General features: G+C 54.7%; 106 protein-coding genes, 6 tRNA genes, 5 pseudogenes and 1 riboswitch (2 of these 118 only partly in view). Of the genes and pseudogenes, 62 read left to right on the top strand and 55 right to left on the bottom strand.

All coding sequences use genetic code 11. The features are described 5' to 3' along the window. Together BM261_RS02900 and BM261_RS02905 are read right to left on the bottom strand one after the other, a co-directional pair. Positions 1-2,091: the 5' portion of a pilus assembly protein gene (locus tag BM261_RS02900; RefSeq protein ID WP_162817034.1), read on the bottom strand. 1,947 nt of this gene lie to the left of the window's left edge; the window shows 2,091 of its 4,038 coding nt (coding positions 1-2,091); it begins with the start codon at positions 2,089-2,091; the stop codon falls past the left edge of the window. Between the two features lie 300 nt (positions 2,092-2,391). After that, entirely contained in the window at positions 2,392-3,588 is a 1,197-nt protein-coding gene (locus tag BM261_RS02905) for a phosphoglycerate kinase (RefSeq protein WP_074894950.1), read from the bottom strand. Positions 3,589-3,715: 127 nt separating this feature from the next. Here BM261_RS02905 and BM261_RS02910 point away from each other — a divergent pair, with 127 nt between their 5' ends. Further along, positions 3,716-4,207 carry a GNAT family N-acetyltransferase gene (locus BM261_RS02910; RefSeq protein ID WP_074894952.1) on the top strand — a complete coding sequence of 164 codons (492 nt, stop codon included), beginning with the start codon at positions 3,716-3,718 and terminating at the stop codon, positions 4,205-4,207. Between the two features lie 52 nt (positions 4,208-4,259). Here BM261_RS02910 and BM261_RS02915 read toward each other — a convergent pair whose 3' ends face one another. Continuing rightward, positions 4,260-4,733: a TlpA disulfide reductase family protein gene (locus tag BM261_RS02915; protein ID WP_003769515.1), complete on the bottom strand. Its 474-nt coding sequence runs from the start codon at positions 4,731-4,733 to the stop codon at positions 4,260-4,262. 141 nt (positions 4,734-4,874) lie between these two features. On the opposite strand from BM261_RS02915, the gene arsC reads away from it, so the two are divergent. The 5 genes from arsC to secB all read left to right on the top strand — a co-directional run bounded on the left by arsC (position 4,875) and on the right by secB (position 8,314). Beyond that, a complete protein-coding gene (gene arsC / locus BM261_RS02920) occupies positions 4,875-5,237 on the top strand; it encodes an arsenate reductase (glutaredoxin) (RefSeq protein WP_172459041.1) in 363 nt (120 codons plus the stop codon). 112 nt (positions 5,238-5,349) lie between these two features. Next, positions 5,350-5,934 carry a YdcF family protein gene (locus tag BM261_RS02925; RefSeq protein WP_240317934.1) on the top strand — a complete coding sequence of 195 codons (585 nt, stop codon included), beginning with the start codon at positions 5,350-5,352 and terminating at the stop codon, positions 5,932-5,934. 291 nt (positions 5,935-6,225) lie between these two features. Then, entirely contained in the window at positions 6,226-7,395 is a 1,170-nt protein-coding gene (gene metK / locus BM261_RS02930; protein ID WP_074895220.1) for a methionine adenosyltransferase, read from the top strand. Positions 7,396-7,525: 130 nt separating this feature from the next. Continuing rightward, entirely contained in the window at positions 7,526-7,786 is a 261-nt protein-coding gene (gene grxC, locus BM261_RS02935) for a glutaredoxin 3 (protein WP_074894959.1), read from the top strand. 87 nt (positions 7,787-7,873) lie between these two features. Next, positions 7,874-8,314 carry a protein-export chaperone SecB gene (secB, locus tag BM261_RS02940; protein ID WP_049248645.1) on the top strand — a complete coding sequence of 147 codons (441 nt, stop codon included), beginning with the start codon at positions 7,874-7,876 and terminating at the stop codon, positions 8,312-8,314. A gap of 118 nt (positions 8,315-8,432) precedes the next feature. Here the strand turns inward: secB and BM261_RS02945 are convergent, their stop codons facing one another. From BM261_RS02945 to BM261_RS02955, 3 genes are all read right to left on the bottom strand, one after another. After that, the gene (locus BM261_RS02945) at positions 8,433-9,386 is read right to left on the bottom strand and encodes a D-2-hydroxyacid dehydrogenase (protein ID WP_074894961.1); all 954 of its coding nucleotides are present in this window, start codon (positions 9,384-9,386) and stop codon (positions 8,433-8,435) included. A gap of 127 nt (positions 9,387-9,513) precedes the next feature. Further along, positions 9,514-9,750, bottom strand: a complete 237-nt coding sequence (locus BM261_RS02950; protein WP_074894963.1) for an enterochelin ABC transporter — start codon at positions 9,748-9,750, stop codon at positions 9,514-9,516. A gap of 78 nt (positions 9,751-9,828) precedes the next feature. Next, complete coding sequence (locus BM261_RS02955; protein WP_074894966.1) at positions 9,829-12,666, bottom strand: valine--tRNA ligase; 2,838 nt, start codon at positions 12,664-12,666, stop codon at positions 9,829-9,831. A 153-nt stretch (positions 12,667-12,819) separates the two neighbouring features. Between BM261_RS02955 and BM261_RS02960 the strand changes: the two genes are divergently transcribed. Both BM261_RS02960 and BM261_RS02965 read left to right on the top strand, forming a co-directional pair. Then, complete coding sequence (locus tag BM261_RS02960) at positions 12,820-13,188, top strand: YgiW/YdeI family stress tolerance OB fold protein (RefSeq protein WP_049248649.1); 369 nt, start codon at positions 12,820-12,822, stop codon at positions 13,186-13,188. Between the two features lie 165 nt (positions 13,189-13,353). After that, positions 13,354-14,016 carry a hypothetical protein gene (locus BM261_RS02965; protein WP_074894969.1) on the top strand — a complete coding sequence of 221 codons (663 nt, stop codon included), beginning with the start codon at positions 13,354-13,356 and terminating at the stop codon, positions 14,014-14,016. 107 nt (positions 14,017-14,123) lie between these two features. Here the strand turns inward: BM261_RS02965 and ptsP are convergent, their stop codons facing one another. The 4 genes from ptsP to rsmG form a co-directional block, all read right to left on the bottom strand. Continuing rightward, entirely contained in the window at positions 14,124-15,875 is a 1,752-nt protein-coding gene (gene ptsP / locus BM261_RS02970) for a phosphoenolpyruvate--protein phosphotransferase (RefSeq protein ID WP_074894972.1), read from the bottom strand. A gap of 1 nt (position 15,876) precedes the next feature. Further along, a complete protein-coding gene (locus tag BM261_RS02975; RefSeq protein ID WP_003769546.1) occupies positions 15,877-16,146 on the bottom strand; it encodes an HPr family phosphocarrier protein in 270 nt (89 codons plus the stop codon). Positions 16,147-16,149: 3 nt separating this feature from the next. Continuing rightward, the gene (locus tag BM261_RS02980) at positions 16,150-16,557 is read right to left on the bottom strand and encodes a PTS sugar transporter subunit IIA (RefSeq protein WP_074895222.1); all 408 of its coding nucleotides are present in this window, start codon (positions 16,555-16,557) and stop codon (positions 16,150-16,152) included. A gap of 177 nt (positions 16,558-16,734) precedes the next feature. Continuing rightward, complete coding sequence (rsmG, locus tag BM261_RS02985; protein WP_074894975.1) at positions 16,735-17,364, bottom strand: 16S rRNA (guanine(527)-N(7))-methyltransferase RsmG; 630 nt, start codon at positions 17,362-17,364, stop codon at positions 16,735-16,737. A 150-nt stretch (positions 17,365-17,514) separates the two neighbouring features. Between rsmG and BM261_RS02990 the strand changes: the two genes are divergently transcribed. The 8 genes and pseudogenes from BM261_RS02990 (at position 17,515) to ubiT (ending at position 23,646) form a co-directional block, all read left to right on the top strand. Then, a complete protein-coding gene (locus BM261_RS02990) occupies positions 17,515-18,333 on the top strand; it encodes an SDR family NAD(P)-dependent oxidoreductase (RefSeq protein WP_074894978.1) in 819 nt (272 codons plus the stop codon). A 33-nt stretch (positions 18,334-18,366) separates the two neighbouring features. Then, a pseudogene (locus BM261_RS12280) lies at positions 18,367-18,473 on the top strand (IS5/IS1182 family transposase); the annotation flags it as partial. Positions 18,474-18,751: 278 nt separating this feature from the next. Then, positions 18,752-20,281, top strand: a complete 1,530-nt coding sequence (locus tag BM261_RS02995; RefSeq protein ID WP_074894980.1) for an ABC transporter permease — start codon at positions 18,752-18,754, stop codon at positions 20,279-20,281. Positions 20,282-20,562: 281 nt separating this feature from the next. Next, complete coding sequence (gene ubiU / locus BM261_RS03000; protein ID WP_049250068.1) at positions 20,563-21,570, top strand: ubiquinone anaerobic biosynthesis protein UbiU; 1,008 nt, start codon at positions 20,563-20,565, stop codon at positions 21,568-21,570. A 60-nt stretch (positions 21,571-21,630) separates the two neighbouring features. Next, a complete protein-coding gene (locus BM261_RS03005; protein ID WP_074894983.1) occupies positions 21,631-21,963 on the top strand; it encodes a hypothetical protein in 333 nt (110 codons plus the stop codon). 11 nt (positions 21,964-21,974) lie between these two features. Further along, positions 21,975-22,226: a hypothetical protein gene (locus BM261_RS03010; RefSeq protein WP_074894986.1), complete on the top strand. Its 252-nt coding sequence runs from the start codon at positions 21,975-21,977 to the stop codon at positions 22,224-22,226. A 41-nt stretch (positions 22,227-22,267) separates the two neighbouring features. Further along, positions 22,268-23,188, top strand: a complete 921-nt coding sequence (locus tag BM261_RS03015; protein WP_074894989.1) for a U32 family peptidase — start codon at positions 22,268-22,270, stop codon at positions 23,186-23,188. A gap of 11 nt (positions 23,189-23,199) precedes the next feature. Further along, entirely contained in the window at positions 23,200-23,646 is a 447-nt protein-coding gene (gene ubiT / locus BM261_RS03020; protein ID WP_074894992.1) for a ubiquinone anaerobic biosynthesis accessory factor UbiT, read from the top strand. Between the two features lie 187 nt (positions 23,647-23,833). Here the strand turns inward: ubiT and BM261_RS03025 are convergent, their stop codons facing one another. The 3 genes from BM261_RS03025 to BM261_RS03035 form a co-directional block, all read right to left on the bottom strand. After that, the gene (locus tag BM261_RS03025) at positions 23,834-24,127 is read right to left on the bottom strand and encodes a helix-turn-helix domain-containing protein (RefSeq protein ID WP_040665521.1); all 294 of its coding nucleotides are present in this window, start codon (positions 24,125-24,127) and stop codon (positions 23,834-23,836) included. A gap of 409 nt (positions 24,128-24,536) precedes the next feature. Then, positions 24,537-25,397, bottom strand: coding sequence for a type I methionyl aminopeptidase (gene map, locus BM261_RS03030; RefSeq protein WP_420846394.1), 861 nt, complete (start codon positions 25,395-25,397; stop codon positions 24,537-24,539). A gap of 22 nt (positions 25,398-25,419) precedes the next feature. Then, positions 25,420-26,244, bottom strand: a complete 825-nt coding sequence (locus BM261_RS03035; protein ID WP_074894998.1) for a GNAT family N-acetyltransferase — start codon at positions 26,242-26,244, stop codon at positions 25,420-25,422. On the opposite strand from BM261_RS03035, the gene BM261_RS03040 reads away from it, so the two are divergent. Then, on the top strand, positions 26,213-27,178 hold the full coding sequence (locus BM261_RS03040; protein WP_143095747.1) for a hypothetical protein: 966 nt from the start codon (positions 26,213-26,215) through the stop codon (positions 27,176-27,178). The two genes, BM261_RS03035 and BM261_RS03040, sit on opposite strands and share 32 nt — an antisense overlap. Positions 27,179-27,249: 71 nt before the next feature. Here the strand turns inward: BM261_RS03040 and thiC are convergent, their stop codons facing one another. Beyond that, positions 27,250-29,151 carry a phosphomethylpyrimidine synthase ThiC gene (gene thiC / locus BM261_RS03045; protein WP_074895003.1) on the bottom strand — a complete coding sequence of 634 codons (1,902 nt, stop codon included), beginning with the start codon at positions 29,149-29,151 and terminating at the stop codon, positions 27,250-27,252. Positions 29,152-29,244: 93 nt separating this feature from the next. Next, a riboswitch (TPP riboswitch) is annotated at positions 29,245-29,344 on the bottom strand. Between the two features lie 81 nt (positions 29,345-29,425). Between thiC and BM261_RS03050 the strand changes: the two genes are divergently transcribed. Then, positions 29,426-29,502 (top strand) — tRNA-Met (locus tag BM261_RS03050). Positions 29,503-29,689: 187 nt separating this feature from the next. Then, positions 29,690-30,574, top strand: coding sequence for a chorismate mutase (locus BM261_RS03055; protein ID WP_074895006.1), 885 nt, complete (start codon positions 29,690-29,692; stop codon positions 30,572-30,574). A gap of 168 nt (positions 30,575-30,742) precedes the next feature. Here BM261_RS03055 and BM261_RS03060 read toward each other — a convergent pair whose 3' ends face one another. The 3 genes from BM261_RS03060 to parE all read right to left on the bottom strand — a co-directional run bounded on the left by BM261_RS03060 (position 30,743) and on the right by parE (position 33,557). Further along, positions 30,743-31,372, bottom strand: a complete 630-nt coding sequence (locus tag BM261_RS03060; RefSeq protein ID WP_074895009.1) for an alpha/beta fold hydrolase — start codon at positions 31,370-31,372, stop codon at positions 30,743-30,745. Between the two features lie 77 nt (positions 31,373-31,449). Further along, on the bottom strand, positions 31,450-31,617 hold the full coding sequence (locus BM261_RS12620; protein ID WP_162817025.1) for a hypothetical protein: 168 nt from the start codon (positions 31,615-31,617) through the stop codon (positions 31,450-31,452). Continuing rightward, the gene (gene parE, locus BM261_RS03065; protein ID WP_074895011.1) at positions 31,575-33,557 is read right to left on the bottom strand and encodes a DNA topoisomerase IV subunit B; all 1,983 of its coding nucleotides are present in this window, start codon (positions 33,555-33,557) and stop codon (positions 31,575-31,577) included. The genes BM261_RS12620 and parE overlap by 43 nt, the downstream gene beginning before the upstream one ends. Positions 33,558-33,759: 202 nt before the next feature. On the opposite strand from parE, the gene BM261_RS03070 reads away from it, so the two are divergent. From BM261_RS03070 to BM261_RS03085, 4 genes and pseudogenes are all read left to right on the top strand, one after another. Beyond that, positions 33,760-35,889 carry an AsmA family protein gene (locus BM261_RS03070; RefSeq protein ID WP_074895013.1) on the top strand — a complete coding sequence of 710 codons (2,130 nt, stop codon included), beginning with the start codon at positions 33,760-33,762 and terminating at the stop codon, positions 35,887-35,889. A 335-nt stretch (positions 35,890-36,224) separates the two neighbouring features. Further along, on the top strand, positions 36,225-37,526 hold the full coding sequence (tilS, locus tag BM261_RS03075; RefSeq protein WP_083426633.1) for a tRNA lysidine(34) synthetase TilS: 1,302 nt from the start codon (positions 36,225-36,227) through the stop codon (positions 37,524-37,526). A gap of 139 nt (positions 37,527-37,665) precedes the next feature. Further along, complete coding sequence (gene cysE, locus BM261_RS03080) at positions 37,666-38,475, top strand: serine O-acetyltransferase (RefSeq protein ID WP_074895226.1); 810 nt, start codon at positions 37,666-37,668, stop codon at positions 38,473-38,475. A 192-nt stretch (positions 38,476-38,667) separates the two neighbouring features. Beyond that, a pseudogene (locus tag BM261_RS03085) lies at positions 38,668-40,788 on the top strand (TonB-dependent receptor). Positions 40,789-41,017: 229 nt separating this feature from the next. Here the strand turns inward: BM261_RS03085 and BM261_RS03090 are convergent. Beyond that, on the bottom strand, positions 41,018-42,598 hold the full coding sequence (locus BM261_RS03090; protein WP_074895016.1) for a sigma 54-interacting transcriptional regulator: 1,581 nt from the start codon (positions 42,596-42,598) through the stop codon (positions 41,018-41,020). A 231-nt stretch (positions 42,599-42,829) separates the two neighbouring features. Here BM261_RS03090 and BM261_RS03095 point away from each other — a divergent pair, with 231 nt between their 5' ends. From BM261_RS03095 to BM261_RS03120, 6 genes are all read left to right on the top strand, one after another. Continuing rightward, a complete protein-coding gene (locus tag BM261_RS03095) occupies positions 42,830-43,654 on the top strand; it encodes a factor H binding protein domain-containing protein (protein WP_074895019.1) in 825 nt (274 codons plus the stop codon). Between the two features lie 156 nt (positions 43,655-43,810). Continuing rightward, positions 43,811-45,217 (top strand): lipopolysaccharide biosynthesis protein, encoded by a 1,407-nt coding sequence (locus BM261_RS03100; protein ID WP_074895022.1) that lies wholly within the window; start codon positions 43,811-43,813, stop codon positions 45,215-45,217. Beyond that, positions 45,217-46,383 (top strand): glycosyltransferase, encoded by a 1,167-nt coding sequence (locus BM261_RS03105; RefSeq protein ID WP_074895025.1) that lies wholly within the window; start codon positions 45,217-45,219, stop codon positions 46,381-46,383. Before BM261_RS03100 ends, BM261_RS03105 begins: the two co-directional genes overlap by 1 nt. A 57-nt stretch (positions 46,384-46,440) precedes the next feature. Beyond that, positions 46,441-47,322: a lysine exporter LysO family protein gene (locus BM261_RS03110; RefSeq protein ID WP_205277210.1), complete on the top strand. Its 882-nt coding sequence runs from the start codon at positions 46,441-46,443 to the stop codon at positions 47,320-47,322. A gap of 240 nt (positions 47,323-47,562) precedes the next feature. Continuing rightward, positions 47,563-48,900: a sodium-dependent transporter gene (locus BM261_RS03115; RefSeq protein ID WP_049248678.1), complete on the top strand. Its 1,338-nt coding sequence runs from the start codon at positions 47,563-47,565 to the stop codon at positions 48,898-48,900. A gap of 277 nt (positions 48,901-49,177) precedes the next feature. Then, on the top strand, positions 49,178-52,114 hold the full coding sequence (locus BM261_RS03120; RefSeq protein WP_074895030.1) for a right-handed parallel beta-helix repeat-containing protein: 2,937 nt from the start codon (positions 49,178-49,180) through the stop codon (positions 52,112-52,114). A 90-nt stretch (positions 52,115-52,204) separates the two neighbouring features. Here BM261_RS03120 and BM261_RS03125 read toward each other — a convergent pair whose 3' ends face one another. After that, positions 52,205-52,813, bottom strand: coding sequence for a hypothetical protein (locus BM261_RS03125; RefSeq protein WP_074895033.1), 609 nt, complete (start codon positions 52,811-52,813; stop codon positions 52,205-52,207). A gap of 41 nt (positions 52,814-52,854) precedes the next feature. On the opposite strand from BM261_RS03125, the pseudogene BM261_RS03130 reads away from it, so the two are divergent. Next, positions 52,855-53,107: pseudogene (locus BM261_RS03130) on the top strand (transposase); the annotation flags it as partial. Positions 53,108-53,221: 114 nt separating this feature from the next. Here the strand turns inward: BM261_RS03130 and BM261_RS03135 are convergent. After that, positions 53,222-54,025, bottom strand: a complete 804-nt coding sequence (locus tag BM261_RS03135; RefSeq protein WP_074895036.1) for a DsbC family protein — start codon at positions 54,023-54,025, stop codon at positions 53,222-53,224. Positions 54,026-54,187: 162 nt separating this feature from the next. Here BM261_RS03135 and BM261_RS03140 point away from each other — a divergent pair, with 162 nt between their 5' ends. Together BM261_RS03140 and BM261_RS03150 are read left to right on the top strand one after the other, a co-directional pair. Next, complete coding sequence (locus BM261_RS03140; RefSeq protein ID WP_074895039.1) at positions 54,188-54,982, top strand: 3'-5' exonuclease; 795 nt, start codon at positions 54,188-54,190, stop codon at positions 54,980-54,982. A gap of 185 nt (positions 54,983-55,167) precedes the next feature. Next, complete coding sequence (locus BM261_RS03150; protein ID WP_074895041.1) at positions 55,168-55,986, top strand: hypothetical protein; 819 nt, start codon at positions 55,168-55,170, stop codon at positions 55,984-55,986. Between the two features lie 74 nt (positions 55,987-56,060). On the opposite strand, the gene BM261_RS03155 is transcribed toward BM261_RS03150, so the two are convergent. From BM261_RS03155 to hemE, 7 genes are all read right to left on the bottom strand, one after another. Continuing rightward, positions 56,061-56,891 (bottom strand): HlyC/CorC family transporter, encoded by an 831-nt coding sequence (locus tag BM261_RS03155; RefSeq protein WP_074895043.1) that lies wholly within the window; start codon positions 56,889-56,891, stop codon positions 56,061-56,063. Next, a complete protein-coding gene (gene ybeY / locus BM261_RS03160; protein WP_074895045.1) occupies positions 56,891-57,409 on the bottom strand; it encodes an rRNA maturation RNase YbeY in 519 nt (172 codons plus the stop codon). The genes BM261_RS03155 and ybeY overlap by 1 nt, the downstream gene beginning before the upstream one ends. An 87-nt stretch (positions 57,410-57,496) precedes the next feature. Further along, positions 57,497-58,156 (bottom strand): uracil-DNA glycosylase, encoded by a 660-nt coding sequence (gene ung / locus BM261_RS03165; RefSeq protein WP_074895232.1) that lies wholly within the window; start codon positions 58,154-58,156, stop codon positions 57,497-57,499. Between the two features lie 75 nt (positions 58,157-58,231). Then, the gene (locus BM261_RS03170) at positions 58,232-59,236 is read right to left on the bottom strand and encodes a Clp protease/crotonase-like domain-containing protein (protein ID WP_074895048.1); all 1,005 of its coding nucleotides are present in this window, start codon (positions 59,234-59,236) and stop codon (positions 58,232-58,234) included. Positions 59,237-59,537: 301 nt separating this feature from the next. Then, entirely contained in the window at positions 59,538-60,128 is a 591-nt protein-coding gene (locus BM261_RS03175; RefSeq protein ID WP_074895051.1) for a phosphatase PAP2 family protein, read from the bottom strand. After that, positions 60,125-60,571: a hypothetical protein gene (locus BM261_RS03180; RefSeq protein WP_074895054.1), complete on the bottom strand. Its 447-nt coding sequence runs from the start codon at positions 60,569-60,571 to the stop codon at positions 60,125-60,127. Before BM261_RS03180 ends, BM261_RS03175 begins: the two co-directional genes overlap by 4 nt. 206 nt (positions 60,572-60,777) lie before the next feature. After that, positions 60,778-61,839, bottom strand: coding sequence for a uroporphyrinogen decarboxylase (hemE, locus tag BM261_RS03185; RefSeq protein ID WP_074895057.1), 1,062 nt, complete (start codon positions 61,837-61,839; stop codon positions 60,778-60,780). A 159-nt stretch (positions 61,840-61,998) separates the two neighbouring features. Between hemE and lgt the strand changes: the two genes are divergently transcribed. From lgt to BM261_RS03240, 11 genes are all read left to right on the top strand, one after another. Next, the gene (lgt, locus tag BM261_RS03190) at positions 61,999-62,868 is read left to right on the top strand and encodes a prolipoprotein diacylglyceryl transferase (RefSeq protein WP_074895060.1); all 870 of its coding nucleotides are present in this window, start codon (positions 61,999-62,001) and stop codon (positions 62,866-62,868) included. 83 nt (positions 62,869-62,951) lie between these two features. Next, positions 62,952-63,028 (top strand) — tRNA-Val (locus BM261_RS03195). A gap of 54 nt (positions 63,029-63,082) precedes the next feature. After that, positions 63,083-64,996 carry a threonine--tRNA ligase gene (gene thrS / locus BM261_RS03200; protein WP_074895234.1) on the top strand — a complete coding sequence of 638 codons (1,914 nt, stop codon included), beginning with the start codon at positions 63,083-63,085 and terminating at the stop codon, positions 64,994-64,996. A gap of 17 nt (positions 64,997-65,013) precedes the next feature. Next, positions 65,014-65,535, top strand: coding sequence for a translation initiation factor IF-3 (gene infC / locus BM261_RS03205; protein WP_074895063.1), 522 nt, complete (start codon positions 65,014-65,016; stop codon positions 65,533-65,535). Between the two features lie 147 nt (positions 65,536-65,682). Beyond that, positions 65,683-65,880 (top strand): 50S ribosomal protein L35, encoded by a 198-nt coding sequence (rpmI, locus tag BM261_RS03210; RefSeq protein WP_002232040.1) that lies wholly within the window; start codon positions 65,683-65,685, stop codon positions 65,878-65,880. Between the two features lie 12 nt (positions 65,881-65,892). After that, positions 65,893-66,252, top strand: coding sequence for a 50S ribosomal protein L20 (gene rplT, locus BM261_RS03215; RefSeq protein ID WP_002214103.1), 360 nt, complete (start codon positions 65,893-65,895; stop codon positions 66,250-66,252). Positions 66,253-66,498: 246 nt separating this feature from the next. Beyond that, positions 66,499-67,491, top strand: a complete 993-nt coding sequence (gene pheS / locus BM261_RS03220; RefSeq protein ID WP_003744233.1) for a phenylalanine--tRNA ligase subunit alpha — start codon at positions 66,499-66,501, stop codon at positions 67,489-67,491. A 123-nt stretch (positions 67,492-67,614) separates the two neighbouring features. Further along, a complete protein-coding gene (gene pheT, locus BM261_RS03225; protein WP_074895066.1) occupies positions 67,615-69,978 on the top strand; it encodes a phenylalanine--tRNA ligase subunit beta in 2,364 nt (787 codons plus the stop codon). Between the two features lie 147 nt (positions 69,979-70,125). After that, positions 70,126-70,425, top strand: coding sequence for an integration host factor subunit alpha (locus BM261_RS03230; protein ID WP_074895069.1), 300 nt, complete (start codon positions 70,126-70,128; stop codon positions 70,423-70,425). Then, positions 70,412-70,747, top strand: coding sequence for a hypothetical protein (locus BM261_RS03235; protein ID WP_003773822.1), 336 nt, complete (start codon positions 70,412-70,414; stop codon positions 70,745-70,747). Before BM261_RS03230 ends, BM261_RS03235 begins: the two co-directional genes overlap by 14 nt. A gap of 29 nt (positions 70,748-70,776) precedes the next feature. After that, positions 70,777-70,853 (top strand) — tRNA-Pro (locus BM261_RS03240). 177 nt (positions 70,854-71,030) lie between these two features. Here BM261_RS03240 and BM261_RS03245 read toward each other — a convergent pair. Further along, complete coding sequence (locus BM261_RS03245) at positions 71,031-71,837, bottom strand: glycosyltransferase family 2 protein (RefSeq protein WP_074895247.1); 807 nt, start codon at positions 71,835-71,837, stop codon at positions 71,031-71,033. Positions 71,838-72,191: 354 nt separating this feature from the next. Here BM261_RS03245 and BM261_RS03250 point away from each other — a divergent pair, with 354 nt between their 5' ends. Continuing rightward, positions 72,192-72,659: a hypothetical protein gene (locus tag BM261_RS03250; RefSeq protein ID WP_074895073.1), complete on the top strand. Its 468-nt coding sequence runs from the start codon at positions 72,192-72,194 to the stop codon at positions 72,657-72,659. Positions 72,660-72,801: 142 nt separating this feature from the next. Here the strand turns inward: BM261_RS03250 and asd are convergent, their stop codons facing one another. Continuing rightward, positions 72,802-73,917 carry an aspartate-semialdehyde dehydrogenase gene (gene asd / locus BM261_RS03255; RefSeq protein ID WP_074895075.1) on the bottom strand — a complete coding sequence of 372 codons (1,116 nt, stop codon included), beginning with the start codon at positions 73,915-73,917 and terminating at the stop codon, positions 72,802-72,804. A 473-nt stretch (positions 73,918-74,390) separates the two neighbouring features. Further along, positions 74,391-75,797: an oxygen-independent coproporphyrinogen III oxidase gene (hemN, locus tag BM261_RS03260; RefSeq protein ID WP_074895078.1), complete on the bottom strand. Its 1,407-nt coding sequence runs from the start codon at positions 75,795-75,797 to the stop codon at positions 74,391-74,393. A 134-nt stretch (positions 75,798-75,931) separates the two neighbouring features. Here hemN and fnr point away from each other — a divergent pair, with 134 nt between their 5' ends. Continuing rightward, positions 75,932-76,666, top strand: a complete 735-nt coding sequence (fnr, locus tag BM261_RS03265; RefSeq protein ID WP_074895081.1) for a fumarate/nitrate reduction transcriptional regulator Fnr — start codon at positions 75,932-75,934, stop codon at positions 76,664-76,666. Positions 76,667-76,711: 45 nt separating this feature from the next. On the opposite strand, the gene BM261_RS03270 is transcribed toward fnr, so the two are convergent. Then, on the bottom strand, positions 76,712-77,662 hold the full coding sequence (locus tag BM261_RS03270; protein ID WP_074895083.1) for a LysR substrate-binding domain-containing protein: 951 nt from the start codon (positions 77,660-77,662) through the stop codon (positions 76,712-76,714). Between the two features lie 443 nt (positions 77,663-78,105). On the opposite strand from BM261_RS03270, the gene BM261_RS03275 reads away from it, so the two are divergent. Beyond that, a complete protein-coding gene (locus BM261_RS03275; protein WP_041961649.1) occupies positions 78,106-78,858 on the top strand; it encodes an OmpA family protein in 753 nt (250 codons plus the stop codon). Between the two features lie 308 nt (positions 78,859-79,166). Further along, the gene (gene thiL, locus BM261_RS03280) at positions 79,167-80,126 is read left to right on the top strand and encodes a thiamine-phosphate kinase (protein WP_074895086.1); all 960 of its coding nucleotides are present in this window, start codon (positions 79,167-79,169) and stop codon (positions 80,124-80,126) included. A 119-nt stretch (positions 80,127-80,245) separates the two neighbouring features. Here the strand turns inward: thiL and BM261_RS03285 are convergent, their stop codons facing one another. The 6 genes from BM261_RS03285 to folD all read right to left on the bottom strand — a co-directional run bounded on the left by BM261_RS03285 (position 80,246) and on the right by folD (position 84,856). Then, positions 80,246-80,569 (bottom strand): hypothetical protein, encoded by a 324-nt coding sequence (locus BM261_RS03285; protein WP_143095748.1) that lies wholly within the window; start codon positions 80,567-80,569, stop codon positions 80,246-80,248. 19 nt (positions 80,570-80,588) lie between these two features. Beyond that, positions 80,589-81,779, bottom strand: a complete 1,191-nt coding sequence (locus BM261_RS03290) for an MFS transporter (RefSeq protein ID WP_074895092.1) — start codon at positions 81,777-81,779, stop codon at positions 80,589-80,591. Between the two features lie 343 nt (positions 81,780-82,122). Then, entirely contained in the window at positions 82,123-82,584 is a 462-nt protein-coding gene (gene dtd, locus BM261_RS03295; protein WP_074895095.1) for a D-aminoacyl-tRNA deacylase, read from the bottom strand. Positions 82,585-82,665: 81 nt separating this feature from the next. Beyond that, complete coding sequence (locus BM261_RS03300) at positions 82,666-83,418, bottom strand: HesA/MoeB/ThiF family protein (protein ID WP_074895098.1); 753 nt, start codon at positions 83,416-83,418, stop codon at positions 82,666-82,668. Continuing rightward, on the bottom strand, positions 83,418-83,909 hold the full coding sequence (locus BM261_RS03305; RefSeq protein WP_074895101.1) for a cyclic pyranopterin monophosphate synthase MoaC: 492 nt from the start codon (positions 83,907-83,909) through the stop codon (positions 83,418-83,420). The genes BM261_RS03300 and BM261_RS03305 overlap by 1 nt, the downstream gene beginning before the upstream one ends. A gap of 95 nt (positions 83,910-84,004) precedes the next feature. Beyond that, on the bottom strand, positions 84,005-84,856 hold the full coding sequence (folD, locus tag BM261_RS03310) for a bifunctional methylenetetrahydrofolate dehydrogenase/methenyltetrahydrofolate cyclohydrolase FolD (RefSeq protein WP_041961648.1): 852 nt from the start codon (positions 84,854-84,856) through the stop codon (positions 84,005-84,007). 209 nt (positions 84,857-85,065) lie between these two features. Here folD and BM261_RS03315 point away from each other — a divergent pair. From BM261_RS03315 to BM261_RS03340, 6 genes are all read left to right on the top strand, one after another. After that, positions 85,066-85,143, top strand: a tRNA-Pro gene (locus tag BM261_RS03315). Between the two features lie 33 nt (positions 85,144-85,176). Then, positions 85,177-85,253, top strand: a tRNA-Arg gene (locus BM261_RS03320). A gap of 20 nt (positions 85,254-85,273) precedes the next feature. Next, positions 85,274-85,349, top strand: a tRNA-His gene (locus BM261_RS03325). A gap of 235 nt (positions 85,350-85,584) precedes the next feature. Continuing rightward, positions 85,585-86,085, top strand: coding sequence for an adenylyltransferase/cytidyltransferase family protein (locus BM261_RS03330; RefSeq protein WP_074895107.1), 501 nt, complete (start codon positions 85,585-85,587; stop codon positions 86,083-86,085). Beyond that, the gene (locus BM261_RS03335; RefSeq protein ID WP_074895110.1) at positions 86,086-87,804 is read left to right on the top strand and encodes a bifunctional biotin--[acetyl-CoA-carboxylase] ligase/type III pantothenate kinase; all 1,719 of its coding nucleotides are present in this window, start codon (positions 86,086-86,088) and stop codon (positions 87,802-87,804) included. Then, complete coding sequence (locus BM261_RS03340) at positions 87,801-88,703, top strand: hypothetical protein (RefSeq protein ID WP_074895113.1); 903 nt, start codon at positions 87,801-87,803, stop codon at positions 88,701-88,703. Before BM261_RS03335 ends, BM261_RS03340 begins: the two co-directional genes overlap by 4 nt. A 111-nt stretch (positions 88,704-88,814) precedes the next feature. Here the strand turns inward: BM261_RS03340 and BM261_RS12625 are convergent, their stop codons facing one another. Next, entirely contained in the window at positions 88,815-88,961 is a 147-nt protein-coding gene (locus BM261_RS12625; RefSeq protein ID WP_177207347.1) for a hypothetical protein, read from the bottom strand. Between the two features lie 231 nt (positions 88,962-89,192). On the opposite strand from BM261_RS12625, the gene porB reads away from it, so the two are divergent. The 3 genes from porB to BM261_RS03355 all read left to right on the top strand — a co-directional run bounded on the left by porB (position 89,193) and on the right by BM261_RS03355 (position 94,154). Further along, positions 89,193-90,314, top strand: a complete 1,122-nt coding sequence (porB, locus tag BM261_RS03345) for a trimeric porin PorB (protein ID WP_074895116.1) — start codon at positions 89,193-89,195, stop codon at positions 90,312-90,314. Positions 90,315-90,526: 212 nt separating this feature from the next. Continuing rightward, positions 90,527-93,343, top strand: coding sequence for an isoleucine--tRNA ligase (gene ileS / locus BM261_RS03350; RefSeq protein WP_074895118.1), 2,817 nt, complete (start codon positions 90,527-90,529; stop codon positions 93,341-93,343). Between the two features lie 226 nt (positions 93,344-93,569). After that, positions 93,570-94,154 carry a DUF924 family protein gene (locus BM261_RS03355; RefSeq protein WP_074895121.1) on the top strand — a complete coding sequence of 195 codons (585 nt, stop codon included), beginning with the start codon at positions 93,570-93,572 and terminating at the stop codon, positions 94,152-94,154. 235 nt (positions 94,155-94,389) lie between these two features. Here the strand turns inward: BM261_RS03355 and murA are convergent, their stop codons facing one another. From murA to ribF, 4 genes are all read right to left on the bottom strand, one after another. Beyond that, positions 94,390-95,640, bottom strand: a complete 1,251-nt coding sequence (gene murA, locus BM261_RS03360) for a UDP-N-acetylglucosamine 1-carboxyvinyltransferase (RefSeq protein ID WP_074895123.1) — start codon at positions 95,638-95,640, stop codon at positions 94,390-94,392. Positions 95,641-95,675: 35 nt separating this feature from the next. Continuing rightward, on the bottom strand, positions 95,676-95,921 hold the full coding sequence (locus BM261_RS03365) for a BolA family protein (RefSeq protein ID WP_003773891.1): 246 nt from the start codon (positions 95,919-95,921) through the stop codon (positions 95,676-95,678). Positions 95,922-96,080: 159 nt separating this feature from the next. Next, complete coding sequence (locus BM261_RS03370) at positions 96,081-96,383, bottom strand: hypothetical protein (RefSeq protein ID WP_074895125.1); 303 nt, start codon at positions 96,381-96,383, stop codon at positions 96,081-96,083. A 100-nt stretch (positions 96,384-96,483) separates the two neighbouring features. After that, positions 96,484-97,410 (bottom strand): bifunctional riboflavin kinase/FAD synthetase, encoded by a 927-nt coding sequence (gene ribF, locus BM261_RS03375; protein ID WP_074895127.1) that lies wholly within the window; start codon positions 97,408-97,410, stop codon positions 96,484-96,486. Between the two features lie 185 nt (positions 97,411-97,595). On the opposite strand from ribF, the gene BM261_RS03380 reads away from it, so the two are divergent. Next, positions 97,596-98,342 (top strand): amino acid ABC transporter permease, encoded by a 747-nt coding sequence (locus tag BM261_RS03380; protein ID WP_003773897.1) that lies wholly within the window; start codon positions 97,596-97,598, stop codon positions 98,340-98,342. Between the two features lie 87 nt (positions 98,343-98,429). Here BM261_RS03380 and BM261_RS03385 read toward each other — a convergent pair whose 3' ends face one another. From BM261_RS03385 to BM261_RS03395, 3 genes are all read right to left on the bottom strand, one after another. Continuing rightward, positions 98,430-98,918, bottom strand: coding sequence for a DUF302 domain-containing protein (locus BM261_RS03385; protein ID WP_074895129.1), 489 nt, complete (start codon positions 98,916-98,918; stop codon positions 98,430-98,432). A gap of 345 nt (positions 98,919-99,263) precedes the next feature. Next, positions 99,264-99,635 (bottom strand): rhodanese-like domain-containing protein, encoded by a 372-nt coding sequence (locus tag BM261_RS03390; RefSeq protein WP_074895131.1) that lies wholly within the window; start codon positions 99,633-99,635, stop codon positions 99,264-99,266. A 171-nt stretch (positions 99,636-99,806) separates the two neighbouring features. After that, positions 99,807-100,142 carry a carboxymuconolactone decarboxylase family protein gene (locus BM261_RS03395; protein ID WP_003773903.1) on the bottom strand — a complete coding sequence of 112 codons (336 nt, stop codon included), beginning with the start codon at positions 100,140-100,142 and terminating at the stop codon, positions 99,807-99,809. 171 nt (positions 100,143-100,313) lie between these two features. On the opposite strand from BM261_RS03395, the gene BM261_RS03400 reads away from it, so the two are divergent. Further along, entirely contained in the window at positions 100,314-101,243 is a 930-nt protein-coding gene (locus tag BM261_RS03400; protein ID WP_003773907.1) for a cupin domain-containing protein, read from the top strand. A gap of 122 nt (positions 101,244-101,365) precedes the next feature. Here the strand turns inward: BM261_RS03400 and BM261_RS03405 are convergent, their stop codons facing one another. After that, positions 101,366-102,049: a sulfite exporter TauE/SafE family protein gene (locus BM261_RS03405; protein WP_074895133.1), complete on the bottom strand. Its 684-nt coding sequence runs from the start codon at positions 102,047-102,049 to the stop codon at positions 101,366-101,368. A gap of 46 nt (positions 102,050-102,095) precedes the next feature. Here BM261_RS03405 and imm45 point away from each other — a divergent pair, with 46 nt between their 5' ends. Then, positions 102,096-102,422 carry an Imm45 family immunity protein gene (imm45, locus tag BM261_RS03410; RefSeq protein WP_074895135.1) on the top strand — a complete coding sequence of 109 codons (327 nt, stop codon included), beginning with the start codon at positions 102,096-102,098 and terminating at the stop codon, positions 102,420-102,422. A 171-nt stretch (positions 102,423-102,593) separates the two neighbouring features. Here imm45 and BM261_RS03415 read toward each other — a convergent pair whose 3' ends face one another. From BM261_RS03415 to dnaQ, 8 genes and pseudogenes are all read right to left on the bottom strand, one after another. Next, positions 102,594-103,271, bottom strand: coding sequence for a response regulator (locus tag BM261_RS03415; protein WP_074895138.1), 678 nt, complete (start codon positions 103,269-103,271; stop codon positions 102,594-102,596). A 71-nt stretch (positions 103,272-103,342) separates the two neighbouring features. Beyond that, positions 103,343-103,513, bottom strand: a pseudogene (locus BM261_RS12290) (IS5/IS1182 family transposase); the annotation flags it as partial. Positions 103,514-103,587: 74 nt separating this feature from the next. Further along, positions 103,588-104,868, bottom strand: a complete 1,281-nt coding sequence (locus BM261_RS03420) for an FAD-binding domain-containing protein (protein WP_083426635.1) — start codon at positions 104,866-104,868, stop codon at positions 103,588-103,590. Between the two features lie 97 nt (positions 104,869-104,965). Beyond that, on the bottom strand, positions 104,966-105,922 hold the full coding sequence (locus tag BM261_RS03425; protein ID WP_074895141.1) for a YheT family hydrolase: 957 nt from the start codon (positions 105,920-105,922) through the stop codon (positions 104,966-104,968). A gap of 4 nt (positions 105,923-105,926) precedes the next feature. Beyond that, a complete protein-coding gene (gene ispF, locus BM261_RS03430; protein WP_074895144.1) occupies positions 105,927-106,439 on the bottom strand; it encodes a 2-C-methyl-D-erythritol 2,4-cyclodiphosphate synthase in 513 nt (170 codons plus the stop codon). Positions 106,440-106,513: 74 nt separating this feature from the next. Next, positions 106,514-107,014, bottom strand: coding sequence for a hypothetical protein (locus tag BM261_RS03435; RefSeq protein WP_074895147.1), 501 nt, complete (start codon positions 107,012-107,014; stop codon positions 106,514-106,516). A 30-nt stretch (positions 107,015-107,044) separates the two neighbouring features. After that, positions 107,045-107,734: a 2-C-methyl-D-erythritol 4-phosphate cytidylyltransferase gene (gene ispD / locus BM261_RS03440; protein ID WP_074895149.1), complete on the bottom strand. Its 690-nt coding sequence runs from the start codon at positions 107,732-107,734 to the stop codon at positions 107,045-107,047. Further along, positions 107,731-108,465, bottom strand: coding sequence for a DNA polymerase III subunit epsilon (gene dnaQ / locus BM261_RS03445; protein ID WP_074895151.1), 735 nt, complete (start codon positions 108,463-108,465; stop codon positions 107,731-107,733). Before dnaQ ends, ispD begins: the two co-directional genes overlap by 4 nt. A 281-nt stretch (positions 108,466-108,746) precedes the next feature. On the opposite strand from dnaQ, the gene BM261_RS03450 reads away from it, so the two are divergent. After that, positions 108,747-109,226 (top strand): hypothetical protein, encoded by a 480-nt coding sequence (locus BM261_RS03450; RefSeq protein WP_074895153.1) that lies wholly within the window; start codon positions 108,747-108,749, stop codon positions 109,224-109,226. Positions 109,227-109,356: 130 nt separating this feature from the next. Then, entirely contained in the window at positions 109,357-110,043 is a 687-nt protein-coding gene (locus BM261_RS03455; RefSeq protein WP_074895155.1) for a pseudouridine synthase, read from the top strand. 483 nt (positions 110,044-110,526) lie between these two features. Here the strand turns inward: BM261_RS03455 and BM261_RS12295 are convergent. Further along, positions 110,527-110,634 (bottom strand): annotated as a pseudogene (locus tag BM261_RS12295) (IS5/IS1182 family transposase); the annotation flags it as partial. Between the two features lie 96 nt (positions 110,635-110,730). Here BM261_RS12295 and gluQRS point away from each other — a divergent pair. After that, positions 110,731-110,846, top strand: the beginning of a protein-coding gene (gene gluQRS, locus BM261_RS03460) for a tRNA glutamyl-Q(34) synthetase GluQRS (RefSeq protein WP_074895251.1). The gene runs 799 nt beyond the window's last position; the window shows 116 of its 915 coding nt (coding positions 1-116); it begins with the start codon at positions 110,731-110,733; its stop codon lies beyond the right edge, outside the window.

Consider the following 110,846-nt stretch of genomic DNA (forward strand, 5'->3'; position numbering starts at 1 on the left):
ATTCGGTATTCCGTCAGGGAAAAGAGTAGGGCTGCTACTTGAGCCTGGTGCATCTTTTGTCCAGCTGTCTCTAGATTGATTTGGCCATTCCACGGAGCCTGGTGCATAGTCAAACCCACCATATTTCGCGGCCCAGTAATAGGCATTACCTAATGAGCTGGAATTATTGGCTTCAAACCGTCCCTGACCATTTTCTAAAACATCAATCATAAATGTATTGATATTTTGAGTTCCTTTAATATCCTGACGAATATCATTCGTTCTTCCCCAATATGCTAATGCAACAATCCCCGCAGGAGAATAATCTTTTTTTCCTCCTCCTGCACCTGACCCACGATTTAAATTCCATGAATCCGCACCCAAACCTTTAAATTTTTCTTGATCTAGAATTTTCTTAAGAATATCAGCCGTCTGAATTTCATTATCATCTTTAACGCCACTGGTTGGAACGAAATTTGGTAAATCTTTTTCATCATGAGTAAAAGTATCCCCAATCAAGATCATGGTATTAGAGCGGCACTGAGCTTCAGTAGGCGATGACAAGCCTCGCGTGAGTGGATCATCCCATTTATAAATCATCGGGAATCCGTCAGCCGTAGTTGGATTGATGCCTGCCGTACGCTGAGTTTGTTCATAATACGATGGCATGCCTTTATTACGTAAATATCGTTGAGCGGTATAAAATAACTCAGCTGCAGTATCGTAACCTTTGTAACTGCCAAAGTCACCAAATCGGTTGATATAGTTAATGGCACCACTGTTGGCAACCCCTGTTTGATTTGCATCATAAGTATCTGGGTTTACAGCTAATACACCAGAGGTTGGATCCCATTCTTGACCATAAACCACAGAACCTTCTTGTTGCGTACGATCCAAGTATTTCATGCGGGCACGTAGTACGCCACCACTGACATTGTTACCCTCTGCCAATTGATAGCTAAATACAGCGAAGCGTGCAGGTCGACTATCCGGTCCGTTGCCACGGCCATACTGCTGCATCAAACCTTCCGGTTTATAGGAATTGTTATACCGTCGACAGTTTTTAGGAATATCAGAAATGCCAAATTTCTCATCACAAGCTTTGACCACTACCGGCATAGCTCCATAATTCATATTAGGAGTTCCCCTGATAGCATTCATTGCCTTCCGTACTTTATCTTTAATTTGTGGATTTTGAGTCTTAGTATCACTTATGCCTCCCCGATTTTGAAACCACAAAGCACCGTCGGAGCCATATATCACAGCTTGGACAGAAAATCCCTTATTGTAGAAGAAAATTTTGTTTGCCCACCGAGCTTGGGCAGTAGGGGAAACAGGCTGCCCACTATTTAAATTGTGGAAGCCCAGCGGATAACCCCATCCCGGTGCAGTAGTGGGTATCAAAAATGAATCTACCATACTGCCGGGGATAATCCGTTTTAGGAATGCAAAATCAGCTGGTTTTGCATTTCCCCCCAAGTCAATGGCCCTTAATTTCAACCGATAATGCTCTATACCATTTTGCCCTGTGGGGTGAACAAAAGCACGACGTAAGAAGGTATTGCTTGGAGTATCACCTGCTTGATAGTTAGATGGGCTGCTACCTATCCCGTATGCTCGATTTCCTCCAGTTAATGCGTGGCGGAAAATATCTACAGCGGACATGGTGGCCCAATTCAAGAAGTTGCCACTATATTCTTCATCATTGCCACTACACAGACCAACTCGGCCTTGTGCATCAGTAGTGGCTTTTGAGGAGACATAAAAATGCCCATTAAAATTATGAGGGTCAGAAAATTTATAGCACTTAGTATTATCAAAATAACCTAGATAATAGGTTTTCCATTGGTTTTCCCACCGTGCTTCACCTGTTCCCACTCTAAGTGTCGGATAATCTGCCCACATAAAATCATTACTAGAGTAGGCCGCACCTGCAGTTGGATGTTCTACTGACGGAGTAAGAGTAATGTTAGGTGAATATTGAACATCTACCCCTGTAAGCGGCAAGTTACTAATTGGTACCGTTGCAGATTGAACGGGCAAGTTGATACCCATCATGGCTAATGCCAATACAGTAGGCTTAAAGATTTGTTTTCTCTCAGGTGTTTTCATTTTGACACTTCCATTGTTAGTAAAAGACATTTCCCTTAGTTTAAATCCGGTTAATAAAAGTAAATTTATTCCAATAATAAAATCAGAAGTTTACTACTTATAGATTATAACCCAGTCATAATGACAGGGAAACAAAAATACGCTCATTGAATAACAAATAATTGAGCATTCTTTATTTATACAGCAACTATTCATCAATAGAGCTGGCTTTATCTCGTTGAGGTAATCAGTATTTACCAAATTTCGTAAGCAATATTTGGAACAGCCTCAAAAGATATTGCCATCAAATTGTGGATATATTTACTTTGCGCTGTCGATATTTTGGATGCGTTTTTCCAAAGCGGCTACGGCGGGCAACTCTTTGCCTTCCAAGAATTCGAGGAACGCGCCGCCGCCGGTGGAGATGTAGCCGATTTGGTCGGTAACGCCGAATTTGGCAATCGCCGCCAGCGTGTCGCCGCCGCCCGCAATCGAGAACGCTTTGCTTTGGGCGATGGCTTCGGCAAGGGCTTTCGTGCCGCCTGCGAACTGGTCAAACTCGAACACGCCGACCGGGCCGTTCCAAACGATGGTGCCTGCGGCTTTGAGCAGTTCGGCAAGTGCGGCGGCGGATTTCGGGCCGATGTCCAAAATCATATCGTCTTCGGCAACGTCGGCAATGTCTTTCACGACCGCTTCGGCATCGGCGGCAAAGGCTTTGGCAACGACGACATCGGTCGGCAGCGGTACGGAGCCGCCTTTGGCTGCCATTTTCGCCATGATTTTTTTGGATTCTTCCACCAAATCATGTTCCGCCAGCGATTTGCCGATGGCTTTGCCTTCCGCCAAGAGGAAGGTGTTGGCAATGCCGCCGCCGACGATGAGTTGGTCGACTTTGTCCGCCAGCGATTCGAGGATGGTCAGCTTGGTGGACACTTTGCTGCCGGCGACAATTGCCACCATCGGGCGCGCGGGCTGCTTCAGGGCTTTGCCCAAAGCGTCGAGTTCGCCCGCCATCAATACGCCGGCGCAGGCAACGGGCGCGGCTTGGGCAACGGCTTCGGTCGAGGCTTGGGCGCGGTGGGCGGTGCCGAACGCGTCGTTGACGAACATGTCGCACAAGGCGGCATAGGCTTTGCCCAGTTCCAAATCGTTTTTCTTCTCGCCTTTGTTGATGCGCACGTTTTGCAGCATGACGACATCGCCCGCGTTCAGGGCGGGTTTGTTTTCACGCCAGTCGTTCAATACTTTCACGTCTTTGCCCAACAAGCCGCCCAAGTGCACGGCAACGGGCGCGACATCGTCTTCGGGGTGGAACTCGCCTTCGGTCGGACGGCCCAAGTGGGTCATCACGATAACGGACGCGCCGTTGTCCAAGCAGTATTTGATGGACGCGAGCGAGGCGCGGATACGGGTGTCGTCGCTGATTTTGCCGTCTTTGAACGGCACGTTCATATCGGCGCGGATGAGGACGGTTTTGCCCTGCACGTTTTGTTCGGTCAGTTTCAGAAATGCCATGATGTATCCTTTGTGAAAGTTGGAAATGGTATGAAGGCGTTGATTATCCGCCGACGTTTGGAAGCCGTAAAGGCCGTCTGAAAAGCTATAATCCCGTTTTTCAGACGGCCTGAAACAGGAAAAACCCATGCAAACCCGCATCATCCCGCTGGCGGCTTGCCCTCGGCACATCGGACAACTGGCTCTTGCTTTGCACGCCGAATGGCGCGACTTTGCGCCGTGGAGCGAAATGGAGAAAATCCGCGCCTATTATGCCCGCTGCTTGGACGGCGGCGGGTTGCCGCTGGCCTGGCTGGCGGTGGACGGCGAAAACCGCCTGCTCGGTTCGGCGGCTTTGAAGCGGCACGACATTGCCGAATTGCCGCAATACGAATATTGGCTGGGCGACGTGTTCGTGCTGCCCGAAGCGCGCGGGTGCGGCATTGGGGCGCGTTTAATCGAACACGCGCTGCAACAGGCGCGGGAAATGGCCTTGCCCGAACTTTACCTCTACACGCCCGACGTGCAGGCCGTGTACGCCAAATACGGTTGGCGCGAAATCGAAACGCGTCGGCACAACGGGGAAATTGTGTCGGTGATGCGGTTGTGTTTGGGCGGTAGGGAAGGGGAGGCCGTCTGAAAGTCAGGTTTCAAAGCCTTACCCGTCCGTTGAAATGGTTTTCAGACGGCCTTTATTTGCATTCGGCGCGTACTTTTTGTACGGCCGCATCCAGTTTTTTACTGTCAACGCCGCCGAGTATGGCCTCTTTCTTGCCGCACTTCACCGCTTCTACAGTGGTAAACGGTAAGGCTCCGACACTGTTGCCCAGATTTTTCATGAAACTGCGGTTGTCTTTGCCCGCGTAGTGCCAGATCGGATAGGAAACGGGCGTGGTTTTCAGGAAGGGCGGCAGGTTTTCTTTACGATCGATGGCAATGCCGATCAAATCGATGCTGCCTTTTTTCTGTTTTTTATACCAGGCCGACATTTCTGGCATTTCCTTCACACAGGGTTTGCAGTACGAACCCCAGAAATTGATGATGCGGACGGGGGCTTTCAGATTGTTCAAGTCCTGCGGTTTGCCGTCGGGGAAGGAAACCAGGTCGGAAGCAGCGGCGGGCAGTACGGTCAGTGCAAGCAGCAGGGCGGTCAGTTTGGCATTCATGGCGGATACTCCGTGGTTTGGGTCTAAACGCCGCCATTATAAGCCTTTCCCGGCAGATGGGTTTGAGTGCGGGCAAATTTTGCCGACAACCCCGCGCGGGCTTACAATACGCCTTATTCCCAACCTTCACGGAAAATGATGATGACCGCCGTTACCCTTTATCACAATCCCCGCTGTTCCAAATCCCGCGCCGCCGCTGACTATCTGGCGCAGCAAAACGTAGAAACCCGTATTGTCCGCTACCTCGACACGCCGCCGGACATCGCCGTACTGCGCGAAATCTTCGGCAAGCTGGGTCTGGCTGACGTGCGCGGCATGATGCGGGTGAAAGACGATTTATACCGCGAATTGAAACTGGACGATCCGTCGTTGGACAATGAAGCCCTGCTCGCCGCGATTGCGGCCCATCCCGCCCTGTTGGAAAGACCAATTGCCGTCTTGGGCGACAAAGCCGCCATCGGCCGCCCGACGGAAAATATTGCGGCTTTGCTGGCGGGAGAATAGGCCGTCTGAAAAAACGGATTCAGGAAAGGAACAGGATTTGCATCGCCCGTTTTCGGCACACCGCTCGCTTTGGGCTTATTTGTGGCGCGGCATCAAAATCAGCATCGTCCTCATGATCATGCTGCCCGTATTTTGCGGCGTGCAGGTGTATCGTTCGGGGGCTGCCGCACTGCCGCAGGATTACAGTGGTGACGCGGCGGTGGTGCTGGGTGCGGCGGCGTGGGATTCGCGCCCCTCGCCCGTGTTCCGCGAACGCATCAACCACGCTATCGTGCTCTACCAAAGCGGCAAAGTGCGCAAACTGGCGTTTACCGGCGGCGCGATAAAGCCGGGCTTTATGAGCGAGGCGGAAGTGGGTATGCGTTACGCCGTGCGGCAGGGTGTGCCGGTACACGACATTCTGGTAGAAAAAACCTCGCGCACCACTTACGAAAACCTGTACAACATCCGCCCGCTGCTCAACGAACAAGGGTTGCAAAACAACGTGATTGTCAGCGACCCGCTGCATCTGGCGCGCGCCGGAGTGATGGCCGAAGACTTAGGGATGGAGGCCGAACTGTCGGCCACACCGACCACGCGCTACACCGACCGCGCCGACAAAATCAAATTCTGGCTGCGCGAAACCTTTTTACTGTCCGGCTACTACATCTGGCGTGTCGGGCACGGCCTGATGGCGTTTGCCGGACTGGGCGGTTAAAGTAAACCGCCTTGCCGCAGGCGGCCGAATTTGCTACCATCCGCCCCGCATTAAGAGTTGGGATTTCCATGCCAACCTGCTTTTACGGTTTTGACAGGTAAAGTAAGGTGGACGGCCGCGAAAAAAAGGCCGATGTGGCTTCGTTCGAACAGAACGGCGCAATCCGAATCCCGCTTGAATGCGGGTATTTTTTTGCCCGTTTCCCGGCCGTCTGAAACGGAAAAAGATTTTTCAGACGGCCTCACCAGACAAATAGGCCGCCTGAACACGGCCTGCCGAAGAAAGACAGTCATGAGCGAATACCTTTTCACATCCGAATCCGTTTCCGAAGGCCATCCCGATAAAGTGGCCGACCAAATTTCCGATGCCATCCTGGATGCCGTATTGGCGCAAGACCCCAAAGCGCGCGTCGCGGCGGAAACCCTGGTAAACACCGGTTTGTGCGTGTTGGCTGGCGAAATCACCACCACTGCCCATGTGGACTACATCAAAGTCGCACGCGAAACCATCAAACGCATCGGCTACAACTCGTCCGAGCTGGGCTTTGATGCCAACGGTTGCGCAATCGGCGTGTACTACGACCAGCAATCCCACGACATCGCCCAAGGCGTGAACGAAGGCGAAGGCATCGACCTGGACCAAGGCGCGGGCGACCAAGGTTTGATGTTCGGCTACGCCTGCGACGAAACCCCGACCCTGATGCCGTTTGCCATCTATTACAGCCACCGCCTGATGCAGCGTCAAAGCGAATTGCGCAAAGATGGCCGCCTGCCTTGGCTGCGTCCCGACGCAAAAGCGCAGCTGACCGTGGTTTACGACAGCGAAACCGGCAAAGTAAAACGCATCGACACCGTCGTCCTGTCCACCCAGCATGATCCGTCTATCGGTTACGAAGAGCTGAAAAACGCCGTGATCGAACACATCATCAAACCGGTTCTGCCGCCCGAAATGCTGACTGCCGAAACCAAATACCTGATCAACCCGACCGGCCGTTTCGTCATCGGCGGCCCGCAAGGCGACTGCGGTCTGACCGGCCGCAAAATCATCGTCGATACCTACGGCGGCGCAGCTCCGCACGGCGGCGGCGCGTTCTCCGGCAAAGACCCGTCCAAAGTGGACCGTTCCGCCGCCTACGCCTGCCGTTATGTCGCGAAAAACATCGTTGCCGCAGGTTTGGCAACCCAATGTCAGATTCAGGTTTCCTACGCCATCGGCGTTGCCGAACCGACTTCGATTTCCATCGATACTTTCGGCACAGGCAAAATCAGTGAAGACAAACTGATTGCCTTAGTTCGCGAACATTTCGACCTGCGCCCCAAAGGCATCGTCCAAATGCTCGACCTCTTGCGCCCGATTTACAGCAAATCCGCCGCATACGGCCATTTCGGCCGCGAAGAGCCCGAATTTACTTGGGAGCGCACCGACAAAGCGGCCGCATTGAAAGCGGCAGCGGGGCTGTAAACATCCTGATGCGGCAAAAGGCCGTCTGAAAACAGGCGGAGGCGTTTTCAGACGGCCTTTTGCCGCCGCGCCCCTTGCAATCCCACGGCCCGCCCCCATAATGGCGGCCTGTTTGATACGAAAGCCGCATATGCCCGAAGTTACCCTTTATTCCGGCCCTTACTGCCCGTATTGCAACATGGCCAAAGCCCTGTTGAAACAGCTGGGCGTTACCGAAATCCGCGAAATCCGCGCCGACAGCGAACCCGAAGCGTTTGAAGCCATGCGCCGCGCCACCAACACCCGTACCGTGCCGCAGATTTTCATCGGCGACACCCATGTCGGCGGCTTTACCGACTTGCGCGCCCTGCACAACGCGGGCAGGCTGACGGAGCTGCTGCAAAGGAAATGATTTACTTCTGCGGCCGGGCGCGATGCCTGCCGCAGTCCGACCCACCCGCCGTTTTCAGACGGCCTTTTAAACTAAGCGAGAGCAATTATGAGCGAACAACAAGCGCAACCCGTTTTCAGCATTGAAAAACTATATGTCAAAGACTTGTCATTGGAAGTGCCGCACGCACCGCAAATCTTCCTGGAACAGGGCGAGCCGAACGTTGAAATGCGCGTTGCGACCCAAAGCGAAAAACTGGAAGACAACTTTCACGATGTATCGGTAACCGTAACCGTAACCGCCAAGCTGAACGACGAGCGCGTGATGTTCCTGAACGAAGTTACCCAAAGCGGCATCTTCCGTTTGGAAAACATCCCCGAAGAAGACGAAAAACTGCTGCTGGCCGTCGCCTGCCCGAACATCCTGTTCCCGTATGCCCGCGAAGCCGTATCCAGCGAAATCACCCGCGCCGGCTTCCCGCCCGTATTGCTGGCCCCGATTAACTTCGAGTCTATGTATCAACAGCAGCAAGAGGAAGGCAACGCCTGATTCCCGCATACTGAAAGGCCGTCTGAAAACCTTTAAAACGGGTTTTCAGACGGCCTTTTCATTCAAAGCGATTTTTTACCAAGCAGCCCTTGCGGGGAAACGGTGAAAAACAACACGGTCAAGCCACGACATTTTGCGGCCGCCCGGCTGCAAAACGGTTGATGTTTTCCAGCAAAATGGCAAACAGCCGATGCCGTGCTTCCTCGCTGCCCCAGGCCATATGCGGCGTAACGATTAAATTGGGCAGGCGGGCTTTGAGCAGCGGGTTGCCGTTGCGCGGCGGCTCCTCGGTTAGAACGTCGAAACCCGCGCCGCCGATTCGGCCGTATTTCAGCGCGGCAACCAAAGCCTGCTCGTTCACCAGGCCGCCGCGCCCGCAGTTAATCAACACTGCGCCGGGCTTCATGCGCTGCAATTCCGTTTCGCCTATCATGTTTGCCGTTTGCGGCGTGAGCGGGCAGTGCAGCGAAACGGCGTCTGCCGTTTGGATGGCCTCGTCGAAGGAAACGTAGCCTTCGCGGACGTTTTCGGCATGTTTGTGTTCGCCGAACACCACGTTCATGCCGAAGGCGCGCGCATAGCCCGCCAGCGTTTTGCCGATATTGCCGCGCCCGAATATGGCGAGCGTCTTGCCGTACAAATCGCGCATCGGCGCGCCGAAATGGCAGAAAAACGGCGATTGCTCCCATATGCCGGCGGCGATGTCGCGCTGGTAGGCAGGCAGGTTACGCATCAGCGCAATCATCAGCATAAAGGCGTGTTCCGCCACCGATTCGTTGCCGTAGGCGCGGATGTTGCACACGGTAACGCCTGCGGCTTTGGCGGCGGCGGTGTCCACGTTGTCCACGCCCGTCGCCGCCAAGGCTATCAGCTTGAGCTGTGGGTTGGTGGCGATGTGCTCCGCCGTGATGACGACTTTGTTGGTAACGACAACGTCCGCCCCCGCGATTCGGGCGGCGGTTTCTTCCGGTCGCGTGGACGGATATTCCATCACTTCGGCGGGGAAGTTGAAGGCAAAGGGTTCGGACACCAGCGTGGCGCGGTCGAGCACGGCGATTTTCCAAGGGGTCATATGCTGTTTTCTGTTCTATGGGGCGGAAGATTATAGCACGGCGGCAAAAGGCCGTCTGAAAAGTTGCAACGGCATTGAAGCTGCATTTTCAGACGGCCTTTGCGGGTATTTTGCCGCAGGCGGATATTCAAGAGACGCAAATCACAAGGCCGGCAATCAGCACCAGCTGGACACCCAGCTTCATCAGCGCGGTACGGCTGACAAAATAGATAAACCAAGTGCCGGTCAGAATCAACAGTACAATAATCAGCCACGGCCGCCATTTGTTGAGGTGGACGGCTTCGGTGAAGCAGGTGTGAATATGGAGTACGACAATAGCGACGATGGTTGCGATGATCAATATAGGGTGGATGAAGTCCATCATTTGATTTCCGTTTGATGAGGCCGTCTGAAAACCCTGGTTTCAGGTTTTCAGACGGCCTTTTGCTTATTCAATCAACAATCAGTCTTTCAACTTCGCCAACTGATTTTGCACTTTCGCCATTTTGTCTTCCAACTCCGCCAAATCGGCTTTGTCTTTTTCCACCAGATGCGCGGGGGCTTTTTCGGTGTAGCCGGGTTTGGAGAGTTTGGCGCTGAGTTTGTCCAAGGCTTTTTGCAGCTTCTCGGCTTCTTTGCTCAAGCGGGCGGTTTCGGCGGCTTTGTCAATTTCGACTTTCAGCATCAGGCGCGCACCGTTGCAGACGGCGACGGGGGCGTCTTCGCTTTCGGGCAGGGCGGCGACTTGCTGTGCTTCGGTCAGGCGAGTCATCATCGGCAGGTATTTGAGGTAGTCCGCCAAGTCGTCCGCGCTTTCGACAAACAGCGGGGCTTTCACGTTGGGCTGAATGCCCATTTCGCCGCGCAGGTTGCGGACGGCGCCAATCAAATCCTGCAACACGGCCATTTGCTCGAAGGTCGTCTGAACGATTTGTTCGCGGTCGGCTTCGGGGAAACGGGCGAGCATGATGCTGTCGGCGGTTTTGGCGTCGCACATGGGGGCGACGGTTTGCCACAATTCTTCGGTGATGAACGGGATAATCGGGTGCAGCAGGCGCAGGGCGGCTTCGAGTACGCGCAATAAGGTATGGCGTGTGGCGCGTTGGCGGCTGGCGCAGCCAGTTTGGAGCTGCACTTTGGCGAGTTCCAGATACCAGTCGCAATAGTCGTTCCATACGAAGCTGTACAGGGTTTCCGCAGCCAAATCAAAGCGGTAGGTTTCGTAGGCTTGCGTAACCTGCTCGATGGTCTGATTCAGACGGCCTATGATCCACATATCGGGGGAGGAGTAGCCGCGCGGTTCGGTGGCGGTTGCGCCGTAGCCGCAGTCTTGGTTTTCGGTGTTCATCAAGACGAAGTTGGTGGCGTTCCAGATTTTGTTGCAGAAGTTGCGGTAGCCTTCGGCGCGTTTGAAGTCGAAGTTGACCGAACGACCCAAGCTGGCGTAGCTCGCCATGGTGAAGCGCAATGCGTCCGCGCCCATGCTGGGGATGCCTTCGGGGAAGAGTTTTTTCGTGGCTTCTTCCACTTTCGGCGCGGTTTCGGGTTTGCGCAGGCCTGTCGTGCGTTTTACCAGCAGCTTGTCCAAGTCGATGCCGTCAATCAAATCGACGGGGTCGATGACGTTGCCTTCGGATTTGGACATTTTTTTGCCTTCGTGGTCGCGCACGATGCCGTGGATGTACACATCTTTAAACGGTACTTTGCCGGTGAAGTGGGTGGTCATCATAATCATGCGCGCCACCCAGAAGAAGATGATTTCGTAGCCGGTGACCAAGACGTTGGACGGCAGGAAGGCTTTGAGTTCGTCGGTTTCAGACGGCCAGCCGAGTGTGGAGAACGGTACGAGCGCGGAGGAGAACCATGTGTCCAATACGTCTTCTTCGCGGGTCAAGCCTGTTTTGCCGGCTTGTTTTTCGGCTTCCGCCTGATTGCGGGCGACGTAAACATTGCCTGCTTCGTCGTACCACGCGGGGATTTGATGGCCCCACCACAGTTGGCGCGAGATGCACCAGTCTTGGATGTTGTTCATCCATTGGTTGTAGGTATTGACCCAGTTTTCGGGGATGAAGCGTACCGCGCCGCTGTCGACGGCTTTTTTGGCTTTTTCGGCGAGGCTTAAGCCTTTGAATTCGCTGTCAGGCTCGCCGCCGTTCGGTGTCGCGGACATGGCGACAAACCATTGGCTGGTCAGCATCGGCTCAATCACTGAGCCGGTACGGTCGCCTTTCGGCGTCATCAGCGTGTGCGCTTTGATTTCGACCAACAAGCCTTGTTCCTGCAAATCGGCAACCATTTGTTTGCGCGCGGCAAAGCGGTCTAAGCCTGCGTATTTTTCAGGCAGGGCAAAGCCTTGCTGCGCTTCGCCTTTGAAGTTGAACACTTCGGCGTTTGCCAGCACTTTGGCTTCCAAATCGAACACGTTAACCAAGCGCGTGTCATGGCGTTTGCCGACTTCGTAGTCGTTGAAGTCGTGCGCAGGCGTGATTTTCACGCAGCCTGTGCCGAAGTCTTTTTCAACGTATTCGTCGGCAATCACGGGAATGGTGCGACCGGTCAGCGGCAGGATTAATTCCTTGCCAATCAAATGGGTATAACGTTCGTCTTCAGGATTGACGGCAACGGCAACGTCGCCCAGCAGCGTTTCAGGGCGGGTGGTCGCCACGATAACGGCTTCGGCAGGATTGTCCGCCAGCGGATAGCGGATGTGCCACATAGAGCCTTGTTCTTCCACGCTTTCCACTTCCAAATCCGATACCGCCGTGCCGAGCACGGGATCCCAGTTCACCAAGCGTTTGCCGCGGTAAATCAAGCCTTGCTCATACAGGCGCACGAACACCTCGGTCACGGTTTCGGCGCGCACGTCGTCCATCGTAAAATACTCGCGCGTCCAGTCTGCGGAACAGCCCACACGGCGCATCTGCTGCGTAATCGTGCCGCCGGAAACTTCTTTCCATTCCCACACTTTTTCCAAGAATTTTTCGCGGCCCAAGTCATGACGGGACACGTTTTGCGCGGCAAGCTGACGCTCGACCACGATTTGCGTGGCGATACCAGCATGGTCGGTGCCGGGAATCCAGGCGGTGTTGCAGCCTTTCATGCGGTAGTAGCGGGTCAGGCCGTCCATAATGGTTTGGTTGAAGGCATGACCCATGTGCAGCGTACCGGTTACGTTGGGCGGCGGCAGTTGGATGGAAAAAGACGGTTTGGTCAAATCCATATCGGGCTGGAAATAACCTTGGGTTTCCCAGTTTTGATAGTGTTTGGATTCGATTTCGGCGGGATTGTATTTGTCGAGCATCGGAGGCTACCTGAAAAATTGGTTGATTAAAGATAAAAGACAGAGATTATAACGGAATTTTTAGGGGGAGGCCGCTTCCCCGTATTTGACAAATACTGCGCAAACGACCTATAGTTTTCCGCTGATTTTTCCACCTCAAACAGGAATTCATTCATGAAGAAACTGATTTTTATCATTTTATCTGCGCTTTCCCTTTCCGCCCATGCCGAGTTTGTGCCCGAAGGCAACTCTGCGCCGTCGCGCCAACAAGTCAATACCGTGCACGAAGCCAAAACCGAATTCGGCGATAATGCGCATATCGTTTTGGAAGGTTTCATCACCGGTTCGGCAGGAACTATCAATCCCGAAGAATATTTCTTCAAAGACGATACCGATACCATCAAAATCGAAATCAATCCCGATGTGTGGCGCGGTCAGAAAGTTACTCCGCAAACCAAAGTCCGCATTGCCGGAGAGGTGGACATCAACCGCTTCAACAATTCGCGTGAGATCGAAGTACGCCGTTTGGATATTGTGAAGTAAGCAGGTAAGGTTTTAAAAAGACAAAGAAAAAGCAGGCTTCCCGTTCCGAAGTTTCGGAGGTGCGGCCTGCTTTTTTGGTTTTACCATGTGCGGACTTCGGTTATCATCTTTACACATCATTTCAGGCTGCACGAATAAGGTTCAATCGAAACGAAAGCAAATACCATGAAATATCCAATCCTCCTCGCCCTACTTATGGCCGCCACCGCTGCACAGGCTGCTTCATCACAAGAATATGTGTTCAAAGACCAGCCCTTTGAAAGCGGCAGCCTTTCCACGGACGGCAAAGATTTTTCCATCAACACGGTCGGTTACAGTGGCAATCTGTGTGATCTCGGAGGCCGTTTGAAAAATAATATTTACCGCGATGATGGCTGTGAAATACATTTTGCTTTCAGCGGTAACAAAGTCCGCGTAACCACGCCGGAAACCGCACAGGAAGCCTGCTCGAAATATTGCGGCTTCAACGCCCATTTTGCCGACGACTATTACCGGCTCCCCGCTGCCTGTACGGAAACTGCGGCAAAAAACAGCGAACAGCGTTTTCAGACGGCCTACCGTGCTAAAAAATACGCACAAGCCGCACAAATCAAGCAACAGTATCTGAACGCCTGCAACAGCTTCATGTTTATCACCGAACAGATGCGCGCCCGCAACGACTTGGCGGTCGCATACAAAAACAGCGGCAACAAAACCGCCTGCCGCGCCGCGCTTCAACCCCTGCGCCGCCATTGGAGCGACAAGGCGGAAAATCACTCTTATCTTTACCGCGACGATTTCATGAAGGAACTTGCCGCCGCCAAATTCAACTGGAATGCGTGCCGTTAAAGGGTTGAGACCGTGACGAAGGAAGTCGGTTCACCAGAGGCAGATCGCAGCCTGCCTGCTGCAAAAAGGCCGTCTGAAAACATAGTTTCAGACGGCCTTTGTTATTTTCAGACGGCCTTTTCGGCTTGGTTGAGTTGTTTCAGCAGTTTGTCGGCCTTGTCGGGGTCTTCGTTGCGCAGGATGCGCAGGATTTCCTGTTCCAGACGGTCGATGTGGCTGTGGAGGACGATATCCTTCACGGCCAGCAGGTTGTTGGTGTTCATGGAAAAACTGCGCAGGCCCATGCCGAGCAGCAGGCGGGTGAAGGTTGTGTCGCCCGCCATTTCGCCGCAGAGGGAAACGGTTTTGTTCATGCGGTTGGCGGTGCGGATGATGTGTGCCAAGAGGCGCAGGACGGCGGGATGGGCGGGCTGGTAGAGGTAACTGACCGCGTCGTCGCCCCTGTCTACCGACAAGGTGTATTGGATCAGGTCGTTGGTGCCGATGGAGATGAAATCCACCAGTTTGAGCAGGCTGGAGACGGTCAGTGCGGCAGAGGGGATTTCTATCATGCAGCCCGTCGATACTTCGCTGAAGGTTTCTTCGCGCTCAATCAGTTGGCGGCAGGCGGTTTCCAGGTGGATAAGGCATTGTTTGAGTTCGGAAACGGAAGTGATCATCGGCCACATCATTTTTACCGGCCCGTGGGCGGCAGCGCGCAGGATGGCGCGCATTTGGGTGCGGAACATGACGGGTTCGGCCAGGCACAGGCGGATGCCGGTCAGCCCCAGTGCGGGGTTCAGGCTGCCGTTGGGTGTGCCGTTTTGGCCGAACCAGCGCGGGTTTTTGTCCACACCCAAGTCTACGGTGCGGATGGTCAGCGGTTTGCCTTTCATTTTTTTCACGATGTCGGCGTATACGCCGTATTGTTCTTCTTCGTCGGGCAGGGTGTCGCGGTTCAGATAGAGGTATTCGCTGCGGAAGAGTCCTACGCCGTCGGCACCGAATTTGTGCAGGGCTTTGATGTCTTCGGCGTTTTCGATGTTGGCATAGAGTTCGATTTGGGTGCCGTCTTCGGTGGTGGTGGCGGTGTCTTTCAGTTTGTTCAGTTCGCGCTGTTTGCTTTTGTAGGCGCGCAGTTTGCGGCGGTATTCGGCAAGTACGATGTCGTCGGGGTTGATGATGAGTACGCCGTTGATGCCGTCGACAATCACCCATTCGTGTTCGCTGATGAGTTGGCGGGCGTTGCGCAGGCCGATGACGGACGGGATGTCCAGGCTGCGTCCCAAGATGGCGGTGTGGCTGGTGGGGCCGCCCGCGTCGGTTACGAAGGCGGTAACGCGCTGTTCTTTCAGGTGTACGGTGTCGGCGGGCGAGAGGTCGTGGGCGATGAGTATGGTGTCGTCCAGCAGGTTGGCATCAAGATTGAGTTCGTTGCCCGAACCGGCCAGGTTGTTGTGGATGCGTTCGACCACTTGCAGCATGTCTTGTTTGCGGGTGCGCAGGTATTCGTCGTTAATCGCGTCGAACTGCTGGCTCAGGCGGTCGGTTTGGATTTTCAACGCCCATTCGGCGTTGATGTGCTGTTCTTCGATGATGTCCAGCGGTTCGCGCGACAGGGTAACGTCGGTCAGCAGCATCAGATGCAGGGAGATGAACGCACCCAGTTCGGTGGGGGCGTTTTCGGGTATCGTGCTGCGGATTTGTTCCAGTTGGCGGCGGGTGGTTTTAATTGCGGCTTCGAAGCGGGCGTTTTCGGCGGCGATTTCATTTTCGGCCAGGTCGTATTGCGGCACTTCTTCGTGTCCGCGCACCACCAGGTGGGCGCGGCCGATGGCGATGCCTTTGCCCGCCGCTACGCCGTGCAGCACGATGCCCATGTTATTCTCCTTCGCCGAAATAGTCGTTAATCAGGGCGGTCAGTGCCTGCATGGCGGCCGTTTCGTCCGGGCCGTCGGTTTCGACGGTGATGGTCGTGCCCTGTGCGGCGGCGAGCATCATCAATCCCATGATGCTTTTGCCGTTGATGCGGTTGCCGTTGCGCGTTACCCAGATGTCGCATTGGAAGGGGGAGGCCGTCTGAACGAATTTGCTCGATGCGCGGGCGTGCAGGCCGAGTTTGTTGATGATTTGGATGTCCTGTTTCTGCATGGCTTATGTCCCTTCGGGCGGTTCGGTCAGTGCGAGTATGCCTTTGACAGCGGCCTGGCGTACGTCTTCGGTAAAGTCTTCCAGATTGCCGGCGGTGCCGGAATATTGCACGGCTTTGATCAGCATGGGCGCGTTCAGGCCGGTGAGCATGGCCACTTTGTGCGGCACGATCAGTTTTCGGGCGGCGTTGCACGGGGTGGCGCCGAAGATGTCGGTCAGGACGAGTACGCCGTCGGGCGCATCCAAGCCGTCGATTTCGGCGCGGATGCGGCGGATGACGTCGTCGTGGCCTTCCATGCGCTCTACGCCCAGCAGGCGGATGTGGGCGGGGATTTCGTGGAAGAAGTGGTTGGCCAGTCGGGCGTAGGCTTTGCCTATGCTTTCGTGGGTTACGATGATGATGCCTATCATGGTGTGGTTGTTCCTGCCGTTTTCAGACGGCTTGTTGTCTGTGGGAGCGGGCATTATATAGTAAAGGCCGTCTGAAAAAATGCGTTTACGCTCTTTTCAGACGGCCTGCCGTATCGGGCGGTGATACTGCGGCCGGTTGGGTGGGACGCTTTGTGTGCCGCCCGCTGTAACGGATTTTCAGACGGCCTTCGGCTTCATAATCACCATGTGCCGTTCGGCTTCCAGCATCGGCACGGACAGTTTGTCCACTTTCATGATTTCCACGTTTTCCGGAACCTGTTCCAGCTCTTCGTAGGGATAAACCCCTTTCATCGCCGCCCAGTAGCCTTGCTCGTTCAGCAGATGGGCGGTCAGGGAGATGAAGTCTTTCAGTTCGGCGAAGGCGCGGCTGGTGACCACATCTACTTTTTTGTCGTGCATTTCTTCTACGCGGCCGGAGGCGACGGTTACGTTGTTCAGGCCCAATTCAATCACTGCCTGCCGGAGGAAGGTGGTTTTTTTGGTGTTGGCATCGAGGAGGGTGATTTGCAGGTCGGGACGGCAAATCGCGGCGGGAATGCCGGGCATGCCGCCGCCCGAACCCACGTCCATCAGTGTGGACGCTTGTTCGATATAGGGCAGCAGGGTCAGGCTGTCGAGGATGTGGTGGCTGATCATGGTCTGTTCGTCGCGCAGGGCGGTGAGGTTGTAGGTGCCGTTCCATTTTTTCAGCAGGGCGACGTATTCCAGCAGCAGCAATTGTTGGGCCGTGGTCAGTGTCAGGCCGAGCGCGGTCAGGCCTTCCTGTAATTTTTGTTTGTTGTCCATTTTCCGTCTTTTCGTCTTTGTTCGGTATCGGGGCGAATATTAAAGGAAAACCGCCGCCCGCACTGTGAAATGTTTGCACTCCCTGCTGCAATCGTATTCATATACGGGCGTTCGTGTACAATCGTTTTTTTCATTTTCAGACGGCCTCATATGCTTTCCTCGCTGTTTTATCCGCCATCACGCCCCGACACGGAACGCCTGCGCGCGGCCGTCGGCGGGAAAACCGTTCTGCTGACCGGAGCCAGTTTCGGCATCGGCGAGGCTTTGGCCGGCAAGTTGGCGGCGGCCGGCGCGAGGCTGCTGCTGGTGGCGCGCAGTGCGGACAAACTGGCGGAAGTGCAAACCCGTTTGACGGCGGCCGGCGCGCAAGCCGAATATTTTGCCGCCGACCTGCGCGATGCGGCGCAATGCGAAGCGGTCGCCCGTTGGACGGAAGAGAACGGAGGGGCGGATATTCTGGTGTTGAACGCAGGGCATTCCATCCGCCGCGGCCTGTGGCAGTCGCTCGACCGTTTTCATGATGTCGAACGCTGTATGTCGCTGAATTTTTACGCACCCGCGCGGCTGACGCTGGCCCTGTTGCCCGAACTGGCGCGGCGCGGCGGCAGTATCGTTGCCGTATCGGCGGTGAATGCCCGCTTTCCGGCCGCACCCGGCTGGGCGGCTTATCAGGCCTCGAAAACCGCCCTCACGCAATGGTTCGGCAGCATCGCACCCGAGGCGGCCGCATGCGGCGTGTCGGTGGGGGTTGCACTGTTGCCGTTGGTCCGCACCCGCATGATTGAACCCACTGCCGCCTACCGCCGCGCCCCGGCCATGACCCCGCAGGCTGCCGCCGACGTGCTCGCCGGGCTGATTGTCAGCCGCCGCAGCCGCTGGCAGCCGTGGTGGCTGGGCATCGCCGCCGCTGCCGCTGCCGTTTTCAGACGGCCTCTGCTTTGGCTGGCAGCAAAGGGCGGGGGAAAATAACGGATTCAAATCAAAACGGCTTCTCTTGCCATCTATAGTGGATTAAATTTAAATCAGGACAAGGCGGAGAGCCGCAGAAATTACAAATAGTACGGCAAGGCGAGCCAACGCTGTACTGGTTTAAATTTAATTCACTATATTATTCCTGTTTGGAAAAATCAACGGTAATGCCGCATCCGTTTGAATTTCATTGAAAACCTGTCGTCATCCGAATCCAATTCCCATTCGCGCTGCAAAGGCGGCAGGTCGGCTGTGTTCAATTCCAGCCTGATGCGGCAGGCCGTCTGAAACGCGGAAAACGAGTTTTCCGAAAGAAGGCGAGTTTCTGCGGAGCTAAAACGGCTTTTCAGACGGCCTTTTCCCTCCGGCCGCCGATACCCGCTACAATGCCGTCTTTTTCCACTTCAATCCCCAGCCTATGCGCCGCCTGTTTTCCATCCTGCCGCTTGCCCTGCTCCCCATCGGATTCCTTGCCGTGATGATTGCCGCCCCCTTGTGGGCGTTGGCCGACTACGGCGGCGGTTTGGATTGGGAAGGCGTGCTGGCGGACGCTTATCTGCGCGGCAAAATCGCATGGACGGCGGCGCAGGCGGCGGTTACCTGCGTGCTGGCGGTGTTGTTGGGCGTGCCCGTCGCCTGGGCTTTGGCACGGCTGGATTTTCGTGGGCGCGGCTGGGTGCTGCGGCTGTTGATGCTGCCGTTTGTGATGCCGACCTTGGTGGCGGGCATGGGCGTTTTGGCCTTGTTCGGCGCGCGCGGCCTGCTGCTGTCGGGCTGGCAGGACACGCCTTACCTGCTGTTGTACGGCAATGTGTTTTTCAACCTGCCCGTGCTGGTACGCGCGGCCTATCAGGGTTTGCGTTCCGTCCCCGTCGCCCGGCTTTTGGCGGCGCAGACGCTGGGCGCGGGCGCATGGCGGCGGTTTTGGCTGGTGGAAATGCCGGTGCTGCTGCCGTGGCTGGCCGGCGGGGCGTGCCTCGTGTTTTTGTACTGCTTTTCCGGCTTCGGGCTGGCCTTGCTGTTGGGCGGAACGGAATACGGCACGGTGGAAGTGGAGATTTACCAACTGGTTACGATGGAATTGGACATCGCGCGCGCGGGCGTGCTGGTGTGGCTGGTGTTGGGGATAACCGCGCTGGCGGGCGCGGCCTATGCTTGGTTGAGCCGCGGCACCGCAGGCGGCGGACGCATTGCGCCGTTGCCGCCCGCCAAAGCCGACAGCGCGGGCAAACGGTTGCTGTTGGCCTTTGCGCTCGCCGTCCTGCTGTTGTTTTGCGCCCTGCCTTTGGCGGCGGTGTTGGTGCAGGCGGCACAGGCCGGCGGGTCGTGGCAGGTGTTATGGGAGGAAGAAACGCGGTTGGCGGCGTGGAACACCCTGCGGTTCACCGCAACGGCGGTGGCGGCCGCTTTGGCATTGGGCATCAGTCATGCGGCACTGGCGCGCCGGCTGCCGTGGATACGCGGCATCACGTTCCTGCCTTTTATGGTGTCGCCCGTTTGCGTGGCCTTCGGCATCCTGCTGCTTTACCCCGAATGGACGGCTTCGCTGCCGCTTTTGACCGCGACATACGCGCTGTTGGCCTATCCGTTCGTAACCAAAGACCTGCTGGCTGCATGGGACGCGCTGCCGCCGCAATATGCCGCCGCCGCCCGCAGCATGGGCGCAAACCGTTTTCAGACGGCTTGCTACGTTACCACCCCGCTGCTGCTGCCCGCCCTGCGGCGCGGCCTGACGCTTGCCGCCGCCACCTGCATCGGCGAATTTGCCGCCACCCTGTTTTTGTCGCGCCCCGAATGGCTCACGCTCACCACCCTGATTTATCAATATCTCGGCACCGCCGGTGCGGAAAACCACGACCGCGCGATGGTGCTGACCGCCGTCCTGATGATGCTCGCCGCCGCCGTTTTTGTGCTGCTTGATGCGGCGGAACGCGAAAAGGCCGTCTGAAAAAAAGGCCGTCTGAAAACGCAAAATCCCTGTACAACCCATCGCTTGGCGGCAAGCATCCCGTAAATTTTCAGACGGCCTCAAAATGCGGTATCGGCTTTCCAATCGGCCGTTTTCATCTTTAACGGCTTTATCATAGAATTTAACAAACATATTGATTGTTTGATTTAAATCAGCATATCTAGTATTCCCACCCCTTAAAATCGGCAAAATTTTACTAAATATAGATTTTGCCGTTGGATTCAGTTTGCAAAGCGGCGAAAACGCAAAGGAACCGCCGCATGAAAAACATCCCCGAACTCGTCTGCCCCGCCGGCAACCTGCCCGCCCTGAAAACCGCCGTGGACAACGGCGCGGACACGGTTTACATGGGGCTGAAAGACGCGACCAACGCGCGCAATTTCCCCGGCCTGAATTTCGACCAAAAATCCATCATCGAAGGCATACGCTACGCCCACGACCGCGGGCGGCAGGTGCTGATGGCCATCAACACCTACGCCCAAGCCGGGCAGGTAGAACGCTGGCGGCGTGCCATCGATACCGCCGCCGATTTGGGCGCGGACGCGGTGATTGTGGCCGACCCCGCCGTGATGGCCTACGCCTGCGAAAAACATCCGAACCTGCGGCTGCACATGTCGGTGCAGGGTTCGGCCACCAATTACGAAGCCATCAATTTAATGAAAGACTTGTTCGGCATCCGCCGCGCCGTACTGCCGCGCGTGCTGACGATAGACCAAGTGCAGCATGTGATTGAAAACACGGATGTGGAGATTGAAGTGTTCGGCTTCGGCAGCCTGTGCGTGATGGTGGAAGGCCGTTGCATCCTGTCGAGCTACGCCACGGGCGAGTCGCCGAATATGCAGGGCGTGTGTTCGCCTGCCAAGGCCGTGCGCTGGGAGCAGTTGCCCGACAAAATGAACGTGCGGCTCAATCAGGTGATGATCGACCAGTTCAACAAAGACGAACCAGCAGGCTACCCCACGCTGTGCAAAGGCCGTTTCGAAGTGAACGACGAAACGTATTACGCGTTGGAAGAGCCGACCAGCCTGAACGTGTTGGAAGTGCTGCCGCAGCTCATCAAAATCGGCGTGGCGGCGGTGAAGGTGGAAGGCCGCCAGCGCAGCCCGATGTACACCGCGCAGGTTACGCGCACGCTGCGGCAGGCTTTGGACGCGGCTGCAGCCGACCCCGCGCACTACCGCGTAACCCCCGCATGGGACGCGGCCTTGGGCAAGGTGTCCGAAGGCAGCCAAAGCACGCTGGGCGCATATAACCGGCCGTGGAAGTAGTTTCAGACGGCCTTAAGGCCGTCTGAAAGGCTACCTGAAAACAGTGCGAAAAATAAGAGCATGAAAAAACACATTGAAGACCTGCGCAACGCCCTATACAAACACGACCTGACCGTGGCTGCCGAAGAAGACACTCCCGCCTTCCCCGCCGTATGGACGCTTGCGCACCCTTATTTCACGTTGCTGCTGACCATTGCCTTCCACAACGCCCACGACACCGGCCTCGTACCGCTGTATGCCGGCTTCGGCTGCTACTTAATGGAAAAGCCCGAAATATCGCTGTATTTCACCAAAACCAACTGCCATTCGTGGCAGCATGATTTGGCCGCTTTTATCGAAACGCTGATGCAATATATCTACGCCGCCGAAACCGAACACAATAAGGCCGTCTGAAAAGGAATCCTATGCACATCACCTTCCCGGAATGGTTTGATGACCTAGCTGAATTTGAAGCCGAGAGCAAAGGTTGCCTGTTGGATTTTCCATTGCATATCAACGGGCAGGATTTTGTTTTTACCTTCTACGATTTGTGCCGCCTCAATCAAACCTATGCCGATGATTCCGCCGCCGATTTTTTAGAAAACGAAGCCGTCGTTGTATTGCAGGCCGTAAACCGGAAAAACATTGTCCGCTTTGCCCAAACGATTTTCAGATAGCCTCCAGGCCGTCTGAAAAGACAAAAAACAAAGGAACACCCATGAAACTCTCCCTCGCCCCCATCCAATTCTTCTGGCAGAAAGAAACCCTGCTCGAATTCTACGTCCAAATGCTCGACAGCCCGCTCGACACCATCTATCTGGGCGAAACCGTCTGCTCCCGCCGCCAGAAAATGCGTTTCGATGACTGGTTCGGCCTTGCCCAAGACCTCGCCGACAGCGGCAAGGAAATCATCCTTTCCTCCCAAGTGCTGCTCGAAAGCGAATCCGACCTCAAACGCCTGCGCAAAATCACCAGCCAAACCCAATTTAAAATCGAAGCCAACGATATGGGTGCGGTCAAACTCGCCCGCGAACACGGTATCCCCTTCGTGGCCGGCGCCAGCCTCAACATCTACAACGAAGCCACCCTGCAACTCTTCCAAAACCTCGGTGCATACCGCTGGGTCGCCCCCGCCGAACTCGCCCGCGACAAAGTAGCCGACATCGCCCGCCTTTCAGACGGCCTCGAAACCGAAATCTTCGCCTGGGGCAAAATCCCCCTGGCCTATTCCTCCCGCTGCTTCACCGCGCGGCACTACAACCTAAACAAAGACAGCTGCGAATTCCGCTGCCTCGACCACGAACACGGCCTCACCATGAACACCCGCGAAGGCCAGCCGTTCCTCACCATCAACGGCATCCAAACCATGTCCTACGGCAGCCAATGCCTGCTGCCGCACTACGCCGACATGGCCGCCATCGGCGTAAACATCCTGCGCCTCTCGCCCCAGCTCACCGACATGCCGCGCATCATCGAACTGCACCGCGCCGTGCTCGACGGCCAAACCACCCTCGACGAAGCCCTGCCCGAACTCGCCCGCCTGTCCACCGGCACACCCGTGGACGGCTACTGGCTGGGCAAACCCGGCATCGAAGCCGTGGAAGCCCACCGCAAAGCCTACGGCACCAACGCCGCCTGAAAGGAAACAAAATGCCCCTGCCTAATATCACCCTGCCGCAATGGTGCGCCCAAATCGGCCGCCGCCTGCCTGCCCTGCCGCCGCGTTTCGCGCTGGTTAAAACCCTCAACCTCATGCTCAAACGCGGCCTCTTGCCCGCCGACATGAGCCTGTTTGACGGGCGCACTTTCGAAATCGACGTGCTCGATGCCGGCATCACCGTGCGCTTTACCGCCGATGGCGAACGCTTCCTCGACCACCGCTTCGAAGGCACGCCCGATTTGCGGCTGGCCGCCAACGGCGTGGATTTCTTGCGCATGATGCTGCGCGAAGAAGACCCCGATACCCTGTTTTTCAAACGCAAACTGCAAATCGAAGGCGATACCGAATTGGGGCTGATTACCAAAAACCTGCTCGACAGCGTGGAATGGCCGTTTGCCGAACAGTTGGTGAAATGGCAGGAGAAGGGGATACTTTGAATGTCGGAAAGATAAAGAGGCCGTCTGAAAGCACAGTTTTAACAAATTTGAAAACTGCTTTTCAGACGGCCTCTTTGTGTCTGTGGCGGATTTTTGCGGTTTGGTATTGAAATCAGGTCGGTTTGGATGCGGTATAAAAAATCCCAAGCGGTGGGTTCGCTTGGGACTGTTTTAATGAGTCTTGGAATTACGGGTTTTCCGTTTTTTCCAGCTGTTTGAGTAAGCGGTGGTAGGTCTCCGCTTCCTGTTCTTTCAATAAGCGCAGGACAGACAGGTCTTTACCATTGACTCTTTCCAAATCAACTCTCTCGATGTGGACCAAACGCAGTAACTCGCGTACGGGTTTGGGCATGTTGCGTCCTGATTCGTAACGGGATCCGCCTGATTGGGTAACACCGATTTTGCTCCAAAATTCGTTTTGGTTTAATCCGAGTTTTTTGCGAATTTCACGAATATTGGTGATTTGTGGGAATGAGGACATTTTTAAATCTCCTTCTGATGGTAACAATGCCGCTTTCTTGTTGTGCTAATCAATGCTTAGGAACAGCAAGTGCGCATTGGCTTCTGTTTCTAACTACTGGGGTTATTATAGTGGCTGCATCGCAATCTTAAAACCGTACTTTCAATAACTTAACTTAAATTAGGGAAAGTTTTTATTCTGTGGGAGAAAAAACACTTTCCCCAATACTTCTTTGCAGATGTTAAGAAATTATTAAGTAAGGCTTAAGCTGACTGAATGTAACCTCTAAGTCATTACAGTATAAAGGGTAGTAGAGGAAAATAAAAGGTAATTTTTATAAATAAACGGTATTTTGCCGAGCAAGTTGGAAAGAGATGCCTGCTAGACTTTGTTTTATTTACAGCTATTTATTTGTCTTACTTTTATGTCATTAAGGCTTTTGTGTTGCAGGGCTGACGGTCAGGATTTCATAACCGGTGTCGGTTACTAAAACTTCGTGTTCCCATTGGGCGGAGAGGGAGCGGTCTTTGGTTACCACCGTCCAGCCGTCGGGTAGGATTTTCAGATGGCGTTTGCCTTGGTTGATCATGGGCTCGATGGTGAAAATCATGCCGGGTTCGAGTTTCAGGCCTTGGCCTTTGCGGCCGTAGTGCAGAACTTGAGGTTCGCAGTGGAAGGCGCGGCCGATGCCGTGGCCGCAAAATTCCTGCACGACGGAATAGCCTGCGTTTTCGGCAACCTGCTGGCAGGCATAGCCCACATCGCCCAGTGTCGCGCCGGGTTTGACGGCTTCGATGCCCGCCATCATGGCATCGTGGGTGGTGTCTATCAGGCGTTGGGCGATGGGGGAGACTTTGCCGACGGCAAACATGCGGCTGGAGTCGCCGTGGAAGCCGTCTTTTTTGATGGTGAGGTCGATATTGACGATGTCGCCTTCTTTGAGGGGTTTGTCGTCGGGGATGCCGTGGCAGATGACGTGGTTGACGGATGTGCAGCAGGATTTGGGATAGGGCGGGTTGCCGTAGTTCAACGGGGCGGGATAGCCGCCTTGAACGTTGACGTGATAATCGTAAACGAGTTTGTCTATTTCGTTGGTGGTGATGCCGGGTTTGACGAATTGGCCGATGTAGTCGAGGGCTTCGGCGACGAGGCGGCCCAGTTCGCGCATTTTTTCGATTTCTTCGGGGGTGTGGATGATGACTGCCATGGTTTTGTATGTGTGTTGATTGGAATGGCGGTTATTATAACGCGAAACGGAAAGGCCGTCTGAAAGCGTATGGTGTGCTTTCAGACGGCCTCTTTTTTTTCAGGGTTTATCTGCGGAAGCGTTCGGTTTTGCAGACGAAGTGGTGGGCGTTGATTTCGAAACCGTGTTTGAGGTACATGCGATGGGCATCGGCGCGTTCGCTGCCGACCGAGACGTGGGTGTGGATTTGGGCGATGTTTTCCGATTCGGCAATATCCACTACGGCTTGCAGCAGGTGGGTGCAGTAGCCGCGTCCGCGTGTCTGCGGCACGGTAACGAGGTCGTCTATGACGATGTGGCGGCCGAAGGCGAGGGTGGTGGTGATGCGGAAGCCGCATACGGCAACGGCGTTGTTTTTGCCTTCTTCGAAGATGCCCAGCAGTCGGTAGCCGGCGGCGCGCTGTTCGTTGTTGACTTGTGCGGTGAAGCGGGCGACGTCGTTCAACGTCGGGCGCAGGATGCTGAGGGCGGCGAAGGCGGCGGTGGTTTCTTCGGGGGGGATTTCGCGGAGTTTGAATGGTTGCCCCTCCGGTTTTTGCGGTGCCGCTGACGGCTCCGGCTGCGGGGGCGGTGCTTCTGCCGGTTGGGATTGTTCGTTGGCCAGTTCGCGCAGCATGGCTTCGTCGAGCACGCGCAGGTCGTTGTCGGCGGCGAAGTCCATCAGGAAGCGGAACATCGGCGGGTTGATGGTTTCCAATTGTTTGCCGACGGCCACGCTGCGGATTTTGCCGATAAGCAGCGGGCGTACCCATTGGTGGTAGGAGAGGCGGTTGCCTTTGTCGAACGATGAGAGGATGCCGCAAAGGCGTTCCGCCCAGTCGCTCGGACGGAAGGTTTTGCCGTTGCTTGTGGTGCCGTAGATGACGATTTCGTCCGGATTCGGGGTAAACATTTTCAACTCTTTTTTCTTTTTGACAGACTGTGTGCGGATTATACCGCAGGATGCGGGTCGGCGTGGTATAGGCCGTCTGAAAGTGGGGGTGCGTATTTTTAGGGATGTTTTTATCCTGAGTGTTGTAAAATTGCTGGTTTGTACAACACATCATCGGGAAATTATCTATATGGATCATTATTATGAAACTGTTTTATTGTCCGAACCCGCCAGGCGGCCATGGTATCGCGGCTTTTTTTGGTTCTTTGACGCATTAGGCATTATTTTTGGCAAACCGCTGGCTTGGCTCGTGATTATGCTGCTGATGTGCATCGGGGAATTTGGTATTGTTATATTCGGCCATATGCTGCCGTTTGTATTGGGATTTTTGTTGCCGCTGGGCTTGTGGTTTTATATTGGTATACAGTGTGCTGCCGACGAGCAGGTGGACAACGGTGATTCGCCGCGTTTTGCCGTTTTTGTGGAATCATTGCTCGGCAGGCATAATGATTTTTCTCTGTTGTTATCCTGTTTTGTGTTGTTTGCCGTGTTTTTGGGTGTGGTGCTGTACGGGATGCAGCATAAGTTGCCGCCGATAGAGTATTGGTCGGTTGGTATGCGCTTGGTCGTGTTTCTGGCGCTTGGTGCAGTATTGAATATTTTTTGGATGGGGCCGCTTTTGGTGTTCCTGCAAGGCGAAGAGGTTTGGGATGCGTTGCATTTGAGCGTACAAACGTTTGCCCGCAATATTTTGCCATACATCTGCTTTTTATTATTGCAAGGTGTGTTGGTTATGGGTTTGAATTATCTGGTTGAAAAATTTGGATTGCCCGTTTCGCTTTTAAAACGATATGTATTGTTGGCAGTATTGATTGCGTTATGCCAGATTGTTTTAGCTTTGTGTGCTTATGCGGCATATAAGGATATTTGGTTTGAATTTGAGGAAGTTGAATAAGGTCTTCTCACAAAAAGGCCGTCTGAAAGCCGATTTTGCTTTTTCAGACGGCCTTTTTGCCTGCTTGGCGGTCAGCTGTAAATTTTCGAACCTTTCTTTACAAACTCGACCGCTTTTTCCTCCATGCCCTGCCGTTGGGCTTTTTGCTTATCGGCGTAGTCGCGCACTTCCTGCGTGATTTTCATCGAGCAGAATTTGGGGCCGCACATTGAGCAGAAGTGGGCGATTTTCGCGCCTTCGGCGGGCAGGGTCTCGTCGTGGAAGCTCTCGGCGCGTTCGGGGTCGAGGCTTAAGCGGAATTGGTCGCGCCAGCGGAATTCGAAACGCGCCTTGCTCAGAGCGTTGTCGCGCAACTGCGCGCCCGGCCAGCCTTTGGCGAGGTCAGCGGCGTGGGCGGCGAGTTTGTAGGTGATGATGCCGGTGCGCACGTCTTCTTTGTCGGGCAGTCCCAAATGCTCTTTTGGGGTAACGTAGCAGAGCATGGCTGTGCCATACCAGCCGATATTGGTCGCGCCTATGCCCGAGGTGATGTGGTCGTAGCCGGGGGCGATGTCGGTGACGAGCGGGCCGAGGGTGTAGAAAGGCGCTTCAAAGCAGTGTTGCAGCTCTTCGGTCATGTTTTCTTTGACGCGTTGCAGCGGTACATGGCCGGGGCCTTCAATCATCACTTGTACGTCGTGTTCCCACGCTTTGGCGGTCAATTCGCCCAAGGTGTGCAATTCGGCGAATTGGGATTCGTCGTTGGCATCGGCAATGCAGCCGGGACGCAGACCGTCGCCGAGGCTGAACGATACGTCGTAGGCTTTCATGATTTCGCAGATTTCGTCGAAATGTGTGTAGAGGAAGTTTTCCTGATGATGGGCGAGACACCATTTCGCCATGATGGAGCCGCCGCGCGATACGATGCCGGTCAGGCGGTCGGCCGTCATCGGCACATAGCGCAGCAATACGCCTGCGTGTATGGTGAAATAGTCCACACCTTGTTCCGCCTGCTCGATTAAGGTGTCGCGGAACAAATCCCAAGTCAGGTCTTCGGCGATGCCGCCGGTTTTTTCCAAAGCCTGATAGATGGGCACCGTGCCGATGGGGACGGGCGCGTTACGGATAATCCATTCGCGCGTCTCGTGGATGTGCGCGCCGGTGGACAAATCCATAATCGTGTCCGCGCCCCAACGCAGCGACCACACCATTTTTTCGACTTCTTCGGTCAGGCTGGAGGTGACGGCAGAATTGCCCAAATTGCCGTTGATTTTGACGCGGAAGTTGCGGCCGATAATCATCGGTTCGAGTTCGGGGTGGTTGATGTTGGCAGGGATAATCGCGCGTCCGGCGGCGATTTCTCGGCGCACGAATTCGGGCGTGATTTGGTCGGGGTGGGTCGGGATATTCGCGCCGAAACTTTGCCCTGCGTGCTGTTTCAAGAGCTTGGCGTATTCAGGCCGTCTGAAAAGTTCGTCCAGCTTCATGCGTTCGCGTATGGCGGCAAACTCCATTTCGGGCGTGATGATGCCGCGGCGCGCATAATGGAGCTGGGTTACGTTTCTGCCTGCTTTGGCGCGGCGTGGGCGGGTGATTTGGTTGAAACGCAGATGGGCGGTTTGCGGGTCGTGCGCGCGTTCGATGCCGTATTCGCTGGAAAGCTTGGGCAGGATTTCTGTATCGCCGCGTTCGTCCAGCCATGCGGTGCGGACGTGCGGCAAACCTTGTTTCAGGTCGATGTGTGCCGCCGGATCGCCGTATACGCCGCTGGTGTCATAGACGGGAATCGGCGGGTTGGCTTCCGTGCCTTGCGCCGTGTAGGTGTCGTCTTGACGGATTTCGCGCAAAGGCACGCGGATGTCGTCGCGGCTGCCTTGCAGATACACGCGCTCCGAGTTCGGGTATTTGAAGCGGATGCCGATGTCTTCGCTCAAGTCGGCAAGCTCGCGCGCTTCGTTGCCGGAAGTTTTGGCGGTTTTCTTTGGCGTAGTCATAAAAAATGCTCCTGTTTTCTCGTTTGAAAAGAAGAAACAGGAGCGTTTTGCTTTTTCAGACGGCCTCAATATCAAAAAAAGGCCGTCTGAAAGACAGAATCCGTGAAAACTCCCCACGCAGGTATTATCCCGATCGGGTGTAAAGGGTATTTCTCAGCCGCCTGAACATCAGGCAGCACCCCTGTTTCGTTAAGGCGAACATTATAAACCACGAACGAAATGCAAATAAAGGCTTGACATGGTTTCGCCGCGCCTGTATAGTTCGCCTTTCTGACGCGGGGTGGAGCAGCATGGTAGCTCGTCGGGCTCATAACCCGAAGGTCGTAGGTTCGAATCCTGCCCCCGCAACCAAATTCCAAATCCCTCAGCAAGTGCTGAGGGATTTTTGCGTATAGGCCGTCTGAAAGCAAACCTACCCCTTCGGTTGTGCGGCAAACCTTATTTTCAGACGGCCTCTGTCCAATCGGGCGGTTTGTCGGATTTGTGCTACCATCGCCCGCACTTCCCTTTCGATACGGCAGACAATAGGAAACGGCAGATGATTATTATCATGCAGAAACAGGCCGCCGCTTCGTCGGTGGCGGCGGTGGTGGAATTTATCCGCAGCAAGGGTTTGCGCGAGCACATATCGCCGGGGGCGGAGCGCACGATTATCGGCGCGGTGGGCGACGAGCGCGTGTTCCTGCCGCAGGAGTTGGAATCGCTGCCGCAGGTGGAGCGCGCCATCCGCGTGTTGGCCGACTGGCGCATCATCAGCCGCGAAACCAATCCCGAAGACAGCGTGATTACCGTGCGCGGCACGGCCTTCGGCGGCGGCAGGATGTTGGACATCGCCGTGTCGCCCGACGAATGCCGTGCCGACGCGCTGTACCTCGATCCGTTTTACCTGCCCGACAATCCTTATGCCGAATGCGGGATGCCGTCTGAAAAAGAACAAATCCGCCTGCTGCGGCAGACTCTGTCCGACAGCCATGCCGCCGGCCGGCCGGTTTTGGTGCGCATCCGCGACGTGCGCCAGATTCGGCAGGTGTTGGAAGCCGAGGCGGACATCCTTTACCTCGGCGGCGAGTTGATGACGAACAGGGTGTTGCAGGACGAAGTAGGCCGTCTGAATACGCCTGTGGTGTTGTGTAAAGACAAGCATCATTCGTATAACGAATGGCTGGTGGCGGCGGAACGCATCGCGCTGCGCGGCAACCATCAGATTATCCTCGGCGAAAGCGGCACGCTGAGTTTCGAATCCGACCATCCGTACCGCCTCGATACGGAAGCCGTGGTGCGCGTGCGCCGTTTGAGCCATCTGCCCGTGTTGGCCAATATTACCCGCCTTTGGCACGGCGATATGCCGCAGGACGTGTTGTACCGCCTGGCCGAAGCGGCGGGCGCGAATGCGATAGTGCGGAGCGTGCCGCCGCCCGCTTGAACGGGAAGCAAATGGGAGAGGCCGTCTGAAAATGCAGTTCGAAATGGCAAATCACTTTTTGATTCGCTGTCGGCAAAACTGTGTTTTCAGACGGCCTTTTGTTTGGTCGTGCCGCTATGTGTCTGTGCGGAAAACGATTTTCCCGCAAGACGGGTTCGGGCTGCGGAATCAGCGGTCGAATTTTCCGTGCCGCAGGAAGGCGGCGGTTTGTCCGGCCACGCGTTTGTCGGTCAGCATCCCGGTGTGGGAAACGGGCAACAGGATATGATCGGCCATGCCGGGAAAACGGGTTTCTTCCACCAATACCGTGCCGTCGTTTTCGCCTTGCAGTTTGAAAATGCGGCCGATGCCCAGCGGGGAGTTGCCCGCCAGGCTGCCGAGTTCGATGCCGGGCGGCAGGTCGGGCAGGTTGCCGTCGAGCATGTTGCGGTAGGCACCGCCGAGCAGGGGCGTGCCCGCGCCCCAGTTGCGGATGGTTTCGGCCGTCGTGCTGCCCTGATGCGGCGTGCCGAGGGTAACGATGCGGCCGCGCACCAAATCGGGGCGTGCGGCGGCAAAACGGCGCAATACCAATCCGCCGAGGCTGTGGCCGACGAAATGCAGGGGCTTTTGATGCCGTCTGAAAAAATCTTCCGCCGCCGCAGTCAGGGCGGCGCAGTGCTGTTCGGGTCTCTGCCAGATGCTGTAATAGCCGAAGGTTTGCACGGACAGGCCTTGCCGTTTCAGCAGGCGTGCAAACGGAAGCATGGTCCAGGCGTGCATGTGGATGCCGTGCAATAACAGGACGTGTTCGTTCATAGGACTTCCTCTGTGTAGCGGACGGTCGGACAGGCCGTCTGAAAAAGGCGGCGGCGGATTCTCCGCCTGTTTGCCTGTCAGGAATAATCGAATGTAAACAATACGGTGCGGCTGACGGGCTCGTACATCAGGATGATGGCGTCCGCATCGTCAAAGTGGTAGTTGTAACCGGTTTTCAGACGGCCTCTGACATGAAAACCGTTTAAATATCCAATTCCGCCGTATCGCCTTCTTTTTCCATCCATGCGCGGCGGGCGGCGGCTTCGCCTTTGCCCATCAGTTTGACGAAGATGTTGTGTGTTTCGTCATCTGCGCCTTCGGGGATTTGTACCTGCAACAGGCGGCGGGTGTCGGGGTGCATGGTGGTGTCTTTGAGCTGGTCGGGGTTCATCTCGCCCAAGCCTTTGAAACGGCTGATGGAATAGGCGGTTTCTTTGACACCTTCTTTTTGCAGCCGCTCCAAAATGCTGTCGAGTTCGTTTTGGTCGAGGGCGTAGAATTTGCGGGCGGGTTTGCTTTTGCCTTGTGCGTTGACATCGACGCGGAACAGCGGCGGCTGGGCGACGTAGATGTGTCCGTCGGCGACCAGTTTCGGGAAGTGGCGGTAGAACAGGGTCAGCAGCAAAACTTGAATATGAGAGCCGTCCACGTCGGCATCAGATAGGATGGCGATTTTGCCGTAGCGCAGGCCGCTTAAATCGGGATTGTCGTTGATGCCGTGCGGATCAACGCCGATGGCGACGGAAATGTCGTGGATTTCGGCGTTGCCGAAGAGCTGGTCGGGGTGGACTTCGAAGCTGTTGAGCACTTTGCCGCGCAGGGGCAGGATGGCCTGTGTGGCTTTGTCGCGGGCGAGTTTGGCTGAGCCGCCGGCGGAATCGCCTTCGACGAGGAAGAGTTCGTTTTCGCGGATGTCTTCGCTTTCGCAGTCGGTCAGTTTGCCGGGCAGGACGGCGACGCCGCTGCCTTTTTTCTTTTCGATTTTTTTAACCGAACGCATCCGCGCCTGCGCCTGACGGATGGCGAGTTCGGCGATTTTTTTGCCGAAGTCCACGTTTTGGTTCAGCCACAATTCCAAAGGGTCGCCCGATACGGCGGCAACGAGTTTCAGCGCGTCGCGGTTGGTCAGTTTGTCTTTGGTCTGGCCTTGGAACTGCGGGTCGAGAACGCGGGCGGAGAGGACGAAGGCGGTTTTGCTGAACACGTCGTCGCTTTGCACTTTCACGCCGCGCGGTAGGAGGTTGTGCAGATTGATGAAGTTGCTGACGGCGTTGAACACGGCTTGTTTCAAACCTGCTTCGTGCGTGCCGCCCAGCGGGGTGGGGATGAGGTTGACGTAGCTTTCGTTGGCGCACGAACCTTCTTCCAGCCAGGTCAGGGCAAACGCGGCGCCTTCGCCGATGCTGAAATCGCCGTTGTGGTCGTCTGAAATGTAGTTTTCACAGGAAAACAGCGGTACGGCTTCCTGCGCGTCGGCAATCAGGTCGGTCAGATAGCTTTTCAGGCCGTCGGGGTAGTGCCAGGTTTGGGTGTGTGCTTCGTCTTCGCCTTTGACCGGACGGGTCAGGGAAACGCGCACGCCCGGCAGCAGAACGGCTTTGGCGCGCAGCAGGCGTTCGAGTTCGGGAATGCTGTAATTCGGGCTTTCAAAATATTTGCCGTCCGGCCAGACGCGCACTTCGGTGCCGCTGTCTTTGACGGCGCATTTGCCTACTTCCGCCAACGGTTCGACCACGTCGCCGCCGGCAAACACGATGCGGTGGATTTTGCCTTCGCGTTTGACGGTTACCTCAAGGCGGGTGGAAAGGGCGTTGGTTACGGATACGCCCACGCCGTGCAGGCCGCCTGAAAAGGCATACGCGCTGCCGCCGTCTTTTTTATTGAACTTGCCGCCCGCGTGCAGACGGGTAAATACAAGTTCGACCACAGGCACGCCTTCGACAGGGTGCAGCCCGACGGGAATGCCGCGTCCGTTGTCGTGCACGGAAAGCGAACCGTCGTCGTGGATGCGCACGTCGATTTCAGTGGCGAAACCGCCCAATGCCTCGTCCGCCGCGTTGTCGATGACTTCTTGGCAGATGTGGGTCGGGCTGTCGGTGCGGGTGTACATGCCGGGACGTTCTTTGACCGGCTCCAAGCCTTTGAGGACGGTGATGCTGGATTCGCTGTATTGTGTTTTGCTCATGTGAAATACGGTTCGGATAACGGATTAAAAATTCTATGCGCATTTTAACATGAAGCGGAAAGCCGTTCCCCGACGGTGCTTCAGTGGCGGGTATGCCTGTAAAATCAGGTTAGAACGCCTTTCAGACGGCCTTTCAACCGTTCTTCCGCAATAGCAATCTGCTATACTGCGCGGCTGTTTTTCAACGGCGGTTAATTCGGATATGAGACGTTTGCAATCGGGTAAGTTTTGGCTGAAATGCCTGGTCGGCGGGGCAGTGTTGTCCGCGCTGGCCTTCGGCGCGCAATATGCCTTGCTGTCGTGGCTGTTTTCGCCGGAAAACGTGCGCCGTGCGGCAGAGGAGGCCGTGGCCGGAACGGGCCGCAAAATCCGTTACCGCCCCGAAATCAACACATCCGTCATCCCACGTCCGACCGTTACCCTGAAACAGGTGGAAATTACCCGCCCGGGCGGCGCGTCGGCGGAAATCAGCATCGAGGAAATGCGCGTCGGCCTGTCGTGGGCGAGCCTGTTCGGTACGCCGTCGGTTGAAAAATGGGTGTTCGTCCGCCCCGAGCTGATGCTGAACCGCTCGCCGGACGGCGGCTGGAACATCCGCGATTTGCTGCAAAAAGAAGGTTCGCTGCCGGTGGACCGCCTGATTGTCGAAGACGGCCGTTTGCTGCTGGACACGGGCGACAGCCGCCACACACTCGAAAACATCAACCTGAAAATCAACGATGCCGACGAAAGCAAAACGACCGTCAAAGCGGAAGGCCGTCTGAAAACGCCGCTGTGGGCGGAAGAGGCGGAATGGAAGTTCGAAGGCACGGCCGCGCGCCTGGTAGACGGCTGGTTGATGCCCGATTTGGCCTTGAGCGGGCGTAGCAGTTACAAAGGCGACGAGACGAACTTCCTCATCGGCGGCAACGGCAGTTGGCGCACGGGCGGCATGCAACTGAACAGCGCGCGCCTGAAAATCGACATCCCCGCGCGCAACCTGCACCTGAACGCCGAATCGCCGCAAATCAAAGCTGGAAAAAACCAAATTTCCGCCTCCGCCGCCAATGCCGTGCTGACGGCGCAATACGGCGGCGCGCAGTGGGACGGCACCATAGCCGCCAAACGCCTCACCCTGCATCCCACCGTGGCCGCCGTTGAAAAACTCAGCATCAACGGCAGCCGCAAAACCGCGCTGACCCAAACCGCCTTCACACTCGACACCCCGCTGAACTGGCAGCGGCAGGGCGGCTGGGAAATGCCCGCCGTCAAACTCACCACCCGTCTAGACAACATCACCGGCAACCCGCGGCCGCGCCTGATAAGCGAATTGGCCGGAACATTCCGCTATCAAAACGGCGGCGGCTGGCAGGGATGGCTTACCGGACGGCTCGACCGCCAGGCAGCCGAACTGGATGCCGCCTACACCGTGGCTGACCGCCCAAACAACCACCCGGCCAAACTCACGGCCAACCTGCAATTGGACAAACTCGCCCTGTCGCCCTATCTGGAAGGACTGGCCGACACCTCCGTGCCCGCCTATCCGGCCTGGCTGCAAAAAGACGGCGCACCCGAAATCGAAGCCACCGTCCGCATCAAAACCCTGCAATCGCCCAACCTCGAAATCAACAACCTCACCACCCGCCTGCTGGCCGACCGCGAGCGCATCGTCCTGCCCGACTTCCGTGCCGAACTTTACAACGGCAGCATGGAAGGCGGCATCAGCATGGCCAACACCTCCCCGCCCACCTACCACCTCCAGCAATACGCCAAAAACATCAACATCCGCCCGCTGATGCAGGACCTGTTCCGCTACGGCAACATCAGCGGCGAGGGCGACGTAGAAATCGACCTCACCGCACAGGGTGCCGACCGTGCCGGCCTGACCAAAACCCTCTCCGGCCGCCTCCAGCTCAACCTGACCAAAGGCAACTGGCTGGGCATCAACCTCGACCAAGCCTTGCAAAGCCTGCTAGGCAACAAACCGGTTAATACGGATGAGCGTTCCGCCACCCCGTTCCAACGCTTCAGCATGAGCAGCACCATCCGCAACGGCATCAGCAGCCACGAAAACGCCGAACTTGATTCCAACCGCCTGCACATCGTCCTCACCGGCAGCACCGACTTCAACAACATGACCCTGAACGAACGCCTGCTGCTCAGCCCCGCCGACGGCAAAGGCACGCCGATCCCCCTCAACATCAGAGGCAAGGCGGATAACCCGTCCATCACCCTCGACTACAAAGGCCTGACCGAAGGACTGGAAACGGCGGAGGAAAAACAGCAGGCACTGACCCGCGCCATCCGTGAACAATGGCAGTGGCTCAACAGGCCGTCTGAAAACGGAAAATAAGATAGGAAGGCGACATCCCGTCCCTGCAACAATGCCTTCTTTCCCTTTTCAGACGGCCTCACACCGCAAGCAGGCCGTCTGAAAAATACCGCATCCGACAGGCCGCCTTTTCCGGAGACGAAATGCACGAATTGACAGCCGCTTCAAATCAAGCAACCCCATACCGTCATGCCCGCTCAGGCGAGAATACGTAGCTTTGGTTTTCCGGAACGGATTGAGAAGGCTGCCGACCCGACGGCTCGGATTCCCGCCCGCGCGGGTATGAGAATGGCCGGTATTTCCTATATTTAATCCGCTACAAAAAACAATCAGGCAATACGCCGCCCCTTGATTCCATGCACGATTTAAATGACTTTCCCGCCCAGGCCCTGCCCGACGGCCTGCGCCATGCACGCCACATCGAAGCCGCGCTCAGCGGCGGCCTCGACTCCGTCGTCCTGCTGCACCTGCTCGCGCGGCTGGCAGGCCGTCTGAACATCAAACTCACCGCCGTCCACGTCCACCACGGTTTGCAGGACGAAGCCGACGGCTGGCTCGAATTTTGCCGCGATTATTGCGCCCGCCTCGCCGTGCCGCTGCGCTGGCAAAAAGTCGATGTCGTTTCAGACGGCCTCGGTATCGAAGCGGCGGCACGGCAGGCGCGTTACCGCGTGTTCGGCGAAACCGAAGCCGACGTACTCGCCGCCGCCCATCATGCCGACGACCAAGTGGAAACCTTTATGCTTGCCGCCCTGCGCGGCGGCGGCCTGCGCGCCCTGTCGGCCATGCCCGCCGTGCGCCCGCTGAACCGCCGCACCCTGCTGTGGCGGCCGTTGCTGCCTTACGGCCGCGCCGAGCTGGAAGCCTATGCCGAACGGCACAAGCTGGCTTTTGTGTGCGACCCCAGCAACGAAAGCGGCGACTATCTGCGCAACTGGCTGCGCAACGACGGCCTGCCGCAATGGCGCGCCCGACTGCCGCAGTTGGATCAACACATCCTGTCCGGCATCGGGCTGTTGCAGGACGAATTGGCCGTGTTGGAAGAAACGGCGGCGGCGGACGAAGCGGCCGTGCAAAGCGGCGGGCTGTTCGATGCCGCCCGTTGGCGCACCCTGCCGCCCGCCCGCCGGAGACAGGTTTTGCGCCGCCTGCTGGCCGGACACGGCGTTTCGGCGGGCAAAGCCGCCCTGCACGACTTCGAGCGGATTTTGATGAACCTCGGGCAGGGCGGCGCGGAATGGAAGTTTCCGCAGCAAACCGTCCACGCCGCCGCAGGCCGTCTGTATTTCCTGCCGCCCGACTGGCAGGCGCAATGCCGTGCTGCGCCGCAGACAGGCCGTCTGAAAGAACTCGGCGGCGGCTGGCAGTTGCGCCGCGCCGCCTACGGCCTGCCCGATGCCGCGCTGGAACAAACCGTCCGCATTCGCACGGCCGAAAGCGGCGACTTGTTGCACACGTCCGGCGGGCGGAAAAAGCCGAAACAGATATTGCAGGAAGCGGGCGTGCCGCCGTTTGCCCGCCCGCTGTGGCCGATTGTCGCCGATGCCGAAAACCGCTGCCTCGCCGTCGCCGGCATCCGTGCCGACAGCCGCATGGCGGTTGCAGACGGCCTGCTGCCCTGCTGGGAGCCGTTGATGCGGTTTGTGCCGCCCCGATGAGGCGGGTGTTTTTATTTTTATCCGCCATAAACGTAAAGGCCGTCTGAAACAGTATTTCACGTTTTCAGACAGCCTTTTGCACATGGGTGCATACTTTCGGCTACAATCGCCGCTTTTACGCAACAGAGGCCGTCTGAAAATGGAAAACACCGATTTCAACCTGTGGCAGACCATACGCAACGAAGCCGAGCAGTCGGCGGCGGAAGAACCTATGCTGGCCAGCTTTCTCCACATGACCGTGCTGCGGCACGACAGTTTGGAGCGGGTGCTGGCCTTCCACCTATCGAGCAAGCTGGCCAATCCGACCATGGATATGCGCACGCTGTACGAACTCTACCTGCACGCGCTGGAAAAAGAACCGTCCATCGGCGAAGCCGTCCGCGCCGACATCACCGCCTATTACGAACGCGACCCGGCCTGCGACCAATACTGCCTGCCGCTTTTGTATTTCAAAGGCTACCACTCCATTCAGGCGCACCGCATCAACCACTGCCTGTGGAAGGAAGGGCGCAAAACGCTGGCCTATTTCCTGCAAAACCGCGCTTCCGAAGTGTTCGGCGTCGATATCCATCCGGCCGCCCGTTTCGGGCAGGGGATTATGATTGACCACGGCACCGGCGTCGTCATCGGCGAAACCGCCGTTTTGGGCAACGACATTTCCATCCTTCACGGCGTAACCCTCGGCGGTTCGGGCAAAGAGGGCGGCGACCGCCACCCGAAAATCGGCGACGGCGTGATGATAGGCGCGAACGCTTCCGTGTTGGGCAACATCCGCGTGAACGAATGCGCGAAAATCGGCGCGGGCAGCGTGGTGGTGGCGGACGTGCCCGCCTACAGCACCGTCGTCGGCGTGCCCGCCCGCGTGGTCGGCAACAAATCGCGTGCCAAACCGGCGGAGGAAATGAATCAGAATTTTTATGAGGAAATGAATCAGGATTTCTATATTTGAACCTGTCCGTTCGGTAAGCGGTAAAACCTTGAGGCCGTCTGAAAGCATGATTTGCAGTTTCAGACGGCCTATTGCTATTTTGTTGTGTTCAAACAACCATCCTCCACGCATAAAGGCAACTAGGAATAGTTATATTTTAAGATTGGATGTATTTTGATTACAATCCGCCCGTCAAATATCAATGAGCCTTTTATGAAAAAATACATCCGCCCCGCCCTGATTCCCGCCCTTTTGGCGGCCGCCTTCCCCGCTTGTGCCGATACCGAGGCCGCTGGTGCAGCCGACGGCGAACACTACACCGCCACGCTGCCCACCGTTACCGTGGTCGGACAGTCCGACACCAGCGTACTCAAAGGCTACATCAACTACGACGAAGCCGCCGTTACCCGCAACGGCCAGCTCATTAAAGAAACGCCGCAAACCGTCGATACGCTCAATATCCAGAAAAACAAAAATTACGGTACGAACGATTTGAGTTCCATCCTCGAAGGCAATGCCGGCATCGACGCTGCCTACGATATGCGCGGCGAAAGCATTTTCCTGCGCGGCTTCCAAGCCGACGCATCCGATATTTACCGCGACGGCGTACGCGAAAGCGGTCAGGTGCGCCGCAGCACTGCCAACATCGAGCGCGTGGAAATCCTGAAAGGTCCGTCTTCCGTGCTTTACGGCCGCACCAACGGCGGCGGTGTCATCAACATGGTCAGCAAATACGCCAACTTCAAACAAAGCCGCAACATCGGTGCAGTTTACGGATCGTGGGCAAACCGCAGCCTGAATATGGACATCAACGAAGTGCTGAACAAAAACGTCGCCATCCGCCTCACCGGCGAAGTCGGGCGCGCCAATTCGTTCCGCAGCGGCATAGACAGCAAAAACGCCATGGTTTCGCCCAGCATTACCGTCAAACTCGACAACGGCTTGAAATGGACGGGGCAATACACCTACGACAATGTGGAGCGCACGCCCGACCGCAGCCCGACCAAGTCCGTGTACGACCGATTCGGACTGCCTTACCGCATGGGGTTCGCCCACCGGAACGATTTTGTCAAAGACAAGCTGCAAGTTTGGCGTTCCGACCTCGAATACGCCTTCAACGACAAATGGCGCGCCCAATGGCAACTCGCCCACCGCACGGCGGCGCAGGATTTCGACCATTTCTATGCAGACAGCGAAAACGGCAGCCGAATCAAACGCAACTACGCCTAGCAGCAGACCGACAACAAAACCCTGTCGTCCAATTTCACGCTAAACGGCGACTACACCATCGGCCGTTTTGAAAACCACCTGACCGTAGGCATGGATTACAGCCGCGAACACCGCAACCCGACATTGGGTTTCAGCCGCGCCTTTTCCGCCTCCATCAACCCCTACGACCGCGCAAGCTGGCCGGCCTCGGGCAGGCTGCAACCCGTCCTCACCCAAAACCGCCACAAAGCCGACTCCTACGGCATCTTCGTGCAAAACATCTTCTCCGCTACGCCCGATTTGAAATTCGTCCTCGGCGGCCGTTACGACAAATACACCTTTAATTCCGAAAACAAACTCACCGGCAGCAGCCGCCAATACAGCGGCCACTCGTTCAGCCCCAACATCGGCGCAGTGTGGAACGTAACGCCCGCCCACACGCTCTACGCCTCGTATAACAAAGGCTTCGCGCCTTATGGCGGACGCGGTGGCTATTTGAGTATCGACACTTCGTCTGCCGCCGTGTTCAACGCCGACCCCGAGTACACCCGCCAATACGAAACCGGCGTCAAAAGCAGCTGGCTGGACGACCGCCTCAGCACCACATTGTCCACCTACCAAATCGAACGCTTCAATATCCGCTACCGCCCCGACGCGCAAAATGATCCCTATACTTGGGCAGTCGGCGGCAAACACCGTTCGCGCGGCGTGGAGTTGTCCGCCATCGGACAAATCATCCCCAAAAAACTCTACCTGCGCGGATCGTTGGGCGTAATGCAGGCGAAAGTGGTTGAAGACAAGGAAAATCCCAACCGCGTGGGCATCCATTTGGAAAACACCAGCAACGTTACCGGCAACCTGTTTTTCCGTTACACGCCGACTGAAAACCTCTACGGCGAAATCGGCGTAACCGGTACGGGCAAACGCTACGGCTACAACTCCAGCCAAAAGGTAACCACCACGCTTCCCGGTTTCGCCCGTATCGATGCCATGCTCGGCTGGAACCGCAAAAATCTGAACCTCACTTTCGCCGTCGGCAATCTGTTCAATCAAAAATACTGGCGTTCCGACGCCATGCCCGGCGCGCCGCGCACTTATACGGCGCGGGTGAATTACAGTTTCTAATCCTTGCCGCCACCGATAGGTTGGGGCCGTCTGAAACGGCAGATGCAGCTTTCAGACGGCCTTAAAGCCTAATGGCCGATAACGGCCGCCATTCCTGATTCCAATGTGCCGTGTCCGGCTCATATGGGCCAAATCGGAATAAAGCGGCAAAAAATACGGTATGGAGGCCGTCTGAAAATGTTCAGACGGCCTCCATGCCGTATTTACCTTTTGTCGGAACCGGCGGGGTTTATTGCCCTTCTTTTTCCTTTTTCAGCTTTTCCAGCCGGTAATAAAGCTGGCGCGTGGAGAGGCCGAGCATTTGGGCGGCCTGGGTTTTGTTGCCCCGGCAGTAGGCCAGCGTTTCTTCGATTTTTTCCAGCGAATGGGAGTCGGCTTGGAGGTACGGCCGCGCTTGGTTGCCCTGAACGGCGAAGCCGGCGTTTTTGGCGCGTTGGGCGGGCTTAGGGGCGACGGCGGGAACAGGTTTGCCTGATTGTTGGTTAAGCAGCTGCCAAACCTGATGTTCGTCGGCTATGTTGCCTTCGTTTTGTTTGGCCAGCTCATGCAGGAAGCGCTCGAGTTCGAAGACGTTGCCCGGCCAAGAATAGTATTGCAGTTGTTCCACCGCTTCGGTGGTCAGATTGACGTTTTTGCCTGTTTCGCGGTTGATGCGGTGCATGAAGTAGGCGACGAGTTCGGGGATGTCGCTGCGGCGTTCGCGCAGGGTGGGCAGGTGGATGGGGACGACGTAGAGGCGGTAGTAGAGGTCGGGGTCGAAGTGGCCGCTTTCCACTTCGGCGGCAAGGTCGCGCGTGGTGGCGGTGATGATGCGGACGTTGATGTTGCGGGCTTTGCCGCCGTCCAGCCGTTGTACGGCGTTGTTTTGCAGAACGTGCAGCAGGCGGCTTTGAAGGTCTGCGTCCAGCGCGGCGATTTCGTCGAAGAATATCGTGCCGCCGTCGGCCTGTTCGAGCAGCCCGCCTTCTTCGCCTTGGCCGAAGATTTCGCGGCCGAGGGTGTCGTTGTCCGCGCCGTTGCAGGCCACTTTGATGAAGGGTTGGCCGACGCGCCGTCCGGCGGTGTGCAGGGTGCGGGCGAACATTTCCTTGCCCGTGCCGTTCTCGCCCAGCAGCAAAACGTTGGCGTTGCTGTGCGCCACGCGTTCGAGTTCGCTCACGGCGTTCAAAAGCGGGGCGGACGAGCCGACGATGCCGTAGCGGCGGCTGTGCGATTGCAGGGTTTGTTTGAGTTTTTGGTTTTGGCTTTGCAGTTTTTGCGTGTGCGCTTCGTTGTTTTCGTGGATGTAGAGCAGTTGGCCGACCAGGGTGGACAGGATTTTCAGCAGGGAGACGTCGTCGTGCAGCGGGCGGGGGCTGTAGCGGGCGCGCAGGCAGGCGAGTACGCCGAAGGTGCGGTTGTGTGCGGCTATCGGCAGGGCGATGAACATGGTTTGTTCGGGCGGCATGTCTTCGCGCAGGACGGTACGGCCGAGGAACAGGGGGTCGTTGCGCACGTCGTCGGCCACAATCATGTGGGCATGTTTCAATACGGTGCCGGTGATGCCTTCGTCGGGCGCGTATACGCCGCGCGCGACTTGTTCGGGCGACATGCCGTAGGCGTAGCGTATGGATGCGTTTTCGTCGTCGATGTGCTGCAGGACGATGCGCCCCTGGTTCAAACCGAAAAATTCGCTCATCAGTTGCAGCATGATTTTCAGGGCGGTGTGGTGCGCGCCGCCGTCTTTGCCCAGGTTTTGGATGACTTGTTGCAGCAGCAGCATTTCCTGCGCCCGCCAGTCGCGGCGGTCGGTTTGTGATCTTGAAGTCATATCGTGTTTCGTAATGTAAACATTCAAACGGTATTGTAAATAAAATGCAGGCCGTCTGAAAGGCAGTTGCAGGCGGGAGTGCGGTGTCTTGATTTTTACAAACTTATTTTTTATTTATTATCAGATTGTTGTTTGGACAAATTGTCTTATTTGATGCCGAAGCCCGTAAGCAGGACGGGATGATGTTACAATAATAACGTTGCATTGTGGTGTTTGAATAAGGATAGTGTTATGAAAAAAAAGTATTTTTTTAGCGTGATTGCCGTTTCTTTAATGCTGGCCGGCTGCGGTCGGACTGCCGACGGTTTGGCAGGTGCGATAACCGATCCGCTGAATCCGAAAGTCAAAGGGCAGTTCAACCGGCTGACCGTGGGCAGCAGCGAGACAAACAGCCTGCTGCCGTCTGAAAACGACACCATCACCATTACCGACAGCGAAAAAAGCGGCGCCGACCGGGTCAAGACTTACCGCAAGGGTGAGACAATCGACATCAGTTATAAAAAAACGGGAAAAATAACGGGTTTGGAGTACGAACTCAATCATGCCGACCAAACCAAGGAAAACGGCGAGCTGCTCATCTATAAGCAAAATTATTCCGTGGTGGCCGGCAGGCATCCGGCGGGCGGAAAATATCCCGACGGCAGCATCCGTCCCGTCGATACCAAATTCGAAGTCAATACCATCCAAGGCACACATACGACGGAAGACAAATTGCCGAGCGGTAAAATCCGTTATGAAGGCTTGGCTTTTGCCGGCGGCGACGACCGTAACGGCAAATTGGACTACACCATCGATTTCGGTAAGAAAACCGGCGAAGGCAGCATTACCGGCCTGAAAGGTGTGAACAAGGTTACGTTGGAAAACCACAGGCTGCATGCCCGTCCTGACGGCACGGTGGGCGTGGACGGCGGCAGGGCGGTGTCAAGCGGCCTGACCGGCGGCAGTTACGGCCTGACTCTGTACGGCCCCCAAGCCGACGAATTGGCCGGCAGCGCGTATTTCAGCAACGGCGGCAATTCGAAACAGATCGGCTTCGGCGGTTCGCAGAAGAAATAATCTTTGACGGTTTGAAATACAGCAAAGGCCGTCTGAAAACCGTAAAACAGGTTTTCAGACGGCCTTTCGGATAACGGGGCGGCAGTACCGCCGTATCGTTTTTGTTGCGAGCCGCTATAATGTGCGGCTTTCCGGTTTCTTCCCGCCATTTCCTTTATGAATCGAAACAAACTCCTGGCCTATGCCTTGGGGCCGGTCGGCAGTGCCGCCGCCGGGCTGCTGACGCTGCCGTTGATGTCGTGGCATTTTGCCGGCGGCGACATCGGGCGCATCGTGCTGCTGCAAACGGCGGCCTCGCTGGCTTTAATCGTGCTGGGCTTGGGGCTGGATCAGGCTTATGTGCGCGAGTTCCACCATTGCGGCGGGCGGCAGGCGGCTTTGTTTAAAAACCTAGCCTGGCCGCCGTTGCTTTTGGGGGTTGCGGCCGCAACGGCGGTTTGGCTGTTTGCGCCCGAGATGCCGTCTGAAAAGATTTTCGGTTTGGCCGACGGGACTTTGAGCCTGCTGTGCCTGCTGTTTGCCGCCGGTTTGCTGCCGGTGCGCTATCTGTCGCTGATTTTGCGGATGCAGGAGCGCGCGCTGGCCTTTTCTTTCAGCCAACTGCTGCCCAAGCTATTGGTGTTGGCGGCGGTAGCGGCCGTTTCCTGCTTCGGCACGCGGGCGGATATTTGGGTGTTGGCGGCGGTGTATGTGGCCTCCCAGTGGGCGGCGGCGGGGTTGTTGCTGTGGCAGACGCGGCATGAGTGCGCCGCCGCGTTTCGTGCGCCGTTTGACGCACGGCAGCTTTCAGACGGCCTCAAGTACGGCCTGCCGCTGGCTTTGGGCGGTTTGATTTATTGGACGTTTACTTCGATAGACCGCTGGCTGTTGCGCGATTTGGCGGGTTTGGAGGAATTGGCCGTGTATTCGATGGCGGTCAGTTTCGGCGCGGCGGCGATGGTGTTTCAAAGCGTGTTTTCCACCGTTTGGTCGCCCATGGTGTTCAAGTGGGTGGCGCAGGGCGGGGATACGGCGAAGGTGGCGGCGGTGGCGCGGCAGATGACGGACGCGGCGGCGGCGATTGTGTGCCTGGCCGGCCTGCTGTCGCCTGCGGTTACGCTGCTGTTGCCGCCGCAGTATGCGCCGGTGCAGTTCGTGCTGCTGTCGTCGCTGCTGTTTCCGCTCCTTTATACGCTGACCGAAGTCAGCGGCATCGGCATCCATGTCAGCAAGCGGAATTGGCCGGTGCCGCTGATTTCGCTGGCCGCGCTGTTGTGCAACCTGTTGCTGCTGAACCTGTGGATTCCGCTGTGGGGCGCGCGCGGGGCGGCGATGGCGACGGCGGTGTCGTTTTGGCTGTTTTTCGCCCTGAAAACCGAATTGTCCGCCCGCTTGTGGCAGCCGCTGCCGCGCGGCACGCTTTATGGCACGACAGCCGCCTGTTTGGCGGTTTGCCTGGCGTACACGGCCTGCGGCGACGGCCTGTATCCTTATTTCGCCGCCGTGTGGCTGGTTTGTTTGGCGGCATTGGCTTGGCGTTACCGCCGTTTGGCAGGCCGTCTGAAAACAAGGAATAACCGATAATGCACGTCCTTTTGCTGCCTTCGTGGTATCCCGAAACGCCGTCATCTTTGGACGGCATCTTCTTCCGCCAGCAGGCGCACGCATTGCAACGCGCCGGTTTGCGCGTCGGCGTGGTTGCGCCGCTGTTCCGTTCGCCGCGCCGCCTGCGCGAAATATTCTCGGGCCGTTACGGGACGGAATGTTTTTCAGACGGCCCGATTCCCACCTATACGCGCCACAGCGTTTATTTCTTCCCGCGCATCCCGTATCTCGACCGCGAACGCTGGGTAGCGGCCGGAATGCGCCTGTTCGAACGTTATCTGGCCGAACAGGGGCGGCCGGACATCCTGCATGCCCATGCGGTCAATCACGGCGGCATCCTTGCGCACCGCATCTCGCAGCGGCACGGCATTCCCTACGTCATCACCGAGCACAGCAGCACTTATGCGCGCGGCTTAATCAGGCCGTGGCAGCGCGAAGCCATGCGGGCGGCGGCGGACGGCGCGGCGGCACGGTTTGCCGTCAGCCCCGATTTCTGCCGCCTGCTGGCTTCCGAATACGGCGGCTCGGAATGGCGGTATCTGCCCAATATACTGGGCGCGGCGTTTTGCGAACCTTTGCCCGAAAGGGGTTTTCAGACGGCCTCAAACGGCTTTACTTTCTGCTCGGTGGCGCATTTGAACCGTAACAAAGGCTTCGACGTTTTGCTGGACGCCTTCGCCCGCGCGCTGGAAAAACGGCCGGATTTGCGGTTGAAAATCGGCGGCGGCGGCGTGGAAGAGGCGGCTTTGAAACGTCAGGCAGGCCGTCTGAAAATTGATGCGGCGGTGGATTTCCTCGGCGCGTTGGATAACGGCGCGGTTTTGCGGCTGATGCGCGGCAGTGACGCTTTCGTACTCGCCAGCCGCAACGAAACCTTCGGCGTGGTCTTCATCGAAGCCTTGTCGCAAGGCCTGCCCGTCATCGCCACCCGCTGCGGCGGGCCGGAGGGCATAGTGAACGGAAACAACGGCCTGCTCGTGCCGAAAGAACAGCCCGAAGCCTTGGCCGAAGCCCTGCTGGAAATGGCGGAAAACCGCGCGCGCTATCCGGCCGAAGCCCTGCGCGCCGCCTGTTTGGAAGAATTCGGCGAACAGGCGGTAACAGGCCGTCTGAAAGCGGTTTACGCGCAGGTTTTGGCACAGTAAATAAAGCTTTCAGACGGCCTCATCCTGCATCGGCATTTAAATAAGTGAGAACAAATCATGACTTCCCTCTTGCCTGTTTTATCGGTGTCGGGTTTGCTGCTGCTCGGTTTTGCAGTGGGGAAAATCCTGCCGCCGTCTGTTTTGCGGCAGATGCTCAAACCATTGTCGGCCGTGGTGCTGCTGTTGCTGTTTTTGATGGGGGCGGAATTCGGCGGCATTTTTACCGATAAGGCTTTGGGTGCGGATGTCGTGAAACGCGCCTTGCTGCTTTCCTCGCTGATTGCCGCCTTTACCGCCGCGCTGCTGTACCGTAAGGGCGGCAGGGCGGCACCGTCGGGCAGTTTTTGGCCGCCCTTTTTCGGCTGTCTCAAAGCCGTGGCGGCGTTTGCAGCGGGCGTGGCGGCCTACCGCCTGTTGCCGCACGGTACTTTGGAAGGCGTAATCGGCAGCACGCAGGTTCTGTACCTACTGATTTTTTTGGTGGGGACGGATTTGGTGCATGTCCGCCTGGGCGGCCTGAACCGGCGCGTATTCCTGCTGCCCCTGTTTGCAGCGGCGGCCACGGCGGCGGCAGGTTTGGCTTTTTCCCTCCTGACGCCGTATTCGTTCGGCCAAAGCCTGATGCTGTCGGCAGGCTTCGGCTGGTTTTCCCTGTCGGGGCCGATGGTGGGCGAACTGGTGTCTGCCGAAATGGGTGCGACGGCTTTGATGACCGATTTTTTTCGCGAAATGTTCAGCATCGTATTCCTCTATTTTTTCGGCAAAACCCAGCCTGCCGCCGCCATCGGCCTTTCCGGCGCGGCGGCGATGGATTCCGCGCTGCCGTTTGTGAAGGAAAACTGTGAGCCGGAATATGTGAAATACGCGATTGTCAGCGGCTTTATTTTGACGCTGGCCGCGCCGGTGTCGATTTCGGCTTTGACCGCTTTGCTGTATTGAAACGGCAGACGGCATTTTCAGACGGCCTTTTTGCTTTTCGTTTAAAATATTATTTTTAATTTTTCAAATTTACGGAATTTTATTTCACATGATGCCGTTTTCCTAAAACGGTAGGTTGAATGCGGTTTGTTCCGTGCAGCAATCCTGCTTAATTTCACCGCGCCGGTTTCAAGGCGGATTTACGCCTGCCTGTTTTGCTACAATCGCGCCCTTCGTTGGTCTTTACAGGTTATTACATTTATGAAAACCCCTGCTTCCTGGTCGTCCAAAATCGGCTTCATCCTCTCTGCCGCCGGTTCCGCCATCGGCTTGGGCGCGATTTGGAAATTTCCCTATACCGCCGGCACCAACGGCGGCGCGGTGTTTGTGTTGATGTTTTTGGTGTTCACCATCTTGGTGGCCTTGCCGGTGCAGCTGGCCGAGTTTTATATCGGCCGCAAGAGCGGCAAAAACGCGGTGGATGCGTTTAAAACGCTCGCGCCGAACAGCCTGTGGCCGTGGATCGGGCGCATGGGCGTGTTTGCCTGCTTTATTTTGCTGTCGTTCTACAGCGTGGTGGGCGGCTGGGTGCTGAATTATGTGGTGCACGCGTTTGACGGCAGCATCCACCAAAATGCGGATTTCAACGCGCTGTTTGGCAGCACGATTTCCAATCCCGTCGGCTCAATCGCTTATCAGGGACTGTTTATGCTGATGACGGTATGGGTGGTGAAAAGCGGCATCGCGGCGGGCATCGAACGGGCCAACAAATACATGATGCCCGCGCTGTTTGTGTTGCTGCTGCTCTTGGCGGTGCGCTCGCTCACGCTGGACGGCGCGATGGCGGGCATCTCCTTCCTGCTCAAGCCCGATTGGTCGCACTTCACGCCGCAAACCATGCTCACCGCGCTGGGACAGGCCTTTTTTGCACTGAGCCTGGGCGTGTCCACCATGATTACTTATGCCGCCTATTTGGATAAAAAACAGGATTTATTCCGCTCCGGCAACAGTATTATGTGGATGAACCTGCTGGTGTCTCTGTTGGCCGGTTTGGTGATTTTCCCCGCCGTGTTCGCTTTCAACTTTGAGCCGGGACAGGGACCGGGGTTGATTTTCGTGGTGCTGCCCGCCGTGTTTATGAAGCTGCCGTTGGGGCAAATTCTGTTTGCCGTGTTTATGCTGCTGGTGGTGTTCGCTACGCTCACTTCCGCTTTCTCCATGCTGGAAACCGTGATTGCCGCCGCCATCCGCGAAGACGAAAGCAAACGCAGCAAAACCACTTGGATAATCGGCACGGCAATTTTTATTGTCGGCATCCCCTCCGCGCTCTCGTTCGGCGTACTCTCCGAATGGAAGCTGTTCGGCAAAACACTGTTCGATCTGTGGGACTACATGATTACCGCGCTGATTATGCCGATCAGCTCGCTCTTGGTGGCGGTGTTTGTGGGCTGGATACGGCAGAAGAGCGATGTATTGGAGCACATGCGCGAAGGCAGCAGCGTGCCGCAGGCCGTGATTGTACTGTGGCTCAACGCCCTGCGCTTCCTCGCGCCGGTGGCGATTTTGCTGGTGTTTGCCAATACGCTGGGCTGGATTTGAAGCGCATAGTTTGAAAAGTATAGTGGATTAACTTTAAACCAGTACGGCCTTTCCTCGTCTTGTACGCCGAACAACCAATCATGCTGGCGTGAAAGTGAATCCGGATACGGTTTATGACGAGTGTTGCATAAAATAAACGGTTGAAAATAAAGCTTGGAGGTAGGATGACTTGCCTATATACTATTGCTGATAACAAAGTAACGTAAAAAATAAATCAATAAACGGCAAAATGCCTTGCAGGATAAAGCCGTACATTTAAAACATTACAGGAAAAAATATGTCTGAAATCACCTTAGCCGTCCGCAATACGGACAATGGCTCCTCTTCATCCGTACCCCGGAAGTATCCATTAAACCAACAGCAACCGCTGTATCTCCAAGCCGACAAAGATACCGTCTTTCAATTGGCCGATGAAAACGGCCGTTTGCCTGAAGATGTTTTGTTTTCTCGGGAAGGCGAGGATTTGCTGATTCATCCTGCAGTCCAGGATAAAGCGGCGGCCATTATCAAAGATTATTACGTTTATCAATCATCGCCACCTCAAGCTCTTTACCTTCCTCAAAAATCCCTACCGGCTGCTGATTATCCCCAGCCGGTCGAAACTTCTTCTTTCACTCCGACTGCTGATGCTAAAACTGCCGATGCTGTTTTCCTTTCAATGCCTTCCAAGGGCGGTGCTGCCTTGTTTGCCGGCCTCAGTGCAGCAGCCTTGGGCGCGGCTGTGCGTAAGGGCGATAGGGGAACTCCTGAAAACGAACAGCCCGCGGCTACAAACAGGCCGTCTGAAAAACCTGTCGAGCAGCCGAAACCGGCAGAGCAATCAAAGCCTGTCGAACAACCGAAACCGGTTGAGAAGCCGTCTGAAAAGCCTGTGGAACAGCCAAAACCGGTGGAACAGCCGAAACCTGCCGAGCAGCCGAAACCTGTAGAACAGCCAAAACCGGTTGAGAGGCCGTCTGAAAAGCCTATTGAACAGCCAAAGCCTGTCGAACAGCCAAAGCCTGTTGAACAGCCGAAACCTGTTGAACAGCCGAAACCTGTCGAGCAGCCGAAACCTGTAGAACAGCCGAAACCAGTCGAACAGCCGAAGCCTGTTGAGCCTCCCAAACCTAATGTAAAACCGGATACCCCGGCCACGGCTGAAGGCGGCTATAGCCTGCATGATCATCCCGTATACGGCAAATATATAGACGCATCCGAATTCGGTACCGATCCCACCGGCAAAACGGACAGCCTGCACGCCATACAGGAAGCCTTGCGTGCGGCGGAAAAAGAAAGTTTGGCATTGAAAGCGGCCAATCCCGATGCCAAGGGTGTATTTGTCCATTTGAAAGGCACGCTGTACGTTTCCGACCAAATTGTCATTGATAAAAAAGTCGGCCATATCGGCGGCTTGTTCGGTGACGGCATGGTCGGCCGCAGTCAGAACGGGCAGGGAACGGAAATTCGTTTCGACAAAGTGCAGGAAGGCGTGTTCAATTCCAACACCAACGAAATGGACATCCGCCGCGATGCGGGCGTATTGGTGGACGGCGTAGACGGCGTTACCATCGCCAATCTGTCGGTCAAATATACCGCCGATGATTTTTATCGCGAAGGTTACAGCTATTTCGGCAAAGTAAACGGCATTATGGTAAACGATGCCGACCACACCACCATCCGTTCGGTCGAAGTATCCGGTGCCAACAGGGCGGGCGTGTTCTTCAGTTCCACTAAAACCTTGGAGAAAGACCCGCATTCGGCCACGGGGCGCACCTTTAAGGGACGGCGGATTCTGGGCGAAGTGGATGAGGATTACGAACACCTGCCTTATGGCGAACACAACCGTCTCGAAGACAGCTATCTGCACCATAACCGGGTGGCAGGGGCGATGTTCGGCTATCAGAAAGACTTTACCGCCGATAACAATGTGTTAGAACGCAACGGCCATGAAGCCGACGGCGGCACCGGTTACGGCATTGCTTCCATGGCGGGCAGTTATAATCACGGTATTACCTTTACCAATAATAAAACCGATCACAACTACCGAAAAGGGTTGGACATCCACGACGGCAACCACATTACCATTGCCAACAACCAATCCAATGGCGACCGTTTGTACGGCATCGGCGTATATAACCGCCAGTTTGTAATGGATGATGTGAGGATTAAGGGTAATACCATCGTGCAGGATGCGGATTTCCGATTGGAAAAAGACGACGGCAACCGCGATAACTTTCCCTATGAGGTCATCTACCACGGCTATTCGGCCATCCAGTTGATGACCAATGCACAATTCCGCGATTTCAAAAGCGACGTGCCGGGTAAATTTACCGTTAGCGGCAATACCATCAAAGGCTTGGATGTTTATAAAGACAATATGCAGACCTTCGGCATTGAATTCCGCAACCATGAAAGTAAAACCAATTACCGCGTCGATATTGTCGATAACACATTGGAAGGCAAATCCACCAAATCGCTGATTGCCGTCATCAACAACACCAAAAATCGTGTAACGGGCGAATTGGGCGAAGGCATAGGCACGGTAAACATCAGCGGCAACAAAGCCCATATTGATGAAATTTCCGCCGGACGATCCGCCATTGTGGTGGCCGAAGACAAAGAAACGCACGTTAACAGCCTGCGCGGTTCGGTAACGATTAAAGACAATGAAATCGAAATCGGCAAAGAAAATTATGGTGAAACCGAAGCCATTTATGTACGCGGCAACGCCGAGCATTACGATATTTCCGGTAACGAGCTGACCAGCAACGGCGAAGCGCAGCATTCCTTTATCGTCGTCAACAACGACACCACGCATAAGGCAACAGCCGAAATAAACGGCAACCACTTACACAGCACCACTTGGGACGGCTATACCGGCGGTTTGTGGCCGCGCTGGCTGATCAAAGCCGGCGGTGAAGTTGCTTTGCAATCCGCCGACGGCAATACGCACAATGGCGCGAAAGCACCGCTGCTTTCGACATATCAGGCGGAAGTGGACAGCCATAAGGCAAAATTGACTCTGGCTTTGGCAAAACACGATGTCCATGAAGTCGGTTTGACCGATAGCGGCAGCAAATTGAGCCTGTCGGATTTGCTTTCACCGGACGGTTTTGCCGGTAGCAGCATTCTGTCGGATTTCAACGGCAATCAAGGCGCGCTGTCTTATGCGTCTGATGCGGCGTTGAACAATCAGGTGTTGCCGAGTATGGAAGGCTTGCAGATTTTGTAATGCCGTTTTTCGGATAATAAAGGCCGTCTGAAAACCCCGCAAGCGGTTTTCAGACGGCCTTTATGATCATTAAATGCTAACCCGAGGTTTCTACCATTCACTAAAAAATAATCTTTTATTTATAATTTCTAATTGCTCTCCGGTCAGCATTTTTTCAGCATATTTGCCGAATTCCCTTCTCCATGCCGGCAGCCATCGGTATTTGGCGTTTGTTCCGGTTCCATGTAAGTCTGGCGAATAAAACAAATTAATTAATGCTTCTTTATCTGTTAGTATCTTTTGACCATATGATTGATTCGCAATTTTTGCTAAGTATAAATGCTCTCTAATCGAAGTATGCTGCATCAATAAAATTGTATATGCCTTTTGGGATTGATCATAATCTTGGGATAACAGTACGTGTGCTGCATCGCATATATATTCATCTTGATCCTTATAAATAAAATCTAATCGGCCATCAGCCGTAAAATCGTAAGGACTATATTCAAAATCTTTCCATGTATATCCGCCAACAAGATTACGCTTTAATAAATATTCCCTTGTATTTTCCTCAGACAATTCATCAATGACTCGTAGAAATTCCGATTCTTTAGCTGGCTTGTAATTTAAACACCCACTATAAGGAATCTCCGTATAAATTAAAAAAGTCAATAATGGCAGCAATAAAAACAAGGTAATAAATAAAAATATTTTTTTCATCTTTTAATCATCTTGTATTTAGGGTTAATCTATGGCAGCCCCTTGTTCGTACGGATTATTACCGCAGTTATGATATGTTGGATGTGAGTGAATTTAGTCATTTTTATATCAATCACAGCACATATTTTGTAGAACGACAAAATCATATTAACGGAATTGAGAACTTGGGGAATCAGGCAAAACGTCATTTACGCAAGTTTAACGGTATTCCCCAAGGGTATTTCTGAGTTGTATTTGAAGGGGTGCGAGTGGCGTTTAAACGGCAGTGGAATAAAAGTTCTTGTCCTATTTTAAAATAAAATTGGTAAAGCATGATTTGTCCTCGTTATCTCGGACATCCCCTTTTGCAAAAAGGCCGTCTGAAAACCTAATTTCAGGTTTTCAGACGGCCTTTGTATGCTTTTCAGCTTATTTCTGATTGTCTTTGATGATTTTTTCCAGTTGCGGCATCGGTGTATAACCGGCTTGTGTGCGGCCGTTGGGGAAGACGATGGCTGGCGTGCCGTGGAAGCCGAGCTGTTCGCCCAGAGAAGTGGTTTCATCGACAGGGTTATCGCATACGGGAACTTGCGGCGGCATTTTGCCTTCGCGCATCCATTTCGTCCAAGCGGCTGTGCGGTCGGGCTGACACCAAATCTGTTGGGCTTTGCGCGCACCGTCCGGATGCAGGCTGGCCAAAGGCATCATAAAGTTGTAGATGGTGATGTCGGTCATCTTGGCGAATTCATGCTCCAGACGTTTGCAGTACGGGCAGTCGGGGTCGGAGAAAACGGCTACTTGGAGTTTGCCGTTACCGCGTACCTCTTTAATCGCCATGTCGAAAGGCAGGCTGTCGTATTCGACCGCGCTCAATTGTGCCGTGCGCTCGTCGGTCAGGCTTTTGCGATTTTTAATGTCGATGAAGTCGCCGACAATCATGTAGTCGCCTTTGGCATCGGTATAGATGACGGTTTTGCCGCTCAAGACGACTTCATACAGGTTGTCCAGCGGGGTAGGGTGGACGGACAGCACTTTAATTTGCTGTTCGGCGTAGGCTTTTTCTAATTTTCCACGGATGGTTTGTTCGACGGAAGCATCGGTTTTGCCGTTCGCCGAACCTGCGCCGATGGCTGTTTTGCCGGCGGCTTGCGCTGAGGTTGCGCCGACCTGGTTTTGACCGCAGGCGGCAATCAGCAGGGCGGCGGCCAGGACGGTGAGGGTGTTTCTTTTCATATTTATGTTGGCTTTCGTTTTCTCAATAAAATTCGGGCGTTGTCGCCGGGTCGGTATTATGCCGAAAAAAAGCGCGCAGGGCTAAGTATTTTGCATGACAAAAGTCGCGCCTTGCTGCACAATCCGCTCAATTATGGTCAGATTCCCAGCGAGAATACGAGTATGACACCGATTTTGGCTTTCGATATTGAGACGGTTCCCGATGTGCGCGGCATCCGCACGCTATATGACTTACCGTTGGAAGTGGCGGACGCGGAGGTGGTGGAATTCGCCCGTCAGAAACGCCGTGCGCGGACAGGCAGCGATTTTATGCAACACCATTTGCAACAGGTGGTGGCCATATCCTGCTGTATGCGTTGGGGGCAGGACAAAATCCACGTCGGCACGATAGGCGAAATCGGCGACGACGAGGAAACGGTGATTGCGCGTTTTTTTGAGCTGATTGAAACGCACACGCCGCAGCTGGTGAGCTGGAACGGCGGCGGTTTCGACCTGCCCGTGCTGCACTACCGCGCCCTGATACACGGCATCACGGCCGCCCGTTATTGGGACATGGGCGAGGGCGATTTCGGCGACAGCCGCGATTTTAAATGGAACAACTACATCAGCCGTTATCACAACCGCCATTGCGACTTGATGGACTTGCTCGCCCTTTACCAGCCCCGTGCCAATGTGCCTTTGGACGATATGGCTAAGCTGTGCGGCTTCCCCGGAAAATTGGGCATGGACGGCAGTAAAGTCTGGCAGGCGTTTCATGAAGGCCGTCTGAAAGAAATCCGCGACTACTGCGAAACCGATGCGGCCAATACTTATTTGATGTACCTGCGTTTCCGCCTGATGAGCGGCGCGTTGGACGGCGACGAGTACGAGCAGGAAATCCGCCGTCTGAAAAATTATCTGCAAACGCTGGCAGACGGGCAGGAACATTGGCGCGAATTTCTTGCCGCATGGGGCTGAATTTTGTCAAAGGCCGTCTGAAAACGATTTTTCGGTTTTCAGACGGCCTTTGCCTGAAACACGCCGCAATTTTTTGCGGACGAACGGAGTGGCAGGCTTTGCGTAAGCCTTTTCTTTGCCCGCTGCGGCGGGGCAACCGTTTGACCGTCCGTTCTACGCATCAAACACAAAATCAGGAGTTTTGAATGAAACGCATCGTTTCCACCCTTATCCCGGCCGTATTGGCCGTGCCGGCTTTGGCGGCACCTGCCGATGATGCCGCCATCCGTCATGTAATCGAACAGCATTACAACCGCCCTGTGGCGGCCGAAAAATGCCAACTGTCCGACCCGCCCAAGGACAGTCAGAATCTTAGAAATACGGCCTACTGTATGAAACGCGCGGCCGGACATACCGTTACCCGCAACGGCAAAACCACGCGCTACGAACTCTATACGGGTTTTGCCTACGACCTTGAAGAAAAACGGATAAACGATTCGCATGCATCGTCCGGCCTGGCAGAAGTGTTCGTTTTGCAGAAGGAGGGCGACCAGTGGGCAATCAAGCTGCACGGTAAAGATGAAGTCGGCGCGTGGGGTAAAACGCCCGATGCCGAAGATTGGCGGTTTATGCAGGTAGGCGGGCAAAATTGGGGCTATGCCGTCGAAACGGCCTATACCGGACAAGGTTCGACAGTGACAGGATTGTTTTTGCTGTTCAGCGACAACCACAACCGTATCGCCAACAGCTACATTCCGACTGGTTTGGACAACGGGGCTCATTACGGAAATTGCAAAGAATACAAAGGGCGGGAGCGGCGCCATTGCGAAGAAATGGAAACCTCTTTGGACGCAGATGTTTCTTTCAACCGCCGTTTGAAGCCCGAATTTGATGTGTGGGCGGTTGAAGCCTCACTCAGCGGAACGCAGGGCAAGAAGCGATACCGGCGGCAGAAATACCTGATGCCGTATAACGGGAAGGCACATGTCGTGCCCAAGGGTTACCCGCTTTACAGCCTAATGTAACGAAAATAACGATAAAGGCCGTCTGAAAACCGTTTTCCGGTTTTCAGACGGCCTTTCGTTTTGTATCCGCGGATTTATTCCTTCACACGCACGGCCATCAGGGTGTGCAGGCGGCGGTGGTCGGCGCGGGCGACGGTGAATTGCAGCGGCGGCAGGATGATTTTTTCGCCGCGTACGGGCAGGCGGCCGAGTTCTTGGATGACCAGCCCGCCTATGGTGTCGGCTTCCTCGCTGCGGTAGTCCGTGCCGAAGAAGGCGTTGATGTCTTCGATTTCGGTTACGGCGTTGATGCGCCAGCGTTCGGCGGAAACGGCGAAGATGTTGTCGGCGGAATCGTCTTCGTCGAATTCGTCTTCGATGTCGCCGATGATTTCTTCGATGACGTCTTCAAAGGTAACGAGGCCGGATGTGCCGCCGTATTCGTCGATGACGATGGCCATGTGCAGCCTTTGCTCGCGGAAGGTGGTGAGCAGGGCGTTGAGGGATTTGCCTTCGGGGACGAAAAACGCGGGGCGCAGGAGTTGTTCGAGGTTGAACTGTTCGGGGTTGAAGGCGTATTTGAGCAGGTCTTTGGCGTGCAGGATGCCGAGGATGGTGTCTTTGTCGCCGTCGATGACGGGAAAGCGCGAGTGTGCGGTTTCGATGACGTAGGGGATGATGCGTTCGAGGCTGTCGGTCGATTTGATGACGCTCATTTGCGAGCGGGTAATCATGGCGTCGCGCACTTCGAGTTCGGCAAAGTCGAGTACCTTCTCCAGCCGTTGCAGGGTGTCGGTGTCGAATACCTGTTGTTCGTGCGCTTGGCGCAGGAAGGCCAATACGCCTTCGGCGGTATCGGGTGCGTCGCCGTTGATGCGGCTGATGAGTCGTTCGAAAAAGTTGGGTTTCGACGGGCTGTCATCCATTATTGTTCGTCCTGTGAGTATGGGTCGGGGTATGCTAACTGATTTAGCAGGCGGGTTTCAAGGGCTTCCATTTTTTCTGCTTCGGTATCTTCGATGTGGTCGTAGCCCATCAGGTGCAAAACGCCGTGTATGGTGAGGTGGGCGAAGTGTTGTTCGGGTGTTTTGCCTTGTTCGGCGGCTTCTTTGAAGACGACTTGCGGGCAGATGACTAAATCGCCGTGCAGGCCGTCTGAAAGGGTGGGGGCGTACATGGTTTCGCCTTCGTCGAGGGCGAAGCTCAAGACGTTGGTGGCGTAGTCTTTGCCCCTATAATCGCGGTTGCAAGCGCGGGCGGGTTCTTCGTCGAGCAGGAGCAGGGAGATGTCGGCGCGGCGGTGGTGCTGTTTGACCGCCTGCCATGCCCAGCGGTAGAAGTCGCGCTCGGAGGGGAGGCCTGCGGCGGAGGATTGGTTGTCGAAATGCAGGGCGAAGCGTTGCCGTTGCAGTTTGAGGAAGGGGTAGCGTTTGGCTTTTTTCATGTTCGGTTGCGGTTGTGTAAAGGCGTGATGATACTGGAAATCGGAGAGGCCGTCTGAAGGTGTTTTCAGACGGCCTTTTGTTTGCAGTTACACCTGCCAGTCTATCGGTGTTTGGCCGTGCTTTTGCAGGTAGGCGTTGGTTTGCGAGAAGGGTTTGCTGCCGAAAAAGCCGCGGTAGGCCGACAGGGGGGAGGGGTGCGGCGAGGTGAGGACGAGGTGGCGGCCGCGGTCGATGAATGCGCCTTTTTTCTGCGCGTGGCTGCCCCAGAGGATGAAGACGAGGTGTTCGCGTTGTTCGGCCAGGCGGCGGATGACGGTGTCGGTAAAGGTTTCCCAGCCCAGTGCGGCGTGGGAGTGGGCTTGGCGGGCGCGGACGGTGAGGACGGTGTTGAGCAGGAGGACGCCTTGTTCCGCCCAGTGTTGCAGGCAGCCGTGGTTCGGGATGCGGAAACCGGGGATGTCGTCGGCAAGTTCTTTATAGATGTTTTGCAGGGAGGGCGGGATGTCGATGCCCGGACGGACGGAGAAGGCCAGTCCGTGCGCCTGTCCTTCGCCGTGGTAGGGGTCTTGGCCGAGGATGACGGCTTTGACTTGGCTAAATTCGGTGGCTTTGAAGGCGTTGAAGACGTCGGCGGCAGGCGGATAGACGGTTTGCCCGCTTTCTCGTTCGGCTTTGACGGTGCCGATGATGTGTCGGAAATAGGGTTGTTGCTTTTCTGTGCCGAGGGCTTCTGTCCAGGTTTGCATCATGGTTTTGCCGGTGGTGTTTTATGTTGGGGCCGTCTGAAAAGGCGGGTTGCCTGTTTTCAGACGGCCTTCCGTTTAGGATAGGTGGAGGATGGAATGCTGCACTTTGCCTTTGATGGATTCGGTAACGTGCCAGTTGGAGTTGTCGTTTAAGGTCAGCCAACGGCGTTCTTCTGTGCGGTAGAACCATTCTTTGTCGTTTTGGTAAAAGACCTGAACGTTGCGCGCTTCCAAGATGTTGAGGATTTCATTGGAGTGGGAGCGGGTGTCGTCGAAGTCGGTAACGGCGCGCTGTCCCATTTCGCTGTAACAGGCGTTTAGGGCGAGCAGCAGGTCGTTTACCGGTTTGTCGAGTTCGCGGGCGTTCAGGCCGATACGGCGGGCTTCTTTGGTCAGTATCGGATAGCTGTGGGTGGGGTAGCCGGAATTGAGGGTTTCGGCGATGCTGTGGACGCGGACGGGGTCGATGATGTGGTAGGACAGCAGTTCTTCGCACAGTTTGATCGATAGCGATTCGGCCCTATCCACCGCGCCGATAACCAGGGGATGGACGTATTCGAACAGGGATTTGTAGGGGTTGGACCCGGTGTCTTCCGTGTTGTTTTTCCACAGTTTGACGACGCGGTTGAGTTCGTCGAGGCTGACCGAAACGCGATCGTTATCGCGGTCTATCGGGGAGAGGTCGTGGGTGAGGGAAGTATCGACGGAGCTGAGATAGGCCATCGAACCCATGTGGATTTCGTTCGCGCCTATGGCCATCATGGTGGCGGCCGAAGCGCATTGCAGCGGGATGAGGCTGACCAGGTTGCGGCAGTGGCTGCGGATAAGGTTGATCATGCGCAGGGCTTCTTTGCCGGAGCCGCCGTCGCTTTTGATGAACAGGTAAACGGTGTCGTGCTGATCGACGTGCTCGAGGATGCGGTAAAGGGCCAGCACGTCGTTGCGGCAGATGCTGCCGCCATTGCTGTTCCAATAGCAAAGCAGCGGGCCGTTGAGGTTGGCTTCGAGTTCGGCAAGGATTTTTTGTGTTTTGGAAAACAGTCGCGGCGGCTGTTTGACAGATATTTCGTTTTCGTTCATGGTGTTCTCCCTTTGTAAATCGACGGCAGGGCACGGGATGCCTGCGGTTTCGGCCGGGTTTGGCTTTCGAACGGGGCGGTTCCGAAACGGACGGGATTTTGGTCGGGCACTTCTATTGCCGTATCCAAACCCCGCCATTGCCGCACTATCGACCTGTCTCAAATTCGGACGAACCGTAAAGGCCGTTTTCGGGTTAATGAATTCCGTGAAGCAGTAATTTCTGTGTTTTTTATAGATTGTTTACAACAGCCAATAATTTCCATTAACAGTATAACAGATATTTGCCGCGTGTGCCTGCCCTTCAGGCTGCCGAGAGGTACAGCCAATAGGCAAACGCGCCCAGTGCGGCACCGGCCGGCAGGTCGATGAGATAGTGCTGCTTGGTAAATATGCAGGAAACCGCGATTAAAACGGGAAAAAGGAATGCCCATCCGCCCATGACCGGCATGGCGTGCAGCGCAGTCAGCATGGCGACGGAAACGTGCATGCTGGGGAAGCAGTTGCTGGATTGGTCGAATTTCTGCACAAACCGTAAAAACCATTCCGACGGGGTTTTGCCAGGGTTGATATTGCGCCAGTGCGGCGGCGTGGAGACGGGGAGCAGCCAAAAAAACAGCATCTGCATAAACAGTAGGACCAAGAAGCTGAAGGCCATCATGATGAAGTGGCGGTGGTCGGTCGCAATCAGGTTGAGATAGAGGATGGCCGGATAGTAGAGGAAGCTGTACACCCACGACCAGCGCGGGCGGAAGGGGATTTCTTCATCGACGACGGAGTCCCATACGATGGGTTTGCGCAAGGGGTGCCGCTGGGTGAAGAAGTAAAATTGGTAGGCACCGATAATCAATACGGCACTTAATACTAAGTTTATAAAATAGTCGCTGAACGTCATGGGTTGGTTTCCTTAGGGGAAAAATTCAAACACAGTTGGTTGTTGTCGATTTCTGCCGAAACCAGTTTGTGGTTTGCGAACAGAGGTTTGATTTGGCCGAATACGGACAGATTGGCGCGGATTTGCTGCTTTTCCGCATCCCAATTCAATTTTTTGGTCCGAACCCGGCCGGCCAATATTTTGCCTGCCGTTTTGGCGATGGCGTTCAGGCCGAACGGCAGGCGGTAGCCAAACAAAAGGCCGTCATCATACACATGTTCCAAAAACAAATCCAAACCGACTTTGTCTTCGATGCGGATGGTGTTGCGGCCGGTTTGTATGATGCGGATGTGCCGTTCGGTTTGCCGGCAAACCATTTCTTCGATTTCATTCAGTGATTTTTTCCACTGCACGGGCTGTCCTTTCGGGCGGTTGCGGGTGAGGGCGGCTTGAGTGGCATTCATGCCGTTTTATGTATTGCTTCCGGATGGCGGTTTGATTTTTCAGACGGCCTTTTGCCGGATCGGTTCGATTTGGAGCGGTTGTTGCCTCAATGGGTTCGGTTGGCAAAGTCTGTTTATGTGCCGCTTTGTATGAGCTGTTTGTTGAGGAAAGGCCGTCTGAAAGTAAGGTTTCGCTTTCAGACGGCCTCTTTATTTCCTACATTTAATCAAACGTGATATTGGCGCGACAGTTCGTGTACGGTATCCACTAAGATTTTGGCGTGTTCGGGGTCGGCGTGTTGGTTGATGCCGTGTCCGAGGTTGAACACATGACCGCTGCCTTGTCCGTAGTCGGCGAGGATGCGCGCGACTTCGGTGCGGATGGATTCGGGCGTGCCGAAGAGGGCAAACGGGTCGAAGTTGCCTTGCAGGGCGACTTGGTTGCCGACGCGGCGGCGTGCTTCGCCGATGTTGCACGTCCAGTCCAAGCCCAAGGCGTCTGCGCCGATTTCCGCCATGCTTTCCAGCCACAGTCCGCCGCCTTTGGCAAACACGATGACGGGAACGCGTCTGCCTTCGCTTTCGCGTTTCAATCCGGCAACGATTTGGCGGATGTATTTGAGGCTGAATTCTTTAAACGCCGCATCGCTCAGGACGCCGCCCCAAGTATCGAAAATCTGCACTGCCTGCGCGCCCGCGTCGATTTGGGCGTTGAGATAGGCGGTAACGGCTTGGGCATTGGTGTCGAGGATTTTATGCAGTAAATCGGGGCGCGAGTACATCATGGTTTTGATGGTGCGGAACTCTTTGCTGCTGCCGCCTTCGACCATATAGCAGGCGAGTGTGAACGGGCTGCCGGAGAAGCCGATGAGCGGTACGCGGCCGTTTAGCGCTTTGCGGATGGAAGTTACCGCGTCGAAAACGTATTGCAGTTTTTCCATGTCGGGAACTTGCAGCTTAGCGATATCGGCTTCGTGTTGTAAGGCGCGTTCGAATTTCGGGCCTTCGCCTTCGGCAAAGTACAGTCCCAAGCCCATGGCGTCGGGAACGGTCAGGATGTCGGAAAACAGAATCGCCGCGTCCAAATCGAAGCGTTCTAAAGGTTGGATGGTGACTTCGGTCGCCAATTCGGTGTTTTTACACAAATCGATGAAGCTGCCCGCTTTTGCACGCGTGGCTTTGTATTCGGGCAGATAACGCCCCGCCTGACGCATCATCCAAATCGGCGTGTATTCGACGGGCTGTTTGAGCAGGGCGCGGAGGAAAGTGTCGTTTTTTAAGGTGGTCATAGCTGTTGCCGGAGGGTGGGTTGGGAAACGGAGGGCCATTATAAACCACAGGTTCGGAAATTCGCACGTTTGCGGGAGGAGAGGCCGTCTGAAAGGCGCGTTTTGCGCCGTCGGATGCTTTGCGTATAATGGCCGCCTGCCAAAATCAAGGAATACCGTATGCTTATCCACCCGCAATTCAATCCTGCCGCTTTCGAACTCGGCCCGCTGGCCGTGCGCTGGTATGCACTCAGTTATATCGTCGGCTTCGTGCTGTTCATGTGGCTGGGCCGCCGCCGTATCCGTCAGGGTAACACGCCGTTTACGGCCGAAATGTTGGACGATTTCCTGACTTGGGGTGTGTTGGGTGTGATTTTGGGCGGACGGCTTGGTTTCGTGCTGTTTTATCAGCCGGAATACTATTTCAGCCACCCTGCGGAAATGATTAAGGTGTGGCAGGGCGGCATGTCGTTTCACGGCGGTTTTTTGGGCGTGGTCGCCGCCAGTTGGCTGTTTGCCCGCAGGAAGGGCTTGAAATGGATGCAAGTATTGGACTTTATCGCTCCCCTTGTGCCGCTCGGACTGGCTTCGGGGCGTATCGGCAATTTTATCAACGGCGAATTGTGGGGGCGGGTTACTGATCCGTCGAATTTCTGGGCGATGGGTTTCCCGCAGGCGGCGCAAGTCGATGCGCACTTGGCGCAAAGTAATCCGCAGTGGGCAGAATGGCTGTTGCAATACGGCGCTCTGCCGCGTCATCCGTCGCAGTTGTACCAGTTTGCTTTAGAAGGTTTGATGCTGTTTGTGCTGGTGTGGTGGTTCTCACGCAAACCGCGGCCGGTCGGGCAAACAGCTATGTTGTTTTTGGCGGGTTACGGCGTATTCCGCTTCATCGCCGAATATGCCCGCCAGCCCGACGACTATCTCGGCCTGCTGACTTTCGGTTTGTCGATGGGGCAGTGGTTGAGTCTGCCGATGGTGTTGTTAGGTGTGGCTGGTTTTGTCTATTTCGGTCAAAAAGGGAAGGATGTGCAGAAAGAGGCCGTCTGAAAACAACAAACCGGATGCGAGAGTGTCGGATACGCTTGCCAAGTTTGCCCGCCTTCGGCTACAATTCGCGCTTCCTCAAATACAGGCACGTAGCTCAGTTGGTTAGAGCACCACCTTGACATGGTGGGGGTCGTTGGTTCGAATCCAATCGTGCCTACCAAATTTTTCAAACGGCATTTTTTGCCGTTATTTTTTAATGTTTTGGAGCTTTTTGATGTTGAACATTACCTTGCCTGACGGCTCAGTCCGCCAGTACGAATCGCCCGTTACCGTGGCACAGATTGCCGCGTCTATCGGAGCAGGTTTGGCGAAGGCGACGGTGGCGGGTAAGGTAAACGGCAAATTGGTCGATGCGTGCGATCCGATTACCGAAGATTCAACCGTCCAAATCATTACCCCGAAAGATCAAGAAGGCGTTGAAATCATCCGCCACTCTTGCGCCCACCTTGTCGGTCATGCGGTCAAGCAGCTCTATCCTAATGCAAAAATGGTTATCGGCCCCGTCATTGAAGAGGGCTTTTATTACGATATTGCTACGGAAAAACCGTTTACGCCTGAAGATGTCGCTGCCATCGAAGCGCGCATGAAAGAATTGATTGCTCAGGATTATGATGTAGTCAAAGTCATGACTCCGCGTGCCGAAACCATCAAAATTTTCCAAGATCGCGGTGAAGAATACAAACTACGCCTGATTGACGATATGCCTGAAGTTGAAGCTATGGGTATGTATCATCATCAGGAATATGTCGATATGTGCCGCGGTCCGCACGTTCCGAACACTCGCTTCCTGAAAAACTTCAAGTTAACCAAGTTGGCAGGTGCGTACTGGCGCGGCGACAGCAATAATGAAATGCTGCAACGTATTTACGGTACGGCTTGGGCGACAAAAGACGAATTAAAAGCCTATATCCAGCGTATCGAAGAAGCAGAAAAACGCGATCATCGCAAATTAGGCAAGCAACTGGATTTGTTCCACTTGCAGGACGAAGCACCGGGTATGGTGTTTTGGCATCCCAAAGGTTGGGCTTTGTGGCAGACCATTGAGCAGCATATGCGCAAAGAGCTGAATGCCGCCGGTTACAAGGAAGTCAAAACTCCTCAAATCATGGATAAAACCTTTTGGGAAAAATCCGGTCACTGGGATAACTACAAAGACAATATGTTCGTAACCAGTTCGGAAAAACGCGAATACGCGGTTAAACCGATGAACTGCCCCGGACATGTCCAGATTTTCAATAACGGCTTGCGCTCGTACCGTGATTTGCCGATGCGCTTGGCTGAATTTGGCTCTTGCCATCGTAACGAGCCGAGCGGTGCATTGCATGGATTGATGCGTGTTCGCGGTTTTGTACAAGATGATGCGCATATTTTCTGCACTGAAGATCAAATTGTTAGCGAAGCGCGGGCATTCAATGAATTGTTGGTTCGTATTTACAAGCAATTCGGTTTCCATGATGTATCCGTCAAGCTTTCACTGCGTCCTGAGAAGCGCGCCGGTTCGGACGACGTGTGGGATAAGGCAGAACAAGGTCTGCGCGAAGCATTGACTGCTTGCGGCGTGGAATGGGACGAGTTGCCAGGTGAAGGCGCGTTCTACGGACCTAAAATTGAATATCACGTCAAAGACGCATTGGGGCGTTCTTGGCAGTGCGGTACGCTGCAACTGGACTTTGTATTGCCGGAGCGCTTAGATGCAGAATATGTAACCGAAAACAATGACCGCGCCCGTCCGGTAATGTTGCACCGCGCCATTTTGGGTTCTTTGGAGCGATTTATCGGTATTCTGATTGAAAACCACGCAGGTTCTTTCCCGTTGTGGTTGGCGCCGGTTCAAATGGTGATTATGAATATCACCGAAAATCAAGCGGATTACTGCCGTGAAGTGGCTGCCAAATTGCAGGCTGCTGGCTTCCGTGTAGAGCTGGATTTGCGTAACGAAAAAATCAGTTACAAAATCCGTGATAACAGCCAATACCGCTTCCCTTATCAAATCGTTGTCGGCGATAAAGAGAAGCAAGAAAACAAAGTGGCCGTGCGCCGCAAAGCAGAAGACTTGGGTTCTTTGGATTTCGATGATTTCATTGCACAACTGCAGCAAGAAATCGCGGACGCCCTCGTCAACCATTAATTTTTATAGGAGTATTCATCATCGCTCAAGAACGCGAAGCACGAATCAATGGCGAAATTACCGCCAAAGAAGTGCGTTTAATCAGTGAGTCAGGCGAACAGCTTGGTGTTGTGTCGGTTCGTGAAGCTTTGGCTATGGCCGAAGAGCAGGATGTGGATTTGGTAGAGATTTCCCCTACTGCCAAACCACCCGTATGCAAACTGATGGATTACGGTAAATATAAATACCAACAAGCCAAGAAACGCGACGAAGCCAAGAAAAACCAGAAGCAGGTACAAATTAAGGAAATCAAATTCCGTCCGGGTACCGATGAAGGCGATTATCAAATCAAAATGCGCAACATCAACCGCTTCTTGGCTGACGGCGATAAAGTCAAAGTAACACTTCGTTTCCGCGGACGTGAAATGGCTCACCAGCAACTCGGGGCGCAACTTTTAGAGCGCGTGAAAGAGGATTTGGCGGAAGTGGCTCAAATCGAATCCTTCCCTAAAATGGAAGGCCGTCAAATGGTGATGATGATTGCACCGAAGAAAAAATAAAGTTATAATTCTCAGCTTACTCTGATTGCCGCTTCGGGGTAAGCTTTTGATTGGCGGCAAAAACCGTGGCATTTTGGGTTCAAGTGTTTGAAACCCATGGTTTTAAAACCCCCTGATGCCTTATCTAATAACGAATGGAGTTTTCCCATGCCTAAAATGAAAACCAAGTCTAGCGCGAAAAAACGCTTCAAAGTACTGGGTAACGGCGGTGTAAAACGCGCTCATGCGTTCAAACGCCACATCTTGACTAAAAAGACCACTAAAAACAAACGCCAACTGCGCGGTACCTCTATGGTAAACGATCGCGATTTGGCTTCTGTTGCTAAAATGTTACCCTACGCTTAAGGAGTTTAGAATATGCCACGCGTAAAACGCGGTGTAACCGCTCGTGCCCGTCACCAAAAAATCTTCGCGTTAGCCAAAGGCTACCGCGGTCGTCGTAAAAACGTATACCGCGTTGCCAAACAAGCGGTAATGAAAGCCGGTCAATACGCATACCGTGACCGTCGTCAACGCAAACGCCAATTCCGTCAATTGTGGATTGTCCGTATCAATGCAGGTGCTCGTGAAAACGGTCTGTCTTACAGCAAATTTATGAACGGTCTGAAACGCGCCTCTATCGAAATCGACCGCAAAGTATTGGCTGATCTGGCTGTATTCGATAAAGCCGCTTTTGCACAATTGGTTGAGAAAGCCAAAGCTGCTTTGGCTGCTTAATTCAAAAAATTTAAAAAGGAAGCTACGGCTTCCTTTTTTCTTTGTTTGAATAAAGTCTATGTGATTGATTTTCTTTCTTTAAAGTCTATTTTTTTGAATTGATTTGCGCTAAAATACGCCGATTCTATCAAACGGATTGGCCGTAAACGATAAAAGGTCGTCTGAAAAGTTTGGCAACACCAAACCATACAGGCGGCCTCATTGTTTCAGACGACCCATCATCAACCGACAGACGATAAAACCACTATGGAAAATGTAAACCGTATCGTTGCAGAAGGCATTGCCGCAGTAGAAGCCGCGCAAGACTTCAACGCTCTAGAACAAATCAAAGCCCGTTATCTTGGTAAAACCGGCGAGTTGACCGGACTTCTGAAAACCTTAGGTCAAATGTCGCCTGAAGAGCGCAAAACCATAGGTGCGCATATCAATGAATGCAAAAACCAGTTTCAGACGGCCTTTAACAATAAACGTGATGCGCTCAACGAAGCCAAACTGCAAGCCCAACTTGCCGCAGAAGCACTCGATATTACCCTGCCCGGACGCGCGCAGGAAAATGGCGGTCTGCATCCCGTAACCCTGACTTTGCAGCGCGTGGTCGAACTCTTTCACGGCATGGGTTTTGAAGTGGCGGACGGCCCGGAAATCGAAGACGATTTCCACAACTTCCAAGCCCTGAACATTCCTGCAAACCACCCGGCACGCGCCATGCAGGATACGTTCTACGTTGAAAACGGCGATGTTTTGCGTACGCACACTTCCCCGATTCAAATCCGCTACATGCTCGATAAAAAAGAGCCGCCCATCCGCATTATCGCCCCCGGCCGCGTCTATCGCGTGGACAGCGACGCTACGCACTCGCCCATGTTCCACCAAGCTGAAGGCTTGTGGGTAGAAGAGGGCGTGACTTTTGCCGATTTAAAAGCCGTGTTTACCGATTTCATCCGCCGCTTTTTCGAACGCGATGATTTGCAGGTACGTTTCCGTCCATCTTTCTTCCCGTTTACCGAACCGTCCGCTGAAATCGATATCATGGGCGAAAACGGCAAATGGCTGGAAGTCGGCGGCTGCGGCATGGTGCATCCCAACGTGTTGAAAAACGTGAATATCGACCCCGAAAAATACACCGGTTTCGCCTTCGGCATCGGCCTCGATCGTTTCGCCATGTTGCGTTACAACGTGAATGATTTGCGGCTGTTTTTCGATAACGATTTGAACTTTTTGAAGCAGTTTGCGAAATGATTGTGCAGGCTGCCTAAAAGAAACTGCCCTAACAAAGTTAAAAAGCAGCCTACACTCCCAAGCAAACAGGTCGTCTGAAAACAAAATCTGATAAAAAGTTAATTAGTTGATTGAGAACATAACATGCAATTCTCCTACTCATGGCTGAAAACCCAAGCCGATACCGAACTTTCCGCCGATAAGCTGGAACATCTGTTAACCATGTCCGGTTTGGAAGTGGAAGAGGCCGAGACTGCCGCGCCTGCGTTTACGGGCGTGGTGATTGCCGAAGTGAAATCCGTTGAAAAACATCCTGATGCCGACCGTTTGAACGTTACCCAAGTCGATGCGGGTACGGGCGAATTGGTGCAGATTGTGTGCGGTGCGCCGAATGTAAAAGCGGGCATCAAAGTGCCGTGTTCATTGCCGGGTGCGGTGTTGCCGGGCAATTTCAAAATCAAGCCGACCAAGATGCGCGGCGTGGTGTCGAACGGGATGTTGTGTTCCACCGACGAACTCGGTCTGCCCGACGACGGCGTGAACGGCTTGCACATTCTGCCGCAAGACGCTCCCGTCGGTGCAAACATCCGCGAATATCTGGATTTGGACGATACGGTGTTCACGCTGAAAATCACGCCGAACCGTGCCGACTGCCTGAGCATCAAAGGCATTGCGCGTGAAGTGTCCGCGCTGACAGGTTGCGCGTTCAAGCAGCCTGCAATCCATGCCGCGCCAATCACAGGTAGCCGCAAACAGCCCGTGCAGATTGATGCGCCTGCCGATTGTGGCCGTTTTATCAGCCGCGTGATTGAAAACGTGAACGCGCGCGCCGCTACGCCGGATTGGATGAAGCAGCGTTTGGAGCGCAGCGGCATCCGCAGTATTTCCGCGCTGGTGGACATTGGCAATTATGTAATGCTGGAAATCGGTCAGCCGATGCATGTTTTTGATGCCGACAAACTTTCAGGCAGCCTGCACATCCGCCGCGCACGCGAAGGTGAAACGCTGGAATGCCTGAACGAGAAAACCGTCTCCCTGTCTGAAAACACGCTGGTAGTCGCCGATGAAAAAGGCGCGTTGAGTTTGGCGGGACTGATGGGCGGCGCGGCGAGCGCGGTTTCAGACGACACACAAAATATCGTGCTGGAAGCGGCTTGGTTTGCGCCTGCTGTTATCGCCGGTAAGTCGCGCCAATACGGTTTTGGTTCGGATTCGTCGTTCCGCTTTGAGCGCGGCGTGGATTACCGTTTGCAGGCTGATGCCATCGAACGCGCTACCGAATTGGTTTTGCAAATCTGCGGCGGTGCGGCAGGCGAAATGGTGGAAGCGTTGGGCGAATTGCCTGAAGCGAAGCAGGTCGAATTGCGTTTAGGCCGTCTGAAAACGGTGGTGGGCGTGGACATTCCCGCCGAACAGGTGGAAACCATTTTGCAGCACTTGGGCTTGCAGCCTGAAAAAACGGCGGAAGGCTTCCGAGTTACTGCGCCGAGCTTCCGTTTCGACATCGAAATCGAGGCCGATTTGATTGAAGAAATCGGCCGCGTTTACGGCTATGAAAATATCCCTGACGATTACACGTCAGGCCGTCTGAAAATGCTGGCGCTGCCCGAAACCCGCCGTCCGCGTTTTGCCGTTTACAACGAAATGGCGGCGCGCGGTTACCGCGAAGTGGTCAGCTACGCCTTCGTTGACGAGCAGTGGGAACTCGATTTTGCCGCCAACGCCAATCCCATCCGCCTGCAAAATCCGCTGGCGGCGCAGTATGCTGTGATGCGTTCTACGCTCATCGGCGGCTTGGTGGAAATTCTGCAAAACAATCTGAACCGCAAGCAAAACCGCGTGCGCGTGTTTGAAATCGCCCGCGTGTTCAGCAAGGATTCAGACGGCCTGTTTGTACAAAACGAACGCATCGGCGGCCTGTGGTACGGCGCGGCGATGCCCGAGCAATGGGGCGAGAAAACGCGCAACGCGGATTTTTACGACATTAAGGCCGATGTAGAAAATCTGTTGAAAAACAAAGCAGTTGAGTTTGTCAAAACCGAACATTCCGCCCTGCATCCCGGCCGCGCCGCCAATATCGTTTCAGACGGCCAAGTCATCGGTTTTGTCGGAGAATTGCATCCGAAATGGCTGCAAAAATACGACTTGCCGCAAGCTCCGCTGGTATTTGAAATCGACATGGCTGCCGTGTTGGAACGCGAAAAAACGCGCTATCAGGCAGTATCGAAATTCCAGCCGGTGCGCAGGGATTTGGCGTTTGTGGTGCCCGAAGCCACCACCTTCGAGCAGTTGCAGGCTGCTTTGACCACCGTGTGCGAGCCTATGTTGCGCGAAATTACGTTGTTTGACGTGTATCGCGGCGCAGGGTTGCCGGAAAACCACAAAAGCATGGCGTTGAAAGTCATCCTGCAAAGCACGGAAGACACGCTGACCGACGAAGTGGTCGAACCGATTGTGGCCGAACTGGTGGCGGCGGCGGAAGGCGTGGGCGCGAAATTGCGGGCGTAGCCAAGCGGTTTTGACGAGTTGAAGGCAGATGATTTCCGGAGGCGGCCGACACTCTGCCTTTTTATGAATGCAAGTCCATATTTTCTTGAATATGAAAAATATTTTTGCGATAATCCGCCCCTTGTCGCAAACAAAAGGTAAAAGATAATGACACTGACAAAAGCAGAATTGGCCGATATTTTGGTTGAAAAGGTAAGCAGCGTAACAAAGAACGATGCTAAAGAAATTGTTGAGCTGTTTTTTGAGGAAATCCGCACTACATTGGAACGCGGTGAAGAAATCAAGATTTCCGGTTTCGGTAATTTTCAGTTGCGCGACAAACCGCAACGTCCCGGCCGCAATCCCAAAACAGGCGAAGAAGTGCCGATTTCCGCCCGCCGCGTAGTAACTTTCCATGCCAGCCAAAAATTGAAAGGCATGGTGGAACATTATTATGACAAACAGTAGCAACGATAATTTGCCACCGATCCCGGCCAAACGTTATTTCAGTTTGGAAGAATTGTGCGAACTGGCTCGAATCAATCCGGCCCAGTTTGCCGATTGGCAGCATGAGCACGGTTTGGTCATCGGATATGGCGGTAATGTTTATACCCGTTCCGATGTCGTGAAAATCAGGCAGTTATGTGCGACTTTTTCACCGTTTGTCGATACGTTTAACCGCAACGGGTTGGATGCGGCCGGTAATCCGGCGGCAACCGCCGAAGAAATGACCGTCGGCTTGGCGGCATTATTGGATAGGATTGAGAAAGCACTTGCCAGCAAAGTGTAATTTCCCTATAATCCGCATCCTTATTTCGTCGGAGTGTGGCGCAGTCTGGTAGCGCACTTGCATGGGGTGCAAGGGGTCGAAGGTTCGAATCCTTTCACTCCGACCAAAAATATAAAAGGCTTGGTAATCTTTACCAAGCCTTTTCCCTTTTTGGGCTTGGGAAGGTGTTTCAGACGGCCTCTATTTTCGTTGGATTGAATTTTCTGATTCGTTTGCATTTTTCTATATGATTGTTTTATAAAGCATTGTTACGTTAGTTGCGCTGTATCGTATTGGAAAGGTTTTAGTCCGCATAAGAAGTGAGTAGTGGCATGATGCCGTTTTGTTCCAATGCAATCTGCAGTTTGAGTTCTTCCAATTTTCGGCAAATACGTTCGGTAACGGCTTCTGCCTGTTGGAAATGTTTTGTTGTGATTTTTTGATCGGAGATGCCGAATAATGCGAGCTCCAGCAGGCGTTCGGCATGAATGTTCGGGCGGTAGGTGTGGCGCACGGCGGCATCTTGTTCTCCGAACAACGTGCCGACCACGCTGCTGCGGGTTAAGGCAATGCCCAAAGCGGCATCTTCTCCGCCGAAAGTTCGGAATATTTCGTCTTGTGGGAAACCGCCGCAGGCAAGCAGGGTATTCCGGCGGAAAACCGTGTTGCCGCCTACGGTCATTTCCAGCTGCTGCCATGCCCGATTGAAGTCGGGATGGGTGAGATAACGGTTTGGGAAGCCGACCGGGCGCAGTTTCAGCCGAACCAGGCTCAGGTAGGTAAATCGGCTTAACGCCGTATAGGCGGGGAGAAGGGCTGAAACCTCGTATGCATCGTCGGCATCGAGAAAGGCGGTAAAGTCGGCCTGGCTTTGTAGTGCGCCCCAGTTGCGTGCGCGTGCTGCGCCGCCGTTGGACGGCAGATATTCGCAACGGATTTGCGGATATTGTGCCGCTAATTCCCGCATGATGTCGGGTGTGCCGTCGTCGGAAGCGTCGTCCACCAGCCAAACGGTTTGGACGACGCTTTGGGCAAGCGCGCTTTCGGCGGCCGCGCGTAATGTGTTTGCTGCGTTGTAGCAGGGGATGATAACGTCTAAGGTCGGCTGCATGATGAAGTCCGTCAGGGAGGCCGTCTGAAAAGCCGTTTTGGTTTTCAGACGGCCTTGAAGGTTAATCGGGCGGTATGGGGCAAGCTTGGACAAGACGGGGTAAACGGGCGAAACCAAGGCAGGGGGCTGTACCGGTTTGGGGGACTTACTATAATTTTTCAGACGGCTCCTTATTGTAACAAGCTTTATATCAAAGCCTGCCGTGTTTTTGTCTTCAAGCGGCATCTTCTGTTTTGAACCTGCCGTGCCGGTTGGAGGGATGAAAATCTGCTTGGAAAATTAAACGTAGGCAGCCTCCCGGGGAGGCCGTCTGAAAAGTTTGCCGCGGTTCAATCCGTCAAGAAAGGATATGCAATGAAACTTTATGCTTTGGCTTGCTGTATATTGGCCTTATCCGCCCAGGCTGTTCGGGCTGATGCCTTTTTGCCCGGCCCGGATAAGTATGAAAACTCGTTTATTCATACCGCCGCTTTTACTCCGGTGGGCGAACATACCACGGAATGGTCGGAAAAATCCCGCCCTGATGTGCGCCGATATAAGACGGCGGCCGAATATGCCATTGCCTCAAGCCGTGCCAGATATGCCGATTTGGACAGTCTGAAAAAAGCGGTTACGCAAGACTGTGTTGTTTTATATGACAAACAGCATGATGCAGCCTGCAAATGTGCAGTCGCCAGGGCTGACTGGAAAGGCTATGCCGCCGTAGAACTGGCTATGTTGCAGGAGCAAGACACCGGCCTGGAACTCAACAGGTTGTGGAATGAAACCCGCCGTATGGAAACGCAATGCAAATTGCCCGCTATGCCGCGTTATGCCTTTTAACGGACGACAGTTTTTTCAGACGGCCTCACATACGGCGAATCAATCAAAATCAGGACGACTGACTGCCATAGCTTTTCTTGTTGTTGATTAAACGTAAAAAAGCAACGGATAAACCGTTGCTTTTTTTGTTTGACCTAGAATCTTACAAACTGCCCAACACGATGCGCAACACGCGGCGCAGAGGTTCGGCTGCGCCCCACAACAGCTGGTCGCCGACGGTGAACGCGCTGATGTATTCGCCGCCCATGCCCAGTTTGCGGATGCGTCCGACGGGGACGGACAGCGTGCCGGTAACTTTGGCGGGCGTCAGCTCGTGGATACTGGCTTCTTTTTCGTTGGGGATGACTTTCACCCAGTCGTTCGCGCCTGCCAAAATCGCTTCGATTTCGGAAACGGGCAGGTCTTTTTTCAGCTTCAGGGTGATGGCTTGGCTGTGGCAGCGCATAGAGCCGATGCGGACGCACAAACCGTCGATTACGGTCGGATTGTCGCTGCGGCCGAGGATTTTGTTGGCTTCCACGCCGCCTTTCCATTCTTCTTTAGATTGACCGTTGCCCAAATCCACGTCAATCCACGGAATCAGGCTGCCGGCGAGCGGTACGCCGAAGTTGGCTTTCGGATAGTCTTCGCTGCGCAGGAAATCGGACACTTTGCGGTCGATGTCGAGAATCGCGCTGGAAGGATCGGCAAGCTCGTCAGCTACTTGGGCGTGAATCGCGCCCATGCCGCTGATGAGTTCGCGCATATTTTTCGCGCCCGCGCCGGATGCGGCTTGGTAGGTCATGCTGGTCGCCCATTCGACCAAATCGTTTTGGAACAGGCCGCCCAGCGCCATCAGCATCAGGGAAACGGTGCAGTTGCCGCCGATGTAGTTTTTCACGCCGTTTTTGAGGCCGTTGTCGATGACGTTGCGGTTGACAGGGTCGAGGACGATAATCGCGTCGTCTTTCATGCGCAAGGATGACGCCGCGTCAATCCAGTAGCCGTTCCAGCCGCTGTCGCGCAGGGGTTGGAATACGGATTTGGTGTAATCGCCGCCTTGGCAGGTTACGATAATGTCCATTTTGGCGAGTTCGGCAACGTCGTTTGCATCCAATAATGTTTTAGCCGCCTGACCGAAATCAGGTGCCGCGCCGCCGACGTTGGAAGTGGTGAAGAAGAACGCTTCGGGAATGTGGGCGAAGTCGTTTTCTTCTTTCATACGCTGCATCAAAACCGAACCGACCATGCCGCGCCAGCCGACGAAACCTACTTTCATGATTAATCTCCGTGTTTGAGTTTGTGCCGTACCGCAGATAAGGCAGCCTCTATCCGGGCTGTTTTGCGGTTGCGGGGGGAAATGCGCTTTTTAAACCTGCCTTGTGGAAAAGTAAAGTTTTTTCGTAAATTGTTTACAAAGTGTGCGGCAGGGCGTGGCATTTTGACTTCGGCAGGGTTTGTTTTCAGACGGCCTATTCATGTCTTTGGGCAGAGTGCGTGATGGGTGCGTAGCACTAAGGGGGTTGTTGGGGCCGTCTGAAAAAAGCCGTTGGAGAAGATTGTATAGTGGATTAAATTTAAATCAGGACAAGGTGACGAAGCCGCAGACAGTACAAATAGTACGGCAAGGCGAGGCAACGCCGTACTGGTTTAAATTTAATCCACTATAAGGTTTTGAATCCGTAGGAGATGATGTTTTCAGACGGCCTGTTGGGTATAGGCCGTCTGAAAGTTTGGCGTCGCCGGGCGGGTTTATACGGTTTGCGAGTATTGGGCGGTGGTTTCGCGGTGGCGCAGGTGGTAGTCGAATACCATGGCGATGTTGCGGATGAGGAAGCGGCCTTTGGGTGTTACCTGCAGGCTGTGCCTGTGCAGTTTGACCAGCCCCAGTTGCGCCATTTGTTTCAGGTCTTCCAATTCGGTGGCGAAATATTGTTCGAAAGGTATGCCGAAGATGTCTTGGTAAACGTGGAAGTCGAGGGCGAAACGGCACATCAAGTCCTGAATGATGTTGCGGCGCAGGATGTCGTCTTTATTCAATTGGTAGCCGCGCATAATCGGTAGGCGGCCTTGGTCGATGGCGGCGTAGTAGTCGGTGATGTTGCGTTCGTTTTGTTCGTAGGTGCTGCCGATTTTGCCGATGGCGGATACGCCGATAGCGATGAGGTCGCAGTCGGCGTAGGTGGAATAGCCTTGGAAGTTGCGCTGCAAAAAGCCTTCGCGCAGGGCAACCGAAAGTTCGTCGTCGGGTTTGGCGAAATGGTCCATACCGATGAAGATGTAGCCGGCTTCGGTCAGGCGTTGCACGGCGTATTGCAGGATGTCGAGTTTTTCTTCGCTGTTGGGAACGGCGGCGGTGTCGATGCGGCGTTGGGGTTTGAATATGTGCGGTAGGTGGGCGTAGTGGTAGAGTGCGAGGCGGTCGGGGTCCAGGCCCAATACGGTGTCTATGGTGGGTTTGATGCTTTCTAGCGATTGGTGCGGCAGGCCGTAAATCAAATCGACGCTGACGGATTTGAAACCGGCTTCGCGGGCGGCTTCGATGACGGTGCGTGTTTCTTCGACGGTTTGGATGCGGTTTACGGCCTGCTGCACTTTGGGGTCGAAATCCTGTATGCCGACGCTCATGCGGTTGAAGCCCAGCCTGCCAAGATGCAGGACGGTTTCACGGCTGACTTTGCGCGGGTCGATTTCGATGGAGTATTCGCCGTCGGGAAGCAGGTTGAAATGGCGGTGTATCATGGCGAATACGCGGTCGAGTTGGCCGTCTGAAAGAAAGGTGGGCGTGCCGCCGCCGAAGTGGAGTTGCGCCAAAGGCTGTTTGCCGTTCAGGTGGGGGGCGAGCAAGTCCATTTCGCGTTCGAGGTAGTTCAGATATTCGTCGGCGCGGGTTTTGTCTTTTGTGATGATTTTGTTGCAGCCGCAGTAGTAGCAGATGGTGTCGCAAAAGGGGATGTGGATGTAGAGCGACAGGGGTTTGTTCAACGCGCCTGCCTGCCGCAGTTCCAATGTTCGGATGTATTCTTGCCCGTTAAAATCTTTATGGAAGCGGTCTGCCGTCGGGTAGGAAGTGTAACGCGGACCGCTGGCGGGCAGCGAGGCGATGAGTTTCCGGTCGAATTCGGGTTGTTCGTCGTTAGAAATTCGGATAATTTTCATGAGGGTAAGGTTTGATATTGGTCAAGTTTGTAGTTGTTTGTTAGAATCGCATAAAGCTGGCGGATACGCCTTGATGTGAGTCAAGACCGAATTGTATACAGTTTGTCTGGCATACAACAATAAGGATATATTACATGGGTGCACACACTTTGTTACAACCGATGAAAACACTCTGTTCGACGTGTTCGCTGCGTGAGTTGTGCCTGCCTGTCGGTTTGCGGCCGGATGAGTTTGAGCAGTTGGATACGGTCATCAAACAGAGCCACAGGTTGAAAAAAGGGGAGTTTTTATTCCGTTCGGGTGAATCCTTCCATTCGCTATATGCGATACGTACCGGCTTTTTTAAAACAACGGTTGCCTCCCAAGACGGTCGGGATCAGGTTACCGGTTTTTTTATGTCGGGCGAATTGATTGGGATGGACGGCATTTGTACGCATTCCCATAGCTGCGATGCGGTGGCTCTGGAAGACAGTGAGGTGTGCGAGTTGCCTTTCGGGTATATGGAGGCGTTGAGTAAGGAAATCCCGAGCATTCAAACGCATTTTTTCCGCTTGATGAGCAGGGAGATTGTTCGTGATCAGGGCGTGATGCTGTTGCTGGGCAATATGCGGGCAGAAGAGCGGATTGCGGCGTTTTTGCTGAATTTGTCGCAGCGTCTGCATCATCGGGGATTTGCCGCCAATGATTTTATTTTAAGGATGTCCCGCGAGGAAATCGGCAGCTATTTGGGTTTGAAGCTGGAAACGGTCAGTAGGACGTTATCGAGATTTCATCAGGAAGGGTTGATTATGGTTGAGCATAAACACATCAGGCTGCTGAAGCCGGAAATGTTAAATCAGATGGTATCGGGCGGTTCTCACGCCGTCTGAAAAAAACACAGAACTTTTAGGTTCTGTGTTTTTTTATTTGTCGTTTTAAATGGAAAAATCTTCGATAACCGGCGCGTACAACAGTTGGTCCAATCTTTCTTTTGTCAGGCTTGGATTGAATAAGCCGATAAAGTCATAGATATATCCGCGCAAATAGCTGTCCGGTCGGAATAACAGGCCGGAATAGCAGGGTTCAATCAGCTGCGAGATGTCGATTAAGGTCAAATCCGAATCGGTTTTCGGTTCGTAGGCCGCTTTGGCCATGATCCCAATGCCGAGTCCGAGTTTGACATAAGTTTTAAGCACGTCATTGTCTGCAACCGAAAGTGCGGCATTCGGCGGCGGTATGTCGGCCTTATGGAATGCACGGACAATATTGGTTCCTTGGTTGAAGGCGAATTCATAGGTGATTAAAGGATATTGGGTAATCAGGGGGAGGGTGAGTGCGCCTTTGTGGTCAAGAAGGGGGTGGTCGTTCGGAACAATAAGCCCGTAATGCCAGCGAAAACACGGAATGTTGCGTAATTCTTCAATTGTTTCGGGCAATTCCGGCGTGATGGCGAAATCGACTTTCCCTTCAGAAACCATTTGCTGTATATCGGAAGGCGTCCCTTGCTTGATATTCAGGCTGACTTTGGGATACATGCCGATAAATTCCGCAATGATGGGCGGCAATATGTAGCGTGCCAAAGTATGCGTGGTGGCTATGGTTAAAACGCCGTTATCCTGTTTGGTAAACTCATAACCGATGTTTTTGATGTTTTGGATGTCGTGGAGGATGCGCTCTGCCGTTTGCAGCACAGCCTTGCCTGGTTGTGACACGGATATAATCCGTTTGCCGCTACGGATAAAAATCTGAATGCCCAGTTCTTCTTCCAGTAGCCGTATTTGTTTTGATACGCCGGGCTGAGAAGTAAACAGGGCCTCGGCAGCTTCGGAAACGTTCAGATTATGCCGGTAAACTTCAAGTGCGTAACGTAATTGTTGTAATTTCATAATGTTGAAGAATGATTCGGATGAAAGGGTAGGGCAGGGCTGTTTTGAGAGCGTGAATGTAACATAAAAACAAACTTAAATTAAGAAATGACCGCTTGCGGCGATTATTTTGGTAAATCGCCAGCGAATCGGGAGAAGGGCATAAAACAGATTGGGATTATCCAAAGATGTAATTTCTTGTTGCTTTTGTGCAACTGGGAGTGGCAAGAGTAGTACTTTCACCAGTAAATGAATGACACGGAATTGATTTTTCGGCATGATGCACAGCTAGGAAGCAGGCGGCCTTCGGGCAATTTTTAATGGGATATTGACAGTTTGTGTCGGGTTTTTTTATAGTACGACCTTAGATATTCTGGTTGCCGTTAAGTTCAGCGGCCTGTTATGTTGTGCTTTGTAATGGTCTTTGGGTCATTGCATTAACAATCTTTGATGAGGGAATAATAATGACCAAACAGCTTAAATTAGGTGCATTAATCGTTGCCGCTATTGCTTCGGCCAATACTCTTGCCGCCAGCGAGCCGCATACCAAACACGGATATGTCGTTAGCCGTGAATCTCAAGAAATTGTTCGTAACAATTACGAAGAATGCTGGAAAACCACTTATTTTGATAAGGAAACACAAGGCCGTGTTGAGTGCGGTGATGCGGTTGCTCAAGCTCCTGCTGCCCCTGAGTATGTAGACGAGACTGTTTCTTTGTCAGCTAAAACTCTGTTTAACTTCGATAAAGACAATCTGCGTCCTCAGGCTATTGAAACCCTGAATAGCTTGGCTGCCCGTTTGTCTGATGCTAACGTTCAGGCTGTTCGTGTTGAAGGTCATACTGACTTTATGGGTTCAGAGCAATACAACCAAGCTTTGTCTGAGCGTCGTGCCAATGCTGTAGCGAACTACTTGGTTAACCAAGGCGTACCCGCAGGCAAGATTTCTGCTGTAGGTTTAGGTGAGTCTCAAGCTCAAATGACCGCTACTTGTGAAGCTGAAGTTTCTAAACTGGGCAAAAAAGTATCTAAAGCCAAAAAACGCGCTGCTCTGATTGCATGTATCGAGCCTGATCGCCGTGTAGACGTTAAGATCCGCAGCTTGGTACAAAAACAAGTTTCTGCCGGTTCCGAAGCCGTTGGTGAGCGTCCTTCTAGTGACAGCCACTGGTTGCCTGGCGAAAGATCAGACATCCACGGTTACACTCGCTGGTAAGATGATTTTTGAAAACCCCGCAAATTTGCGGGGTTTTTTATTGTTACGCCAGGTGCGGCATAGGTATTTCACTTTTATTACTCCTGTTAAAGTAGGAATAATGAATCTAATATGTGGATGTTGGAATTGGTGATTTGGCAGATCAACTTATTTTCCGTTACGTTTCAAGTTTGTCTGGCTGTACTGCTTTTACTGTTCAACGCTTGTTGCTATGTATCAATTATTAGTCAATCGATCGCGTATCTTTTATTTAGTGATTCCGCAATAGTGGTTGATGTGTGCGAGTTTTAAATAACAAGAGGAATAGAATGAACGAGTTTAATTTTATAGAGCAATACCTTATTAAAAATCAGGGCGACTCATCGGTATTGTTGGGTATTGGAGATGATGCTGCGATTGTCCGTCCGAGACCTGATTGGGATCTGTGTATCAGCAGTGATATGTTGTTGGCCGGGCGGCATTTTTTCGTTGATACAAAACCCGAAGACTTGGCGCATAAGGTCTTGTCGGTTAATTTATCCGATATGGCGGCGATGGGGGCGGTGCCGAAGTGGGTGCTTTTAAGTGTGGCGTTGCCCGTTTTGGATAAGGATTGGTTGAAGTCTTTTTGCAATCGTTTTTATGCACTTTGTGATGAATATGGCATTTCTTTGATCGGCGGAGATACGACTAAAGGGGATTGGATATTTAATATAACGATTTTCGGCGAAGTGCCGAAAGGGCGTGGTTTGTTGCGTTGTGCAGCCCGAGAAGGCGATGATGTTTGGGTTTCGGGCCGACTCGGTTCTGCGGCAGCGGCATTGCAACATTTGCTGGGTAATTTTGTTTTGCCTCAGGCTGTATTCCGGCAATGCGAGCAGGCTTTACTGCGTCCGATTCCAAGGGTAGGTTTGGGACAGTCTTTGCTGGCGGAGGCTCATGCGGCGCAGGATATTTCAGACGGCCTGATACAGGATTTGGGGCATATCCTAGATGCTTCTGGAGCGGGTGCTGAGATTTTTTGGCAGGATATTCCCGTGTTGCCTGAATTAAGGGATTGCCTGTCATCAAAACAGTTGCACCAGTGTGTTTTGGCGGGCGGAGATGATTATGAACTGCTGTTTACCGCGGATGCCGGGCGGCGTGGACAGATTGAAGCGTTAGCCCGGCAGTGCGGCGTACCCGTCAGTAGGATAGGAAGGGTGGTGGCGGGCAAAGGTATCCGTATTTTGGATGAAGAAGGAGGGCAGATTGTATTGGAAAAATATGGTTTTGATCATTTTGCCTGAACTTTTTGCCATTTTTTAAAGCAATAAAGAATTTTCTAGTCAGTTTGTTGCGCTTGTATAAAAGGCGCAAGCCATGTCGTGCACAAAGCATTTATTTCATTATGAGGCCGTCTGAAAATTTACGGCGCAACACGCGGGAGTATGGGTTTGTTCGACGGGTCTGCAAAATCTGCCGGTTGCCGTGGTTGCCATAATTGCTGTTTGTCTGTTAGGTTATTGGCGGGAAGGGGTGGTTGGGCCCATTCCCAGCCGGGTGCATTTTGCCCGCCAATCGGATGCCTGCCTTGAATGCCGACATATGAATCCAAATCGCGCACGGCAGTTTGCGTGGTGCTTTGGCCGTTCCAACGGAAGCGTCCGCTTTCAATGCCGCTGCCGAGGCTGCCGTAAAAGCGCACTTCGGCTGAAGCGCGGGCTGAAAGTAACAGAATACATAACATCAAGTTTCACATCATGATTCCTTTAACGGATGATGTCGGGACGGGCGGCAAACCATGCCAACACGCATTCGGCAAGCATCAGCACACTTAAAACGGATAATGATGCCGACCACGAACCGGAAACATCGTAAAGCAGGCCCATGCCAAGCGGACCGACGGCGGCAATGGAATAACCGACGGTTTGCGCCATGCCGGAGAGGGCTGCGGCGGTACGGCTGTCGGACGAACGGAGCGCGAAAAGCATTAAGGCGGACGCGAAGCAGCCCGAAGTGCCCGCACCGGCCAAGAGAATCCACAGCGGGGCGGTGCCGGCCGGCATCAGCCACAAGCCCGAGATACCCGCCAGCATCATCATGCTTAAGCCGAGATTGAACCACTGCCTGTGCCTGATGCGGGCGAACAGAAACGATGCCGACAGGCTGCCGGCCAGGGAGCCGATTTGAAACAAGGCGACATAATTGCCTGCGGCGGCGGTTCCTATGCCTTTTTCCATCAGCACCGAAGGCAGGAAATTGACCAGCGAATAAAACAGAAGGGACTGCAAACCCATAAACGCGCTGAGGCACCAAGCCGAACGCAGCCGGCATATATTGCCTGTGAGGCCGTCTGAAAGCATATTTTCAGACGGCCTTTCCGCACCCGCGCGGCGCGCTATGGCCAGCCATACGCATAATGCGGCCGTTGCGGGCAGCAGCCATACCGCCAGCGACCATTGCCAGCCCGCATATTCCGCCAGCGGAACGGAAGCCGATGCGGCCAGGGCCGAAGACAAGGCCATGACCACCGACAGCGTGCCAACCGCCAAGCCGACCCGGCTGGGAAGATTGCGTTTCGCCAGCGCGGGCAGCAGCACGTTGCCCATGGCGATGGCGGCGGCCAACAGCAGCGCTCCTCCCGCCAGCAGACTTTCAGACGGCCCCAACGAGCGGCAAACCAGTCCGACAATCATCAAGGCAAGGGATGCGGCCAATACGCGCTCCATGCCGAAACGCCGCGCCGCTTTCGGTGCGAAAGGCGAAAACAGCGCGAAAGCCAGCATGGGCAGGGCGGCCGCAATGCCCATAAACGTGCCTGAAGTCCGCAAATCGGCCTGTATCATCCCGACCAAAGGGCCGAGTGCGGCCAAGGGCGCGCGCAGGTTGGCGGCCAGCAGGGCGACGGCAATCAGCAGCAGGCCGAGGGGCAGGGCGTTGGGGCGGTTTTTCTGTTTCATACGGTCATAAACGTATTGGGGAATGGTTTGGTTTTAATCAGGGGGCAACTGATTCGGCATTTTGGCGTATGAGGAAGGCGTGTTTTAAATCGCAAGCGAAATCAATCGGTTTGCCTATTGCAGTGTAATGAAAAAGGCGTGTGTTTGCCGGATTGGTTTTCAGACGGCCTGATTTGTCGGTTTGAGGCCGTGCCCATCAAGTCTTTTAAATGAGTGGTTTGCAGAATACCGTTTGTCGCAGATACGTCTTTCAGACGGCCTGACGACGGCGGAAAGGGTTGCTTTTTGATTTCTTTGGCCGCTTTCTGCCTGTCGGTTTGCGCCGGTTGTTCCGTCAGCTTCGTTAAAACAGTTTGTTGGAGTCGAGCAGCAGGGTAACCGGACCGTCGTTGCACAGCGTAATCTGCATATGGGTTTGAAAGCGGCCGGTTTCCACCGTCAGGCCGTGTCCGCGCAGCAAATCCGCCACGGCCTGATAAAGGCGTTCGGCCTGTTCGGGGCGTGCGGCGGCGGAAAAAGAAGGGCGGCGGCCGTTGCGGGCATCGGCGTAGAGTGTGAATTGAGAAACCAGCAGCACCGCGCTGCCAGTGTCTTGCAGCGAGCGGTTCAATTTGCCGTCGCCGTCTTCAAAAATCCGCAATGTGGCAATTTTGTCGGCGATGTAGCGGGCATCGGCTTCGGTGTCCTCCGTGCCGACGCCCAGCAGTACCGTGAGGCCGTCTGAAATCCGTCCGGCGGTTTCACGGGTGTTTCCGTTTAAAACATCTACTTCGGCATGGGTAACTTTTTGAATCACAGCGCGCATATTCGGGCTTTCGGTTCGGGCCGTCTGAAAAGGTATTTCGGCGGACGGACGGTTTCGGATTGAGGGTTGGGGCGGGTGTTTTCAGACGGCCTTCGGGCCGCAAACTCGGCATTGCCGGTTTTTTGTCAAAGCAAAAGACTGCCAACGGCCGCTCAGGGCATTGTAAACGTGCAACCGGCCGTATTCCTGAGGCTCGGTGCCGAGCAGGATTTTCAAGGCTTCGGCGGCCTGCATGCTGCCGATGACGCCGACCAGCGGCGAGAATACGCCGAACAGGGCGCATGCCCCGTCGTCGGCCTGCCCGTCGTCAAATAAACAGGCGTAGCAGGGAGAGCCGGAGAGGTCGGGACGGTAGACGGCCAGCTGGCCGTCGAAGCGGGCTGCCGCGCCGGAAACCAAGGGTTTGGCCGCTGCCACGCAGGCGCGGTTGAGGGCTTGGCGGGTGGCGAAATTGTCGCTGCAATCGAGCACGACATCTGCGTGGCGGACTTGCTCCGCCAGTTCGTCGCCGTCCAGATAATGCGGCAGGGCAACGGTTTCGCAGCGGCTGTTGATGCTTTTCAGACGGCCTGACAAGGTTTCGGCTTTGTTGCGGCCGATGTCGCTTTCATTGAATGCGGTTTGCCGTTGCAGATTGGTTTCATCGACTTCGCCGTGGTCGGCCAAAATCAGACGGCCCACGCCCGCCGCAGCCAAAAACGGCAGGGCGGCCGTGCCCAGGCCGCCGCAGCCGATGACCAATGCGGCGGACGATAAAAGTTTTTCCTGCCCTTCGATACCGATTTCGTCGAGCAGGATGTGGCGGCTGTAGCGTAAGAGGTCGCGGTCGTCCATTACAGGCTCAGGTTCTCGTATTCGTTGGCGAAAATAAACGGGCTGCTTTTTCCGTCATGCTGTTCGAGCAGGTGGACTTGGGTCAGAATCATGGTTTTGTCGTGATGCCGCAATGCGCTGTAAATCGACAGCAGGGCGGTATTCACGCCTGATAAGGCCTCCATTTCGAGGCTGTCGGCATCGTTTGCGGAAACGCTGACCGTTACGCCGATGCGGCAGAGTGCGGCATCGAAGTCGAACTGTACTTTGACATCGGTCAGCCGCGCGGGCAGATGCATCGGCAGCAGCAGGCCGGCTTGTTTGCAGCCGTGTATGGCGGACATGCGGGCGGTGGCTAGAATTTCGCTTTTCCGCAACGGTTCGTCGTCTAGCGCGGCAAACGTTTGCGGGTTGAGGTTGATGTCGCCGCAGGCAATGGCGGTCGGGGTGTCTGGAAGTGTGTTGTCGGCGGCTTCGCCGGCATCTTCGTAGGAGTAGAATGGGTCGAACATAAAAATTCCCGGAATGTAAATTTATTGGAATGGCCGTTTCTTTAATCAGGCCGTCTGAAAAATGCTTTTCAGACGGCCTGTACCCTATGATTCAATCAGTCGTGCAGTTCGGCGGCATGGAGGGTATTTTCCAGCAGTGTGGCAATCGTCATCGGACCCACTCCGCCGGGAACGGGCGTAATCATGGCGGCGCGTTCTTTTGCCGTTTCAAATTCAACGTCGCCGCACAGACTGCCGTCGTCCAAGCGGTTGATGCCGACATCGATAACCACCGCGCCGGGCTTGATCCATTCGCCTTTGACGAAATTCGGGATGCCGACGCCCGCCACCACAATATCGGCCGACGCCACTTCCTCGGCCAGATTGCGTGTTTTGCTGTGGCAGATGGTAACCGTAGCGCGGGACAGCAGCAGTTCCAGCATTTGCGGCCGGCCGACGATATTCGACGCGCCGACGACGACGGCTTTTTTCCCTTCCACTTCCACGCCGTAGCTTTCCAGCAACGTCATCACGCCTTTGGGCGTGCAGGGGCGCATCAACGGCATTTTTACCACCAGGCGGCCGACATTATAAGGATGGAAGCCGTCCACATCTTTATGCGGCAGGATGCGCTCCAAAACCGCCTGGCTGTTTATCTGTTTCGGCAGCGGCAGTTGAACCAAAATGCCGTCCACATCCGGATTGCCGTTCAATTCGTCCACCAATGCCAGCAGCTCGTCCTGCGTGGTTTCAGACGGCATTTCATAAGAGCGCGATTCGAATCCCGCTTTTTCGCAGGCGATTTTTTTGTTGCGGACGTAAACCGCGCTGGCGGGATCGTCGCCAACCAATATTACGGCCAGGCAGGGCGTGTGCAGCCCTTTGTTTTTTCGTTCGGCCACGCGGTCGGCCAGCATGGACAGCCTTTGCCGTGCAACTTCTTTACCGTCGATGATTTGTGCGGACATGGAAAACCTTTCAAACAGAAAACGGGAAGGCGGCATTATGGCATTTTTTGCCGTACTTTTCATAATTGCATCCGTGCGTGGTGGTGTCGAAATGTGCGGTGGAAGATAAATACGTTTTAAAAATAGAACGGTATGGTCGGTTTGGTAAAAAACATGGCGCGGACGCTTGACGCAAAATAAAGCTTTCTGTATAGTTCGCTTCTTCTCGTCGGGGCGTAGCGCAGCCCGGTTAGCGCATCTGCTTTGGGAGCAGAGGGTCGTGAGTTCGAATCCCACCGCCCCGACCAGAAACCCGATAAAATTAGCACGCAAAGGTTGATGCGCCCGTAGCTCAACCGGATAGAGCACCCGCCTTCTAAGCGGGCGGTTACAGGTTCGATTCCTGTCGGGCGTGCCAAAACGGCAAGTTTTCTTGTGGTGGCTGTAGCTCAGTTGGTAGAGCCCCGGATTGTGATTCCGGTTGTCGTGGGTTCGAGCCCCATCAGCCACCCCAAAATCAAAACAAAACCCGTCTCTTTAATGAGGCGGGTTTTGTTATTTTTGCTTCCGGTGTGGCTGGCATGGCTATGGTGCAGCTCGCTGTTTCAGACGGTCTCAGGTTTCAGGCAGGCCGTCTGAAACAGGAAACGGCAGTTAAAGCCGGAAAGCGATGCCGATAATCGGCGGATTGCCGTCTTACCATGCTTTCGGTATGATTTGCCCCTTTATTTCAGTTGAGTACAAAGAGAATGCAAACTTGGCCGCTGCCTGATTTTGAAGGGAAAATTTGCCCTCCTGATATGCTGTCCGCGAAAATCGCCGCCTTGCCCCGGCCGCTGGTTTTTACCAACGGCTGCTTCGATATCCTGCATCGGGGGCATGTTACTTACTTGGCGCAGGCCAGGGCGGCAGGTGCGGCCATGGTGTTGGCGTTGAATACCGACGAGTCGGTCAGGAGGCTGGGTAAGGGTGATGACAGGCCGATTAACACGCTGGCCGATCGGGCGGCAGTGGCGGCGGCATTGTCCAGCGTCGATTTGGTTACTTGGTTTGATCAAGATACGCCTTTCAAGCTTATCGAACTGGTCAGGCCGGATATTCTGATTAAAGGCGGCGACTGGCCGGTGGAGAAAATCGTCGGCTCTGCCGAAACGTTGGCGAGGGGTGGGAAAGTCTATTCGATTCCTTTCCTGCATCAAACTTCCACTACTCAGACGTTGGCAAAAATCCGCGCTTCGGAGCGTGCGTAAATGCAGGCTGTTCATTGGCGGTTGCTGGCCGAGCTTTCAGACGGCCTGCCCAAACATATCGCGGCACTGGCCGGGAAGGCGGGTGTGAAACCGCAGCAGTTGAACGGTTTATGGCTGAAAATGCCCGCGCATATCCGGGGGTTGTTGCGCCAGCAGGACGGTTATTGGCGTTTGGTGCGGCCTTTGGCTGTTTTTTCGGACGAGTGCCTGTCTGCCGTTGCGGGCGGTTTCCGTGCCGAACTGCTCCATACCCATCCTTCAAGTAATGATGCGGTATTGATGGCAGCAAAGCGCGATATTGATGCCGCCCACCGTTATCTGTGTATTGTGCACGAGCAAACCAAAGGGCGGGGCCGGCAGGGGCGCAGTTGGTACAGCCGCATCGGCGAATGCCTGACATTCAGTTTCGGTTGGGTATTCGAACGGCAGCAGGGCGAATTGGGTGCTTTGTCGCTGGCAGTCGGTTTGGCTTGTTGCAATGCATTGCGGCGGCTGGGTGTGCCGGTGCAACTCAAATGGCCGAACGATTTGGTTGTCGGCAGCGACAAATTGGGCGGCATTTTGATTGAAACCATGCGCAGCGGGGGTAAAACGGCCGCCGTTATCGGCATAGGTTTGAATTTTGTCTTGCCGAAAGAGATCGAGAATGCCACATCCGTGCAAGCCGCCTGTCAAAGTGTGCCGCCGAGTGCCGCCAAATTGCTCGGAATCCTGCTGGGCGAATTAGACGGCATATTGTCCGAATTTGCAGTGCACGGTTTCGCCCCTTTCCTTGCGGCTTATGAGGCGGCCAACCGTGATCAGGGTGCTTCCGTCCGTCTGCTGCATAACGGGCAAGTACTGGAAGAAGGCACTGTACTCGGTGTGACCGAACAGGGCGTATTGCGGCTGGAGACGGCCGGAGGCGAAAAACGGATAGCCAGCGGCGAAATCAGTCTGCGTCAAAGCATTGCGCCTGCCGGTAGGGCGGCGACGCGCTATTTATTGTTGGACGGCGGTAACAGCCGTCTGAAATGGGCGTGGGCGGAAAACGGCAAAATAGGCAATGTTTCGGGCGCACCGTATCGTGATTTGCAGCAATTGGGCGAAGACTGGCGGCATTTCGGCGGTAACGGCGTTGCGATAGTCGGCAGTGCGGTGTGCGGTGATGAAAAGAAGGCACTGGTGCAGGAGAAGTTGGCGGCAGAAATCGAATGGCTGCCGTCAATGCCCCATGCCTTGGGTATCCGTAATCACTACCGCAATCCTGCGGAACATGGTTCCGACCGTTGGTTTAACGCATTGGGCAGCCGCCGATTCAGTCGGAATGCCTGCGTGGTCGTCAGTTGCGGAACGGCCGTAACGATAGACGCGCTAACCGATGACGGCAGTTATCTCGGCGGCAGCATCATGCCCGGTTTTCATTTGATGAAAGAGGCCATGGCCATGAAAACCGCCAATCTAAACCGGCGAATCGGGCGCGTTTATCCCTTCCCGACCACCACGTCCAACGCATTGGCGAGCGGTATGATGGATGCGGTCTGCGGAGCCGTTATTTTGATGCACGGCCGTCTGAAAGAAAAAATCGGCGGCGAAAAAACAGTAGATGTCATCCTCACCGGAGGTGGTGCGGCCAAAGTGGCCGAGGCTCTGCCGCAAGCGTTTGTTTTAGACAATGACATTAAAATCGTAGATAATTTGGTCATTTATGGCCTGTTAAGCTGGGTGGGACAAGAATGAAATGGTTGTTTTTTGCGTTGTTGGCGCTGAATATCGCAATATTCGGCGGCATGACGCTGCCTAAAGTCATGGAAAAACAAGAGGCAGAAATGATGGCCAAAAGGAAAGAGGCCAGTGCCCGGATGACGCGTGATTCCGCCGACTTGCCGCAGCCCATGGTCAAACCTTCCGATGCAGGTGCGTCCGAAACGCCGGCCTCTGCTGTTGCGTCCGCCCCGTCGGGCAACTGGTTGACGGACAACGGCGGTGCAGCCGATGTCTATATCGAACCCACCGATACCGAAGAAGATACGGCCAAACAGATAGCCAGATTGCAGGATGAAAGAAACCGCCGCCAAATTCAGGCCAAAGAAGAAGCCATGCGGCGCAGCAAGTATGCACAGGGCAATAATAATCAGGGCAACTTTGAGCGTCAGCCCGTCATGACAGAGGCAGGACAGGGAAACCGCTGTGTAACAACGGCTAATGTTTCCCTGCCGGAAGACGACTATCACAGAATAAAAGGGCTGTTAAACCGTTGGCCGCATGCGGCCAGCCGCACGGTAGAGCGCAAAGAAGCGGTAAGGAGCAAAACAAGTTATGCGGTTTGGACGCCGATTCAAATCGATGCCGGCAGCCAAATGCAGGCCCTTCAAAGCAAAGGCTTCAATACCGTATTGATGGAAGGCGGCATCAGCATTGGCATCCGGTCCGACAAGGCGCAAGCCCAAGCATTGTTAAACCGTTTGCAGGGTGCGGGTTTCACAGGCCAGTTGCGCGAGGTGAATTCAGGTTCGTCCGGAGGTCAGAGTGTTGCCAAAATGCAGATTACATTCATGACTGTGAACGATGCCGATATCAAAGCCATTCAAAATATAGTCGGAAGCTACGGCAGGCTGTCTAGAAACAAATGCCGTTAAAAACAACGGAAGGCCGTCTGAAAGGTGTTTTATTGTAAAACGTCTTTCAGACGGCCTTTTGGTTTCTTGATGCCGAATTGGTGATATCAAGTTAATCCGTTATGCCTGCAGTCAGGTTTCAGACGGCCTCTCCTGCCGCAAAGTCAGTCTTGCAGTGCCTTTCCCGTTCGGCAGTAGTACGGATGCCTGATGCGGGCGTAATTGGGTGTGGGTGATTGCGCAATAAATAGCTATTAAGGGATAAAGTTGTAACAACATGAAATTTCAGGCAACGCCATGAAACGAAAGCAAATAAACAATATTTGTGGGAAAAATAACACACTTTTTGCTGCATTCGTGCAGGGGAAACGCCGATAAAGTTTGTTTTTTTGTGGCGGAACATTTATATTAACAGCCATGTAATCGCTGGCAACGGCGATAAACGCAACAGCTTAATCGGAGTCATCCGGTTTCGCCTGATTTTCTTAAACATAGAAAAGGAATACAGCAATGAAAAAAACTCTGATTGCTCTGTCTTTGGCTGCTTTGTCTACTGCTGCAATGGCAGACGTGACTCTGTACGGTACCATCAAAGCTGGTGTTGAAACCGGTCAGACTAAAGTAAAAACAACTACTACTACTGAGAAAAGCCATACTGTGACTCAGATTGCCGACTTCGGTTCACGCATCGGTTTCAAAGGTCATGAAAACTTGGGCAATGGCTTGAATGCTATTTGGAAAGTAGAACAAAAAACTTCAGTTGCCGGTACTGATAAAGGTTGGGGTAACCGCCAAGCTTACATCGGTTTGGAGACTACCGCCGGTACTTTCCGCGCTGGTAAAATGAGCACCCAGTTGGACGAAATGGATAAAACTGATGCTTGGGAATACAACAACAACGCTTTGGGCTTAGGTATCTTTACCCGTACCGGTCAGAAAATTGTTTCTGTACGCTACGATTCTCCGGTATTCGCAGGCTTCAGCGCAAACGTTCAGTTTACTCCACGTGACAATGCTGTAAATACAGTGCGCGGCGTCGGTAACCCTACTTCTGGTCGTGATGACGCTGCTAAAGACAATGCAGGTTACTATGCCGGTTTGAACTATGAAAACTCTGGCTTCTTTGCTCAGTATGGTTTCGGTTACAAAAAATCTGCTTATGTAGCAACTAACCCAGTTACTGGCGCACAAAGCAGCAAGTCAGGTCAAGCTCACCGTATTGAAGCCGGTTATGATGCGAACAACCTGTTTGTAAGCGGTGGTTACCAGTACACTAACGGTTGGGATAGCCAAGAAAGCTACCATGCAGCTTTGACTGGCGATGCTTATAATGCTTCTGCTGACCGTTCTGCTGGCCTGAAAACTCACGAGTTGGCTGTTACTGGTGCATACAAATTTGGTAATGTAACGCCTAAAGTTTCTTACGCTCACGGCTTCAAAACTGCTGGCAAACACTTGTCTGATGCTGAGAAAAAACAAACTCAGTACGACCAAGTAATCGTTGGTGCTGACTATGACTTCTCTAAACGTACCACTGCATTTGCTCAAGCCGGTTGGTTGAAATCTGGTCATAAAGAAACTTACCGCGTAGAAACTACCGCTGGTTTGGTTGGCCTGCGCCACAAATTCTAATTTAAATTTAGAATTGTTTGCTAAAGAGCCTGCTTTGCAGGCTCTTTTTTAGTTATTGAGGCCGTCTGAAAATATTGTTTCAGACGGCCTTTCCGCAATCCTTGCACATGCCCTTATAATCAAGGGCTGTTTCCGCTACAATGCGCTATGCCTTGAATTTCAGACGGCCTAAAAAGGCCGGTTTTTATATTCCACTATTTCCGAGACACAAAATGACCGATTACCGTAAAACCGTTAATTTATTGGATACGCCGTTTCCCATGCGTGGCGATTTGGCCAAACGCGAGCCGGAATGGCTGAAAAGCTGGTATGAGCAAAAGCGTTATCAGAAACTGCGCGAAAAAATGCAGGGAAGGCCGAAATTTATCCTGCACGACGGTCCTCCTTATGCCAATGGCGATATCCATATCGGTCATGCCGTCAATAAAATTCTGAAAGACATCATCCTGAGAAGTAAGACCTTGGCTGGCTTTGATGCGCCTTATGTACCGGGCTGGGACTGTCATGGTTTGCCGATTGAGGTAATGGTGGAAAAGTTGCACGGGCGTGAAATGCCTATGGCGAAATTCCGCGAGTTGTGCCGTTCTTACGCTGCCGAGCAGATTGCGCGGCAGAAAAAAGACTTTATCCGTTTAGGCGTGTTGGGTGATTGGGAACGCCCTTATCTGACCATGGATTATCAAACCGAAGCCGACACGGTGCGTACTCTGGGGGAAATTTACCGGGCAGGCTATCTGTATCGGGGGGCAAAGCCCGTTCAATTCTGCCTGGATTGCGGATCATCGTTGGCGGAAGCGGAAGTAGAATATAAGGATAAAACTTCTTTGGCCATCGATGTTGCCTATCCGTTTAAAAGCAATGGTGCCGTGGCTGCTGCCTTTGGTTTGAAAAAATTAACCGGGGACAGTTTTGCCGTCATTTGGACGACCACGCCTTGGACGCTGCCTGCCAGTCAGGCTGTCTCTGCGGGAGCGGATATCGTTTATCAACTGATTGCCACGCCGAAAGGGAATTTGGTTTTGGCTAAAGATTTGGCGCGTGATGCGTTGAAGCGCTACGGCTTGTTGGTTGACGGAGCCGATGATGAATCTCTTTCAGACGGCCTCCGGGTTTTGGCGGAAACAACGGGGGCAAGGTTGGAAAGCCTGCAATTGAGCCATCCGTTTTTAGATCGCGATATTCTGTTGTTGAACGGCGAACATGTGAGTACCGAGGCCGGTACGGGCTTGGTTCATACTGCGCCGGCGCACGGTTTGGAAGATTATTTCGTCTGCATCAAATACGGCATCGAACTGTTTAACCCTGTAAACGCACAAGGGCGTTATATTGCCGGAACACCGCGCGTTGAGGGCATGACGGTTTGGGAAGCCAATCCTGTAATTGTCGGATGGCTTGAGGAAGTAGGGCGGGTATTGGCGAACAACAAAATCGAACACAGTTATGCCCATTGTTGGCGGCACAAAACCCCTTTGATTTACCGTGCTACCGGCCAATGGTTTATCGGCATGGATAAAGAGGGTGCGGACGGCAAAACCCTGCGCAACAAAGCATTGAAGGCAGTGGACGATACCGAATTTTTCCCGGCGTGGGGTCGTGCGCGTTTGCAGGCGATGATTGAAGGCCGTCCTGATTGGGTGGTTTCGCGCCAACGGTTCTGGGGTACGCCGATGACCTTTTTCGTGCATAAAGATACGGGCGAATTGCATCCCGATTCGGCACGGTTGCTGGAGGAAGTGGCCAAGCGCATTGAGGAAAAAGGTATTGAGGCATGGTTTGCCTTGGATAAAAGCGAGTTACTGAGTGCGGAAGATTGCGAAAATTACGACAAACTGTCCGATACAATGGATGTATGGTTTGATTCGGGTTCGACGCATTATTCCGTGCTGAAGCAGCGCGAAGAATTGGCTTGGCCGGCCGATTTGTATTTGGAAGGAAGCGACCAGCACCGCGGTTGGTTCCAATCTTCCATGCTGACCGGTTGCGCCACTTTGGGGCGTGCGCCGTACAAACAGTTGCTGACGCACGGTTTCGTTGTCGATCAAAACGGCAGAAAAATGTCGAAATCGCTAGGCAACGTGGTTGCGCCGCAGGAAGTGTATAACGAATTCGGCGCGGATATTCTGCGCCTGTGGACGGCTGCTACCGATTACAGCGGCGAATTGGCCATTTCAAAAGAAATTCTGAAACGGGTAACCGAAAGCTACCGCCGTTTGCGGAATACATTGCGTTTCCTGTTGGCCAATTTGAGCGACTTCAATCCGATTGAAGATGCCGTGCCGCAGGCAGATATGGTGGAAATCGACCGTTATGCCTTGGTAATGGCGCGCCAACTGCAGGAAAAACTGGCCGGCGATTATTATCCGCGTTATGCCTTCCATTTTGCAGTACAGGATATTGTGTCGTTCTGCTCGGAGGATTTGGGTGCGTTCTATCTCGATATTTTAAAAGACCGCCTCTATACCACCAAGGCCGGCAGCCATGCCCGCCGCAGTGCGCAAACCGCGCTTTACCACATTACCCGCAGCTTGGTTTTGCTGATGTCGCCGATTTTGTGTTTTACTGCAGAAGAAGCCTGGGACATCATTGGCGGCGGCGAAGAAGACAGCGTGTTGTTCCATACATGGCATGATTTCCCGCAAATGCCGGCTGCCAGCGAAGCGGAGCTGGTGAAGAAATGGCAGGCCATACGCGAGGCGCGTAATGCCGTTACCGCCGCAATCGAACCGTTGCGTGCGGACAAGTCGCTGGGTTCTTCGTTGCAGGCAGAGGTGGAGATTACTGCCGATGCCGATTTGGCCGCTGCATTGTCCGCATTAGGCGAAGAGTTGCGTTTTGCCTTATTGGTTTCGAAAGCCGTAGTTAAGGAAGGAGATGCCTTGTCGGTTGATGTGCATGTTAGCGGCGGGCAAAAATGCGAACGTTGCTGGCATTACACCGAAGATGTTGGAACAGTGGCAGAACATGCAACTGTTTGCGCCCGTTGTGCCGATAATATTGACGGGCAGGGCGAAACAAGGAATTACGTTTAAGTCTTAGTTTAAAAGGCCGTCTGAAAATTGGTTTTCAGACGGCCTTTTAGATTGTCTACAATGATAAGGTAAATCAGTATGTTGCATATAAATTACGCGTTAATCTGAAAATATGACCGTTTGTTTTTAAAAATAACCGATAAACCTAAATGAAATAAGCAAGAGACCGTTTGTAATACAATCATCTTCCTTTCTATTCAACCGCTTTGTTTCAAAAGGAAGCATGATGCAGCTGATGTATGTAACCCCGCAAGAAATTCTGGATTTTTGGTTCAGTAAAGAAGTTAAACGGCATTGGTTTGAACATAGCGAATTTCTGGATACGAAAGTCCGCGTGATGTATGAGCGGATTTTCCGTGATGCTGTTAATTGCGAATTATCGGACTGGCGGGATACCATACAAGGGCGGTTGGCAGAAATTATCATTCTTGACCAGTTTTCAAGGTTGATTTTCCGCGGCAGGCCGCACGCTTATACGCAAGACCGTATGGCATTGTTGCTGGCGCAGGAAGCTGTTCGGCATCAGTCTTTCCCTTTTTTGGAGGCCAAGCAACGTCAGTTTATCCTCATGCCTTTCCTGCACAGTGAAAACCGTAATATCCATACTGTGGCGCGCGGTTTGTTCCAGCGGTTCGGTACACCGAAGAGTGTGCGGTTGGAGGAGCGTCATAAGGCGGTCATCGACCGTTTCGGGCGTTATCCCCACCGCAATGCCATTTTAAACCGTCAAAGCACTCCTGAAGAATTAGCCTTTTTGAAGGCAAACCCCAGCGGTTTTGAGTTGGATGACGAGGATGATGACGACGAGTGATAAGACGGTCTTGTAAAGATTGTTTGTCTGGAGAATGAAGCAAGCAAACAGATGCTTTAAGGTTTTTCAGACGGCCTATATGTAAGCCGGGTTCCGTATATTGCGGAACTCGGCTTTTTCTATTTCCGACTGTGCCGGCTAACGGAGGCTGAGGGGAAGAGTTTATTTGAATCGCCCCTATCAATTCAGACGGCCTTCCGCAGAGGGGAGGCCATCTGAAAACAGGGAAACGAAATCACGAAATCCGTTCGATTTTCGCACCGACGCGGCCGAGTTTGGTTTCGATGTGTTCGTAACCTCTGTCGAGATGGTAGATGCGTTCGACAACGGTTTCACCGCCTGCCGCCAATCCTGCAATGACGAGGCTGGCGGAGGCGCGCAGATCGGTTGCCATCACGGTTGCGCCGGAGAGTTTTTCCACACCGTTGACGAAAGCGGTATTGCCTTCGGTGGAAATATCCGCACCCATGCGGTTGAGCTCGGGAACGTGCATAAAGCGGTTTTCAAAAATGGTTTCAATCACTTTGGAAGAACCTTCCGCCACAGCGTTCATGGCCATAAATTGAGCCTGCATGTCGGTGGGGAAGCCGGGATGTTCGGTGGTGCGGATGTTTACCGCTTTCGGCCGCCGCTTCATATCGATGGAAATCCAGTCGTCGCCCGCTTCGATAAGTGCGCCGGCTTCCACCAGTTTGTCTAAGACGGCTTCCATGGTTTTGGGAGCGGCGTTGCGCAGTACGACTTTGCCGCCGGTCATGGCGACGGCGCATAAAAACGTACCCGCTTCGATTCGGTCGGGAACGACGCTGTGTTCGCAGCCGTGCAGTTCTTTTACTCCTTCGATTGTCATGGTCGGCGTGCCGATGCCGCTGATTTTCGCCCCCATTTTGACTAGGCATTTTGCCAAATCGACAACTTCGGGTTCGATGGCGCAGTTTTCCAAAACGGTGGTACCTTCGGCCAATGTGGCGGCCATCAACAGGTTTTCCGTGCCGCCCACGGTAATCATGTCCATAACCACGCGCGCGCCTTTCAGACGCCCTGAAGCTTTAACGTAGCCGTGTTCGATGACGATTTCCGCACCCATGGCTTCCAGCCCTTTCAGGTGCTGATCGACGGGGCGCGAGCCGATGGCGCAACCGCCGGGCAGGCTGACTTCCGCCTTGCCGAAGCGGGCGAGGGTCGGACCGAGGACGAGGATAGAAGCGCGCATGGTTTTTACCAACTCGTAAGGAGCGCAGGTGTTGTTGACTGTGCCGCCGTTGATTTCAAATTCGGAAACATTGTCGGTTAAAACGCGTGCGCCCATGCCTTGCAGCAGTTTCTGCGTGGTTTTGACATCGCGCAGCATGGGGACGTTTTTCAGCCGCAGCGTACCTGCGGTCAGCAGTCCGGCACACATCAGCGGCAGGGCGGCGTTTTTTGCGCCTGAGATGGTGATTTCGCCGTTTAAGGGGCCGTTGGCGGAAATTTTAAGTTTGTCCATGGATTACTTTCGGTGGGAACGGGAAGGGTGGGCGGTTAGCCGCGTGCAGCCCATTCCGCAGGCGTGGCGGCAACGGAAACCGATAGGGCGTGCAGTTCGTTGGAAGCGAGTTTTTCGGCCAAACCGTCTTTAATCAGGCGGTGGCGCGCCAATCGGGCTTTGCCTTCGAAGGCGGATGAGACGATGACGGCAAAAAAGTGGTGGCCGTCGCCTTCCACTTCGATGTGTTCGCAAGGGACGATGGCGGCAATCAGTTCTTTGACCTGTTCGGGCAGCAGCATGGCGGTTCCTTTTGTTGTATCGGTTTGTTTGGTTGCAAAAGGCGGGATTATACCGTTTCGCTCTCAGGCCGTCTGAAAAATATCGGACGGCAAACAAAGAGGCCGTCTGAAAACCCGGAAACAGGTTTTCAGACGGCCTCTTTGTTGGAATGTTTCAGTTTATTGGTATTGGCCGGCAGCCGCGCCTGCGCCGATGGCGAATACGACCAGCAGGATATAAAGCGCGACCACGATGGCTATGAAAATCAGCCAGGCCTTGCAGTAGTTGGCTTTGTTGGGGTTGGTATTACTGCCGAAGCCCCACACGAAAGCCATAATCAGGTTAACCAAAGGAATGGCCAAAACGATGGAAGTCACAATCCAGTCGCCAATGGTCATGACGGGAGCCTGCTGTTGGCCGAATTGTTGCGGTTGGTGATATTGCGGCTGCTGGTTCAGCAGCGGGTTGGACGGTTGGTTCATTCAAACTCCTGAAACAAGGTTGTGCTGTTTGCAAAAAATTACGCGGATTATACATTTTTCACTGACAGTTGTCATTCCTATTTATAACTTTTCGCATTTGTCAGACGGCCTGCCAGCTTTTGGCTGCCCTGATGTCTGCGGCGATCTGCCGCCGGAGTTGTTCCATATCGCCGAATTTTTCTTCATCGCGCAATTTGTGCAGGAAACGGACAAACAGCCGTTGGCCGTAGAGGTTGCCCGAAAAGTCGAACAGGTGGACTTCCAGCTTTTGTCTGCCCGAATCGCTGACGGTGGGATTGAGGCCGAAACTGGCCACGCCGCGCCGTTTGCCAAACGTGCCGGATGCTTCGACGACGAAAACGCCGTTTAAGGCATAGCGGTGCGGCGGCAGGTGGATGTTGGCGGTAGGGCTGCCGATTGTCCGTCCCAGCTTGCGCCCGTGGGCAACCCGCCCGCTCAGGACGCAGCCGTGTCCCAAAATCTGTTCCGCCTCTTTCAGACGGCCTTCGCGCAAGGCTTGCCGCACGGCGGTACTGCTGGCGCGGATGCCGGCCACGAGGATGCTCGGCGTGCGCTCGGTAACGAAGCCACTGTGGTTTTGCAGCAGGTCGAAACTGCCCGCGCGGTCGCGGCCGAAACGGAAATCGTCGCCGACCAGCAGATAACGGGTGTTTAATTCCCGTTGCAGGATGTGTTCGATAAAGTCTTCGGCGGGCATTTGTGAAAATGCGCGGTTGAAACGCAATACGCGGACGTTGTCCACGCAGCCGCTTTCGTGCAGCAGGCGCAGCTTGTCGCGCAGCGGTGTCAGGCGGGGCGGCGGTTCGCTGCCACGCAGGCGGGCAAAGAATTCGGCCGGTTGCGGCTCGAAAACGACGGCCGTGCTTTGCAGGCCGCGTGCGGCGGCCTCGCTTTTGAGACGTTGCAGGATGTGGCGGTGGCCGAGGTGCACGCCGTCGAAGTTGCCGATGGTAACGGCTGCGGGCGGGGCGTTTTGCACAGGCGTGCCGCCAAGGAGGATTTTCATAGGGTTGCCGCTAGGAAAAAAGCGGCTATTGTAAACGGATTTGGCGGGTGCTTACAGTATGGCGGGGAGTGCGGCGGCAATTAAATGTTTCAGGCGGTGTTTTTTCTTGTAAAATGCGCGGTTTCCCATGCAAAAGGCGCAACGCCGTTTTTGCTTTCCGTTACAACTGTCGGGCAGTTTGTTATATGAGTTTCCGTTTCGATATTATTTATGAATACCGCGAGATGTTCCTGATAGGGGCATTGACTACTTTGGGACTGACCTTCGTCGCCACACTGGGCGGTACGCTGCTGGGGTTGCTTGGTGCGCTGGCGAGGATTGTGCGTTTCGAGAAGGGCGGGCCGCTATTGAAGGCCTTGGCCTGGCTACTGCGGAACGTTTCGCTGCTGTATGTAACGCTGTTTCGCGGTACGCCTTTGTTTGTGCAGATTTTTATTTGGTATTACGTTTGGAGCGTGGCCCTGATTCATCCCGAACACGGCTGGTTGGTGAATGGGGAGCAGGCAATCGCCATGCGGCGCGACTACGGCGCGATTACGGCGGGTGTTTTGGCATTGACTGCCAATGCGACAGCGTATATCACCGAGATTTTCCGTGCGGGCATCCTGTCTATCGACAAAGGCCAAATGGAGGCGGCGCGTTCGCTCGGCCTGACTTATCCGCAGGCGATGCGTTTCGTGATTCTGCCGCAGGCTTTCCGCCGTATGCTGCCGCCGTTGGCAAACGAGTTCATTACGCTGTTGAAAGACAGTTCGCTGCTTTCTTCCATTGCCGTGGCTGAATTGACTTATGTACAACGCACGATTTCCGGACGTTTTTCAATTTACGAAGAACCGCTGTATGCCATCGCGCTGATTTATCTGCTGATGACCATCTGCCTGAGCTGGTTCTTCTCCTCGTTGGAGAAACGTTACAATCCTCAGCGTCGTTGATTGTTCTAACGAATCAAATGACAAAAGAAGGCCGTCTGAAAAACCGTTTCCTGGTTTTCAGACGGCCTTTTGATATTTTGCTGCGGCTTATTCCGTTACGGTTTTTGCAATCAGTTTTTCCGCATTGGCCAAGCTGTTTTCCACGTCGGAGAAGTTGATTTTGCTGCCCTGAATCAGGGCACGGGTGTCGTTGAAGACGACTTTGACTTGTCCGTCCTGTTCTGTAACCAGCACTTTCAGCGGCAATTGCAGGGCAAATTCGGGGTCTTTGACCATCAGCGGCGTTCCGGCTTGGGGCGTGCCGAAGACGATGACGGTAGCCGGCTGCATGGATAATCCTGATTCTTGAGCGGCGGCCTGGTGGTTGATGATGCCAAAAATGCTCATGCCTTTGGCGAGGAAACTTGCCTGCAGGCGGGCAACGGTATCATCGAAGCTGTAGCGGCTGGTGATGCTGTGGACGGAAGGCATGGCTTGCTCCTTTTTGGCGGAAAGTTGGGACGGCGCGGCGCAGGCAGCCGTGCCGAGAAGGATGGCTAAGGCAATGGCGCGCAGTGAGGTGGCTTTGAGGTTCATTTTGAATGCTCCGTGTCGGGGTAGGATGGATTTGAGGCCGTCTGAAACACGGTTTTATTCCGTTGAAGCTGTGTTTTAGCTTCGCAGAAACTCGTCTTCTTTCGGAAAACTCGTTTTAGCTCGGCAGAAACTTGCCTTTCTTCGGAAAACTCGTTTTAGCTTCGCAGAAACGCAACTTCCTGGCGGAAGTTGCGTTTTCAGACGGCCTCGGATGATGTGGCGGATGAAATTCGAATCAGGGCCAGCGGAGAGGCCGCAGATGGGCGGGCGCATATGGCGCAGGAGGACAGGGGAGCGCCGCCCTGCCGGTTCGCACCTCATCCGTGATATAGGGAGGAAGGGCGGTTATTTCATGCCTTTGGCCAGCAAATCCTGATAGCCGCCGTGGTTGCTGACGTTGGTGTAGCCCATTTTTTCCAACTGTTGTTTGGCCAGTCCGGCACGGCGGCCGGATTTGCAGTAGAGGTGGATGGGGGCGTTTTTGTCGGCAGCCGTTGCGGAAATTTTATTGGCGATTTGGTCGTGCGGGATATTGATTGCGTCGGCAAGGTGGCCTTCTTGGTATTCTTCCGGCGTGCGCACGTCTATCCAGATGCCTTTTGCTTTGGCAGGTTGGACGGACGGAGCCGGGTGTGCGGCGGCGTGCGCGTCGGCGGCGTAAACGGCGGGGGAGAGCATGGCTGCGGCAAGCAGCGCGGTCAGGATTTGTTTTTTCATGACATTTCTTTCTGTTTGACGGTTAGGCGTTCGGGTTTCGTGAAGCTTTGCTTTGGTTTTGCAGAAACTCTGCTTCCTTTGGAAACTTTGTTTTAGCTTCGCAGAAACTCCGTTTTAGCTGCGCAGAAACTCAACTTCCGTTGGGAAGTTGAGTTTTCAGACGGCCTTTCTTTAGCGTTGGCTTTCCGCGGCTTCGAAGGCGCGCAGGGCGTAAGTATAAGCCGCTCCTGCGTTGAGCGATATGGCTGTGGCCAATGCGCCGGCGATTTCGCCTTCTGTGGCTCCTGCTTTAACGGCAGCGGCGGTGTGGACGCTGATGCAGCTTTCGCAACGGGTGGTCACGGCTACGGCGATGGCGATGAGTTCGCGGGTTTTGGCATCCAGTGCCTCTGCTGCTGCGGCTTGCTCGAGTGCGCCGTAGGCTTGCAGCATTTTCGGGTGTTTTTTACCCATTTCGCCGAAGGATTTTTTGACCAATGCGGTGTGTTCGTTCCAGTCTTTAAACATGATTTGCTCCTGATGGCGGATTGGCTGCGAATCGGGACGGCGTTTCTCCGCCTTATCCCGATTTGAACCGTATCCGTATGGTTAAGTGTGTCCGGGTTCGGATTTCGGCGGCCATTGTTGCGCGTTTTGTATTAAAATAATCTGCAAATCGTATCATTTGGTGGCGTAAAAATGGATATTCTCGACAAGCTGGTGTCGCTGGCGCAAATCAGCGGCAGTGTGGACGTGCAATGCCTGTTTCAGGGCGGATGGTATGTGCGGCATGAGGCGCGGCGTGGTCAGGCCTTGGTGCACATCGTAACGGACGGCGAGGGTTGGCTTCAGGTGGACGGTATGGACAAACCGCGCCTGCTGGGCAGCGGCGATGTGGTGTTTTTTCCGCACAAAATCGGCCATGTTTTGAGTAGTGATGCGGCTTGCGCCAATACGGGCGCGGGGGTGGAGATAGCGTCCAACGGTGTGTTTACGCAAAAACGCAGCGGGTCGGGCAAGGCGGATTTGAGCTTGTTTTGCGCCCGTTTCGATTACGACCGTCAGGCCGATTTGATGGACAGCCTTCCGGAAACGGTGTTTCTGAATATGCGCCATACCGCGTTGCAAAGCGTGGTGGCGATTTTGCAGCAGGAGGCCGAACGGCCGCAGCACGGCTCCAAGTCGGTGGTGGACGCGCTGTCGACGGTACTGCTGGTGTTATTGGTACGGACGTTTTTATCGGAAAACCGCATACCCACGCTGCCGGACGGCATATTGAAGGGCTGGCACGACCGCCGTTTGCGCGGTGTGATTCAGGCGGTGTTGGCGCAGCCGGAGCGGGCGTGGAATATCGAAGAAATGGCGGCGGCGGCCACGGTGTCGCGCGCGCAGCTGATGCGGCTGTTTAAAGCGCAAACGGGCATGAGCCCGTATGCCTTTGTGAACCGAATCCGTCTGCAGCAGGCGGCGGCAATGTTGAAGCAGGGGTCGGATTCGGTGCTGGCCATAGCGTTGGCGGTGGGCTTCGGTTCGGAAACCCATTTCGGCAAGGCGTTTAAAAAGGCTTACGGCATTTCGCCCGGGCAATACCGGAAACAGGCTGAGGATGATATGGAATTTGTCATTTGAGGCCGTCTGAAAGCAAAAGTTTCTGCGAAGCTGAAACGTGGTTTCAATCAAGTGAACACAAGGCCGCCGAAGAAGGGAGGGGCTGCGGAACCAATGCACGGTTTCGGCAAAGCCCATCCGCCCTAAGACAGGGCAAACAGCCGTGCGGCCTTCACCAGCTGCCACACCGCCCAAGCACAGACGGTCAGGCCGGCAAACAGGCGGACGCGGCGGTTTTGCAGCAGGGATTTCAGTTGTCCGGCAAACCAACCCATGGCCAGCAGGTTCGGCAGGGTGCCGAAGGCGAAGGCCAGCATCATCAGCCCGCCCTGCCATGCGCTACCGCTGCCCAGCGCGTAGAGCGATGCGCTGTAAACCAGGCCGCAGGGCAGCCAGCCCCACAGCAGGCCGACGCCGAAGCAGGCCGGTACGCTTTTAATCGGCAGCAGGCGGTTGAGCAGCGGGTTGAGCCGCCGCCAGACGGGTTTGCCCGCGCTTTCGATGCGGCGTGCCAAGTCAGATAAGCCCGCCAGATAAAGGCCGAGCAGCAGCAGTAAGACGTGGGCGGCGGTGAAGAGGACGGTTTGCAGCGTGCGGGTTTGGTCGAGCGAAATGCCGAATTGGCCGAGCGCGCCCGCCAAAAGGCCGATGACGGTGTAGCTGGATATCCGGCCGAGGTTGAGCAGCACAATCAGGCGGAAACGGCCGATGTACGGCGGCAGTTGCAGGGCGAAGGCCGACGACAGGCCGCCGCACATGCCGACGCAGTGGCCGCCGCCGAAAAAACCGAGCAGGAAGAGGGTGAGGAAGGAAACGGAATCGGTCATGGGGCAAACAGGATTTTGGCAGTAATCATGAGATAGGGATGCAAGGATGCAGAAATTGGTTCATTATCGCGGCAATTTGGCGCATGGTGCCGTTTTGCGCTTTTCCGGTTCATATCCGCATGAAAAATATGTTGATTTGATGTTGGTTGAATTTCCGGACAGCGACAGGAAATTTGGTTTCGTCGTTTCCACCGGCCATAAGGCGGGGCTGATTTTAGTCAAGCTTCCCAAAGAGGCCGAAGCGGTTGGTTCGGCAGGTATCGACAGGCAGTGGCTGATAGACAACTGGAACGCATGGATATACGGGGCCGCTAACGTCGGCGATGTTTATGTAGCCCGACATTATCCGGTCCCCGTCCGCGCTGAATTGTAAGTGATACGGGCCGTTATCGCCATTAGGGCAGCGGCTTGTGCGGGATTTGCCGCCGTTTCAATATGCAAAAGACTGAAAGGCCGTCTGAAAACGGCGGGACGGGCAACCGGCCGGATGGCGGCACGTTTGGTTTTTGCCGCCGCGCCCTTTTCATTTTGCCAAAGCAGTGTTTCAGACGGCCTCATCGCCTTTCGGTACCAGCCAGCCGGCACCGCGCACGTTTTGAATGTGCTCTTTGCCCAGCTTTTTACGCAGCGCATGGATGAGGAAATCGACCGCGTTGCTTTCCACCTCTTCGCCCCAGCCGTAAATTTTGTCTTCCAAATCGGTGCGCGACAAAATCATGCCGGGACGCATCAGCAGTGCCTGCAAAACGGCAAATTCCTTGTTGCTCAACATGATGTTGCCTTCCTGTCCGGCCACCCGTACCCTGCGGGTTGCCGGGTCGAGTGTGAGCAGGCCGTTGCCCGGCAGGGCTTGGCTTTGTCCGTTGTGCCGCCGCAGGACGGCCCGCATCCTGGCCTGCAGTTCGGCCATGTCGAACGGTTTGACGATATAGTCGTCGGCACCGCCGTCCAGCCCGCCGAGCCTGCTGTGCAGGTCGTCGCGCGCGGTAACGATCAGTATCGGCACGGAGCAGCTCGTCGCCCGTAATTCGGCCAAAACCTGCAAGCCGTCGCAGCCCGGCAGGCCGAGGTCGAGCAGAATGAGGTCGTAAGGTTGCGCCTGTACCGCCGCGGCCACCTGTCCGCCGTTTTTAATCCAATCGACGGCATAACCGCCGTCTTTCAGCCCGCAGGTGGCGGCTTCGGCAATCATGGCATCGTCTTCAACCAGTAAAACCCGCATATCAAAGCTCCGTCGGTTGGAATGGAAACGGCGGCAGTATAGTGAAATTGCCGCGATAGATGAAGCGATTATAGTGGATTAAATTTAAACCAGTACGGCGTTGCCTCGCCTTGCCGTACTATCTGTACTGTCTGCGGCTTCGTCGCCTTGTCCTGATTTAAATTTAATCCACTATATTTTTTAAACAGTTCACTGGCAGCCCCGCTTTCCGAATAACGGGTTGGCGCATTCCGTACCGCCCGCGCCCGACGCCAAACATGTTTGAGGCCGTCTGAAAAACTGTTTTTCGGTTTTCAGACGGCCTTTCGATGCGCGCTCAAACCTGCACGCAGGGCGGCGGATAGCCGTTGGTTTCGACATCACTGCCGGCCAGGTGCGGGGCGTGGAGGGCGGATGCGGGCAGGTGCGCCAGCTCGGGCAGGTGGCGGCGGATGAAGCGGCCGTCGGGGTCGAGGTTCAGCGATTCGGCAAACGGGTTGTTCAGACGGTCGACCTGCTGCCAATTGTGGTGATTGACGGCATATTCGTAATCGGTCAGCCATGCGGCAAAACAGGCTTCCCCGTGCGCCGCCGAGATGTTCAGACGGCCTGTGAGGAAATCGGCACACAGGCGGCGCAGGGCGGGATGCAGGCTGCCGCCGCCGTTGAGGGCGCGCATGGCGGCATCGATTATCGGCACGCCCGTCCGCCCCTCCTGCCAGCGTATCAAGGCTTCGCCGCCGCTCCCGTCCGTCTCCCGAATCATTTTCGGCGGTTGCAGCCAATGCAGTGCCGCCCTGCCTTCTTTCATGGTCAATTCCAACAGGCCGTCTGAAAACGGCAAGGCGCGGCGGCAGTAGGCGCGGCGGGCCAATCCGTCCAGCCATGCCGCCCCGTCTTGTCCGCCTGCGCGGATGTCGCGGCACACCTCTCTAACGGACAAGGTGCCGAAGCAGAAGTGGGCGGACAGTTGCGATACGCCTTTTTTAGCCGGGAAGCCGCCGTGCAGCGGATAGTCGGACAGGCGCGGCAGGAAACCCGCCCACAGCCGCCGTGCCGCCGCTTCCCCGCCTTGTGCGGCCAACGGTACGGCTTGCGCATCGGGCAGGGGCGGCACGTTCCGGCATTCGGCGGGCAGCCGCGTTTGCCGTGCCTGCCAGGTGGCGGCATCGGGCGGCGGCAGGATTCCGGCCTGACGCGCCTGTTGCAGCCAGGCCGTGCGGTAGGCGGCGAAATCGGGCGGCAGGCCGTCGGGCTGCACGGACAAAACGGGTAGGCCTTCGTCCACGCGGTATACGGCGGGCAGCCGTTCGCCCGCTGTGCGGCGGACGGGCAGCGGGCTGACGAAGGCGGCAAACGGGTAACGCGCCAGCAGGCCGTTCAGCGCATCGGCGGCATCGCCCGTAAAAACGTGCAGCGGAATACCGAGCGCGGCCAGCTCGCCGCGCAATTCGGCCAATGTCTGCCGCAGGAAAACGCGCTGGCGGGGATTGCAGTCGGGCGGGAAAACAAACGCGCCCACCGTCGGGCAATCGAGGCCTGCCGCAATGTGTAGGGCGGCGTTGTCGTGCAGGCGCAGATTGCGGTGGAAATGCAGCAGGGTGAGTTCGGAAGACATAGGGAGGCCGTCTGAAAAGGGAAAAGGGCTGTCCAAATATGCAGACAGGTGGCTGTAAAGGCGGGATGGCCGGAAACGAATCTGCCGGCGTTCCGTTTCAAAGCCCGTCCGACGCCAGCTCGAAAAAGCGCAGTACGGTTTGCGGCATCCAGCGCAGGTGGCCGCGGCCGCCGCCTGAAACGAAGGCTGCATGGCCGCCCTGTTCGGGTTGGAGCAGGCAGACTTGCGGGGAAACGTCGTTTGCCGTCGGCAGGAAGCGGGAGGGCAGGAAGGGGTCGTTACGCGCGTTCAGCAGCAGGGTCGGTACGGCGATGTCGCGCAGGTAGGGTTTGGCGGCGGAGCGGCGGTAGTAGTCGTCTTTGTCGGCAAAACCGTGCAGGGGCGCGGTGTAGGCGTTGTCGAAATCGCCCAGCGTGCGGATGCGGACATCCGGCAGCGGCGGCACTTTCGGCAGCAGGCTGTTTAAAAAATAGCGGGTGTAGAGCAGGCGCGGCAGGCCGTGTTCGAGTGCGGCGGCCGAGGCGGGAAGGTCGACGGGTGCGGAGACGGCGGCTGCGGCCTGCGGGACGGCCGCTTGTCCGGCGCGTCCTTGTTCGCCGAGGTATTTGGCCAGCGCGTTGCCGCCGAGCGAGATGCCGACGGCGTAGATGCGGCGGTAGCGGGCGGCCAGCAGGCCGAGCATGTGGGCGATTTCGCGCGTGTCGCCGCTGTGGTATTTCTTTTCGGCCGGCACGCCGCCGCAGCTGCGGAAATGCGCCACCACGCCGTGCCAGCCGCGTTCGCGCACCGCGTGCATCATTTCGACGGCGTAGTGGCTGTCGCTGCTGCCTTCCAAGCCGTGAAACAGGACGACGAGCGGGGCTTCCGCGTCTGCCGCATCGACGAAGTCGTAAGCCGCCTGTTCGCTGCCGCCGCTGTCGGGCAGCAGTTCGCGGCGGTAGGGCGGAGGGGTGCGCTGCAACAGTTTGGCATACACGGTTTGCAGGTGGCCGCCGGGCAGCCAGAGGGGGCTGTGCAGGGGCGGCAGGTTTGCGGGCAGTTTGCGGTTGTCCATAGGGTCAGGCCGTCTGAAAAGCGGCGGGGGCGGGCGTGCCGTCGCGCATCAGCAATACCGCCGCCTGCGCTTCGATGGCTTCCATGCGCCCCAGGTAGCCGAGTTTTTCGTTGGTTTTGCCTTTGATGTTCACACAGGCCGTCTGAATGCCCAAATCGGCGGCAATGTTGGCGCGCATAGCGGGAATGTGCGGCGCGAGTTTGGGCTTTTGCGCGATGACGGTGGTATCCACGTTCACAACGCGCCAGCCCAACGCCTGCACGTTTTGATACGCTTCGCGCAGCAATACGCGGCTGTCGGCATCTTTAAACTCGGCAGCAGTATCGGGGAAATGGCTGCCGATGTCGCCCAAGCCCGCCGCGCCGAGCAAGGCGTCGGTAAGCGCGTGCAACAGCGCGTCGGCATCGGAATGGCCGAGCAGGCCTTTTTCAAACGGGATGTGTACGCCGCCGAGTATCAAATCGCGGCCTTCGACGAGTTGGTGGACATCGTAGCCTTGTCCGATGCGGATGTTCATTTGGTGTTCCTTATTGATGAGGCCGTCTGAAAATGGCGGACGGCAGATGATGTTTCAGACGGCCTTCCGACGGATTACGGCCGCCCGTCGGGGTTTGTATGCACGCTCAGCACTGCGCCGTGCACATTACCGTCCGGCAAGGGGAAAATCACGATGCCGTAATCACGGCACGAATAAACGGCGGTTTCCGAAAATGTGCCCTCGTCCCAACCGTTTTGGGGCAACCCGAAACGTGCGCGTAGGTTTTTGAGCAGGGCGGGCCAATCGGTTTCGTCATCCCGGTATTTTAAAGAAATGCCGGTGATTTTGCCGCCCCCGTGCTCAAGAAAGATGTCTGCGATATCCGGCGCAAATGCCGCGCCGCTGTCGGGCGGGAAAAACAAAAAATGCCTGTTCCCCTCGGACAGCGGCATAACTTGCGGAAATCGTTTTTGCAGCGCGGCGGCCGGTTCGCCGAGTTTGATGCCCGCGATGTCGAGCTGCCGCACGGGGACGGCGCATCCTCCTGCAACAGGTGCGGCGGCGGCCGGAAGAAGTTGGAAAACAAGGAATAAAAACATCAATGGCTTGAACATTCTATTTCCTGATGATGGCTATTTAAAGGTTCAGACGGCCTGTAACAGCAATCTGACGATAAATTCGTCCTGCGGCAGCGTCAGCTTCAAATTGCGCATGTCGCCTTGTACCAGCAGCGGCTGCACGCCGAGTTTTTCCACCGCCGACGCTTCGTCGGTAATGCCGTCCAAATCTTCTGCCGACAGCGCGCGGTGCAGTAAGGCCGTCTGAAAGAGCTGCGGCGTTTGCGCCTGCCACAATCCGTTGCGGGAAACGGTTTCGCCGATATGGTTTGCGCCGTCGGCACGTTTGAGCGTGTCGGCGACGGGAACGGCCAGAATGCCGCCTTGCGCGGTTCCGCCCGCCGTTTCTATCAGGCGCGTCAGGGCTTCGGGCGGCAGGCAGCAGCGGGCGGCATCGTGAACCAGGACGTTGTCGGTTCCGTCGGCCAAGCCGCGTTCCAGCAGGGCGGCAATGCCGTTGCGGACGGTTTCGGCGCGGGTTGCGCCGCCGCAGTGCAGTACGGTCAGTTTTTCATCGTTACAGGCCGTCTGAAAGCGGGTGTCGTCGGGCGATAATACCACTGCCGCGCCGTCTATCAGGGGATGGCTGAGGAAGATGTCCAAAGTGTGTTGCAAAACGGTTTTGCCGCCGATTTCGACATATTGTTTGGGTTTGCCCGCGCCGAAACGCGAGCCGGTTCCGGCGGCGGGAATCAGGGCGATGTTGCGGCGTTTCATGCCTGCTCCGTTTTTGCCGCAGTCCAGAGGCATTGCCCGCCAGATGCTTTGTCGAGTTCGGCCAGATATTCGAGGTGGGCGGCGGTTTCTTCGGTATCGGCACGCAGGATTTTCAAGCCGCCGCCGGCCGTCTGAACGGCTATGCCCGTATCGGCGGACTGCGCGGCGGCAGCCGTTTCTTCCGCCCCGACGAGGTCGAATTGTTCGCGCGTCATCGCCAGATAGACTTCGGCCAACAGTTCGCAGTCGATGAGCGCGCCGTGCAGGACGCGCTTGCTGCGGTCTACGTCGAGGCGGCTACACAAGGCATCCAGGCTGGCTTTTTGTCCGGGAAATTTTTCCCGCGCCATGGCCAGGGTGTCGGTTATTTCGCAATCGAGTTCTTCGATGCTCGGCAGCCCCATGCGGGCAAATTCCATATTGAGAAAACCGACGTCGAAGCGGGCGTTGTGGATAATCAGTTCCGCCCCACGCAGGAAGTCGGCGATTTGCCGGCCGACCTGCTCGAATTTCGGTGCGTTGCGTTCTTCAAGCTGTTCGAGCGTGATGCCGTGCACCGCCGCCGCTTCTTCGGGGATGTCGCGGTCGGGATGGATGTAGAGGTGCAGGTTATTCATGGTCAGCTGGCGTTTTTTCATTTCGATGCCGGCAAATTCCAGCATCCTGTCGCCCCGGTCGGCATAAAGGCCCGTGGTCTCCGTATCCAAAATAATCTGTCTTTCCCGCGCCATGTTTCAATCCTTTCGTTGGTTCCAATCGGGCAGCCCGCCATTTTAACCTATGGCCGCCGCTTTGGCTGCACGCATAGTTAGAGGCCGTCTGAAAGCGTGGTTTTCAAGGAATTAAAACGGTTTTTATATTCCGAATAAATTTTTTTGAAATTTATTTCTTTTAATTTCAATATTATAGATATAAATTCCTTATTGCTAATAATTATCGTTTGATTTTTCAAAAAAGTTCGGCTAATATACGCCACATCGAAAGCAGACAACAACGCAGCAAGGAGGGGGAAATGTCCGAAACGATGTTCAAACTCTTTGCCCTGGATATTTTACAGCTGCACCGCCAGACCTTTTCTTCTTGGTTGGCCGTGCCCCAGGCGGAGGATGATGCCGAACCGGCCGTTTTCTGCAGCGTATATGCCCATGTGGACGGTCATTATTATTTTGCCGTACCTGAGCAATGCCCTGCGCTGAACAAGCAAAACGGCATTGTGCTGATTGAAGATGAAGAGGCCGATATCCGCTTGAGCTGGATAGGCCGGACGCGGGAAGTTTCCTGCAAAGAATGTGTTTACCGGGATGCCTGTGCCGCCCTGCGGCGGAGGTGTCGGGAGGCAGAAGGCATCGATTGCAACTGCCGCCTGTTGGAGCTTTGTCCCGAGCAGGGCAGATTAAGTATCAGCGACAAATTTGATTCCGCGTTGTCCCCGCAACTCTTGCAACGCGCCTTATATCCTGCGGCAGAACGTGTTTGTCCGGCTTCGGGATAATGTAAAAGTTTTGGTAGTGGTTTGTGTTCCTTTTGCGCCCCTGGTAACAGGGGCGATTTTTTTGCCGCCTTTTTTCAGACGGCCTTCTTTGGCATAATTGAGGCCGTCTGAAAACATCACGCGATAAACCATGCAACTGCTCAAATATCTACAAGCCCAAGGATTGGGCAGCCGCAAACAATGCCAATGGCTGATTGATAACGATTGCGTTGCCGTCAACGGCGAAATCCGCAACGACGGCAAAAGCGAAATCGATCCTGCGGAAGTCCGCACCCTGCACATCGACGGCGAAGCCGTTCAAGCCGTTCCCCAGCCTTACTTTTATATCGTATTGAACAAACCTGCCGATTACGAAACCTCGCACAAACCGCGCGATTATCCGAGCGTGTTCAGCCTGTTTCCCGACCACATGCGCAACATCGACATGCAGGCCGTCGGACGCTTGGATGCCGACACCACCGGCGTTTTGCTGATTACGAACGACGGCCAGTTCAACCACCGCATGACCTCGCCCAAATACAAAGCGGCCAAGCTCTACCGCGCCGGCTTGAAACATCCCGCCGACGAAACTTTCTGCCAAAGCCTGAAAAACGGCGTATTGCTCCATGACGACGATGAAACCGTGCAGGCTGCCGAAGCAGTGCTGGAAAATCCGCACACATTGCTGCTGACGATTACCGAAGGCAAATACCATCAGGTCAAACGCATGGTCGCGGCTGCAGGAAACCGCGTGGAAACGCTGCACCGCCTGAAATTCGGCGAATGGTCTGCCGAGCATCTCGCACCCGGCGAATGGCAATTTATTACAATAAAATAAATTGACTTGAGGAATGCCGTTTATTTTATTTATCAACCGTCTGTTTATTTTTTATACGGAAGACAACGGGAGTTGATTACTATTTGTCCCGTCTGACAGACGTTTGCTTCCTAGCAAACATGTGAGTAAGACGTTTTCCCGTAATGTGTTTGGCCATCTATACTTTCCCCTTGGTATAGATGGTATTTTTTTACCCGGATGTCTCCGCGTCCGCTATAAGGGTATTGATGGCGGCTTTTGATTTTGAGCCGTGATTTGAAATGTGAGGCCGTCTGAAAACCGTCAATCAGGTTTTCAGACGGCCTTTTCCCGCTTAAAGCCGTTAAAAAGCAATGGTGCAGGGTTTGCAGATTGGCGCACATAGGTTTTCAAATCCTGATTTAGGCGGCGCATACGGGTTAAAATGAAGGTGTAGGGTTGCCCAATTTATTGGAAATTATTGTCGGCTGTCCGGCCAAGGCATGGTAGCGGTACGGTTTTTTATAGTGGATTAAATTTAAACCGGTACAGCGTTGCCCCGCCTTGCCTTACTATTTGTACTGTCTGCGGTTTCGTCGCCTTGTCCTGATTTAAATTTAATCCGTTATATCGGGCGTATGGGAATGGCTGCTTTGTTTTTCAAAGATGAAACCTGGTTTTGAGTCGGTATGCCGATCGGCGAAACTTGAGCATGAAGTGTTGATGGATATGAACTATATCGGACGTTTTGCGCCCAGCCCGACCGGGCGGCTGCACATCGGTTCGCTGCTGACCGCGCTGGCTTCGTATGCCGATGCGCGCGCCGCCGGCGGGCGGTGGCTGTT

It is taken from the genome of Neisseria elongata subsp. elongata, from assembly GCF_900113545.1.
GTDB lineage: Bacteria > Pseudomonadota > Gammaproteobacteria > Burkholderiales > Neisseriaceae > Neisseria > Neisseria elongata.

What these genes read in the sequence shown, in the direction of transcription:
- BM261_RS03155 (WP_074895043.1), bottom strand. Translation starts at nt 56,891, where the DNA reads ATGGATGACAGCCCGTCGAAACCCAACTTTTTCGAACGACTCATCAGC.
- ybeY (WP_074895045.1), bottom strand. Translation starts at nt 57,409, where the DNA reads ATGAAAAAAGCCAAACGCTACCCCTTCCTCAAACTGCAACGGCAACGC.
- dnaQ (WP_074895151.1), bottom strand. Translation starts at nt 108,465, where the DNA reads ATGGCGCGGGAAAGACAGATTATTTTGGATACGGAGACCACGGGCCTT.
- BM261_RS03180 (WP_074895054.1), bottom strand. Translation starts at nt 60,571, where the DNA reads ATGAATGCCACTCAAGCCGCCCTCACCCGCAACCGCCCGAAAGGACAG.
- fnr (WP_074895081.1), top strand. Translation starts at nt 75,932, where the DNA reads ATGGGTGCACACACTTTGTTACAACCGATGAAAACACTCTGTTCGACG.
- hemN (WP_074895078.1), bottom strand. Translation starts at nt 75,797, where the DNA reads ATGAAAATTATCCGAATTTCTAACGACGAACAACCCGAATTCGACCGG.
- BM261_RS03435 (WP_074895147.1), bottom strand. Translation starts at nt 107,014, where the DNA reads ATGTTCAAGCCATTGATGTTTTTATTCCTTGTTTTCCAACTTCTTCCG.
- BM261_RS12625 (WP_177207347.1), bottom strand. Translation starts at nt 88,961, where the DNA reads ATGTTGTTACAACTTTATCCCTTAATAGCTATTTATTGCGCAATCACC.
- BM261_RS03290 (WP_074895092.1), bottom strand. Translation starts at nt 81,779, where the DNA reads ATGAAACAGAAAAACCGCCCCAACGCCCTGCCCCTCGGCCTGCTGCTG.
- BM261_RS02955 (WP_074894966.1), bottom strand. Translation starts at nt 12,666, where the DNA reads ATGCTCGACAAATACAATCCCGCCGAAATCGAATCCAAACACTATCAA.
- BM261_RS03415 (WP_074895138.1), bottom strand. Translation starts at nt 103,271, where the DNA reads ATGCGGGTTTTACTGGTTGAAGACGATGCCATGATTGCCGAAGCCGCC.
- rplT (WP_002214103.1), top strand. Translation starts at nt 65,893, where the DNA reads ATGCCACGCGTAAAACGCGGTGTAACCGCTCGTGCCCGTCACCAAAAA.
- BM261_RS03340 (WP_074895113.1), top strand. Translation starts at nt 87,801, where the DNA reads ATGAAATGGTTGTTTTTTGCGTTGTTGGCGCTGAATATCGCAATATTC.
- BM261_RS03395 (WP_003773903.1), bottom strand. Translation starts at nt 100,142, where the DNA reads ATGTTTAAAGACTGGAACGAACACACCGCATTGGTCAAAAAATCCTTC.
- ileS (WP_074895118.1), top strand. Translation starts at nt 90,527, where the DNA reads ATGACCGATTACCGTAAAACCGTTAATTTATTGGATACGCCGTTTCCC.
- BM261_RS02950 (WP_074894963.1), bottom strand. Translation starts at nt 9,750, where the DNA reads ATGATGGACTTCATCCACCCTATATTGATCATCGCAACCATCGTCGCT.
- secB (WP_049248645.1), top strand. Translation starts at nt 7,874, where the DNA reads ATGAGCGAACAACAAGCGCAACCCGTTTTCAGCATTGAAAAACTATAT.
- BM261_RS03170 (WP_074895048.1), bottom strand. Translation starts at nt 59,236, where the DNA reads ATGAACGAAAACGAAATATCTGTCAAACAGCCGCCGCGACTGTTTTCC.
- pheT (WP_074895066.1), top strand. Translation starts at nt 67,615, where the DNA reads ATGCAATTCTCCTACTCATGGCTGAAAACCCAAGCCGATACCGAACTT.
- BM261_RS02910 (WP_074894952.1), top strand. Translation starts at nt 3,716, where the DNA reads ATGCAAACCCGCATCATCCCGCTGGCGGCTTGCCCTCGGCACATCGGA.
- BM261_RS03250 (WP_074895073.1), top strand. Translation starts at nt 72,192, where the DNA reads ATGAAACTTTATGCTTTGGCTTGCTGTATATTGGCCTTATCCGCCCAG.
- rpmI (WP_002232040.1), top strand. Translation starts at nt 65,683, where the DNA reads ATGCCTAAAATGAAAACCAAGTCTAGCGCGAAAAAACGCTTCAAAGTA.
- BM261_RS03125 (WP_074895033.1), bottom strand. Translation starts at nt 52,813, where the DNA reads ATGAAAAAAATATTTTTATTTATTACCTTGTTTTTATTGCTGCCATTA.
- BM261_RS03115 (WP_049248678.1), top strand. Translation starts at nt 47,563, where the DNA reads ATGAAAACCCCTGCTTCCTGGTCGTCCAAAATCGGCTTCATCCTCTCT.
- rsmG (WP_074894975.1), bottom strand. Translation starts at nt 17,364, where the DNA reads ATGGACAACAAACAAAAATTACAGGAAGGCCTGACCGCGCTCGGCCTG.
- BM261_RS03305 (WP_074895101.1), bottom strand. Translation starts at nt 83,909, where the DNA reads ATGTTCGACCCATTCTACTCCTACGAAGATGCCGGCGAAGCCGCCGAC.
- BM261_RS03060 (WP_074895009.1), bottom strand. Translation starts at nt 31,372, where the DNA reads ATGAACGAACACGTCCTGTTATTGCACGGCATCCACATGCACGCCTGG.
- tilS (WP_083426633.1), top strand. Translation starts at nt 36,225, where the DNA reads ATGCACGATTTAAATGACTTTCCCGCCCAGGCCCTGCCCGACGGCCTG.
- BM261_RS03090 (WP_074895016.1), bottom strand. Translation starts at nt 42,598, where the DNA reads ATGACTTCAAGATCACAAACCGACCGCCGCGACTGGCGGGCGCAGGAA.
- pheS (WP_003744233.1), top strand. Translation starts at nt 66,499, where the DNA reads ATGGAAAATGTAAACCGTATCGTTGCAGAAGGCATTGCCGCAGTAGAA.
- BM261_RS03425 (WP_074895141.1), bottom strand. Translation starts at nt 105,922, where the DNA reads ATGGACAACCGCAAACTGCCCGCAAACCTGCCGCCCCTGCACAGCCCC.
- ptsP (WP_074894972.1), bottom strand. Translation starts at nt 15,875, where the DNA reads ATGGGCATCGTGCTGCACGGCGTAGCGGCGGGCAAAGGCATCGCCATC.
- BM261_RS02960 (WP_049248649.1), top strand. Translation starts at nt 12,820, where the DNA reads ATGAAGAAACTGATTTTTATCATTTTATCTGCGCTTTCCCTTTCCGCC.
- folD (WP_041961648.1), bottom strand. Translation starts at nt 84,856, where the DNA reads ATGTCCGCACAAATCATCGACGGTAAAGAAGTTGCACGGCAAAGGCTG.
- ubiU (WP_049250068.1), top strand. Translation starts at nt 20,563, where the DNA reads ATGAAAAACATCCCCGAACTCGTCTGCCCCGCCGGCAACCTGCCCGCC.
- BM261_RS03275 (WP_041961649.1), top strand. Translation starts at nt 78,106, where the DNA reads ATGACCAAACAGCTTAAATTAGGTGCATTAATCGTTGCCGCTATTGCT.
- porB (WP_074895116.1), top strand. Translation starts at nt 89,193, where the DNA reads ATGAAAAAAACTCTGATTGCTCTGTCTTTGGCTGCTTTGTCTACTGCT.
- ispF (WP_074895144.1), bottom strand. Translation starts at nt 106,439, where the DNA reads ATGAACATCCGCATCGGACAAGGCTACGATGTCCACCAACTCGTCGAA.
- BM261_RS03100 (WP_074895022.1), top strand. Translation starts at nt 43,811, where the DNA reads ATGAATCGAAACAAACTCCTGGCCTATGCCTTGGGGCCGGTCGGCAGT.
- ung (WP_074895232.1), bottom strand. Translation starts at nt 58,156, where the DNA reads ATGCAAACCTGGACAGAAGCCCTCGGCACAGAAAAGCAACAACCCTAT.
- BM261_RS03380 (WP_003773897.1), top strand. Translation starts at nt 97,596, where the DNA reads ATGAGTTTCCGTTTCGATATTATTTATGAATACCGCGAGATGTTCCTG.
- dtd (WP_074895095.1), bottom strand. Translation starts at nt 82,584, where the DNA reads ATGCGCGCTGTGATTCAAAAAGTTACCCATGCCGAAGTAGATGTTTTA.
- BM261_RS03355 (WP_074895121.1), top strand. Translation starts at nt 93,570, where the DNA reads ATGCAGCTGATGTATGTAACCCCGCAAGAAATTCTGGATTTTTGGTTC.
- BM261_RS03005 (WP_074894983.1), top strand. Translation starts at nt 21,631, where the DNA reads ATGAAAAAACACATTGAAGACCTGCGCAACGCCCTATACAAACACGAC.
- BM261_RS03390 (WP_074895131.1), bottom strand. Translation starts at nt 99,635, where the DNA reads ATGAAAAAACAAATCCTGACCGCGCTGCTTGCCGCAGCCATGCTCTCC.
- BM261_RS02980 (WP_074895222.1), bottom strand. Translation starts at nt 16,557, where the DNA reads ATGATAGGCATCATCATCGTAACCCACGAAAGCATAGGCAAAGCCTAC.
- BM261_RS03365 (WP_003773891.1), bottom strand. Translation starts at nt 95,921, where the DNA reads ATGCTGCTGCCCGAACAGGTCAAAGAACTGATTGCCGCCATCGTCCCT.
- BM261_RS02945 (WP_074894961.1), bottom strand. Translation starts at nt 9,386, where the DNA reads ATGACCCCTTGGAAAATCGCCGTGCTCGACCGCGCCACGCTGGTGTCC.
- BM261_RS03150 (WP_074895041.1), top strand. Translation starts at nt 55,168, where the DNA reads ATGAAACGCATCGTTTCCACCCTTATCCCGGCCGTATTGGCCGTGCCG.
- BM261_RS03010 (WP_074894986.1), top strand. Translation starts at nt 21,975, where the DNA reads ATGCACATCACCTTCCCGGAATGGTTTGATGACCTAGCTGAATTTGAA.
- cysE (WP_074895226.1), top strand. Translation starts at nt 37,666, where the DNA reads ATGGAAAACACCGATTTCAACCTGTGGCAGACCATACGCAACGAAGCC.
- BM261_RS02995 (WP_074894980.1), top strand. Translation starts at nt 18,752, where the DNA reads ATGCGCCGCCTGTTTTCCATCCTGCCGCTTGCCCTGCTCCCCATCGGA.
- BM261_RS02915 (WP_003769515.1), bottom strand. Translation starts at nt 4,733, where the DNA reads ATGAATGCCAAACTGACCGCCCTGCTGCTTGCACTGACCGTACTGCCC.
- BM261_RS03095 (WP_074895019.1), top strand. Translation starts at nt 42,830, where the DNA reads ATGAAAAAAAAGTATTTTTTTAGCGTGATTGCCGTTTCTTTAATGCTG.
- BM261_RS03070 (WP_074895013.1), top strand. Translation starts at nt 33,760, where the DNA reads ATGAGACGTTTGCAATCGGGTAAGTTTTGGCTGAAATGCCTGGTCGGC.
- arsC (WP_172459041.1), top strand. Translation starts at nt 4,875, where the DNA reads ATGACCGCCGTTACCCTTTATCACAATCCCCGCTGTTCCAAATCCCGC.
- ubiT (WP_074894992.1), top strand. Translation starts at nt 23,200, where the DNA reads ATGCCCCTGCCTAATATCACCCTGCCGCAATGGTGCGCCCAAATCGGC.
- lgt (WP_074895060.1), top strand. Translation starts at nt 61,999, where the DNA reads ATGCTTATCCACCCGCAATTCAATCCTGCCGCTTTCGAACTCGGCCCG.
- thiL (WP_074895086.1), top strand. Translation starts at nt 79,167, where the DNA reads ATGAACGAGTTTAATTTTATAGAGCAATACCTTATTAAAAATCAGGGC.
- BM261_RS02965 (WP_074894969.1), top strand. Translation starts at nt 13,354, where the DNA reads ATGAAATATCCAATCCTCCTCGCCCTACTTATGGCCGCCACCGCTGCA.
- imm45 (WP_074895135.1), top strand. Translation starts at nt 102,096, where the DNA reads ATGCAGAAATTGGTTCATTATCGCGGCAATTTGGCGCATGGTGCCGTT.
- BM261_RS03385 (WP_074895129.1), bottom strand. Translation starts at nt 98,918, where the DNA reads ATGAACCTCAAAGCCACCTCACTGCGCGCCATTGCCTTAGCCATCCTT.
- BM261_RS03055 (WP_074895006.1), top strand. Translation starts at nt 29,690, where the DNA reads ATGATTATTATCATGCAGAAACAGGCCGCCGCTTCGTCGGTGGCGGCG.
- BM261_RS02975 (WP_003769546.1), bottom strand. Translation starts at nt 16,146, where the DNA reads ATGCAGAAACAGGACATCCAAATCATCAACAAACTCGGCCTGCACGCC.
- BM261_RS03330 (WP_074895107.1), top strand. Translation starts at nt 85,585, where the DNA reads ATGCAAACTTGGCCGCTGCCTGATTTTGAAGGGAAAATTTGCCCTCCT.
- BM261_RS03040 (WP_143095747.1), top strand. Translation starts at nt 26,213, where the DNA reads ATGACGATTTCGTCCGGATTCGGGGTAAACATTTTCAACTCTTTTTTC.
- BM261_RS03140 (WP_074895039.1), top strand. Translation starts at nt 54,188, where the DNA reads ATGACACCGATTTTGGCTTTCGATATTGAGACGGTTCCCGATGTGCGC.
- thiC (WP_074895003.1), bottom strand. Translation starts at nt 29,151, where the DNA reads ATGACTACGCCAAAGAAAACCGCCAAAACTTCCGGCAACGAAGCGCGC.
- BM261_RS03455 (WP_074895155.1), top strand. Translation starts at nt 109,357, where the DNA reads ATGCAACTGCTCAAATATCTACAAGCCCAAGGATTGGGCAGCCGCAAA.
- thrS (WP_074895234.1), top strand. Translation starts at nt 63,083, where the DNA reads ATGTTGAACATTACCTTGCCTGACGGCTCAGTCCGCCAGTACGAATCG.
- BM261_RS03230 (WP_074895069.1), top strand. Translation starts at nt 70,126, where the DNA reads ATGACACTGACAAAAGCAGAATTGGCCGATATTTTGGTTGAAAAGGTA.
- BM261_RS03120 (WP_074895030.1), top strand. Translation starts at nt 49,178, where the DNA reads ATGTCTGAAATCACCTTAGCCGTCCGCAATACGGACAATGGCTCCTCT.
- BM261_RS02905 (WP_074894950.1), bottom strand. Translation starts at nt 3,588, where the DNA reads ATGGCATTTCTGAAACTGACCGAACAAAACGTGCAGGGCAAAACCGTC.
- BM261_RS03420 (WP_083426635.1), bottom strand. Translation starts at nt 104,868, where the DNA reads ATGTCTTCCGAACTCACCCTGCTGCATTTCCACCGCAATCTGCGCCTG.
- metK (WP_074895220.1), top strand. Translation starts at nt 6,226, where the DNA reads ATGAGCGAATACCTTTTCACATCCGAATCCGTTTCCGAAGGCCATCCC.
- BM261_RS03405 (WP_074895133.1), bottom strand. Translation starts at nt 102,049, where the DNA reads ATGACCGATTCCGTTTCCTTCCTCACCCTCTTCCTGCTCGGTTTTTTC.
- hemE (WP_074895057.1), bottom strand. Translation starts at nt 61,839, where the DNA reads ATGACCACCTTAAAAAACGACACTTTCCTCCGCGCCCTGCTCAAACAG.
- BM261_RS03110 (WP_205277210.1), top strand. Translation starts at nt 46,441, where the DNA reads ATGACTTCCCTCTTGCCTGTTTTATCGGTGTCGGGTTTGCTGCTGCTC.
- grxC (WP_074894959.1), top strand. Translation starts at nt 7,526, where the DNA reads ATGCCCGAAGTTACCCTTTATTCCGGCCCTTACTGCCCGTATTGCAAC.
- BM261_RS03400 (WP_003773907.1), top strand. Translation starts at nt 100,314, where the DNA reads ATGGATATTCTCGACAAGCTGGTGTCGCTGGCGCAAATCAGCGGCAGT.
- BM261_RS03025 (WP_040665521.1), bottom strand. Translation starts at nt 24,127, where the DNA reads ATGTCCTCATTCCCACAAATCACCAATATTCGTGAAATTCGCAAAAAA.
- BM261_RS03245 (WP_074895247.1), bottom strand. Translation starts at nt 71,837, where the DNA reads ATGCAGCCGACCTTAGACGTTATCATCCCCTGCTACAACGCAGCAAAC.
- BM261_RS12620 (WP_162817025.1), bottom strand. Translation starts at nt 31,617, where the DNA reads ATGGATGGAAAAAGAAGGCGATACGGCGGAATTGGATATTTAAACGGT.
- ribF (WP_074895127.1), bottom strand. Translation starts at nt 97,410, where the DNA reads ATGAAAATCCTCCTTGGCGGCACGCCTGTGCAAAACGCCCCGCCCGCA.
- BM261_RS03270 (WP_074895083.1), bottom strand. Translation starts at nt 77,662, where the DNA reads ATGAAATTACAACAATTACGTTACGCACTTGAAGTTTACCGGCATAAT.
- BM261_RS03105 (WP_074895025.1), top strand. Translation starts at nt 45,217, where the DNA reads ATGCACGTCCTTTTGCTGCCTTCGTGGTATCCCGAAACGCCGTCATCT.
- BM261_RS03370 (WP_074895125.1), bottom strand. Translation starts at nt 96,383, where the DNA reads ATGAACCAACCGTCCAACCCGCTGCTGAACCAGCAGCCGCAATATCAC.
- BM261_RS02990 (WP_074894978.1), top strand. Translation starts at nt 17,515, where the DNA reads ATGCTTTCCTCGCTGTTTTATCCGCCATCACGCCCCGACACGGAACGC.
- BM261_RS03015 (WP_074894989.1), top strand. Translation starts at nt 22,268, where the DNA reads ATGAAACTCTCCCTCGCCCCCATCCAATTCTTCTGGCAGAAAGAAACC.
- BM261_RS03135 (WP_074895036.1), bottom strand. Translation starts at nt 54,025, where the DNA reads ATGAAAAGAAACACCCTCACCGTCCTGGCCGCCGCCCTGCTGATTGCC.
- BM261_RS03175 (WP_074895051.1), bottom strand. Translation starts at nt 60,128, where the DNA reads ATGACGTTCAGCGACTATTTTATAAACTTAGTATTAAGTGCCGTATTG.
- BM261_RS03450 (WP_074895153.1), top strand. Translation starts at nt 108,747, where the DNA reads ATGTCCGAAACGATGTTCAAACTCTTTGCCCTGGATATTTTACAGCTG.
- BM261_RS03235 (WP_003773822.1), top strand. Translation starts at nt 70,412, where the DNA reads ATGACAAACAGTAGCAACGATAATTTGCCACCGATCCCGGCCAAACGT.
- BM261_RS03300 (WP_074895098.1), bottom strand. Translation starts at nt 83,418, where the DNA reads ATGGACGACCGCGACCTCTTACGCTACAGCCGCCACATCCTGCTCGAC.
- BM261_RS03335 (WP_074895110.1), top strand. Translation starts at nt 86,086, where the DNA reads ATGCAGGCTGTTCATTGGCGGTTGCTGGCCGAGCTTTCAGACGGCCTG.
- murA (WP_074895123.1), bottom strand. Translation starts at nt 95,640, where the DNA reads ATGGACAAACTTAAAATTTCCGCCAACGGCCCCTTAAACGGCGAAATC.
- BM261_RS02925 (WP_240317934.1), top strand. Translation starts at nt 5,350, where the DNA reads ATGATCATGCTGCCCGTATTTTGCGGCGTGCAGGTGTATCGTTCGGGG.
- asd (WP_074895075.1), bottom strand. Translation starts at nt 73,917, where the DNA reads ATGAAAGTAGGTTTCGTCGGCTGGCGCGGCATGGTCGGTTCGGTTTTG.
- parE (WP_074895011.1), bottom strand. Translation starts at nt 33,557, where the DNA reads ATGAGCAAAACACAATACAGCGAATCCAGCATCACCGTCCTCAAAGGC.
- ispD (WP_074895149.1), bottom strand. Translation starts at nt 107,734, where the DNA reads ATGAAACGCCGCAACATCGCCCTGATTCCCGCCGCCGGAACCGGCTCG.
- BM261_RS03035 (WP_074894998.1), bottom strand. Translation starts at nt 26,244, where the DNA reads ATGTTTACCCCGAATCCGGACGAAATCGTCATCTACGGCACCACAAGC.